Genomic DNA, 113,683 nt, shown 5'->3' with positions numbered 1-113,683 from the left:
GCTTCCCAGCGTGCATATATTTTAGAAGAAATGGCTGTCCAACTAAAAAAGAAAGCGGAGGAGAGATTCAGTCATGATGAATACAAAGTAGACCACATCAAACTCACGGCAGGAGAAAAGGTAGATTCAGAAGAGGATATTAAAACAATCAGCGTGTATATGGCCCCGTCTTCTGAAAACACGGTCCAAACGGTCGCGCCGGTTCGCATTGACACAGATCATGCGTACGCAACGAAAGAAGCAGCCGAACAAAAAGAAGCAAAACAGATCCAGTCACAGCTTGCGGACATTTGGGAGATCGAAAGTGAGAAAATTACGGTTCAAATGGAAGGCGGGGAGAGTGTCGGCAATGAATAAAAACGGATTATGGAATGTATTGAAAAAGCAGTTTCTTCCGGGGCAAACGAAGCACGGCGAAAAGCCGAAGCTGACCAAATATCATTACTTTCTGTTCGTTTTTGTTCTCGGAGTTTCCTTCATGCTCGTCAGCCATCTGTTTTCATCGCCGGAGAAAACGGAAAACGCCAAACCGATTACGGCGGTATCATCACAGGATACTGCAGCCGGCAAAGGGAAAACAGCCGAAGTGTTTAAAGCCTCAAAATCTGATGAACCTAAAAACTCGATCGATGATTATGAAAAAGAATACGAAAACCAGCTGAAAGAAATTCTTGAAACGATCATAGGTGTAGACGATGTCTCGGTTGTCGTGAATGTTGATGCAACGTCGCTGAAAGTATATGAAAAAAACAAATCAAACAAAAATACAACCACTGAAGAAACAGACAAAGAGGGTGGGACAAGAAGCGTCACAGACCAGACATCGGAAGAAGAAATTGTGATGATCAAAAACGGCGATAAAGAAACACCCGTCGTCGTCCAAACGAAAAAACCTGATATACGCGGTGTACTCGTTGTTGCTCAAGGAGTGGACAACGTTCAAATAAAACAAACGATTATTGAAGCGGTGACACGGGTCCTGGATGTTCCAAGCCACCGGGTTGCGGTTGCCCCTAAAAAAATAAAGGAGGATTCATAAATGCTCAAAAAACAAACCGTTTGGCTATTAACAATGCTCAGTCTTGTCGTGGTGTTAAGCGTCTACTATATCATGTCTCCGGAAAGCAAAAATGCCGTGCAAATGAAAAGTGAAAAAAATGCGCCTGACTCAGGAGAGGTCGCAACTGAAAAAGCGCCTGCCAAGCAAGACACGAAGGAAAAAAGCGGTCCGGAAACTGAAACAGAAACGGAAAAAGAAGATGGAACAAAGGGCACGAAAGATTCATCAGCAGACAAGGAAACATCCGCTGAAGCCAGTGAAAAAGGAACTGTTGTAACAGAAACAGCCGATGATGATTTGTTTACAACATACCGTCTAGATTTAGAAGATACCAGAAGCAAAGAAAGAGAAGAGCTGAATGCCATAGTGTCAAGCGATGATGCGACAGCAAAGGAAAAGAGCGAAGCATATGATAAAATGACGGCTCTCAGTGAAGTGGAAGGAACAGAAAAACAGCTGGAAACCCTTATTAAAACACAAGGCTACAAAGACGCGCTCGTCAATGCTGAAGGAGACAAAATCAACATTACAGTCAAATCAGACAAACATTCTAAATCTAAGGCGACAGCCATCATAGACCTTGTGGCAAAAGAAATCAAAACAATGAAAGACGTCGCTGTCACATTTGAGCCATCCAAGTAAATAAGAGGAAAAATACGCCCGCTTAAGCAGCGGGCTTTTTGTGTGCCAATCATATTAGAGTTGAATTCAAAAGTCCGCTCCTGTAAGATAAACATAGTATGTACTTTTAGTAGTAACCTATAAAAAAAGACATTTTATACATAGGAGTGCGATTGAATGTTAAATATTAAAGAAATCCACGAGCTGATTAAAGCAATTGACGAGTCTGCAATTGATGAATTCGTATATGAAAATGAAGGTGTATCCTTAAAACTGAAAAAACATGAAGCAGGCACTGTTCAAGTGATGCAGCAAGCGCTGGCAGCACCAGTACAGGCACAGGCTCCGCAGGCAGTTCAGCCGCAAGCGCAGCAAGCAGCGCCGGCACCTGCCCAAGAAGCACCGAAGCAAGATGAGAATCTGCATAAAATCACTTCACCTATGGTAGGAACGTTTTATGCGTCTTCATCACCTGAAGCTGGCCCATATGTAACAGCCGGTTCAAAAGTAAATGAAAACACAGTTGTCTGCATTGTAGAAGCGATGAAGCTTTTCAACGAAATTGAAGCGGAAGTAAAAGGTGAAATCGTTGAAGTGTTAGTAGAAAACGGCCAGCTGGTCGAATACGGACAACCTCTATTTCTTGTGAAAGCAGAGTAAGGAGACTTAACATGATTAAAAAGCTATTGATCGCCAACAGAGGAGAAATTGCTGTCAGAATCATCAGAGCCTGCAAAGAGCTCGGAGTTGAGACTGTTGCTGTTTATTCAGAAGCTGATAAAGATGCCCTTCATGTTCAAATGGCTGATGAAGCTTTTTGTATCGGACCGAAAGCATCAAAAGACAGCTATTTAAATGTTACAAATATTGTGAGTGTTGCGAAGCTGACAGGAACGGATGCTATTCATCCGGGATATGGATTCTTAGCTGAAAATGCAGATTTCGCGGAATTATGTGAAGAAGTTAACGTCACATTTGTCGGCCCGAGCGCTGACGCCATTTCAAAAATGGGAACAAAAGACGTTGCGAGGGAAACGATGAAACAGGCCGGCGTGCCGATCGTGCCGGGTTCGCAAGGAATTATAGAAAATGTGGAAGAAGCGGTTTCACTTGCTAATGAAATTGGGTATCCTGTAATTATAAAAGCCACCGCAGGCGGAGGCGGAAAAGGAATCAGGGTTGCCCGCACCGAAGAGGAACTGATCAAAGGCATTAAGATTACACAGCAGGAAGCTGCAACAGCATTCGGAAATCCAGGTGTTTACATCGAAAAATACATAGAAGATTTTCGTCACGTTGAGATCCAAGTGCTTGCCGATAACCACGGAAATACCATCCATTTAGGTGAACGCGACTGCTCGATTCAAAGACGCCTGCAAAAGCTTTTGGAAGAAACACCATCTCCGGCGCTTGATTCAGAAATCAGGGAGCAGATGGGAGATGCAGCGGTTAAGGCTGCAAAAGCAGTTGGCTATTCAGGCGCGGGAACAGTTGAATTTATTTATGACTACAACGAACAGCGCTACTACTTTATGGAAATGAACACGAGAATCCAGGTGGAGCACCCAGTCACAGAAATGGTGACGGGAACAGACCTGATTAAGGAACAAATCAAAGTGGCATCAGGAATGGAACTGAGCCTTAACCAAGAAGATGTCGAATTCCAAGGCTGGGCGATCGAATGCCGAATCAACGCAGAAAATCCAAGTAAAAATTTCATGCCGTCTCCTGGTGAAATTAAAATGTACCTGCCTCCGGGCGGTCTTGGTGTCCGTGTAGATTCAGCTGCTTACCCGGGCTATTCCATCCCTCCGTACTATGACAGCATGATTGCAAAAGTGATCACATATGGAAAAACGAGAGATGAAGCGATTGCCCGCATGAAGCGCGCATTAAGCGAATTCGTCATTGAAGGCATTGAGACAACAATCCCATTCCACTTAAAACTGCTTGAACATGAAACATTTGTTGGCGGAGAGTTTAATACGAAATTTTTAGAAACATATGATGTAATGGGCTCATAATTTTTACGGAGGTGAATTGAATGAAAGACAACAGCTTGCTTAAAATGAATCAAGAAGATACGCATTTAGGTAAGGTTGAGATTGCACCGGAAGTCATCGAGGTCATTGCCGGCATAGCGGCTTCAGAAGTTGACGGTGTTGCCGAAATGCGCGGAAACTTTGCGACAGGTGTCGTCGAACGCTTCGGTAAAGTAAATCATGGCAAAGGTGTCAAAGTCGACCTGGCGGATGACGGCATTACGATCGATGTATACTGCGTCGTTACATTCGGCGTTTCGATTCCGAAAGTTGCAGCGTCCGTTCAGGAAAACATTCGTCAAACCTTATTAAATATGACGTCTCTTTCGATTAACGAGATCAATATTCATATCGTCGGCATTCAATTTGACACAAAAGCCCAGGAAGTCCAAATCGACGAAGAAATGTAAATGGCTTAACAAGAAACCAAGGGGAGGGCGGCCCTTTGGTTTTTTTACACGTTACCCTTTATTTCAAAGCATGAAGAAAGCCGGCTCAAGGCAGCCGAGTTTCTTCATGATCGTGAAATCCGAATGATCATATCAAGGTGTGTGAAAATATTCGGTAATAGGGTGAAAAAACCTTGATTTCAATATGCGGATACGAAAAAAATATGTTATGATCTCTTTATGGCTTAACGACAAGCAGATAAAGAGGATCAAAGGAGAAAGAAAATGAAAAGAAGAACAGCAAGAGAAAAAGCTTTGCAGGCACTATTTCAAATTGATGTCAGCGATATTGCAGTGAATGAAGCCATAGAACACGCATTGGATGAAGAAAAAACAGATCCTTTCTTTGAACAGCTTGTACACGGGGTATTGGAACACCAAGTCCAGCTTGATGAAATGATCTCCAATCATCTGGTGAATTGGAAGCTCGATCGGATTGCCAATGTTGACCGCGCGATTTTGCGTCTGGGAGCATACGAAATGGCGTATGCCGAAGACATTCCGGTGAATGTCTCTATGAACGAAGCGATTGAGCTGGCAAAACGGTTTGGTGATGACAAAGCGACAAAGTTTGTAAACGGGGTTCTTTCTAACATTAAATCTGATATTGAACAATCATAGGAGGAAAGAAAATGACTGCAACAATCATCGACGGAAAAGAAACGGCTAGAGAAAAACGCGAACAATTGGCAAAAGAGGTAGAAGAGCTTAAAAAGCAAGGCGTCACTCCCGGGCTCGCGGTTATTTTGATTGGAGATGATCCTGCTTCTCACTCTTACGTGCGAGGAAAGAAAAAAGCGGCTGAAACTATGGGAATGAATTTCAAGCTCGATCAATTCGACAGCAGTCTAACAGAAACGGAACTGCTTTCCATTATCGATCAATACAATCAAGACCCTGAGTTTCACGGCATCCTCGTTCAGCTCCCGCTTCCAGACCATATTTCTGAAAAAGCGGTGATCGAACGTATCTCTCCTGATAAAGATGTAGACGGTTTTCATCCGTTAAACGTAGGGAAAATGCTGCTTGGCGAAGATACGTTTCTTCCTTGCACGCCTCACGGAATTGTTGAGCTTTTGAAGAAAACCAATATCGACCTTTCCGGTAAAGAGGTTGTTGTAGTCGGCCGAAGCAATATTGTCGGCAAACCTGTCGGCCAGCTTTTATTAAATGAGAACGCGACGGTTACTTACTGTCATTCAAGAACAGAAAATATGACCGAACATACGAAAAAAGCAGACATCCTGGTGGTGGCAGTCGGCAGAGCCAATTTCATCAATGCAGACCAGATCAAAGAGGGCGCTGTTGTGATTGACGTCGGCGTTAACCGACTGGAAAGCGGAAAGCTTTGCGGAGACGTTGAATTTGAAGGAGCAAAGGAAAAAGCGTCCTTCATCACGCCAGTCCCTGGCGGAGTTGGTCCGATGACTATCACGATGCTTGCGCATAATACTGTTAAATCTGCGAAACGTACGTTATCATAGATAATTGGAGATGTTCACAGGCGGGAGATTTTGCCCGCCGTGAATATGAGCACGATACCCGCTTCTTCAGGCTCCTACAGCCAGGGCGGGTTTTCTTTAGTTATGGTGCAGGAATGCTTATGAGAGGAGTTTGAGACATGGGTGAAACAGCGTATGTTACCGTCTCAGCGCTGACAAAGTATATAAAACGAAAATTCGATGTAGATCCTCACCTTGAAAATATTTGGATTAAAGGCGAATTATCGAATGTAAAAATACATACAAGAGGCCACATTTATTTCACATTGAAAGACGAAAAAGCCAGAATGCAGTCGGTGATGTTCGCAAGACAGAGCGAGCGTCTGCCTTTTAAACCTGAAAACGGCATGAAGGTGCTGGTCAGAGGCGGAATTTCCGTATATGAACCGAGCGGAAACTACCAATTATATGCTAAAGAAATGCAGCCTGACGGGGTCGGAGCGCTTTATTTAGCGTACGAAGAGTTAAAAAAGAAGCTTGCCGGAGAAGGTTTATTTGACGACCGCTATAAAAAACAAATCCCCGCATTTCCAGCCACAATCGGGGTTGTGACATCTCCAACGGGTGCCGCTGTCAGAGACGTTATTACAACTCTAAAAAGAAGATATCCCCTTGTAAAAGTCATTGTTCTTCCAGCGCTCGTACAAGGCGAAAATGCGAGCAAATCCATCGTTACGCGCATTGAAGAGGCAAATGAAAAAGAGGTTTGCGACGTATTAATTGTTGGGAGAGGCGGCGGTTCGATAGAAGAACTGTGGGCATTTAATGAAGAAATTGTAGCACGCGCGATCTTTGCTTCTAACATTCCGGTTATATCGGCAGTCGGGCATGAAACGGACTTTACGATCAGTGATTTTGTCGCTGATATCAGAGCCGCGACGCCGACAGGAGCAGCTGAGATTGCCGTACCGCATACAACTGATTTAATCGAACGGACAAAAACAGCGGAAGTTAGAATGACAAGAGCAATGCAACAGCATCTCGGCCAGAAAAAAGAACGGATTCAAACGCTGCAATCCTCGTATGCCTTTCGTTTTCCAAAGCGGTTGTATGCGCAAAAAGAGCAGCAGTTTGACCTTGCCTATCAGCAGTTTCAATCACAGTTAACCGCTCTTTTAGATCGAAAAAGCAGACAGCTGGAGCGTGAAACGTACAGATTAGAAGCGCTGCACCCTCATGAACAGCTGAAGCAAGCGAGAACACGATATGAGGAACAGACAAATCAGCTGAGAAAAAATATGACTATCCAAATGAAACAGCTGCATTCCCAATTTCAGACGGTTCTTGGCAAGCTGAATGCGTTGAGTCCTCTTCAAGTGATGGAAAGAGGATACAGCTTGGCTTATAAAGAAGACGAACTCATAAAAAGTGTCAGTCAGATAGCAGAGAAGGACCAGCTTGAAGTCAAGCTGAAGGATGGCGTGCTGACCTGTGAAGTATTAGAAAAGAGAGGGGAAGAAAAATGACAGACGTGAAAAAAAATGAAAACATGACATTTGAAGAAGCGATGAAAGGGCTTGAGAGCATTGTGTCAAAGCTTGAAGAGGGCGATGTGCCTTTAGAGCAAGCGATTAACTATTTCCAAGAAGGCATGGCTCTTTCAAAAATGTGCCACGAAAAGCTGCAAAAAGTCGAAAAACAAATGGACTTCATTTTAAAAGAAGACGGCGAACTGGCACCTTTTAGTGTTCAGGAGGAAGACGAAGGTGACAAATAAATTAACGGCTTTTCTGGCGGAGCGGAAAAAAACGATTGAAAATCAGCTTTCTGTCTATACAGAAAAGCTCGATATGCCGGACTCATTAAAAAAGTCTATGCTGTATTCCCTTGAGGCTGGCGGAAAGCGGCTGCGTCCTCTCATTGTACTGGCCGTTTTAAACGCATATGGGAAAAGTGAAAAGGACGGCATTCCGGTGGGTTGTGCTGTCGAAATGATTCACACGTATTCGTTAATTCACGATGACCTTCCTTGTATGGATGATGACGATTTACGCCGCGGGAAGCCGACAAACCATAAAGTGTTCGGTGAAGCGACAGCAGTATTAGCGGGTGACGGGCTGCTCACGGAAAGCTTTAAGCTGATCACCTCCCACTTGTCGGACGGGGTGTCAGCAGAAAAGCGCCTTCGGCTTGTGAATGAACTGATTTCAGCGGCAGGCACTGAAGGCATGGTCGGTGGACAAGTAGCTGATATGGAAGCGGAGAACCGCCAGATCACGCTTGAAGAACTTGAATCCATTCATGAACGGAAAACCGCTAAGCTTCTCGGTTTTTGCGTAACCGCCGGTGCTATTTTGGCGGATGCGCCTGAAGAAGACATTGAAACACTGCGTACCTTCAGCAGCCATATTGGAATTGGTTTTCAAATCAGAGACGATATTTTAGATTTAGAAGGCAGTGAAGAGAAAATCGGCAAACGTGTCGGCTCGGATACAACTAACGACAAATCGACTTACCCGTCCCTTCTGTCACTGGAAGGGGCCAAACATAAATTGGATGTTCACATAAAAGAGGCGAAGCGTTTGATCGGCGGACTCTCTCTTCAAAAAGAGCTTTTATATGAGCTTTGTGATTTAATTGCGGCTAGAGATCACTAAACCGATCCTAATTTGAAGCGGCTGCACGAGATATGGTAAAATGTAAGCAGTTTATATGAAAAATGAAAGAGAAAAGCCCGTTTGTCTTTTTTTATGTCTGAGAACTGGCCATTGTCCAGCTCGGCATGCGGAAGACATGTATCATTGCAGAAATTCATGCTGAAAGTGAGTTGATCCGCTTTGGATCTTTTATCAATACAGGACCCGTCATTTTTAAAAAACAAGTCCATTGATGAATTAGAAAAAATAAGTGATGAAATCCGCCGATTTTTAATTACAACGTTATCCGCTTCCGGCGGCCATATCGGCCCAAACTTAGGTGTCGTAGAGCTTACTGTTGCGCTGCATAAGGAATTTAACAGCCCGAAAGACAAATTTCTGTGGGACGTAGGCCACCAGTCGTATGTCCACAAGCTGCTGACAGGACGCGGAAAAGAATTTGCGACGCTTCGCCAGTACAAAGGGCTTTGCGGATTCCCAAAGCGGAGTGAAAGCGAGCATGATGTTTGGGAAACAGGGCATAGCTCAACCTCTCTGTCAGGTGCGATGGGAATGGCAGCCGCGCGTGATATAAAAGGAACCGATGAATTTATTATTCCGATCATCGGTGACGGTGCGCTGACAGGCGGAATGGCGCTTGAAGCGCTGAACCACATCGGCGACGAGAAAAAAGACATGATTGTCATCCTAAATGATAATGAAATGAGTATTGCGCCGAATGTCGGAGCCATTCATTCTATGCTCGGACGGCTGCGCACTGCCGGAAAATACCAGTGGGTGAAAGATGAGCTCGAATACTTGTTTAAAAAGATCCCGGCAGTTGGGGGCAAACTTGCCGCCACGGCGGAACGCGTGAAAGACAGCCTGAAATACATGCTTGTCTCGGGCATGTTTTTTGAAGAGCTTGGTTTTACGTATTTAGGCCCGGTGGACGGACATTCTTATCATGAGTTGATTGAGAATCTTCAATACGCCAAAAAAACGAAAGGCCCTGTTCTCCTGCATGTCATCACGAAAAAAGGGAAGGGGTACAAACCGGCTGAGACCGATACGATCGGAACATGGCACGGTACCGGACCATATAAAATTAATACCGGTGACTTTGTAAAACCGAAAGCCGCAGCACCTTCATGGAGCGGTCTTGTCAGCGGGACTGTGCAGCGAATGGCGCGAGAGGACGGACGCATTGTAGCCATTACGCCAGCTATGCCTGTCGGCTCAAAGCTTGAAGGCTTCGCAAACGAATTCCCTGATCGCATGTTTGACGTAGGAATCGCCGAACAGCATGCGGCAACGATGGCTGCAGCTATGGCAATGCAGGGGATGAAGCCGTTTTTGGCGATTTATTCAACCTTCCTGCAAAGGGCATATGACCAAGTGGTTCATGACATCTGCCGCCAAAACGCCAATGTGTTTATCGGCATTGACCGTGCAGGGCTTGTGGGTGCTGACGGAGAGACACACCAAGGCGTGTTTGATATTGCGTTTATGCGCCACATTCCAAACATGGTCTTAATGATGCCGAAAGATGAAAATGAAGGACAGCATATGGTTCATACAGCACTCAGCTATGACGAAGGCCCGATTGCGATGCGTTTTCCGCGCGGAAACGGACTCGGCGTAAAAATGGATGAACAGCTGAAAACGATTCCGATCGGCACGTGGGAAGTGCTGCGCCCGGGGAACGACGCAGTCATCTTAACATTTGGAACAACAATCGAAATGGCGCTTGAAGCAGCTGAAGAGCTGCAAAAAGAAGGCCTGTCCGTGCGCGTTGTCAATGCGCGTTTTATTAAGCCGATGGATGAAAAGATGATGAAGGATATCTTAAAAGAAGGCTTGCCGATTTTAACGATTGAAGAAGCGGTCTTAGAAGGCGGTTTCGGAAGCTCGATTTTAGAATTCGCTCATGATCAAGGTGAATTCCTTACACCGATTGACAGAATGGGTATCCCGGATCGGTTTATTGAACACGGAAGCGTAACGGCGCTTCTTGAAGAAATTGGACTAACAAAACAGCAGGCGGCAAACCGCATTAGATTATTGATGCCGCCGAAGACACACAAAGGAATTGGATCATGACGTCAAAGAAAGAACGATTAGATGTATTACTAGTAGAAAGAGGGCTGGCGGAAACGCGGGAAAAAGCCAAGAGAGCCATTATGGCGGGGATCGTCTATTCAAACGAAAACCGCTTGGACAAGGCTGGGGAAAAAATTGACCGCGATCTGCCGTTAACAGTCAAAGGAAACCCGCTGAAATATGTGAGCAGAGGCGGCCTAAAGCTTGAAAAAGCGCTGAAGGAGTTTCCCATCTCTGTTAAGGATAAAATCATGATTGATATTGGCTCCTCCACCGGCGGTTTTACGGACTGCGCTCTGCAAAACGGTGCTAAACAGTCATACGCGGTAGATGTAGGCTACAATCAGCTTGCGTGGAAGCTTAGACAGGATGAACGGGTCGTTGTGATGGAACGGACAAACTTCCGTTACGCAACACCGGCAGACTTTACAAAGGGCATGCCGGAGTTTGCTACGATTGACGTGTCCTTTATTTCACTGCGGCTTATCCTGCCTGTCCTCAAAACATTGCTTGTGCCTGGCAGTGACTGCATGGCTCTTGTTAAGCCGCAGTTTGAAGCGGGACGGGAATCCGTCGGCAAAAAAGGGATTGTCAGAGATCCTAAAGTGCATGCTGACGTTCTCAAGCGTATGGTCAGTTTCTCTGCTGCTGAAGGCTATATCTGCAAAGGCCTGTCATTTTCTCCAATCACGGGAGGAGACGGAAATATTGAATTTCTCCTTCATTTGCATTGGCCGGGAGAGGGACAGGAAGGACAGGAGCTGTCAGAAGAAGAGATCAATCGCATTGTAGAAGAGGCACATAAGACGTTAAAAGAAAAAAAAGCAGATGTACCGGAATAATAGGGCGCTATTATTCCTTTTTTCTGCATTTATGTACATTTTGCAGAGAAACATATAACATAAAAGAACAGATAAGCTGGAAATAGAGGTGCTTACATGAACAAAGGCCAGAGGCATATTAAAATCAGAGATATCATTACAAGCAATGAAATCGAAACGCAGGACGAATTGGTTGACATGCTGAAGCAGGATGGATACAAAGTGACGCAAGCCACGGTTTCACGCGATATTAAAGAGCTTCACCTAGTGAAAGTGCCTACGAATAACGGCTCTTACAAATACAGTCTTCCGGCAGACCAGCGTTTCAATCCGCTGTCCAAACTGAAGCGGGCACTGATGGACGCATTTGTGAAAATAGACTCAGCAAGCCATATGATTGTGCTGAAAACGATGCCCGGCAACGCCCAGGCAATCGGGGCGCTGATGGACAATTTGGACTGGGATGAAATAATGGGAACCATTTGCGGAGATGACACGATTTTAATAATTTGCCGGACTCCTGAAGATACAGACGGCGTAAAAAACAGGCTGCTTGAGCTGCTGTAATAGAAAATCTAACAAAGATAAAGAGGTGTAATGCTGTTTGTTAGCTGAACTATCCATTAAAAACTTTGCCATTATTGAGGAACTGACGGTTTCTTTTGAACGCGGGCTCACGGTTTTAACAGGAGAAACCGGAGCCGGCAAGTCCATCATCATAGATGCTATTTCTCTTTTAGTCGGAGGCCGCGGCTCATCCGAATTTGTCAGATATGGGGAGACAAAAGCCGAGCTTGAAGGGCTGTTTCTATTGGAGAGCGGCCATCCCGTTTTTGACGTATGCGCTGAGCAGGGAATTGACGTTTCTGACGAAATGATCATCATGAGAAGGGATATCAGCACGAGCGGAAAAAGCGTTTGCCGAGTTAATGGCAAGCTTGTCACGATTGCCTCGCTAAGAGAGATCGGCAGGCTTTTATTAGATATTCACGGGCAGCACGATAACCAGCTGTTAATGGAGGACGAAAATCATCTCCAGCTTTTGGACAAGTTTGCCGGAGCCGAAGCGGAAAGCGCGCTTCAAACGTATCAGGAAGGGTACCAGCGGTATATGAAGTTGCTTAAAAAGCTAAAGCAGCTTTCTGAAAGCGAACAGGAAATGGCCCACCGTCTTGATCTCATTCAATTTCAGCTCGAAGAAATCGAATCGGCTAAGCTCGAACTTAATGAAGATGAGCAGCTTCAGGAAGAGCGCCAGCAAATCTCAAACTTTGAGAAGATATATGAATCGCTGCAAAATGCATATAACGCGCTTCGCAGCGAGCAGGGCGGACTGGACTGGGTCGGAATGGCATCAGCGCAGCTTGAAGATATATCCGATATTAACGAACCGCTGAAAAAACTGTCTGAAAATGTTTCGAACTCCTATTATCTTCTGGAGGACGCTACATTTCAGATGAGAAATATGCTGGATGAACTTGAATATGATCCGGAACGCCTGAACTATATTGAGACGCGCCTTAATGAAATCAAACAGCTGAAACGAAAATACGGTGCATCTGTTGAGGATATCTTGGAATACGCTTCTAAAATTGAAGAAGAGATTGACCAAATTGAAAACAGGGACAGCCATCTTCAAAGCGTGAAGAAGGAGCTTGACTCAGTCGGCAAAGATGTCGCAGTGGAAGCGGCAAATGTTTCAAAAACCCGCAAAGCATGGGCGAAAAAGCTGGCTGATGAGATTCATCGGGAATTAAAAAGCCTCTACATGGAAAAATCAACTTTTGATACGGAATTTAAGATCAGAACAGCGCCCCGAGATGAGGAGGCGCCGATTGTAAACGGCCAGCCTGTTCAGATGACTGAACAAGGGATTGATTTGGTGAAGTTTTTAATTTCAACCAATACAGGCGAACCGCTGAAATCCCTTTCGAAAGTCGCTTCCGGAGGAGAGCTGTCACGGGTGATGCTTGCTATTAAAAGCATTTTTTCCTCTCAACAGGATGTGACGTCGATTATATTCGATGAGGTTGATACCGGTGTAAGCGGCAGAGTCGCACAGGCAATCGCTGAGAAGATCCATAAAGTGTCAATAGGATCACAAGTGCTGTGTATTACACACTTGCCTCAGGTGGCTGCCATGGCAGATACGCATCTTTATATTGCGAAGGAGTTAAAAGACGGCAGAACGACAACACATGTCAAGCCGCTGTCTAAGCAGGAAAAGGTAGCGGAAATCGGGCGTATGATTGCAGGAGTCGAAGTAACAGACTTAACGAAACGCCATGCAAAAGAACTTTTAAGACAAGCGGACCAAGTCAAAACAACGGGGTGAGCTGCGCGAAAAGCGCAGCTTATTTTTTTCGCGCACATCCATTCGTTCATCAGTATATCCAATGATTTTCTTTATATGACAGTTATAAATAAGGCGTCAGAAGGCAAAATTAAATGATGTAGCAGCAAGTCATAAAGAAGGTGTGGGATAGGAGCGAGGAGAGTGAAGTAATAAATGCCCGATAACATCAGAAAAGCAGTAGGTTTAATTCTCCTTGTTTCGTTATTAAGTGTAGGTTTATGCAAACCGCTAAAAGAGTATTTACTGATTCCAACGCAAATGAGAGTATTTGAAACCCAAACACAAGCGATTGAAACGGGTTTATCGGTAAACGCTCATACACAAGAATCTTCAGAAGCGTTTACAGTAAAGAAAGACCTGCATGAAGTCAAGGTGACAGGCGAAAAATCAGGTGAATCAGAGTTAGTATACGATCTTGCAGGATTTCCAATCAAAAAAACAAAAGTGCAAGTTCTTCCTGATTTAAAAGTCATACCTGGCGGACAATCGATTGGTGTTAAACTTCATTCCGTCGGTGTTCTTGTCGTCGGATTTCATCAAATCAACACTAGTGAAGGCAAAAAATCCCCGGGAGAAACGGCCGGTATTGAAGCGGGTGACATCATTATTGAGATGAATGGACAGAAAATTGAAAAAATGAATGATGTGGCCCCATTTATTCAGAATGCCGGTAAAACCGGCGAATCTTTAGATTTGCTTATTAAACGTGATAAACAGAAAATCAAAACAAAGCTCATTCCGGAAAAAGATGAAGCAGAAGGTAAGTTCAGAATTGGGTTATATATCAGGGATTCTGCCGCTGGGATCGGCACTATGACCTTTTATGAACCGAAGTCAAAAAAATATGGAGCACTTGGCCACGTGATTTCCGACATGGACACAAAGAAACCGATTGTAGTGGAGAATGGAGAAATCGTTAAATCAACTGTAACATCAATTGAAAAAGGGACAGGCGGAAATCCGGGAGAAAAACTGGCGCGATTTTCCTCAGAACGCAAAACGATCGGGGATATTAACAGAAACAGCCCGTTTGGGATTTTCGGCACACTGCATCAGCCGATTCAAAACAAGATTTCAGATCAAGGACTGCCGGTTGCGTTTTCTACTGAAGTCAAAAAAGGTCCGGCTGAAATTTTAACGGTCATTAATGATGACAAGGTAGAAAAATTTGATATTGAAATCGTCAGCACAACCCCGCAAAAATTCCCGGCAACAAAAGGAATGGTCTTGAAAATAACCGATCCGAGGCTATTAAAAGAAACAGGCGGCATCGTCCAGGGGATGAGCGGAAGCCCGATCATCCAAAATGGCAAAGTGATCGGCGCTGTCACCCATGTGTTTGTAAATGACCCGACAAGCGGCTACGGCGTTCATATTGAATGGATGCTGTCAGAAGCGGGAATTGATATTTACGGAAAAGAAAAAGCAAGCTGACTGCCGGGATTTCCGGCAGTTTTTTTGCTTTGATCCCTCTTCACTTCTCAGAATACATACGGTAAAATGTACAAAAGAAGATTTTTCGACAAATTCACGTTTCCTTGTTTGTCAAATTTCATATTTAGTCGAAAAACGGAGAAAAACATAGAAAAACAAAGATATGCCACTAATATTGGTTATTATGATTTTTTTAGAGGGTATATAGCGGTTTTGTCGAATGTAAACATGTAGCAAGGGTGAATCCTGTTAACTACATTTGGGGAGGAAGAAACGTGGAGAAAATTAAAGTTTGTGTTGCTGACGATAATCGAGAGCTGGTAAGCCTGTTGAGTGAATATATTGAAGGACAGGAAGACATGGAAGTCATCGGTGTTGCTTACAATGGACAGGAATGCCTGTCGTTGTTTAAAGAAAAAGATCCCGATGTGCTCGTATTAGATATTATTATGCCCCATTTGGACGGACTTGCGGTTTTAGAGCGGCTGAGGGAATCAGAACTGAAGAAACAGCCGAATGTCATTATGCTGACAGCCTTTGGACAGGAAGATGTCACGAAAAAGGCCGTCGATTTAGGCGCTTCCTACTTTATTCTCAAACCGTTTGATATGGAAAACCTTGTCGGACATATCCGCCAGGTCAGCGGGAATGCTAGCAGCGTGACGCATCGCGCGCCATCATCGCAAAGCAGCATTATACGCAGCAGCCAGCCTGAACCAAAGAAGAAAAACCTCGACGCGAGCATTACAAGCATTATCCATGAAATCGGCGTCCCAGCGCATATTAAAGGATATCTCTATCTGCGCGAAGCCATCTCAATGGTATACAATGACATCGAATTGCTCGGCAGCATTACAAAAGTTCTCTATCCGGACATCGCCAAAAAATTCAACACAACCGCTAGCCGTGTAGAAAGAGCAATCCGCCACGCGATTGAAGTCGCATGGAGCAGAGGAAACATTGATTCCATTTCCTCGCTGTTCGGTTATACAGTCAGCATGACAAAAGCTAAGCCTACCAACAGCGAATTCATTGCGATGGTTGCGGATAAGCTGAGATTAGAACATAAGGCTTCTTAAGCATGAGAATATCAAGCGATGATTAAATCAAACGTCTTTTATTTATTGGTTCGCGCTGATAAATAGGAGGCGCTTTTGTTTTGGGGATATATATTAATATGAAGCATCTTTGGATGTAGTGATACATGTGTTTGACATGTATGGACTGTTGATGGCGGCATTTCCCCTTGGGTTTTATGTTAATTCGAACTTCATTACAGAATCAGGCGCTCTGATTGACCTTATCTCATGTACAGCACGATTTCATCTGTTGGAGAATCAAAGCCAAGCAATCAGAATCAAATTGAAACCCTTTCTCCTGTCGAATCGTAAGTGAAGAAGCATTTATGAATAAAGGAGACGTACGATGAAAAAGTAAAAAGCAAGAAAGTGTGACGGCCTTCTTCTGAATTTGCTTTCCGAAGCGGCTGGCGAGCTCCTACCCTTGCTGTTTAGATGTTTACATAAACTATTTTTTTAGACTGCCGAATCGTTTCGGCAGTCTCCTCACATTAATCTTTATAAGGCACCCAGCCAGGCGTGTTCACAATGGCTTGCCATAGCGGTTCAGGTAAATGATATTTTTCTTTATCTGTGCCTTTGATTACGGTTTCGATTTGTTTTTCCCGGCCTTCTTTTACTTTCACAGTCCAGTCAGGGTCAACTAAAATTTCGCGTCCCATTGCGACTAGCGGAATGCCGCTTTCGATCACGGCCAGCGCGTCATCTGCGGAATGAATGGAACCGACGGCGATCAGCGGCACTTTGTTTCCGACACGTTCATTCAATAAGTCCATGCGTGTGCGATCCGGATCTGCACCGCGGCGCGCATTTGAGTTCACGTCCATCAGTGAGATATGGAGGTAATCCAATTCTTTATCCCCTAAAGCATCAACAAGTGTAAAGGTTTCAGTCATTGTTAATCCTGGTGTCTCAGGCTCTTCCGGAGACAAGCGATAGCCCACTAAGAACGCGCCCCTTGCATGTTCTGCAACAGCTTTTTTCACTTCATCGACAATAGCAAGCGGGAAGGCTAATCGTTTTTCATCGCTTCCTCCCCAGCGGTCTGTGCGTTGATTGGTTTTCGGAGAATAAAACTGCTGGATCAAGTATCCGTTCGCGCCGTGAATTTCGACACCGTCAAAGCCGGCTTCAATGGCGCGTCTTGTCGCTTCTCCAAATGCCTTTACGATATTTTCCGTTTCTTCTTCTGTTAAAGCGCGGACAATTTGCTTGCCGTTATCAAATACGTCACTTGGCGCTACGACATCTTGTTGCGGAACGAGCTCAGACGGGCATTCAATGCCGCCGTGGTGAATTTGCACAACGGCTTTAGCACCTTGCGCCTGAATGGCTTGCGCTAATTTTTTTAAACCTGGAATGTTCGAGTCATCATGGATGGCCGGCTGCCCGGGAAATGCTTTTCCGTCCGGTGTGACGTTTGCGCAGGCTGTAATCACCATTCCCATCTCCTTTGAGCGGGGGATGATGTAGTCAAGCTCTGCTTCAGATATCGTACCGTCTTCATTAGAAGCGTAATGAGTCATGGGTGCTACTGTGATCCGGTTGTCGATTGTAACGCCGCTTTTAAACGTAAATGGTTCAAACAGCGGTTTATACTTAGGGTTCATTTGATCATCTTCTTTCGTTTGGATTCGCAAATATTCTAGCCTATATATAAAAATTAATGCAATTGATCTGCTTTACCGGCTGAATATCTTGAGTTACAGCGAGGTATTTTCTCCGCTCCTTTTCGGGGTCCTTGAAGGTTTAAGTAAAGACCGCAGCAGCCAGAGGAGAACGAATTTTTCATGGCTTTAACTTCTGTAAAGAAATATTCTTTTTCGCGAAATATCAGCAAAAGGCCGCGGATGCGACTGTCAATGGCATTGATTCTTATTACGAACAGTAGATTATGATATAGCCTTAACCCTAGAGTGGAAGCACTAAAAACAGTATAATGGAGAAAACAGGAAACTTTAGGGCTGAGGTGAAACGATGACAAACATTTTTGCCCATCGGGGGGCATCTGGCCAATTTCCCGAAAATACAATGCTAGCATTTGAAAAAGGAATTGAAGCCGGAGCGGATGGGATAGAGCTTGATGTGCAGCTGGCAAAAGACGGACGTATTGTTGTGATCCATGATGAAAGGCTTGACCGGACGACATCGCTTAAAGGCTTCGTGAAGGATACAGCGTATGATGTGATAAAGACTGCGAATGCGGCTGCTGGTCACGGTCGAACATACAGTGATGTCCAAGTGCCGCTGCTAGAAGACGTTTTCTCGTGGGCGGAAAAAAAGGATTTTCTCATTAACATTGAATTAAAAAACAGTGTGATCCGATATGAAGGCATGGAAGAAAAGTTGCTGGAGTCAGTGAAGCGATTCAAAATAGAGGAAAGAGTGATCCTGTCCACATTTAACCATGAAAGCTTGGCGTTATGCGGACGGCTCGCTCCCCATATTGAACGGGCGGTGTTGACTTCAGATGTGCTTTATCAGGCTGACCGGTATATCACATCGATTCCGGCTTCCGGCTATCACCCTAAGCTGAACAGCCCGGGGACCGCGGAAGAAGTACTGAAAAAAATGAGGAACAGTTCGATCAAGGTAAGGCCGTATACAGTCAATCGGCCGGAAGATATGAAGTGTCTCTTTGAAGCGGGGGCGGACGGCATTTTCACTGATTTTCCTGCAGAGGCTTTGGCATTGCTGAAAAATAAATAGTTGTTTTAGAAGGAGGCTGTTGGCGCAGCCTTCTTTTTTCATTCATTCAAGCCCGTTACTAAGCATACATTCATAGAAGACAACTAGAAATTGTAAGCGCTGTCTATCTTCTGAATGAGGTGAAACCATGAGGAAAACAGTCATTGTAAGTGCCGCAAGAACACCATTTGGCAAGTTCGGCGGAGCGTTGAAAGAGGTGAAAGCTGCGGAGCTTGGAGGCATTGCGATAAAGGAGGCGTTGCATCGCGCTGGAGTCTCTGGAGACGAGGTTGAAGGAACTGTCATGGGCATGGTTGTCCAAGCTGGCTCTGGACAGATACCTTCCCGTCAAGCTTCCCGTCTGGCTGGAATGCCTTGGCGTGTGCCGTCAGAAACGCTGAATAAAGTCTGCGCATCCGGGCTGCGTGCTGTCACGTTATGTGATCAAATGATTCGTGCGCAAGATGCAGATATTCTTGTGGCCGGGGGAATGGAAAGCATGAGCAATATTCCGTATGCCGTTCCCGCCGGGCGTTGGGGAGCGCGGATGGGAGACGGTGAGCTTAGGGACTTAATGGTTTATGACGGGTTAACGTGCGCGTTTGACGAGGTGCATATGGCCGTTCACGGAAATACGGCAGCCAAGGAATATGGGATCTCACGCGGGGAGCAGGATGAATGGGCGCTAAGAAGTCATGCGCGGGCAGCTAAGGCTGCTGATGAAGGAAAGTTTCAAGATGAAATCGTTCCCGTCAGCTGGATCGGACGAAAAGGTAAAACAAACATAGTTGACAAAGATGAAGCGATTCGCCTTGACACAAGTCTGGATCAACTTGCGAAACTTTCTCCGATTTATACAAGTGACGGTACCGTCACAGCCGGCAATGCTCCCGGGGTCAATGACGGGGCCGGCGCGTTCGTACTGATGTCTGAGGAAAAAGCTGCTAAGCTTGGCAAGCGGCCTCTGGCTACTATTCTTGGTTTTTCAACGATGGGAATGCAAGCGCACGAGCTGGCGGCAGCTCCAGGATTTGCAATCAACAAGCTGCTGAAAAAGAACGGTTTAACCGTTCAAGATATTGATTTGTTTGAAGTAAATGAAGCGTTTGCATCTGTTGTTTTGACATGTGAAAAAATCGTCGGTCTCGATCTTGAAAAAGTAAATGTGAATGGCGGTGCGATCGCGCTTGGCCACCCGATCGGCGCAAGCGGAGCTAGAATTCTTATGACGCTTGTTTATGAATTAAAGCGCCGGGGAGGGGGACTGGGCGTTGCCGCCATTTGCAGCGGTGCGGCTCAGGGGGACGCTGTCTTAGTGCGGGTTCATTAAAACATGACGGAAAAGGGGATCTTAATGGAAATCAAACAAATCATGGTAGTCGGCGCAGGACAGATGGGAAGCGGAATTGCTCAAACAGCTGCTGGCGCAGGTTTTTATGTGCGGATGTACGATGTGAATCCGGAGGCTGCGGAGGCAGGATTGAAACGGTTGACGAAACATCTGATCCGTGATGCTGAGAAGGGAAGAAAGACCGAAGCTGAAGTGAATAGTGTGATCAGCCGCATTTCACTCTCTCAAACGCTTGAGGAGGCAAAACATGCGGACATTGTGATTGAAGCTATCGCAGAAAACATGGCGGCGAAAACCGAAATGTTTAACACACTTGATCACATATGCCCTCCTCATACGATTTTGGCCAGTAATACATCTTCCTTGCCTATTACAGAAATCGCTGCTGTGACAAACCGCCCTGAACGAGTCATTGGCATGCATTTTATGAATCCTGTCCCTGTGATGAAGCTGGTTGAAGTGATTCGCGGCTTGGCTACATCAGAGGAAACGGCCTTAGATGTTATGGGATTAGCGGAAAAGATGGGGAAAACACCGGTAGAAGTCAATGATTTTCCGGGGTTTGTTTCCAACCGCGTGCTTCTTCCAATGATTAATGAAGCCATCTATTGCGTGTATGAGGGGGTGGCGAAGCCCGAGGCAATAGACGAGGTGATGAAGCTGGGTATGAACCATCCGATGGGACCGCTTAGACTAGCGGATTTTATCGGGCTTGATACGTGTTTATCGATTATGGAAGTTCTTCATTCCGGCCTTGGCGATTCCAAGTATCGTCCTTGTCCGCTGCTTCGCAAATACGTCAAAGCGGGCTGGCTCGGCAAAAAGAGCGGACGCGGCTTTTATCAATATGTGGAGAGGACTTTCTGAAGTTCATTTCATCCGGGGGTGGCGAGTTGAATGAAACCCAAGAGCAAGTCATGATGCGAAAAATGGTGCGTGATTTTGCCCGAAAAGAAATTGCTCCCGCTGCGAAAATCATGGAGGAAACGGACGAATTTCCGTTTCAGCTGATCAAAAAAATGGGTGAACACGGCCTGATGGGAATACCGTTGCCGGAACGATACGGCGGCGCTGGGGCGGATGTTGTTTCTTATATTTTGGCGATTCATGAGATTTCTAAAATCAGCGCGGCTGTCGGTGTCATTCTTTCCGTTCATACCTCGGTCGGCACCAATCCTATTGTTTACTTCGGAAACGAAAAACAGAAGAGTAAATATATCCCGAAGCTTGCTTCAGGAGACCATTTGGGCGCATTTGCACTGACGGAGCCTCACTCAGGGTCGGATGCAGGAAGCCTCCGCGCTACAGCTATCAAAAAGAACGGCACATACCTATTAAATGGATCAAAAATATTTATTACGAACGGCGGAGCCGCCGATGTCTATATCACTTTTGCTTTAACAGCTCCGGATCAAGGCAGGCACGGGATTTCCGCTTTTATCGTTGAAAAAGACACCCCCGGTTTTACCGTTGGAAAAAAAGAAAGAAAACTGGGGCTCTATGGCTCCAATACTACGGAACTGATTTTTGACAATGCAGAAGTGCCTGAAGAAAATTTGCTTGGCAAAGAGGGTGATGGCTTTACCATTGCCATGGCGAATTTAAATGTCGGCCGCATCGGCATTGCGGCACAGGCGCTCGGTATTGCAGAGGCGGCTCTTGAACATGCCGTTGCTTACGCGAAGCAGCGGGTGCAATTTGGGAGGCCTATCGCAGCCAATCAAGGTATATCATTTAAGCTGGCTGATATGGCGACAAGGGCAGAGGCGGCAAGGCATCTTGTCTACCACGCCGCAGACCTTCATAACCGCGGTTTGTCCTGTGGAAAAGAAGCATCTATGGCTAAACAATTTGCTTCCGATTCCGCGGTGATGGCGGCGTTAGACGCCGTCCAAATTTACGGGGGATATGGCTATATGAAGGATTACCCGGTTGAGCGGCTGCTTCGCGATGCAAAGGTGACGCAAATCTATGAAGGAACGAACGAGATTCAAAGACTGATTATTTCCAAGCATCTGCTTGGTTAAATCCGATCGACAAAAACGCAAAACGGAGGTTGAGGATATGCAGGAGAAAAAGCATTATTCTCCGGGTTTGGACGGTGTGGTTGCGGCAGAAACTCAAATTTCTTATCTTGACACGCAGTCCAGCAAGATTTTGATACGAGGCTATGATTTAATCGATCTTTCTAAAACAAAAAGCTATCTGGAGCTTATCCATTTATTGCTGGAGGGCAGGCTGCCGGAAGAAAGTGAAACGGAAACGCTGGAAAGAAACATAAACAGGGCATCAGACCTGCCGGCAGATCATCTCCGTCTCCTTGAACTGCTCCCTGAGCACACTCATCCGATGGATAGTCTGCGGACCGGACTGTCTGCTCTTGCCGGCTATGACCGGCAAATTGATGATCGTTCTCCTTCCGCAAACAAAGAACGCGCCTATCAGCTTCTGGGGAAAATGCCTGTCCTCACTGCTGCCAGCTATAGGATCATCAATAAGAAAGAGCCGATTCTTCCGCTTAAAACCCTATCCTACAGTGCGAATTTTTTATATATGATGACTGGGAAATTGCCGTCCTCACTGGAAGAACGCATTTTTGACCGGTCCCTCATCCTGTACAGTGAACATGAAATGCCGAATTCAACCTTTACCGCCAGAGTCATCGCTTCTACACAGTCAGATCTTTATGGCGCTTTGACAGGAGCTGTAGCCTCTCTGAAAGGGAATCTTCACGGAGGAGCAAACGAAGCAGTGATGTATATGCTTTTGGAGGCGAAAACACCGTCCGATTTTGAGCAGCTTCTGCAATCAAAACTGCAAAGAAAAGAAAAAATTATGGGGTTCGGCCACCGAGTGTATATGAAAAAAATGGACCCGAGAGCACTCATGATGAAAGAGGCGCTGCAGCAATTATGCGATAAAGCCGGTGATCATCGTTTATATGAGATGTGTGAAGCAGGCGAGCGGCTGATGGAGAAGGAAAAAGGGCTTTACCCGAATTTGGATTACTACGCTGCCCCGGTGTACTGGATGCTCGGCATACCGATACCTTTGTATACGCCTGTCTTTTTCAGTGCGAGAACGTCTGGTTTATGCGCCCACGTGATCGAACAGCATTCCAATAACCGTCTCTTTCGTCCCCGTGTCAGTTATTTGGGCCCGCGGCATCAGGCCGAATCTTAAATCATGAAAGGAACTGGTAGAATGCTGAAAACCGATCATGTCATTGAAGAAATCACAGACTATGTGCTTGAGAAAGAGATTACAAGCTCCGAGGCGTTTACAACAGCGGGGCATGTGTTGCTGGATACGCTGGGCTGCGGGATTTTGGCGCTCCGGTATCCCGAATGCACCAAGCTGCTCGGCCCGATTGTTCCCGGAACGACTGTGCCGAATGGGAGCAAAGTGCCGGGAACGTCATATGTTCTCGATCCTGTGAGAGCGGCGTTTAATATCGGCTGCATGATTCGCTGGCTCGATTACAACGATACGTGGCTGGCGGCGGAGTGGGGGCATCCGTCCGATAATTTGGGAGGAATCCTTGCGGCTGCTGATTATGTATCAAGAGTAAGGCTGTCTGAAGGGAACGAACCTTTAACAGTACGCGACGTACTTGAAATGATGATCAAAGCACATGAAATTCAAGGCGTGCTTGCTTTAGAAAACAGCTTAAACCGAGTTGGCCTTGATCATGTGCTGTTTGTCAAAGTCGCTACAGCTGCTGTTGCAGCAAAGCTCTTGGGCGGCGGAAGAGAAGAAATCAAAAATGCGCTTTCAAATGCATGGATTGACAATGCAGCCTTGAGGACATACCGGCATTCACCGAATACCGGTTCGCGCAAATCGTGGGCGGCAGGAGACGCAACGAGCAGAGGAGTTCATTTGGCGCTGATGGCGCTAAAAGGGGAAATGGGCTATCCGACAGCTTTGAGCGCACCGGGGTGGGGCTTCCAAGACGTTTTATTCAATAAACAAGAGATTAAACTCGCCCGCCCGCTCGACGTTTATGTCATGGAAAATGTGTTATTTAAAGTGTCCTATCCTGCGGAATTTCACGCTCAGACAGCGGCAGAGTGCGCCGTCATTCTTCATCCGCAGGTAAAGGGCCGGATTGATGAGATTGACCGTGTTGTCATCAGAACGCATGAATCCGCTATCCGAATCATTGATAAAAAAGGCCCGCTTCACAATCCGGCAGATCGTGATCACTGCCTCCAATACATCGCAGCAATCGGATTGCTTTTTGGTGATATCACCGCGCAACATTATGAGGCTGAAACAGCGAGTGATCCAAGAATAGATAAACTTCGGGATAAGATGGAAGTGACTGAAAATAAAACATATACCGAGGATTACCTGAAACCCGACAAGCGTTCCATTTCAAATGCAGTTCAAGTTCATTTTAAAGACGGAACGAACACGGAAATGGTGGAATGTGAATTTCCGCTCGGCCATCGTTTTCGAAGAGACGAGGCAGTGCCGAAGCTGCTGGAAAAGTTTTCTGCCAATCTTAAAACCCATTTCTCTGATAAACAGCAAAAACACATTTATAAGCGCTGTACCAGCTATGAGACATTACAAACGATGCGTGTAAATGAATTCATAGATATGTTCTGCATGTAAAAGGAGGACTTACGTCATGTCGTGGATCGTCAATAAGCAATCGTCACAAGAAGAGCTTGCCGTTCGTTTCCGCAAGCTGATGTCAGCGCCGGACATTTTGCAGATTCCCGGCGCTCATGACGGGATGGCCGCCTTGCTTGCGAAAGAGGCTGGTTTTTCTGCTGTTTATTTGTCTGGTGCGGCATATACAGCCAGCAGGGGGCTCCCTGATTTAGGGATCATCACGTCAACAGAAATGGCTGATCGAGCCAAGGATCTTGTGCGTGCAGCTGATCTGCCTCTTCTTGTTGATATAGATACGGGATTCGGCGGTGTGTTAAATGCCGCCCGAACCGCCCGTGAGATGCTTGAAGCCAGGGTAGCCGCCGTTCAAATAGAAGACCAGCATCTTCCGAAAAAATGCGGGCATTTAAATGGCAAACAGCTTGTCTCGATAAATGAAATGGCGCAAAAAATAAAAGCGATCAAACAAGCGGCGCCCTCCCTTGTCGTTGTTGCCCGTACTGATGCCAGGGCGCAGGAAGGGCTTGACGCCGCGGTGAAGCGCTCAGCGGCTTACATTGAGGCTGGAGCGGACGCGATTTTTCCGGAAGCGCTTCAGACGGAGAACGAATTCCGCCAGTTTGCTGAACGCATTTCCGTTCCGCTCCTTGCGAATATGACCGAATTTGGGAAAACGCCGTATTATCGTGCCGATGAATTCGAAGCTATGGGGTTTCACATGGTGATATATCCTGTCACATCGCTTCGAGCGGCGGCAAAAGCTTATGCACGGCTATTTGATTTGATTAAGGAGCGCGGCTCACAAAAAGAAGGGCTTCATCATATGCAGACACGAAAAGAACTGTACGAGACGATTTCTTATTATGACTATGAAACGTTAGATAAAACGATTGCCAAGACCGTTTTGCCTGACGAATAGTGCGGTCAAAAAAAGCCGGAGTGTTCTCCGGCTTTTTTGCAGCTATCGTTTTCTGAATCGCGGGCTGACTTGATGGCGTTTTCTGTCCCTGTATAAAACGAACCCTGCCAGCACATAAAGGCCGAACGCAAAAAAGATCAACCCTGACAAACCTTGGAGCCACAGAGCTGCAAATGGCTTTACACTATGACCGAAAAGTGTATCTCTCATCAGTTTAATGCCTAAAGCGGATATGGCGCCGGGGACGACTAATATCAAAAGCGCAAGAAGTCGGCTCATCCTCAGAAAACCCCTTTATCTTTCATTTTCTTTATTGTCCAGCGGTAAAAATATTTTGTCAAGAGAAGAAAACGTGGTAACATAGGGTTGTGCAAATTGTTGCAACGGAATAAATAGGTGTGCAAATTTTTTCATACAAAGGGGTAGCGGGATGCAAAAGGTACTGATTGTAGGTGCCGGCAAAAGGGGAACGGCGTTATTACATATTCTGATCAAAACAGCCATCATAGAGGTCATTGCCGTAGTTGACAAAGACCCCGAGGCGCCGGGATTGAAAGAAGCAGAACAGTATGGGATTGCCGTTTCATCTGATTGGAAACCTTACATACAACAAAAACCGGATATCGTCATTCATACCACCGGCGATCAAACCGTGTTTGACGAACTCCTTCAAGAAAAGCATGAAGAGACCATTATTATGCCGGGAAAAATGGCGTACATCGTTTTTCAGCTGATGGAAGAAAAGCAGCACCTGATTCAAATGTTGAAAGAGCAAACATACAAACACGACCGAATTTTTAATTCTACCCATGACGGGATGATTTTTATTGATATCAATGAAGAAATCATTCTCTTTAACCATATGGCCGAAAAAATGGTCGGGAAAAAACGCGAGGAAGTCATCGGACGCCCGATAAAAGAAGTCATTCCGAGCACGAAGTTGCCGCGGATTTTAAAAACAAGAGTGCCTGAATACAACCAGAAGCAGCTTTTGGGCGATCATTTGCAAATTGTGACAACGAGGCTGCCGATTATTGATGAAGGCGGACGTTTGCTCGGGGCGCTTTGTGTGTTTAAAGATATCACCGATGCTGTTGAGCTGGCAGAGGAAGTGACAAACTTAAAGCAGGTCCGTACGATGCTGGAGGCGATTATTCAATCCTCCGATGAGGCGATTTCTGTCGTTGATGAAAACGGCATCGGACTCCTGATTAATAAAGCGTATACGAAAATGACAGGGCTCTCCGAAAAAGAAGTCATCGGCAAGCCTGCCAACACTGATATTTCTGAAGGCGAAAGCATGCATTTAAAGGTGCTTGAAACGAGACGCCCTGTCCGCGGTGTCAGAATGAAGGTCGGCCCGAATGAAAAAGAGGTCATCGTCAATGTAGCGCCGGTGATTGTAGACGGGATTTTGAAAGGCAGCGTCGGTGTGATTCACGACGTGACCGAAATTAAAATGCTGACAGCGGAGCTTAACCGGGCCAGACAAATCATTCGCACACTTGAGGCGAAATACACGTTTGACGACATTATCGGCAAAAGTGAGCAAATGCTGGTTGCGCTTGAACAGGCCAAGCTCGGGGCGAAAACGCCGGCAACCATTTTGCTGCGCGGGGAATCAGGAACAGGAAAAGAACTGTTCGCCCATGCCATCCATAACGAAAGCGACCGGAAGTACAATAAATTTATTCGGGTGAATTGTGCTGCCCTTTCTGAAAACCTGCTCGAATCAGAATTGTTCGGTTATGAGGATGGTGCGTTTTCAGGAGCGAAGCGTGGCGGTAAAAAGGGTTTATTTGAAGAAGCCAATAACGGCAGTATTTTCTTAGATGAAATCGGCGAACTGACACAAAATATGCAGGCGAAATTGCTTCGCGTCCTTCAAGAAAAGGAAATCGTCAGAGTGGGCGGTACGAAGGCGATTCCTGTCAACGTCAGAGTGATCGCGGCGACAAATGTAAATATCGAAAAGGCGATGGCGGATGGTGCGTTCCGTGAAGACTTGTATTACCGGATCAACCGCTACCCCATCTCCATCCCGCCATTGCGGCAGCGGCTGGAAGACATTGAGGCACTAAGCGTCAGGCTTATCCAAAAGATTAACCGGGATTACGGCAGGAATGTAAAGGGGCTCTCGCAGCAAGCTTTGCGTGCCTTATCCGCTTATCATTGGCCTGGGAATGTCCGCGAATTGGAAAATGTCCTTGGACGAGCCATGATTTTTCTGAATCCGCATATGGAATGGATTGAAAAAGATCACTTGCCTGTATTCGAAGTTGAACAAAAAGAAAGTGACCCAGAACAGGGTGCAGGCTTTGATTTTCCGAATATTGAAGGCGAGAAGCTGTCTGTTGCAGTAGAAAAATTTGAAGCGCATTTGATCCAGCAAACGCTCGAGAAGCATCATTATAACCGGACAAAAACAGCGAAAGCCCTCGGAGTCAGCATACGGAATTTATATTACAAAATGGATAAATATGGCCTTGCAAATGAAGGCATGCAATAATTTGCAGAATAAACGCAAACATCTGCACGATTTTTTCAATACATCTGGTATGACAGTACGCTGAGGAGCTGGCATGGAACTTGCATAATAAAAGGCGGAGTCGAAACAAGAAGGGTGGTAACAGATGAAGCTGAAAGATTTGATCGGTAAAGCGTCGATGTACAAAAACAAGACTATTGCGGTTGCTCATGCTGAGGATGAGGAAGTGATCCGGGCTGTAAAGCTGGCAGCCGAGCACCTATCTGCCCGTTTTTTGTTAATGGGCGACAGCAAAAAACTGAACGATCTGACATCATCTATGCAAGGGGATCAAGTGGAAATCGTTCATGCCGATACGCCTGAAGAATCGGCAAAATTAGCGGTTCGTGCTGTGCATCACAAAACAGCGGACGTGTTAATGAAAGGGAATGTGCCGACTTCTGTTTTGCTTAAAGCGGTATTGAACAGACAGGAGGGGCTTCGGCAATCCAATGTCCTTTCCCACGTAGCTGTGTTTGATATACCGGACTTTGACAGGCTGATGTTTGTGACAGATTCGGCAATGAATATTGCTCCTTCACTTGAAGAGCTTCGGCAGATTTTGCAAAATGCCGTTCATGTGGCCCGTGCAGTAGGGAACAATATGCCAAAAGCAGCTGCTCTGGCAGCGGTCGAAACGGTAAACCCGAAAATGGAAGCGACAGTAAATGCAGCTGCTCTTGCTCAAATGTGCAAAAGAGGCCAGATTAAAGGCTGTATTGTTGATGGGCCGTTTGCTTTGGATAACGCAGTCTCGCAAATTGCCGCTGCCCAGAAAAAGATTTCGGGAGACGTAGCGGGCAGCGCTGATATCCTTCTCGTCCCAACAATTGAGGCCGGCAATATTTTATATAAATCACTGATTTATTTTGCGAAGGCCAGCGTGGCGGCTGTCATTACGGGGGCAAAAGCGCCGATTGCCTTAACGAGCAGAGCGGACTCCGCTGAAAATAAACTGTATTCCATTGCGCTCGCGATATGCGCATCAGAAGAATACACACATTAGGAGGAACGAACATGGAACTTTTTAAATATATGGAGAAATACGATTACGAACAATTGGTATTTTGCCAAGATGAACAATCCGGCTTAAAAGCGATTATCGCGATTCATGATACAACGCTCGGTCCGGCACTTGGCGGAACGAGAATGTGGACGTATGAAAATGAAGAAGCGGCGATTGAAGACGCGCTCAGGCTGGCAAGAGGCATGACCTATAAAAACGCGGCGGCAGGCTTAAACCTTGGCGGCGGAAAAACAGTGATTATCGGTGATCCCCGCAAAGATAAAAATGAGGAAATGTTCCGCGCGTTTGGCCGTTATATTCAAGGTTTGAACGGCAGGTATATTACAGCTGAAGATGTGGGCACAACGGTTGAGGATATGGACATCATTCATGATGAAACAGACTATGTCACAGGGATTTCTCCTGCTTTCGGATCTTCAGGAAATCCATCCCCAGTTACGGCTTACGGCGTGTACAGAGGTATGAAAGCTGCTGCTAAAGCTGCTTTCGGTACTGACTCTCTCGAAGGAAAAACCATCGCTGTACAGGGTGTAGGGAACGTAGCCTATAACCTATGCCGCCACCTTCATGAAGAAGGGGCAAACTTAATCGTGACCGATATCAATAAACAATCAGTACAGCGCGCAGTTGCAGATTTTGGCGCCCGCGCGGTTGATCCGGATGAGATTTATTCACAAGACTGTGATATTTATGCGCCGTGTGCACTCGGTGCGACAATCAACGACGACACCATTAAACAGCTGAAGGCGAAAGTCATCGCGGGTGCGGCCAACAACCAATTAAAAGAAACACGCCATGGCGATCAAATTCACGAAATGGGCATCGTTTACGCGCCGGATTATGTCATTAACGCGGGCGGCGTCATCAACGTGGCAGATGAGCTTTACGGCTATAATGCAGAACGTGCATTGAAGAAAGTTGAAGGCATTTACGGCAATATTGAGCGTGTACTTGAAATTTCTCAGCGTGATGGTATTCCGACGTATTTAGCGGCTGACCGCTTGGCAGAGGAACGGATTGAACGCATGCGCCGCTCAAGAAGCCAGTTTTTGCAAAACGGCCACAGTGTATTAAGCAGACGTTAAGAAATTGATCTGGAGGTTATGAAAGTGTTACATGATGAAAAACGCATTCTCACTATTAATCCAGGCTCAACTTCAACGAAAATCGGTGTTTTTCATAACGAACGAGGCATTTTTGAAAAAACATTGAGACACAACATAGAAGAGCTACAGCGATTTGACCATATTATTGATCAGTATGAATTTCGCAAAAAACATATTCTTGAAACGCTTCATGAACAGGGAATCAATATTTCAAAGTTTGATGCAGTCTGCGCCAGAGGCGGTCTTCTCCGGCCGATTGAAGGCGGAACGTATGAAGTGAATGATGACATGATTGAGGACTTGAAAAGCGGCTACGCCGGCCAGCATGCTTCGAATCTAGGCGGCATTATCGCGCGGGAAATCGCTGACGGGCTGAATATCCCTTCATATATCGTCGATCCTGTTGTCGTAGATGAAATGTCAGTGCTCGCAAAAATCTCAGGCATGCCTGAGATTGAACGGAAAAGCATTTTTCATGCGTTAAATCAAAAAGCTGTCGCCCGTAAGGCGGCAGCCTCTCTCGGCAAACGATATGAGAACATGAAAATGATTGTTACCCATATGGGCGGCGGTATTACAATTGGCGTCCATGACCGCGGGCGGGTGGTCGATGTCAATAACGGCCTTCACGGAGAGGGGCCATTCAGCCCTGAACGTGCAGGAACAGTGCCTGCGGGAGATCTCGTCGATTTATGTTATTCAGGACAGTATACAAAAGAAGAAATCATGAAAAAACTGGTGGGCACTGGCGGGCTTTTGGGCTATCTCGGTACGAATGACGCAGTAAAAGTGGAACAGATGATTCAGGGGGGCGATGAAAAAGCCCGCTTCATTTTTGATGCCATGGCGTATCAGGTAGCGAAGGAAATCGGGGCAGCCAGCGCGGCATTAAAAGGCGAAGTGGAAGCGATTGTGCTGACGGGCGGCTTGGCATACGGCAAAAGCTTTGTTTCCAGTATCAGCTCATACATAGATTGGATTTCAGACGTTTTAGTCTATCCGGGAGAAAATGAACTGCAGTCTCTTGCCCAAGGGGCGCTCAGGGTATTGCTGGGCGAAGAGCAATCCAAACAATATCGTATTGAATAGACAGGAGTGAGTCACCATGGCAACTGAGTATGACGTAGTCATTTTGGGCGGCGGTACCGGCGGTTATGTTGCGGCGATTAGAGCCGCTCAGCTTGGCTTAAAGACAGCCGTTGTGGAAAAGGAAAAACTCGGGGGAACATGTCTGCATAAAGGCTGTATCCCGAGTAAAGCGCTGCTGAGAAGCGCAGAGGTATACCGGACAGCTCGTGAATCCGATCAATTCGGAGTAGAAACGGCAGGCGTGTCCCTCAACTTTGAAAAAGTGCAGCGGCGCAAACAAGCTGTTGTTGATAAGCTGGCGGCCGGTGTGAATCATTTAATGAAAAAAGGAAAAATCGACGTGTTCAACGGATATGGCCGTATCCTCGGACCGTCCATTTTCTCTCCGCTGCCGGGAACGATTTCTGTTGAGCGGGGAAATGGCGAAGAAAATGACATGCTGATTCCGAAACAAGTCATCATTGCAACAGGATCAAGACCGAGAATGCTTCCGGGTTTGGAAGCGGACGGAAAATCTGTATTGACATCGGATGAGGCGCTCCAAATGGAGGAGCTGCCAAAATCGATCATCATCGTCGGCGGCGGCGTGATCGGGATCGAATGGGCGTCTATGCTTCATGATTTTGGTGTGGAGGTAGCAGTTATTGAATATGCGGATCGCATATTGCCGACTGAAGATCAAGACATTTCAAAAGAAATGGAAAGTCTTCTTAAGAAAAAAGGCATTCAGTTCGTCACAGGGGCAAAAGTGCTGCCTGACACAATGACAAAAACGGCAGGCGACATCAGCATACAAGCGGAAAAAGACGGAGAAACCGTCACTTACTCTGCTGAAAAAATGCTTGTTTCAATTGGCAGACGGGCAAATATCGAAGGCATCGGCATTGAAAATACTGATATTGTCACTGAAAATGGCGTTATTTCAGTCAATGAAAGCTGCCAAACGAAGGAATCTCACATTTATGCAATCGGGGACGTAATCGGAGGTCTTCAATTAGCTCACGTCGCATCGCATGAAGGAATCATTGCTGTTGAGCATATTGCTGGACTCAATCCGCATCCGCTTGATCCAACGCTTGTACCGAAGTGCATCTACTCAAGCCCTGAAGCTGCCAGTGTGGGTTTAACCGAAGAAGAAGCGAAGGCGAACGGGCATAATGTCAAGATCGGCAAGTTCCCATTTATGGCAATTGGAAAAGCGCTTGTATACGGAGAAAGCGATGGATTTGTAAAAATCGTAGCGGATCGTGACACGGATGATATTCTCGGTGTGCATATGATCGGCCCTCACGTCACCGACATGATTTCAGAAGCAGGTCTTGCCAAAGTGCTGGACGCAACGCCGTGGGAGGTCGGGCAAACAATTCACCCGCATCCGACGCTTTCTGAAGCGATTGGAGAAGCAGCGCTTGCCGCAGACGGCAAAGCCATTCATTTTTAAAAGCATAAAGGAGGGGCTTGAATGAGTACAAACCGACATCAAGCACTAGGGCTGACTGATCAGGAAGCCGTTGATATGTATAGAACCATGCTGTTAGCAAGAAAAATCGATGAAAGAATGTGGCTGTTAAACCGTTCTGGAAAAATTCCATTCGTAATCTCTTGTCAAGGACAGGAAGCAGCGCAGGTAGGGGCGGCTTTTGCTCTTGACCGTGAAATGGATTATGTACTGCCGTACTACAGAGACATGGGTGTAGTGCTCGCATTTGGCATGACAGCAAAAGACTTAATGATGTCCGGGTTTGCCAAAGCTGCAGATCCAAACTCAGGAGGGCGCCAAATGCCGGGACATTTCGGCCAAAAGGAAAACCGGATCGTGACAGGATCGTCTCCAGTTACAACGCAAGTGCCGCACGCGGTCGGCATTGCGCTTGCGGGGCGTATGGAGAAAAAGGATGTTGCGGCCTTTGTTACATTTGGTGAAGGCTCTTCAAATCAAGGCGATTTCCATGAAGGGGCAAACTTTGCCGCTGTCCATAAGCTGCCGGTTATTTTCATGTGTGAAAATAACAAATACGCAATCTCTGTGCCTTACGATAAGCAAGTCGCATGTGAGAACATTTCCGACCGTGCCGTAGGCTATGGAATGCCTGGCGTAACTGTGAATGGAAATGATCCGCTGGAAGTTTATCAAGCGGTCAAAGAAGCACGCGAACGGGCGCGCAGAGGAGAAGGCCCGACATTAATTGAAACAATTTCTTACCGCCTTACACCGCATTCCAGTGATGACGATGACAGCAGCTACAGAGGCCGTGAAGAAGTAGAGGAAGCGAAAAAAAGCGATCCCCTGCTTACTTATCAAGCTTACTTAAAGGAAACAGGCCTGCTGTCCGATGAGACAGAACAAACCATGCTGGATGAAATGATGGCCATCATAAACGAAGCGACGGATGAAGCGGAGAACGCCCCTTATGCAGCTCCTGAGTCAGCGCTTGATTATGTGTATGCGAAGTAGGGAGGAAGAACAAATGTCAGTAATGTCATATATTGATGCAATCAATTTGGCGATGAAAGAAGAAATGGAACGAGACCCTCGCGTTTTCGTCCTTGGGGAAGATGTAGGGAGAAAAGGCGGTGTATTTAAAGCGACAGCCGGCCTCTACGAACAATTTGGAGAAGAGCGTGTGATGGATACGCCGCTTGCTGAATCTGCGATTGCCGGAGTCGGCATCGGAGCGGCTATGTACGGGATGAGACCAATTGCTGAAATGCAGTTTGCTGATTTTATTATGCCGGCGGTCAACCAAATTATTTCTGAAGCGGCTAAAATCCGCTACCGCAGCAACAATGACTGGAGCTGTCCGATTGTCGTCAGAGCGCCATACGGCGGAGGCGTGCACGGGGCCCTTTATCATTCTCAATCAGTCGAAGCGATTTTTGCCAATCAGCCCGGACTGAAAATTGTCATGCCATCAACCCCATATGACGCGAAAGGACTTTTAAAAGCCGCGGTTCGTGATGAAGATCCGGTGCTGTTTTTTGAGCACAAACGCGCGTACCGTCTGATAAAAGGTGAGGTTCCGGCAGACGATTATGTCCTGCCAATCGGCAAGGCTGATGTCAAACGGGAAGGCGACGACATCACAGTGATCACATATGGCCTGTGTGTCCACTTCGCGTTACAGGCTGCAGAGCGTCTCGAAAAAGATGGAATTTCAGTGCATGTAGTAGATTTAAGAACGGTTTATCCGCTTGATAAAGAAGCAATCATCGAAGCCGCATCCAAAACCGGTAAGGTGCTTTTGGTTACAGAAGATACAAAAGAAGGCAGCATCATGAGTGAGGTGGCCGCAATTATATCTGAACATTGTCTCTTCGACTTAGACGCGCCGATTAAACGGCTTGCGGGTCCCGATATTCCGGCTATGCCTTATGCGCCGACAATGGAAAAATACTTTATGCTCAACCCTGATAAAGTGGAAGCGGCGATGAGAGAGTTAGCGGAGTTTTAAAGACGTAAGGAGGACACAATCATGGCAATTGAACAAATGACGATGCCGCAGCTTGGAGAAAGCGTGACGGAAGGGACGATCAGCAAATGGCTAATTGCCCCCGGTGATAAAGTGAACAAATACGATCCGATAGCGGAAGTCATGACAGATAAGGTCAATGCAGAGGTTCCATCTTCTTTTACCGGTACGATAACAGAGCTTGTGGGAGAAGAAGGCCAGACCCTGCAAGTCGGAGAAATGATCTGCAAAATCGAAACAGAAGGCGGGAATCCGTCTCAACAAAAACAAGAGCAGCCAGAGGCGTCAGCAGCAGCTGAGACGCCTGCCGCAGAAAGCCGCTCCGAAGCAGACAGTCAGCCCAATAAAAAGCGCTACTCGCCAGCTGTACTCCGTTTGGCCGGAGAGCACGGCATTGATCTTGATCAAGTGACAGGATCAGGTGCGGGCGGACGCATTACGCGAAAAGATATTCAGCGCATCATTGAAACAGGCGGTGTGCAAAAGCGGCCTGAGGAGCCGACAACAGCAGCTCCTGCAGCAGAGTCTGCACCAAAAACAGAGCCGAAGGACGAGATTTCATATCCTGCGTCTGCATCGGGAGATAAAGAAATCCCTGTCACAGCTGTAAGAAAAGCAATTGCGTCCAATATGAAACGCAGCAAAACAGAAATTCCGCATGCTTGGACGATGATGGAAGTCGACGTCACAAATATGGTGGCATATCGCAACAGTATAAAACATTCATTCAAGCAGACAGAAGGCTTTAATATAACGTTCTTCGCCTTTTTTGTAAAAGCGGTCGCCCAGGCGTTAAAAGAATTCCCGCAAATGAATAGCATGTGGGCGGGAGACAAAATCATTCAGAAAAAAGATATCAATATTTCAATCGCTGTTGCCACAGAGGATTCTTTATTTGTTCCGGTGATTAAAAACGCTGATGAAAAGACAATTAAAGGCATTGCGAGAGAAATTAACGGCCTTGCTAAAAAAGTGAGAGAGGGGAATCTCTCAGCAGATGACATGCAGGGAGGGACGTTTACCGTCAACAATACAGGTTCGTTCGGATCTGTTCAGTCGATGGGTATCATCAATTACCCTCAAGCTGCGATTCTTCAAGTGGAATCCATCGTCAAGCGCCCGGTTGTCATGGATCATGGCATGATTGCTGTCAGAGACATGGTCAATCTGTGCCTGTCCTTGGATCACAGAGTGCTTGACGGCCTTGTGTGCGGACGATTCCTCGGACGAGTAAAACAAATTTTAGAATCGATTGACGAGAAAACATCTGTTTACTAATAAGCAGAAAGAGCATTTTTTGATACATAACTTCAAAAAATGCTCTTTTTTTATGCATCATGACTCAGCAATTCTGATTTTCATTTCGACCCGGTATTCCTCTTGTTTTTTCGGCGAGTAATGAATCGGTATGATTAACTCGTAAACATCACTGGCAACTGTTAATTGGCGGTCTATGATATACTTGATAAGCTTCTGTAAGTTGAGAAAATAATGCTCAGGTGAAAAATGATACGCGATGCAAACATATCTGCCTTTAGGGATCGTTGTGATTTCCATATCCGGCGTAACGGCGGATATTTGTTTATTCGTCAATACTGGCGTAAAGATATGGCGGTAAGTCATTTCATCAATGCTGGTGTACGGGAGAAACGAGAAAGTGGCACCGTAGCTATTGTTCGCAAATCCATCTGCTGATTCGATAAATGTTTTTAATTTGCTGTAGGAGGCGTTGAGCACGTTTTCAGGTCCGATTCCCTCTGCCCCTGTCTGAATGATGCGTGTTTCTTCTTCATCTAAAACAAACACCTCCCCGAGCGCAGGGTATTCTATCTGCCGTTTCATCCGCTTTTTCACCAGTGAAATGGTTTCTTCCAATGCTGATAAAAACTCCAATTTCTCCCTGATTTGCTTCTCCTGCTCTGTATAAAAAGCAAACAGTTCTTCCATCTCTAAGTCTTGTGCCTTTTTCATCTCTTCTAAAGGTGTGCCGATATATTTCAATGATTTGATGAGATCCAGATGATAAAGCTGGGAATCTGTATAATAGCGGTAGCTTGTATCCGGGTCGACATAGGCGGGTTTAAATAAATCAATTTTATCGTAATAACGGAGCGCTTTAATCGACACGTTTGCCAGTTTTGATACTTCTCCAATTGAGTAATACGATTCCTTCATGCCATCACTCCTTCTATGATCAGTATAATGAAAAAGCGCACTCTTTGCAGTATACAAAGAATACGCTTTTTATCACGTGCTGGCTTTAATATGTGCAGGCGCTTTCCAAGCAATGGTCAGCGCAATGCCTATGGCTAAAGTTACCGTTGCAAAGTAGAATGGATAGTTTACATCAATATCGAACAGCATTCCGCCGATAATAGGTCCGAATACATTGCCGATACTTGTAAACATTGAGTTCATACCGCCGGCAAATCCCTGTTCATTTCCCGCAATCTTTGACAGATAAGTCGTTACCGCCGGTCTCATGAGGTCGAATCCGACAAATACGGTGACAGTAACCAGCAGAATCGAAAAATAAGAATTCACGATTGTCAGCAAGAAAACCAGACTCGTTGAGATGATTAAGCTATACCGAATCAAATGGATTTCGCCAAACCACCTTGTAAAACGGTCGAATAAGACGACTTGCGTAATGGCGCCTACAATCGCACCTCCTGTAATCATAATGGCAATGTCGCTGGCCGTAAATCCAAATTTATGATCAACGAATAACGCAAATAACGATTCAAATGACGCTAAGCCAAAAGACGAAATCAAAATGATGAGAAAAGCAATGAAATACATGGGGGCAAAAATCCGTTTGAAGCCCGTCTTCTGCCCTTTTATGTCCTGATTCTCATGGTTTCGTTCCGGCTCGCGCAGCGTGAGCATTGATAAAATGGCTGCTAACAATGCAAAGGCTGCCGCAAAGAAAAAAGGCAGACGGGAATGAATTTCCGCTAAAAATCCCCCGATACCTGGGCCGATGATAAAGCCTGTTGAAATAGCGGCTGACATATAACCAAGCGCTTTCGGCCGTGTTTTAATGGTTGTGATATCTGCGATAAAAGCCGTGACCCCGGGCATAATGAAGGCGGCGCTGATCCCGCCAAGCATCCGGGAGATAAATAACATATCAACTGTTTTTCCGATGCCGAATAAAAACTCCGAAACACTAAAGAAAAACAGACCGATCACGATCATGATTTTACGTCCGAAGCGGTCAACCCATCGTCCGCCTATTGGTGAAACAATAAGCTGTGTAACAGCGAAGCACGCAACCATATAGCCGACTGCGGTTCCCGATAAATGCAATTCATTCATAATGGTAGGCGTTACCGGAATCACCAGCCCGATCCCCAAAAAAGCAATAAATAAATTAGTTAATAATATCGTTAAGGTCATATTTTGTTTCTTCATGTGACTTCCCCTTTTTCGAAAGTGTATCTCCTATACTGTAAGGCCTCCTCTTAGGGGAGAGTCAACGGATTTACATCATCTTTCTAACAGTGTTCCGGTCCTTATTCACTGCATGGGACAAGCATTTCAATGTGCTGCGGCAGGACTTGAATCACTGCGGGCGTATGAGTATAGACTTCTCCATCTGTATCCGCCTTTTGGGCGGTGTCTGTTTCAATTTCGATCCGGGCGGCTTGAATATAGGACAGCTCTCCGGCAAATTGGTCAATTGTGCCCTGTTCCATGCTCATCAGCTCCCGCAATGCGGAGAGGTTGGTGCTGCGGCAAATGAGGATATCGAGTAAGCCGTCTTCTATACTGGCATTCGGCAGGGGAATTCGGTTCGTTCCAATGTATTGTCCGTTCATCACAAGCAGCATAACGGCTTCTTCTTTCATTTCTTTTCCATCAATTCTTAATGTCATCGGGAACGATTCAGCAGATGAGACGGTTTTTAATGCACTTGTAAAATAGCTGATTTTTCCAAATAATGCTTTAGCCGTTTCGTTGATTTGATTCGACGTTTCTGTAATCAGGCCGATCCCCCAGAAATTTAAAAAATAATGCTCGTTCATTTGACATACATCTACGCTCGTTTTTGTTCCTGACAGAAGTGCTTCCGCCGCTTTTGCGAGATTTTGAGGGATGCCCAGCACTCTTGAAAAGTCATTGCACGTGCCGCCGGGCAAAATTCCGACAGCGGGTTTTCTTTCTAAAGCGCTGATGCCGTTAATGCATTGATGGACTGTGCCGTCGCCGCCGAGAATAAAGACGGTGTCGACAGAACCATCAATGGATTGGCAAAAATGAAACGCATCATCCTTATTCTTTGTTTGTCTAATGATCACCTCATCTAAATGTTGTGATAAGACCGGCACCACAGCTCCTAATGCTTTTTCTATATGTTTGTTGCCGGCATTTTCGTTATGAATCAATAATGCTTTCCGATGGCTCATACAAAACTGCTCCTTTATTTTACATCTGGTTATATCATCCCCTTTTTCTGTAAGCTGTAAACTAATAGAAAAAAGTGTACGGTCAAGCAATGTCATTTGCCGATATAGACGTTTCCTTGCTATGATAAGAACAGATGATAAAAAAGGAGAGGTCTTCATTGAACATGGACTTTAATTTATTTATGAATGATATTGTCCGCCAAGCGAGACAAGAAATTACAGCTGCCGGATACACTGAGCTGAAAACAGCTGAAGAGGTGGATGAGACACTTGCGAAAAAAGGAACGACGTTAGTCATGGTAAACTCTGTGTGCGGATGTGCCGGAGGAATTGCAAGACCGGCCGCATACCATTCTGTTCACTATGATAAAAGACCTGATCAGCTCGTTACCGTCTTTGCCGGACAGGATAAAGAAGCGACAGCGCGAGCGCGTGACTATTTTGAAGGATATCCGCCATCTTCCCCATCCTTTGCGATTTTGAAAGACGGAAAAATCATGAAAATGGTCGAGCGCCATGAAATTGAAGGCCATGAGCCGATGGCAGTTGTGGCGAAGCTTCAAGAAGCTTTTGAAGAATATTGTGAAGAAGTATAAGACGAACAACCCGGGTGCCTAAGTGGCTCGGGTTTTTTTGTGCATAAAATGCCCTGAAGATATGAATAATTATTAAGGGATTATTCAATTAGATTGTACAGTGAATCTATTTTCCTTAAGTAATATCAAAAAGATATCGTTGGAAAAATAAGCTTAAAGATAATTTTTTAAAATACTATTGCATAAAAATAAGAAACTGTTTAAAATACAAATTAACGAATAAATATTCAAATACACTAAAAGTAATGAATATGGGGGAAATGGATCATGAAAAAATGGCTCTTATTACTTGTAGCTGCCTGCATCACTTTAGCACTATCCGCTTGCGGCTCAAGCAATTCAGGTTCAGAAGGCGGCAAGAAAAAATTAATTATGGGAACTTCGGCGGATTACAAACCGTTTGAATATAAAGAAGGCGATCAAATTGTCGGCTTTGATGTAGATTTGGCAAAAGCGCTGGCGAAGAAGACGGGCTACGAAATTGAAGTGCAGGATATGGATTTCAACAGCTTAATCACAGCGCTGAAATCAAAACAGGTGGATCTGGTTCTGTCAGGAATGACTCCGACGCCTGATCGTAAAAAACAAGTTGATTTTTCCGATGTGTACTATACAGCGAACCATATGATTGTCAGCAAAAAAGACAGCGGCATTCAATCTCTGAAAGACCTGAAAGGAAAGACAGTCGGCGTTCAGCTTGGCTCTATTCAGGAAGAGAAGGGGAAAGAGCTTTCTCCGGAATATGGTTTTAAAACAGAAGACCGCAACAGAATTTCTGATTTGGTGCAGGAAATCAAATCAGACCGCTTTGAAGCCGCGATTATCGAAGACATGGTAGCAGAAGGGTATTTCGAGTCAAACGACGACCTGCAAGGCTTCGTGATTCCTGATGCCAAAGCGGAGGAAGCCGGTTCAGCGATTGCTTTCAGAAAGGACAGTGAACTGACAGACAAATTCAATAAAGCGCTCAAGGAAATGGAAGATAACGGAGAACTTGAGAAATTGAAGAAAAAATGGTTCACTGGTGAGAAGTAAGAAAAGCGGCTCAACTTTTTCGTTGAGCCTTTTTATTGAATAGGAAATCTTTTTTCCTGTAAGAAAAGGAGACAAAGACTATGAATTTGGATTTTTCAGCAACGATCCCCCAAATTCCTTTTATATTAGAAGGTTTGGCAATTACTTTGAAAATTGTCGTCGTATCAGCCATTATCGGACTTATATTCGGTATTGTGCTAAGCTTATGCAAGATCAGCACGTTCCGCCCGCTGGTCTGGATCGCTGATTTTTACACATCAGTGTTCCGCGGCACGCCTTTAGTGCTGCAGCTTATGATTGTCTATTTCGGGCTTCCTCAGCTGCTCGGATTTCAAATTGACCAGTTTTGGGCAGCGGTTGTCGCATTGTCATTGAATTCCGCCGCTTATGTATCGGAAATTATCAGAGCCGGAATCAACGCCATTGATAAAGGCCAAAGGGAAGCGGCTGTCGCACTGGGGGTTCCGTACGGCAAAATGATGAAGGATCTCCTGTTGCCGCAGGCTTTTAAAAATATATCACCTGCAATTTTGAATGAATTAATTACATTAACAAAAGAATCGGCGATCGTCACTGTTATCGGGCTTGGTGATGTTATGAGACGCGCATATCAAGCTGGCGCCGCCACGTACAATTACCTTGAGCCGCTCATTATCGCCGGATTGATTTATTATGTGCTTGTCCTGATTTTAACGTTTATCGGCAAGGCTGTAGAAAGGAAGCTGAAATCCAATGATTAAGGTTGAACAGCTGTCAAAATCATTTGGGAAACATGAAGTACTAAAAGACATTTCAACAACAATCTCTGAAGGTGAGGTTGTTGCCGTGATTGGCCCTTCAGGCTCAGGCAAATCAACGTTCCTTCGCTGTTTAAACCTGTTGGAAAAACCCAACGGCGGCACCATTACAATCAAAGACAAAGAGATCACGAAGCAGAAAACCAACACATTAAAGGTCCGGGAAAACATCGGGATGGTTTTTCAGCATTTTCATCTCTTTCCGCACAAAACAGTTCTCGAAAATATTATGTACGCGCCTGTCAATGTCAAAAAAGAATCAAAACAGGCTGCGCAGGAAAAAGCCGAAGAGCTGCTCCGTAAAGTCGGTTTGTTTGAAAAGCGAAATGACTATCCAAACCGCTTATCAGGCGGGCAAAAACAGCGTGTCGCCATCGCCCGGGCTCTTGCGATGAATCCGGACATCATGCTGTTTGACGAACCGACCTCTGCACTTGATCCGGAGATGGTCAAAGAAGTGCTCCAGGTGATGAAAGAGCTGGTTGAAACCGGTATGACCATGGTGATTGTCACGCATGAAATGGGCTTCGCAAAAGAAGTGGCAGACCGCGTGCTGTTTATGGATCAGGGAATGATTGTCGAGGACGGCAATCCGAAAGAATTTTTTCTATCGCCAAAATCCAAAAGAGCGCAGGACTTTTTAGAAAAAATATTATAGAATATAGAAAAAAGAAGAAGGCTTTATCGCTTCTTCTTTTTTATTGAAGAAACAAATAGAAATGGAGTCCGACATGTTTAAAATTGGTTACCGCACAATAAAGACAGCGCTTGGAACAGCTTTGGCTATTTATTTAAGCCAGCTATTGCATTTGCAAAACTTCGCATCAGCAGGAATCATCACCATTTTGTGCATTCAAATCACACAAAAACGGTCGCTTCAGGCATCGTGGGCCCGCTTTGCGGCATGCTGTTTGGCAATTCTTTTTTCTTATCTCTTTTTCGAGCTGATTGGCTATCACCCGTTTGTTATCGGAGCGCTCCTTTTGATATTCATCCCGATAACGGTCCTGTTAAAAATTAATGAGGGAATCGTCACAAGTTCCGTTATTATTCTTCATCTGTATATGTCGGGCGGCATAACGCTTGCTTTCATTTGGAATGAAGTTCAATTGATTACGGTTGGTATCGGCGTCGCTCTTTTGATGAACTTGTATATGCCGAGCCTTGACCGGAAGCTGATTGCCTATCGCAAAAAGATAGAGGATAACTTTGCCGTTATTTTCGCAGAAATAGAGCGGTATTTGTTAACTGGTGAGCAAGATTGGACTGGAAAAGAAATTCCGGAAACACATCAGCTCATCACGGAAGCTAAAAACCTGGCATACCGAGATGTGCAAAACCACATTCTGCGCTACGAAAATTTGCATTATCATTATTTTAAAATGAGAGAAAAGCAATTTGAAATTATCGAACGCCTTCTCCCTAAAGTGACTTCTATCTCCATTACGGTAGATCAGGGAAAAATGATCGCAGCATTTATTCACGATTTACGGGAAGCGATACACCCGGGAAATACGGCGCACAAATTTCTGAAAAGGCTTGCCGATATGAGAAAAGAATTTGAGGAGATGCCGCTTCCGGCGACAAGAGAGGAATTTGAAGCGAGAGCCGCTCTCTTCCATCTTCTCGGGGAAATGGAACAATATTTAGTGATTAAAAGTTATTTTAAAGGAATAAAAGCGCAAAAATCACTCGCATGATTCGCATGAGCTCTTCCTTCATTGGTCAACCTAATGAAAAAGGAGGAGCTTATGCGTTTTTTCTTATGTTCGATTTTTATCATGATGATGTCACCGATTTGGCCGCTCGGCGACAATCCGCTGCCGGGTGATCCGTATGTCATTGTCAACAAGAGAACAAACGAACTCGCTGTCATCCTCGACAACAAAGTAGAAGGCGTGTACAGCGTGGCGACCGGAAAAACAGACGATTTAACGCCTGAAGGAGAATTTTCGATAACAGTAAAAGCGGCGAATCCTTACTACAGAAAGAAAAATATTGAAGGGGGATCTCCTGACAATCCGCTTGGAGCAAGATGGATCGGATTTGACGCGAAAGGGACAGACGGGCGGATTTATGGAATTCATGGGACAAACCGGGATGAATCGGTAGGGAAATTTGTGTCTAACGGCTGTATACGTATGCATAACGATGAAGTCGTTCATTTGTTTAAAACGATTCCGGTGGGTACGAGAGTGTTGATTACGGACGACTCCCGCTCTTTTGAAGAGATTGCCATTGAACATAAAGCTCTGATAAAAAAGCAGGATGTTCCCATTCAATAAGGCTGCCTGCTTTTTTATCATTATAAGAACATGACGATTCCTGAGAGTACAGTTGAAAGAATAAAAACTCCCAAAATCACGATCAAAACGCTTTTCATCAGTTTTTGAGACATGATTTCACTCCTTAGACAATCTGTCTATATTTTAGCGTGTTTTGAGGGGGCGGACAAGTAATATCTATTGGCGGAAAGCAGGGATGAAAATGAACAGGCTTGACCATATCGGGATAGCCGTTTTTTCGATAGAAGAAGCGAGAAGCTTTTATGAAGACGTATTGGGGCTTGCGTTTCTCCATCAAGAAACGGTTGAAGAGCAAAAGGTGAATGTTGCTTTTTTTCAAGCGGGAAGCGTCAAGCTGGAGCTGATTGAGCCGCTGACATCTGACAGCCCCGTCCGTTTCTTTTTGGAGAAGAAAGGGCAGGGGGTGCATCATGTTGCATTTTTATGCACCAGCTTATCTGAACAGCTGCAAGCATTGTCTGACCGGCAAGTTCAATTGATCGACAGCTATCCAAGACAGGGAGCAAACGGGAAATGGATCGCCTTTCTTTCACCGCGGGAAACAAACGGCGTTCTTGTAGAGCTTTGCGAGCCGAAAGGAGAAACCAATGAACATGAATGAGCACATTGATCATTTATACACGAGGCGCAGGCAGGCAGAACAAGGCGGAGGACATGAAAAACTGGCCCAGCAGCGGCAAAAGGGAAAGCTCACCGCTCGTGAAAGGATCACATTTCTTCTTGATCAGGGCAGCTTTATCGAGCTGCGTCCCTTCATGGAAAGCCAAGCGCTAACAAGAGAACAGCGCATTTTAGGCGATGGGGTCGTAACAGGGTACGGCACAATTGACGGCCGCTCTGTATATGTATTTGCGCAGGACTTCACAGTGTTCGGCGGGGCGCTCGGCGAAACCCATGCCAAAAAAATCTGCGCTCTGATGGATCTGGCAGCAAAAAATAAGGCGCCGATTATCGGGCTGAATGACTCAGGTGGTGCGAGAATTCAAGAGGGTGTGGTATCATTAGATGGATACGGTCACATATTTTACCGAAACGTCTTATATTCAGGAGTCATTCCGCAAATATCGGTTATTTTAGGGCCGTGTGCTGGAGGCGCTGTATATTCTCCGGCCCTCACAGATTTTATCTTTATGGCTGAAGAGACCGGCCGGATGTTTATTACCGGGCCGAAGGTGATTGAAAAAGTGACAGGAGAACAGGTAGATGCGGAGAGCTTAGGCGGAGCGGGGATACATAATGCCGTCAGCGGGAACGCCCACTTTTCCGGACATACGGAGAAGGAGGTTCTGACAGGGGTGAAAAAACTGCTGTCTTATTTGCCGCTGAAGGGCCAGACAACAGTGCCGCAGCCAGAGAAAGAGGTCTCAAGGCCGTTATTAAACCGTCTCGTGCCCGCTGACACGACAAAGCCGTATGATGTGCGGACGGTGATTAAAGAGCTGGCAGATCGGCAGTCTTTTTTTGAAATTCAGCCGTTTTTTGCGAAAAACATTGTCATCGGGTTTGCAAGGCTGGGTGAAAAAACAATCGGCATCGTGGCGAGCCAGCCGAAGCATCTGGCGGGCAGCCTGACGATTGACGCTGCTGATAAAGCAGCGAGATTCATCCGTTTTTGTGACGCCTTTGACATACCGTTGTTAACTGTCGAGGATGTTCCGGGGTTTCTGCCCGGTGTTCAGCAGGAGCATAACGGAATTATCAGGCACGGCGCAAAATTATTGTATGCCTATGCAGAAGCGACCGTCCCAAAAGTCACGCTCATTATCAGAAAAGCGTACGGCGGCGCCTATGTCGCTATGAACAGCAAAGCAATCGGAGCGGACCTTGTGTTTGCATGGCCGAATGCTGAAATCGCAGTGATGGGATCAGAAGGCGCGGTATCAATTTTGTATGAAAAGGACATAAAAGCTTCAGCCGACCCTGAAAAGACAAAACGTGAAAAAACGGCTGAATACAAAAAGCAAAACGCCGGCCCATACAAAGCGGCGGCCTGCGGAATGGTCGATGACATTATTTTGCCGGAAGAATCAAGGAAAAGACTGATTCAAGCTTTTCACATGCTTGCACATAAGACAGAAGAGAGACCGAAAAAAAAGCACGGTAACATACCGCTTTAACATGGAGGGACTTACAAATGGTGAATGAAAAACGCCTGCTGGAAGAATTTTTAGAGCTTGTCCAAATTGACTCAGAAACAAAACACGAAGCAGAAATTTGCAAAGTGCTGAAACGAAAATTTTCTGATTTAGGTGTGGATGTAAAAGAAGACGATACAATGGATATCACTGGTCATGGAGCCGGAAACCTGATCTGCACATTAAAAGGAACAAAACAAGCAGATACGATCTATTTTACATCTCATATGGACACAGTTGTACCCGGAAACGGCGTAAAACCGGTTGTTGAAGAAGGCTATGTCAAAACAGACGGCACTACAATTTTAGGCGCTGATGATAAAGCGGGGCTGGCTGCAATGTTTGAAGCGATTAAAGTACTGAAAGAAGATAACATTGAGCACGGCACGATTGAATTCATCATCACAGTAGGTGAGGAATCAGGCCTGATCGGAGCGAAGGCGCTTGACCGTTCTATGATCACGGCATCCTACGGCTATGCCCTTGACTCAGACGGAAAAGTCGGGAATATCATTGTGGCCGCGCCGACACAGGCGAAGGTAAGAGCGGCAATTTACGGGAAAACCGCACATGCCGGGGTTGAACCTGAAAAAGGCGTTTCTGCCATCACAATCGCTAGCAAAGCCATTTCAAAAATGCCATTGGGCCGCATCGATAAAGAAACAACAGCAAACATCGGCCGGTTTGAAGGCGGCACACAAACAAATATTGTGTGCGATGAAGTCCATATTCTTGCGGAAGCACGTTCTTTAGTTCCTGAGAAAATGGAAGCTCAGGTTCAAAAAATGAAAGCTGCTTTTGAAGCGGCCGCTGCTGATATGGGCGGACGCGCGGAAGTCGAAATTGAAGTGATGTATCCGGGCTTCAAATATCAAGACGGCGACCAAGTTGTTGAAATTGCGAAGAAAGCGGCAGCTAAAATCGGGCGCCCGAGCGAGCTGCAAACAAGCGGCGGCGGAAGCGACGCGAACGTGATTGCAGGTCATGGCATTCCGACGGTCAACCTTGCTGTCGGTTATGAGCAAATTCATACAAAGAATGAAAAAATGCCGATCGAAGAACTCGTTAAAACCGCAGAAATGGTTGTTGCCATTATTGAAGAGGCGGCGAAATAAAAAAGGAAAACCCGAGCGGACTAGCACCGCATCGGGTTTTTTCTTGCATTCAGCGCCATTGCCTAAGCGGCCAAAATAACACGTCCTGTTTTTTAGTGTAATGAAGCAAAGGGGCTGACTCTGGCAATGAAATGTCGTGAGCTTCAGCTATCGTATTGACTGAAAACTTGGCTTGGGCATTTTGTAACAGCCAAGGATGATGATGAATGTCTTCGTAATAGAGCTTGTTGCGATAAGTAGTGTAGAGTCTGTATCGTTCCGTCAGCCAATAATCGAGAGAATCCTCTTCCGCTGTAAAAGGAGCTGAAATGGGCCGGTATGCGGAGCGGAATGCTGCTTCTCCGTCGCCTCTCCGCTTGCAGACATAGTCAATGCCATCACCATTTTTTTCAGCTTTCATATCCGCGTAAAAATAAGGTAAATGAAAGAACGTGGAAGCGCCCAGGACTGCCAGCCGATGATCAGCATCTAAGCTGAAAAAATAAATGCCGGGCTTGCCTTTATATGTGACATAGGTGCGGAAGTTAAGCTCAGGAAATGCACGTGCACCGGGAAGGGCAGGAAGAAAACGGGCTCTCAAGTTCGTGAGCATAAAGGGAAGCATGCTGACCCAAGCTTGTCCGTTATATGTATCTAACTCTAAAACCGGCGGTACTATAGCGCGAAGAATAGAGACATCAACAGGCCAGTGGGCAAATAAGACATCATTCCATGTTTGTCTCATGATCCACATTCCCTCAGGCACAGACATATTTTTTTGCTGAAAGCGTTCCGTCACGTATATGCTCCTTTCATTTAGATATGAGTAAGGTATTCCCGGTTTCCATCTTTTTAAACGAAGCTGATAGAGAAAACACAAGTAGACACTTATAATCCATATTTAGTTGTTATAGGTCTCCTTACAGTGCGATCTTATGGCAAATTTCCTTTTTAATTAAAATGACTGATTTTAATAGGTTCTATAGGTTTTCATCTCGCGATTGGTTCTTTAAGGGGCTTGTATCATTTGCAATGATTGCCTTAAAATAACTTTGGAATGACATTAATATTTGCTTCTGGCTCTATATTTAAGGGCAACAATTAAGTGAGGGATAAATTATGGCAGTACTCTTACGAAATATTGACTATATTATAACTTTCTTTTTGGCTATATTTTTCATATTTAAATTAGTTCAAGAAATTAAAAACAAAAAAAGACTTTCTTTATCAATCGTTTTTTTGCTTATCAGTACCTATTTTCTAATCAAAGCTTTCTTTATCATTAGCATATTCATTGGATAGACCATAGATACCTTAATAGTTATAGACTTAATTCAGTTAAAGTATAGTACTAAAAATGTATAAGGAGAAGGGAAGTAGATTGTTTGAGTTTTACAGAAGAAGCCTTAATATGTTGTTATAAAAGTTAAAAATGCAGGTGTTAGGCTAAAGTATGTATTCTGACGTGTTTTGTTTCGCGGTGTAATTTCCATAACTTATTGGATTAATGTAAGGTGAAAGAAATTCTCGGTCACTGTCTAAAGGAATTCACTTACATCCTTTTTTGAATATTTCTTCAATCGTATTGATTTTCATTATGCTTAAATTGATTTATTAGACGATTATCTTAATTGGTTGAAACTGAATTAGTTGGTTGTGGATTTTAATTAGATACGCTAGATTAATGTATTCTCTAATAAACATTGTCAATTGTCACACGAGTCTGATCTTTCCTTTTAGTATATCTGATCCTACATTTTGAAAAGCTTTTTACATATATAATGATATGAAAACTCCTCAATCATGGTTGATTCTGCTCCATTTATTGGACATTGACGAGGTTTAGCTCAGTTGATTTGTTGCCTTTTTTTATATACGTTTTTTAGATTTTTTCATAAAAATACCCCTTTAAGTAAGTAGGACTCTGCTTCTCCGGTCCACTTACTTAAAGGGGATAATATCAACAAATATGGAACTGCTTTTTATTTCACCGGCTCAGTAAGAGCGGCTGCTTTTTTCGTTTTATGGTGTGTCATCTGAAGGACGATGTTTTGCACTGTCAGGAACAGCCCGCTTGTGAACCAGTACAGCGGAAGGGCTGCAGGAACATTAAGCGAGAAAATTGTCATCATCACAGGGAAAATGAACACCATCAGTTTGGCTGATTGCTGAGCTGCAGGGTTTTGCGGAACAGCGGAATATTTTGCGCTCAGTTTTTGAGCAACATAGGCCTGAATAAAGTACATAGCTCCCGCACTAAGAGACACGAGAATATCAGATTGTCCTAAACTGAACCATAAAAACGAGTGTGACGCAATTTCAGGTGTAGAGCGAATCGCGTAATAAAACCCAATCAAAATAGGGAACTGAATCAGCATTGGGAGACATCCCATGGCAAGCGGATTGATATTGTGCTCCTGATACAGCTTCATCATTTTCGTTTGCAGTTCTTTTTGCTGTTCTGGGTCCTTCGTCTTTTTCAATTTGTCCTGAATGCTGTCAACCTGAGGTTTAATAACCGCCATTTTCTCTTGGAACAAACGCTGTTTTTTAAACTGATTGACAAACAAAGGCAGTACAACCACACGCACAATAATGGTTACGAGAATAATAGACAGTCCGTATTCTCCGTGAAACAGTCCGGCAACACCTTTAAGCAGAGCGGAAAACGGTTCGATTAAATAGTCGTGGAAAAAACCGACGTTGCTGAGGCCTCCCACCTGATTAGTCGCCGCAAACGCTGCATTGCCCGAGCATAATACGATCATAAAGATTCCTACAGCCAAAAGTTTTTGATATGTTTTTACCAATTTGTTCTCCTCCTTTTTATAAATGCGGTTTATAAAAGAAGGGAACTGGCGTCTTCATCATCGTTCACAGGCGAATTCATGCGGAAGACTTTACGTATCCAAGTTGTAATGCGATGATATATAATAATGAGAAAGTCTGTTCGATTTATTTGAAAGACCGTCTGATGTTCGTCTGTTCGTTTTGATTTCCATTGCTCGCCGGCACGGCATTCTCGTAAAAGAAACGCAATCCCGATTGCTGTCAGAGCCGGAAGAATAATTGTGAAAAAATCGACTAAGAATAAAACGTCATTTATCGATTCCACAAACATTGTCATCACATCCATTCAATACCTTCATTTTACTATATGTACAAGCCGTTGTCTAATGAACGAAAAGGAGATTTATTTATGCAGGGAAAGGGCCGAATTATTTTCCATATTGATATGAATAGCTTCTATGCATCGGTGGAAATGGCATATGATCCGGCTCTTCGGGGGAAGCCGATCGCAGTTGCCGGAAATGTAAAGGAGCGAAAGGGCATCGTGGTGACATGCAGCTACGAAGCAAGAGCGCGCGGCGTTAAAACAACGATGCCGGTTTGGGAAGCGAAGCGCAATTGTCCTGAGCTAATCGTTCTTCCGCCGAACTTTGACCGCTATAGAAACTCTTCAAGAGCGATGTTTAACATCCTCCGTGAATATACTGACCTGGTGGAGCCTGTCTCCATCGACGAAGGCTATATGGATATGACCGATACACCATACAGCAGCCGCGCTCTGGAGACGGCAAAAGAAATCCAAAGCAGGCTGCAAAAAGAGCTGCTGCTTCCGTCAAGCATAGGGATCGCGCCGAATAAATTTCTCGCTAAGATGGGGTCTGATATGAAAAAACCGCTTGGCATCACGATTTTAAGAAAGAGACAAGTGCCTGATATCCTTTGGCCGCTTCCTGTTGGAGAGATGCACGGAGTCGGCAAAAAGACAGCGGAAAAGCTGAAGGGACTCGGCATTCATACGATTGGAGAGTTAGCTGCAGCTGATGAACACTCGCTGAAACGCCTGCTTGGCATCAACGGCCCGCGTCTTAAACATAAAGCAAACGGCATTCACCATGCGCCGGTTGACCCGGAACGCATTTACGAATTTAAAAGTGTCGGCAACTCATCGACACTTTCACACGATTCCAGTGATGAAGAAGAGCTGTTAGGCGTTTTCAGAAAGCTTTCCGCTTCCGTGAGTGATCGCTTACAGCGAAAGGAAGTCATGGCTTCGAAGCTTTTTATTATGATTAGATATGCAGATTGGAAAACCATCACGAGAAGCATCACGCTGAAAAATCCGATCGATCAAAAAAGTGAAATAATGAAAGAAGCGGAGCACCTCTTTTTTAAACACTGGAATAAAAATCCTGTCAGGCTGCTTGGTATTACCGGAACGGATTTAGTAGAAAAAGAACAGGCCTATAAGCAGCTCGATTTGTTCAGTTTTAATGAAGATGCGAAGGATGAGCCCATTCAGCAGATGATGGAAAAGCTGAATGATAGGTACGGATCCAAGCTGATCAGAAAAGGGGCAAGGATAAAAAAGGAGGAGAGCAAAACGAAGGGAACAAGCTTTAATAAAGATTTTTTTCAGGATGAAAAGAAAAGGTGAATAGCTTGAAAAAAAGGGTGAAAGTATGGTAATTTCTTTATTATAAATATCATTTTATTTTAATTTTAATTTTAAAATGATTAAACGTTTGCAGAAGGGACGTTAGAATATGTCAAAACAACAAATCGGAGTTATCGGACTTGCGGTCATGGGTAAAAATCTGGCTTTAAATATCGAGAGCCGGGGATTTTCTGTTTCTGTTTACAACAGATCAAGCAGTAAAACGGAGGAGTTTTTGCAGGAGGCAAAAGAAAAAAATGTTGTTGGCACATACAGCATTGAAGAATTTGTCCAATCCTTGGAAACACCGCGCAAAATCTTATTAATGGTGAAAGCGGGAACTGCAACAGATGCGACAATTCAATCTCTTCTTCCTCATTTAGAAAAGGATGATATTTTAATTGACGGCGGTAATACATACTATAAAGATACACAGCGCCGTAACAAAGAACTTGCAGAAAGCGGCATTCATTTTATCGGAACAGGCGTTTCCGGCGGTGAAGAAGGAGCGCTTAAAGGGCCTTCTATCATGCCAGGCGGACAAAAAGAAGCACATGAGCTTGTGAAGCCGATTCTTGAAGCGATTTCTGCAAAAGTTGACGGAGAACCTTGTACGACATATATCGGTCCAGACGGTGCCGGCCATTATGTGAAAATGGTGCACAACGGGATTGAATACGGAGATATGCAGCTGATCTCTGAATCTTACTTCATTCTGAGACAGGTGCTTGGCCTCTCAGCTGATGAGCTCCATGAAGTTTTCGCTGAATGGAATAAAGGTGAGCTTGACAGCTACCTGATTGAGATTACAGCTGACATCTTCACGAAAAAAGACGAAGAGACAGGCAAACCGCTTGTTGATGTCATACTTGATAAAGCAGGCCAAAAAGGAACAGGAAAATGGACAAGCCAAAGCGCGCTTGACTTAGGCGTTCCGCTTCCGATTATTACTGAATCTGTATTCGCGCGCTTTATCTCAGCGATGAAGGAAGAGCGTGTGAAAGCGAGCGGCCTTCTTTCAGGACCGGAAGTGAAGCCTGTTACAGAAAATAAAGAAGAGCTGATTGAAGCGGTCAGAAAAGCGCTGTTTATGAGTAAAATCTGTTCGTACGCGCAAGGATTTGCCCAAATGAAAGCTGCTTCTGAAGAATATAACTGGGATCTGAAATATGGCGAAATTGCTATGATCTTCCGCGGCGGCTGCATCATCCGCGCGGCATTCCTTCAGAAGATCAAAGAAGCTTACGATCGCGAACCTGAGCTCGACAACCTGCTTCTTGACAGCTACTTCAAAAATATTGTAGAAAGCTACCAAGGAGCGCTTCGCCAAGTGATTTCACTTGCTGTTGCCCAAGGTGTGCCGGTGCCATCATTCTCAAGCGCATTAGCTTACTATGACAGCTACCGCACAGCTGTACTCCCTGCAAACTTAATTCAAGCGCAGCGTGACTACTTTGGCGCCCATACTTATGAGCGTACAGATAAAGAAGGTATCTTCCATACTGAATGGATGAAGTAATAGTGAACCCCGAAGCGCCTTAGGTCTTCGGGGTTTTTTGGTTATTGAATGAGCGTTGACAGCCGCAAAAAAGCCGAAAATGCACTACAGCATTTTCGGCTTTTTCTGTATTATATATTCCACCAGTTCAAGCCGTCTTTCGCCAAAAGATCATCTGATTCTTTCGGTCCCATAGAGCCTGACTCATAGTTAGGAGATAAGGTTTTGTTTGCTGCCCATGTTTCAGAAATGGAGTCGACAAAGCTCCAAGACAGGGCAACTTCATCCCAGTGTGCAAAGTTTGTTGCATCTCCAAGAAGACAGTCATGAATTAACTTTTCGTATGCTTCAGGGGTGTTCATCTCATCATTGCAATTGCTGCAGTAATCCAGTTTGATTGGCTGCGCGTGTGCTGCTCCGCCGAGCTTTTTAGCGTTTAAGTAAAGCGTAATGCCTTCGTCAGGCTGAATATGGATCACGAGCAAGTTTGGATTCATGTTGTTTTCATTGCCGTAGTACAGGTTCATCGGAATGTCCTTAAATTGAACGACGATTTTCGTGGACTTTTCTTTCATTCGTTTTCCGGTGCGGATATAGAATGGAACACCAGCCCATCTGAAGTTGTCGATCAAGAGCTTTCCTGAAACAAAGGTTTCTGTATTTGAGTCAGGAGCGACATTATCTTCATCCGTATAAGCGGGGACCATCACACCGTCAATTTCACCGGCTTGATATTGTCCGCGTACAAAATACTCATCTACTTCGTCTTTTGCAACAGGGCGCAGTGCTCTCAGCACCTTCACTTTTTCGCTGCGGATTTCTTCTGTGTTCAATTTGATCGGCGGCTCCATTGCAAGAAGGGCAACCATTTGCATGATATGGTTTTGCACCATGTCGCGAAGGGCGCCTGATTTTTCGTAATATCTCGCACGGTCTTCGACGCCAAGTGATTCGCTAGATGTGATTTGAATATTTGAGATGTAGCGGTTCGTCCAAAGCGGTTCGAAAATCGCATTGGCAAATCGAATCACTTCAATGTTCTGAACCATTTGTTTGCCTAGGTAATGGTCGATTCTGTAAATTTGATCTTCTGTAAACGCTTCGCGGATTTCTTTGTTCAGTGCCTGTGCGCTTGGCAGATCATGGCCGAACGGCTTTTCAATGACAAGGCGGGACCAGCCTGTTGTTGCTGTCACACCTTCTGATTTTAATGTTTTTGCAATTGTCCCGAAGAATTCAGGAGCCATTGCCAAGTAGAACATTCTGTTGTTCGGAATTTGATATGTATCTTCCAGCTGGTTAAGCAATACGTTAAGCTCTTGATAAGAGCTAGGATTTGTCACGTCGAACGGGTGATAGTAAAAATGAGACGTGAAATCATCTATATGTTTATCTGCAGATGAGGAAATGGATGTTTTAACCGTTTGGCGAAGATCCTCATTAGACCAAGGTCTTCTTCCAACTCCTACTACTGCAAACTCTTCTCCTATTTGTCCGTTTTGATATAAACGGTGGATAGACGGATACAGTTTTCGTTTTGCTAAATCTCCCGTTGCGCCGAATATGACAATTACTGCTTTTGGTTGTTGGTTTGTTTTCACTAAAAGTACCTCACTTTATTCGAAGCTTTATTTTAGTACACCCCGTATATTTTCTTCATTTTAAATCTAAAATTGAACGAAAGCAAACATTTCAGCCCCTTTTTTTGCAGAATACCGTAAAAATGTCTCTAGAACAAAAGGATTGTTCCTTTCAGAGGCAAGATTCACATTTTACGCATGATCCTGTATTCTTGTAGGTAACTAGTTCTAGTAGGAGGAAGGAAATGTGGAATTACTTTTTTTAGGGACGGGAGCCGGCATTCCCGCTAAGGCGAGAAACGTAACGTCGGTGGCGTTAAAATTGCTTGAAGAAAGACGTTCGGTATGGCTGTTTGACTGCGGGGAAGCCACACAGCATCAAATTTTACATACCACGATTAAACCACGTAAAATCGAAAAAATCTTCATTACCCACATGCACGGCGATCATGTATACGGACTTCCAGGGCTTCTGGGGAGCCGTTCTTTTCAAGGGGGAGAGGACGAGCTGACCGTGTACGGACCTAAAGGGATCAAGGCGTTTATTGAAACAAGCCTTGCCGTCACGAAAACCCATCTGACATATCCGCTTATGATCAAGGAAATCGAAGAAGGAATCGTGTTTGAAGACGAGCAGTTTATGGTCTCGGCCGTATCTGTTATTCATGGAGTGGAAGCTTTCGGATACCGTGTGCAGGAAAAAGATGTGCCTGGTTCCTTAAAGGCGGATTTATTAAAGGAAATGAACATCCCGCCCGGGCCTGTGTATCAAAAAATTAAAAAAGGCGAAACGGTAACGCTTGAAGACGGGCGCATCATCAATGGGAATGATTTTCTGGAGCCTCCTAAGAAGGGAAGGGCTGTGGTATTTTCCGGAGATACGAGAGTAAGTGCTAAGCTAAAAGACCTTGCAAGAGATTGTGATGTGCTTGTTCATGAAGCGACCTTTGCTAAGGAAGATCGGAAGCTTGCTTATGATTATTTTCACAGTACAACGGAACAAGCGGCCGTAACAGCGAAAGAAGCAGGGGCGAAGAAGCTCATTTTAACCCATATCAGCGCCAGATATCAGGGGGATGCCTCTCTGGAGCTTCAGAAAGAAGCGGATGACGTTTTCCCGAACAGCGTAGCGGCTTATGATTTCTTAGAGGTAAACGTCCCCCGGGGCTGAGGCCAAGAGCTCTTATTTGACAATTTGTAATTATGTTGTATAATAAAACGTAATCATTACGCTTTATAAGGAGATGTTAATATGAGAGTCAATGTTACTTTAGCCTGCACTGAAACGGGAGACCGGAATTACATCACAACAAAAAACAAACGCACCAACCCAGATCGTTTAGAGCTGAAAAAATATTCACCGCGTTTAAAGAAATATACCCTTCATCGTGAAACGAAATAATAGAAAAGAAGACCGGGCGTACATACCCGGTCTTCTTTTATGTTAATTGACTGCCTGATAAAGTGGAGCAGCCTGCTGGCACGCTGCACACCATACATCATAAATAGCCAAATGAACGATATGAGGTTCATCATGATGGATGTTGTGAGAGCTGTTTTTAGCTTGAATCCAGCCGCTTTGATGAGATAGAGACAATATGCTGCTGTGCATGTTTAGCCACTCCTGTTCAGCGGTGAATTTCTCAGTCCGTTCACCCGATGACAACACAAGGAGAGGCATGTTTCCCAAATGGACTTGCTTCCGTTTGAGCTCCTGCAGGCTTCTTGAAAATTCTGCATGTGTGCCCTCAAGCATCATCTTTCTTGTATCAGCATTGTGCATTTCTTCAGGAATAAAGGAACAGCTTGCACAATCTCCTAAAGCTGGATCAAGGAGAACCATGCCGATAATATCTCGCTTGTTTTTGCAAGCCCATAAACCGGTGATGACAGCTCCATATGAATGTGAAACAGCCAGATAAGGAGGTTTTACATCTGCTGCTTTAAGCAAACTCTCCAATTCTTCCCCTTTTTGTTCAGCTGTTCGTTTAGCGCTGCTTTGTCCGCTTTTTCCTATTCCCGCCCGATCATATGTAAAAATGCCAAATTCATCATCAATGTCCGCTATTAATGGGTTCCACGTCTCAGAAGAAGTACCGTAGCCGGCCTCAAAGACAATCGTTACACCGCTTGATCCTCTCCGGTGTTGTGTATGAAACGCACATCCGTCAATTGTATATGTCTTTTCCATCCAAGCTGAGTTCATTGGAGTCATCTCCTCTAATTGGTTCTACTAGGGAGACGGAGAACCTGAGCTGATCGTTTCTCTAAAAATAAAAAAAGAGATATCCGTTTGAGGATATCTCTTGTGGGCATTACCAGCCTCTCTCATATTGAACAGGGGCCGGAATCTCTGTATTGAGCTGTTTCGCTGCTGTTCTTGCAAAGAAAGGATCCCGCAAAAGCTCTCTGCCGATAAAGATGAGGTCGGCACGTCCATTTTGCAGAATTTCTTCAGCCATTGAACCGTCTGTAATCATGCCGACAGCACCAGTTGCCATGTCGGCCTGTTCACGGATTTTCTCAGCGAAGCTGACTTGATAGCCGGGGAATACGTTAATGTCTGCGTGAACTAGGGCGCCTGAGCTGCAATCAATTAAGTCAACACCCTGCTCCTTCATCCATTTTGCAAAACCGATGTGATCGGCGATGTCTAAGCCTTTATCTGTATAGTCAGAAGCAGATACACGGACAAATAAAGGGCCGTTCCATACTTGTTTAACTTCATCAATGATCTCTCTTAAGAAACGATAGCGGTTTTCTGGTGAGCCGCCGTATTCATCTGTGCGATGGTTGGAAAGCGGAGATAAAAATTCGTGAATTAAGTATCCGTGCGCCGCATGAATTTCAATCATATCAAAGCCGGCTTCTTTTGCGCGGGCAGCCGCTTGTTTGAACTCGCGGATTGTTTCTTTTATTTTTTCTGCTGACATTTCTACAGGTGTTGCTGATTGTTCGTCAAACGCAATCGCCGATGGAGCGAAAATATCTCCTTCAAGCTCTGCTTTACGTCCGGCATGGGCAAGCTGAATGCCGATTTTTGAGCCTTGTTCTTTGACCTGCTCAGTCAGTTTGGCAAAGCCTTCAATATGCTCGTCACTCCAAATTCCTAAGTCTTGGTCTGTGATTCGTCCTTGAGGATTAACTGCTGATGCCTCGACAATAATCAGCCCGACCTGGCCGATTGCGCGCGATATGTAATGTGCCATGTGGAACGGCGTCAATTTTCCGTCCTTTTCATAAGAAGAGTACATGCACATTGGCGACATGACAATGCGGTTTTTTAACGTCATATCTTTCATGGTAATCGATGTGAATAATTTTCTGGCCATTTCTTTCGCCTCCCGTAAGGTTTTTAGAGGTTGATTATATCAAGTCATTTCTTTCCCGTCATATAAACTGCTCAAAAGATCCGTTTTTGTCAAACATTTCTGTATAATAGATATGGAATCATTTTATTTTTCAAGCTAGAAGCGTTTTTATACATAGGAGGGGGCGGAGATCGATGAATTGGCAGACGAAGGACGAATTGCTGACCCTTTTAACTTCTCTTGTGCAATACGAAAGCATCACCGGTTCGAAGGGAGAGGCAGCACTTGCAGAATATCTTTATTTTATTTTGAAAGACAAGCCTTATTTTCAAAAACATCCTGATGATGTAACACTTCATCCGATGGACGACGGCAGATCCTTTCTTACGGCTCTTGTCAAAAAGAAGAATGTCAAAAAGACAGTGCTTTTGCTGAGCCATTTTGATGTCGTGGACATAGAGGATTACGGAGAATTCAAACATATGGCTTGTAAGCCTGCTGAGCTTTTGAGTTCTTTTTTAAAGAAAAAAGAGCTGCTTCCGGAACATGTGAGAACAGACGCTGAAAGCGGAGACTGGCTGTTCGGAAGAGGCACGATGGATATGAAAGCAGGGCTTGCCGTTCAGCTGTCGATGCTGGAGCGGGCAATGAACGGCCAATTTGAAGGCAATCTGCTGTTGATTACGGTTCCTGATGAGGAAGTGAATTCGAGAGGCATGATTGAAGCGGTTCCTGTACTGAAGGAAATGGAGAAAAAGCATGATCTCTCATTTTCCGCTTGTCTGAATGCTGAACCGATGTTCGAAAAATTTCCCGGCGACCAGCAGCAATATATTTATACAGGAAGTATCGGCAAGGTGCTTGCGGGATTTTTCTGCAAGGGGATTGAAACCCATGTCGGAGAGCCGTTTTCAGGCATAAACGCAAATTTAATGGTATCGGAGATTAACCGCTTGCTTGAACTGAATTCTGATTATTGCGAGAAGGTTGAAGGTGAAGTCACCCCGCCGCCGGTAAACTTAATGCAAAAGGACTTGAAAGAGGCGTATTCTGTTCAGACACCGCATACAGCTGTCACGTTATTTAATGTGCTGTCCATGAAACGCTCAGCCAATGAACTGCATCAGATGCTGCTTAAAACCGCAGAACAGGCGGCGAGAGAAATAACCGCGAATATTAGGAAGAAAACACAGGATTTTCAGCAATTTGAGTCGTTTACGCCGATAGAACGCGACGTCTCTGTTTTGACATTTGATGAGCTGGCCGCGCGTGCGAGAAAGCGTGCCGGAAACTCTGAAATAGAGCGGGTTCTGAATTATGCCTTTGCCAACAGGGGAGATCTTGGGGACAGGGATTTTTCGACGAAAATGGTATCTGAGCTTGCTTCGCTTTGTAAGGAGGATGCGCCGCTGATTGTTCTTTTTTACAGCCCGCCGTTTTATCCGGCGGTTTCTTCAAAGGACGATCACTTGATTAGGAATACAGCTGATCAGCTTATGCATTATGCGGCTGACAGATACGGCATTGCGTTACAGGAGGTTCAGTATTTCCCGGGACTTTCAGACTTAAGCTATCTACAGCTCGAAAAGCAGGAAGTCGACGCATACACCAGCAATATGCCGCTCTTTAATAGAGGATATTCACTGCCAAGCGGCAAAGATCAGGCTTTATATATTCCGGTTTTAAATGTCGGTCCGGCTGGAAAAGACCCGCACAAATGGACGGAAAGGCTGTATATGCCTTATTCCTTTGAAGTGCTTCCCGATTTGCTTTCATTTACGATCTCCGCGCTATTAAAACCATCAGAAACTGCCAGCCGGCTGATTTAGGAAAAACAAAAGACAGAAGGCATTGTCCCTTCTGTCTAGGCTTACGTCTCTAAGGCGGCACCGGAAAACTGCTCTTTAATCTCGGCGCTGCGTTTAGCGGTTTCTTCAACACAGTGAATAATCGCTTCTTCAAAGCGTGAGCCCTGTAAAGCGCGAAGACCTGCCTCTGTTGTGCCTCCCGGACTCGTGATTTCCTTGCGCAGTTTTGCGGGCTGTTTGCCGCTTTGAAGGAGCATATCTGTTGCCCCTGCCATTGTCTGCAAAATGAGAGCCTTTGCCGTTTCCTCATCCAATCCTATTTTTTGCGCCGCTTTTTCCATTGCTTCAATATAACGGTACACGAAGGCCGGGCCGCTGCCGGCTATTGCCGTGACAGCGTCGAGATGCCGTTCCTCAACAAGTGTGGCATCACCGATTGTTTCCAATAAAGCTTTTGCGGCGGTCATATCTTCCTGGCTTGCTTCAGCGCTTACGGAAAATCCGGTTGCTGATTTGCGGATGGCTGCAGATGTATTAGGCATGACGCGAATGACCGCGAGCTTTCTGCCAAAATAGTGCTGAATAGTTTCTATGGTAAGACCTGCAAGTACTGAAATCACAAGCTGGCCCTTGATATACGAACGGATGCTGTCAATGCTTTCCGCTGCGTCCTTCGGTTTAAAAGCGAGGATGATGATATCGGTTTGAGTGAAAAACTCATTTTTATCTCTGCAGGGACACACGCCGTACGTTTTCTTTAATTCAATCAAACGCTCGTCATTTGAGCGGTTTGTGATATAGATATGTTCTGGTTTTGTGATGCCGCTTTGCAAAATACCGTTAATCATTGCTTCTGCCATGGACCCGGCGCCGACAAATCCTATCTTTTTCATTGATATCCTCCTTTAATCAGAACAGCAAAAAACCTTTTCATCACGTAAAGGACGAAAAGGTTCGCGGTACCACCCTCATTAGCACAAGTTGTGCTCAGCTCTAATCCCGTAACGAGGGAAACGTTTAGGTTTTCCTAACCGCGACTTGAGGGCAGGTTCTACAAACAAGCGGACCGCAATGCCTTTCAGCCGGGGGCATCGCTCTCTTAGGCCATTGCCTTGTATACTATTCCTCGTCATAGCGTTCCAATGGTTCTCGTTTTAGTTTGTTGTTCATTATGCAATGGCGGACAAGCTCATGTCAATAGCTTTTTCAAAAAGGGACTTTCTCATTCGGCAATAATGACACAAGACTGAGAAAAAGCTAAAATATGAGTAATGAATGAAGACAAGGAGCGAAAGGATGACAACTGCAGATGTTATGACGATCCGCGTCCCGACACCCTTTGCTGTGGGCGATGTTATCGTTTATCTCGTAAAAGGTGATGCGCTGACACTTATCGATGCCGGGCCGAATACAAAAGAGGCTGTTAGAGCCCTTCAAGAGCAGCTTGCGGCTGTAAATGTGAAAATGTCAGATATCGAGCAGGTTGTACTGACTCACCATCATGCTGATCATGCAGGCTTGCTTGATGCCTTTTCTGATAAAATCGAAGTGATTGGGCATCCGTTCAACGAACCTTATATCAGCCGAAATCAAGCTTTTAGGGATTGGCAAAAATGTTTTTTTCAAAAGCTTCTGCCTGAATTAGGCGTTCCGTTTGATACGGGAAAGACAGAAAAGCTGATTCGGTCAGCGTACGCGTTTTCCTGTACGAGATCCCTGACGAAAACAGTCAGAGAAGGGATGAGCGTTGATGGGCTTGGGGGCTGGACTGTTTTGGAGATGCCTGGACATGCTGAATCGCATATTGTTCTTTTCCATGAAAAAAGCGGTAGAATGCTTGGCGGCGATCTTCTGCTGGCCAACAGCTCGTCTAATCCGATTTTGGAAGCGCCGAAAACGGGAGACATAAGATCAAAGCCTTTAGTTGATTATCAGCGGTCATTGCGAAGGCTGTCTGAACTTGATCCAACAATCGTGTTTCCCGGCCACGGCGAGACGATCACCAACGTACAGGCGCTGATAGAGAAGCGTTTTGACAAGCAGAGGAACAGGACGGAGGAGGTACGGCGCATGCTGGATGAAAAGCCGATGACCGCTTTTCAGGTCTGCCAGCAGCTTTTTCCTGCTGTGTATGAAAAGGACTTATTTTTAACGATGTCAGAAACGGCAGGGCATCTTGATGTGTTGGCGGCTGAAGAATCCATCACGTCATATTGGGAAGGAAATACTGCATATTTTAGAACAATGAAGAGGTGAAATGGATGAAGCATATAGCGGGAAAGCGGATATGGATAACCGGCGCTTCAGGAGGGCTCGGTGAAAGAATCGCATACTTATGCGCGGCTGAAGGAGCCCATGTCCTGCTGTCGGCAAGACGTGAGGAGCGTTTGATAGAAATTAAAAGGAAGATAACCGAGGAATGGAGCGGACAGTGTGAGATTTTCCCTCTGGATGTCGGCAGCCTAGAGGATATCGCCTGTGTCCGCGGTCAGATCGGCTCGGTTGATGTACTGATTAACAATGCGGGCTTCGGTATATTTGAAACGGTTTTAGACTCGACGCTGGATGATATGAAAGCGATGTTTGATGTGAATGTCTTCGGCCTGATCGCCTGTACAAAAGCGGTGCTTCCGCATATGCTTGAGCAAAAAAAGGGCCATATCATCAATATCGCTTCTCAAGCGGGGAAAATTGCAACACCGAAGTCGAGCCTTTATTCCGCGACAAAACATGCCGTGCTCGGCTACTCAAACGCTTTGCGGATGGAGCTGGCGGGAACAGGCATTTATGTGACAACAGTCAATCCGGGACCGATTCAGACGGACTTTTTTTCCATTGCTGATAAAGGCGGGGAATACGCCAAAAATGTGAGCCGCTGGATGCTTGATCCTGATGACGTGGCAGCTCACATTACAGCTGCTATTTTCACGAACAAACGGGAGATCAATCTTCCGCGTTTCATGAATGCCGGCACCAAGCTGTATCAGCTGTTTCCAGCTCTCGTTGAAAAGCTGGCAGGACGCGTGCTTATGAAAAAATAATGGTGGAACTGCCTGTGGTGAGATGGCTTGTTCGCATACCCACAGGCAGTTTTTTATAGAGGAAGGGAGAATCATTGGATGTCAATCAATCAAGAAGCCCTTCATGTTCTGCTCAAAGATCCGTTCATTCAGAAACTGATTGACGCAGAGCCTGTATTCTGGGCAAATTCCGGCAAGAAAGAGAGCCCGTTATTTCACGCAGATGAGTGGGAAAGCGAGATAGCGGGAGCGGAAAATAGGCTGCGGCGGTTTGCTCCTTACATTGCCGAGGTGTTTCCTGAGACAAAAGATGCCAAAGGAATAATCGAATCTCCGCTTTTTGAAATGCAGCATATGAAGGGAAAACTGGAAGCGGCATATCAGCAGCTCTTTCCGGGAAGATGGCTTTTAAAGTGCGACCATGAACTTCCGATTTCAGGATGGATTAAAGCGCGGGGCGGGATTTATGAAGTGTTGAAGCATGCTGAAATGCTGGCGCTTCAAGAAGGAATGCTTCAGGAAAACGATGATTACCGCATCTTACAGGAAGAGCGGTTTGCCGCGTTTTTCTCCCGCTATTCGATCGCTGTCGGTTCGACAGGAAACCTTGGATTAAGTATCGGCATCATCGGTGCGACACTCGGATTTCGCGTGACAGTGCATATGTCCGCTGATGCCAAGCAGTGGAAAAAGGATCTCCTTCGCCAAAAGGGTGTCACTGTCATGGAGTATGAATCAGATTACAGTGAAGCGGTGAAAGAAGGGAGACGGCAGGCGGAGCAAGATCCATTTTGTTATTTTATTGATGATGAACATTCCCGTCAGCTGTTTTTAGGATATGCTGTTGCCGCCGGCCGATTAAAAACGCAGCTCGACTGTATGAATATACAGCCAAGTCTGGAGACACCGCTGTTTGTGTATCTGCCGTGCGGAGTCGGTGGAGGGCCGGGCGGTGTGGCATTTGGGCTGAAGCTTTTATACGGCGACCATGTCCATGTGTTTTTCGGAGAACCGACTCATTCACCGTGTATGCTGCTGGGGCTTTATTCCGGCCTCCACGAGAAGATTTCCGTCCATGATATCGGTCTGGATAATCGGACGGCTGCTGACGGGCTTGCTGTAGGAAGGCCGTCAGGGTTTGTGGGCAAGCTGATTGAACCGTTGCTGAGCGGCTGTTATACCGTAGAGGACAATACGCTTTATGCCTTGCTTCATATGCTGGCTGTATCTGAAAGTAAATATTTAGAGCCCTCTGCTCTTGCCGGCATGTTCGGGCCCATTCAGCTTTTTTCGACAGACGAAGGAAGGCTATATAGTCAGAAGCATAACATGGAACATGCCGTACATGTCGTCTGGGGAACGGGAGGAAGCATGGTTCCAAAAGAAGAGATGTCCGCGTATAATCGAATCGGTGCGGATTTGCTGAAAAAATAAGCAGACAGTGAAAGGGTTTTCCGTTACAATCTTTGTAAGGGTTTTAACCTACAGAGAGTCAGGTGTAAACAGTGAAAAATAAAGAGCTTAACTTACATACTTTATATACACAGCACAATCGCGAGTCTTGGTCTGGTTTTGGGGGACATTTGTCGATTGCTGTATCTGAAGAAGAGGCAAAAGCCGTGGAAGGGCTGAATGATTATTTATCTGTTGAAGAAGTGGAAACGATTTATATTCCGCTTGTTCGCCTGCTTCATTTGCATGTGAAGTCAGCCGCCGAGCGCAATAAGCATGTCAATGTTTTTTTGAAGCACCCTCATTCAGCCAAAATTCCGTTTATTATTGGCATCGCCGGCAGTGTGGCAGTCGGAAAAAGCACGACGGCGCGGATATTGCAGAAGCTGCTTTCGCGTTTGCCGGACCGCCCTAAAGTGAGCCTTATCACGACAGATGGTTTTTTATTTCCTACAGCCGAGCTGAAAAAGAAAAATATGCTGTCACGAAAAGGGTTTCCCGAAAGCTATGACGTAAAGGCGTTGCTCGAATTTTTGAATGACTTAAAATCAGGAAAAGACAGAGTAAAGGCTCCGGTGTATTCCCATCTCACCTATGACCGCGAGGAAGGGGTGTTCGAGATTGTAGAACAGGCCGATATTGTGATTATCGAAGGCATTAATGTTCTTCAGTCGCCCACCTTGGAGGATGACCGGGAAGATCCGCGTATTTTTGTCTCCGATTTCTTTGATTTTTCGATTTATGTGGACGCGGACGAAAGCCGGATTTTCACATGGTATTTAGAGCGTTTTCGTCTGCTTCGGGAAACTGCTTTTCAAAATCCCGATTCTTATTTTCATAAATTTAAAGACTTGTCTGATCAGGAGGCTGACGAGATGGCAGCTTCGATTTGGCAGAGTGTCAACCGGCCTAATTTATATGAAAATATCTTGCCGACTAAATTCAGGTCCGATCTCATTTTGCGTAAGGGGGACGGGCATAAGGTGGAAGAAGTGCTGGTAAGGCGGGTGTAATATCGTGCACCATATTGAACTGTATGTCTCCGATTTGGAAGCGTCTCGGCGGTTTTGGGGATGGTTCTTAACAGAACTTGGCTATAAAGAGTATCAAAACTGGGGCTCAGGCATTAGCTGGAAGAAAGATCATTTTTATCTTGTGATTGTGCAGGCGAAAGAGCCATTTCTCGAGCCGGCATACCACAGATGCCGTGTCGGGCTGAACCATCTCGCCTTTCATGCTGAATCCAAGCTTCAAGTTGACCAGATGACCGAAAAACTGATGGAAAAAGGCTATCGTGTGTTGTACCGGGACCGCCATCCTTTTGCCGGAGGAGACGAGCATTATGCCGTTTATTGCGAGGATCCGGACCGGATGAAGGTAGAGCTCGTTGCCCCAAGCGGTTAATTATGGTCTTCGGACAGGCTGTTAAGCTTTTCCTCAATGCGATCCAGCTGCGCTTTTCGGTTCTTCGCGTACTTGAAGCCTGTAACAGCTGCAAAGATGACAGCGGCAACATAATAAATACGAAAAGCTGAAACATCCCATTGCCTATATTCGTGTTCATCACCCCATTGTTGCGGGAGAGATTGGTTCTCTCCCGTTTTTTAATTTAAAGCGGCTTTTCCAGCCCTGGCCGGTGTTTTGTCATTCCCGTTTTCATCTGCCGATAGGCGAACGCCAAAAATGGCAGGCCGAGCAGGGTGATCCCGCTCAGAACAGAAAAAATAAAAATCGGCCTGCCAGCGCCAAATAGGTCTATACATATACCCCCGATCCAAGGGCCGATGACGTTTCCGAGCTGTGAAAAACCGATGGCCCCGAAATAAGTGCCTTTTAACCCGGGTTTTGCAATCTGGTCTACAAACAAATCCATCATAGAGAATAAAAGCACTTCGCCGATTGTAAATGTGACCACAATCAGCACAAGGGATGAAACACCGTGTGATACGGTGAAAATAGCCATGCTGATACTCACCATCACATTACCGAGCATCAAGGAGCAAAGCGGCGAAAAACGTTTTGCAAAATGGACGATGGGAAATTGCGTTGCCAGCACAACGATTGCGTTTAATGTCAGCATCAGCCCGTACAGTTTCGTTCCATTGCCAAACAAGGGGTTCTGCGCCATATACTGCGGGAATGTGGAACTGAATTGTGAGTAGCCGAAGGTGCATAGCGTAATGCCGACCAGAGCAATTGTAAAAAGAAGATCCTTTTGCGTCACCATAAATGCTTCCCGCACGCTCATATTTTGGGATTGGCCTGATCCTGATAAGGATGGATGCTTTTTAAATTGGATAACAAGCACGAGTCCGTATAGTCCGTAAATGACTGCGGGCGCCAAAAAGGGTGCGGTCGATTGCGATGAGCCGAAATACAGGCCGAGTATCGGTCCGAAGACAACGCCGATATTTATAGCTGCATAGCGTAAATTAAAAACAAGCAGTCTCGTTTTTTCTTCTGTCATATCAGACAGCAAAGCCTTTGAAGCGGGTTCAAATAGTGATTTGCAAAGGCCGTTTAATGCGTTTACCACAAAAAACACCCAGAGATGAGATGCCGCCGCAAATCCTGCAAATACCAGCATCCAGCCGAAAATGGACACTAGCATCATGTTTTTTCTGCCGAATTTGTCCGAGATATATCCGCCGTAAAAGCTTGCAAGGATGCCGACTGATGAGCTTGCAGCGATAACCAGCCCTGCATAGGAAGCTGATGTGCCTTGGACGGCTGTTAAATAAATCGCTAAAAAAGGAATGCTCATTGATGTTGCCATCCTGCCGAAAATAGTTCCGATTATAATTGTCCAGCTGATGGGGTGGATATCTTTCCATTTCTTCATGAATCGTATTCTCTCCTGTATGTAGGATTTTTTTCTATCATATATGAAAAAATTTCCTTATCCAATGGGAAATTCAAAATATTTTATTGTTTATATGGAATGTGAAACATATCTTACCTGAGGATGATGCACGTCGCTGGCGGAGTTTACATCGTTGAAATTGAGGTTGAGGCGTTCGGGAGTAAAATGATAATATATCCGATGTTTTTATGGTGGTGAAAGCATATTATTTTGTAATTGATGCTGGAATGCCGGGCATTTCAAAGCGATTCGGCAGACCGTGGAAGCAAATGGTGTCTGTTTGAATATGAAAGGCGATAATCCGCCGGTTCAAGCTGACGGAGTGCTGCATGGACTGGCAGAACAAGCGGCACTGGGTATGACTCAGGCTTTTCTTTTTTACAAGCCTTTCTGCATAATGACAAAGACTCTTGTTTGTTATCATGGCGGTTTTTACAAAGGAAAGCCGCATTAGCGGCTGAAAGAACTCACAGTCCGATTCGGGGCGCTGTGCGTCTCTGTTTCTTTTGGCCAATGTTTAAGAGAACAGTCCTTGGTTGGTGACATAGTCATAAATGATATCTTCTATATGCGCATGCAAATCTTCATCGGGTTCTTCATTCCGTCTCTCTTCCAAGGCTGCTTTCAGGCTTTGTTTTTCATACGGGCTTAACGGATCTACGGCAACATTTCGGCCGTATTGACGCAGTGCCTGTCCCAACATTTTCTCGACAAATTTCTCCATTACGACTCTCCTATCTTTATGCCTCGCTTTTATTCTACTAAATGTTTTTCTTCTCTCAAACCCTTGGATCATATTTTCTGTCAGGCAAGAATCATTTACCAGTATAAATCGAACATATTTTCGCATATAATAGAAAAAGCGAACATAAGTTCTTTTTAGAGGTGTGTATGATGAAAGAAAAAGTGATTTTTCTCGTTGACATGCAATCGTTTTATGCATCTGTAGAGAAAGCGGAAAATCCACATTTGAAAAATAGGCCCGTCATTGTGTCGGGTGACCCTGAAAGAAGGGGAGGAGTCGTATTGGCCGCCTGCCCGCTGGCGAAACAAAAGGGGGTCGCGAATGCTTCCCGGCTGTGGGAGGCGCAGGAAAAGTGCCCTGAAGCAGTTGTGCTCCGGCCTCGTATGCAGCGGTATATTGATGTATCACTGCAAATCACGGCCATTTTAGAGGAATATACAGATCTTGTAGAGCCGTATTCCATCGATGAACAGTTCATGGACATTACAGGCAGCCAGAAGCTGTTTGGGACGCCGGATGAGATCGCAAAAAGCATTCAGGGCAGAATCATGCGGGAGATCGGCGTTTATGCGCGGGTCGGAATCGGCCCTAATAAAGCGCTGGCTAAAATCGCATGCGACAATTTTGCCAAAAAGAATAAGAACGGTATTTTTACCTTAACGAAAGAAAATATGAAAATCGAAATGTGGCCGCTCCCGGTGGGCAGCATGTTTGGTGTGGGGAGCCGCATGAGGCATCATTTAAACCGAATGGGCATCAGCACGATCGGCGGGCTCGCGGCTTTTCCGCTCGATCTTTTAAAAAAGAAATGGGGCATTAACGGCCACGTGCTGTGGATGACGGCGAACGGGATCGACTATTCCCCTGTTTCAACTTCATCTCTGGACGGGCAAAAGGCCATCGGCCATGGAATGACGCTCCCGAGAGACTACGAACACTTTGACAAAGAAATTAAAGTCGTGCTGCTGGAGCTGAGTGAAGAAGTGTGCAGGCGAAGCCGAAGTGCCGGGGCAATGGGACAGACCGTGTCAGTAAGCTGCCGGGGGACTGATTTTGATTGGCCGACAGGCTTCAACCGGCAAGTGAAGCTGGCGGAGCCTACTAATTCCACGCAGGATGTATATGAGGCTGTGTGCCGGCTGTTTCTTACGTTTTGGGACGGGAAGCCTGTCCGCCGTCTGGGGGTCAATCTGTCTCAGCTCTCATCTGATGACATATGGCAGCTCAATTTATTTCAGGATGATGCAAAGAAAATGAGCCTGGGCTATGTGATGGATGGCATTAAAAACCGGTTCGGAGACACAGCCATCGTCAGGGCGGCGTCACTGACAGCGGCAGGCCAGGCATTTGAACGTGCGGCTAAAATAGGAGGGCACTATAAATGAACGACCATTTAAAAAGAGGCAACCTGCTGTGGGAAGGGAGCAGAATGTTTCTGCCGGAACATAAACAAAGCCTGCTTGAGAGAAAGCGCTGTAAACAGAAGCTGCAAAAGCCGATCCTTGATCCCGATAAGCTGGAGGAAATGAATCAAACGCTTTGCGCCGCGATGGAGTTTGCTCAGGATATTACTGTCAGCTGCTTTCAGGACGGTGAAATTGTCCGCTGCACCGGGAAAATCTGCCGGTATGAAGAGTTTGAAAAAACAGTATGGGTAAAAGGAGACGAGGATCAGCTTTATAAGCTGAAACTTGATCAGGTACTTGATATTGTGCTGTAAAGTTTCTCCCTCCTGGAATGTGGGAGAAATATGTGTAAAATGATCAAACATTGTTCCCTCCGCAGTCTCCGAAACGTATGATACAGAAAAGAAGGCATTTACAATTCCAGTCAGGCAAAATATAATTTCTGTATTGTAGAAAAAAAGAGCTGACATTCGTTTTGCCAGACGGAGGGAGATTAAATCGTAAATGGATATTCGAACAATCACGTCTTCAGATTATGAAATGGTAACGTCTGTAATGAATGAATGGTGGGGCGGCAGGCAGCTGAAAGAAAAATTGCCGAGACTATTTTTTGAGCATTTTCAGGACACAAGCTTTATTGCATCTGAACATAACAGCATGACAGGGTTTTTAATCGGGTTTCAATCGCAATCGGATCCTGAAACGGCATACATTCATTTTTCCGGTGTGCACCCTGATTTCAGAAAAATGCAAATTGGAAAACAATTATACGATGTCTTTATTGAAATGGTAAAACAAAAAGGGTGCACCCAGGTCAAGTGCGTCACTTCACCGGTGAATAAGGTATCAATCGCGTATCACACAAAGTTGGGCTTTGACATTGAAAAAGGCACCAAAACGCTAAATGGCATCTCAGTGTTTGCAAACTACGATGGCCCGGGCCAAGACAAGGTCCTGTTTGTCAAAAACATATGAGGGGGAAATATTATGATGGATTTTTTATCAAAAACACCTAAGCCTCCTTACTATGCAGTTATTTTTTCATCTGTCAAAAGCGAAAGTGACACAGGATATGGAGAAACAGCAGAGCGGATGGTATCGCTGGCGGCGGATCAGCCCGGATTTTTAGGCGTCGAAAGCGTTCGTGAAGCGGATGGAAGGGGTATAACGGTGTCCTATTGGGACAGTATGGACGCCATTAATCGCTGGAAGCATCACACCGAACATCAAGCGGCAAAAGAAAAAGGAAAGAGCGTTTGGTACGCGTCGTATGCAGTCCGCGTTGCAAAGGTCGAGAGACAGCGGCTATTTTCAGGAGAACAGAAATGATTGAATCTCTTCAGCATAAAAAAGACAACACAGCGCGTGAGATTATTGCCGTACAGCAGCCTGCCTACATAAAAGAAGCGGAGCTTATCGGTTTTGACGGTATCCCCGCCTTACAAGAGAAGACGAAGGATATTCAAGCATCCCATGAACAGTTTGCGGGATATCGGAAAGACGGCAAACTTATCGGTGTCATTTCATATGAGAAAAACATGCATCATCTCACCATTTGCAGGCTTGTCGTGCATCCCTGCGGTTTCAGAAAAGGGATTGGACGGGCACTTCTGCAATTTGTCATCGATCAAAACAAAGACGCTGAGAAAATCGAAGTAGTCACAGCCGAGAAAAATATACCGGCCATGTCGCTCTATACACAGGCGGGATTTCAAAAGGCAGAAACCGTCGAAGCGGCGGAGGGTCTTTTGCTGTCTGTCTTTTATTTGTATCCGAACAGAAAAGTTGAAGTCGTTCCCTACAATGAAAAATGGGCGGAACTTTTCAGCGAAGAAAAAGAACGGCTGAAGCTTGTGTTCGGACCGGAGATCATCGCTGTTCATCATATCGGAAGCACATCGATCCCGAACATGGCGGCAAAGCCAATCATTGATATTCTGATTGAAGTAAGAAGAATTGAAGCTGTGAGCCAATATGATACACAAATGAAGGCAATCGGCTACACACCGAAAGGAGAAAATGGCGCAGCGGGCAGGCGTTACTTCCAAAAGGGCGGTCATAAACGCACTCACCATCTCCATATGTACGAAAAGGGAAACCCTGCTATTGAAAGGCATCTGCTATTGAGAGATTATCTCAGAGCTCATCCAGAAATAGCGAACGAATACGCCAATCTAAAAAAACGACTGGCGGCCCAGCATCCGGATAGTATCAATCAGTACATACAAGGGAAAGATGATTGGATTAAGGCTGCAGAAGAAAATGCGAAGCGCTGGAAAGAAGGCGGAAACAATGCGGATAGAAACGTTGTATGCTACAATAGCGAAAATGATGGAAACGGGGGACTCACCTTATGAACATACACGTGACAGATGCAGCAAAACAAGCACTGCAGCAGGCGTTTGACGCCAACCCAAGGAAAAAAGCCCAGCTTCGTTACGATGCAGAAGGATGCGGCTGCGCGGTAAGCGGTGTACCGACAATCTGGCTGGCAGAAGAATTAACGGGACAGTGCGAGCAGCTGGAAACGAACGGCATCCCGCTTTATATCCAATCGTCACAAAAAGTGTTTTTTGACGATCAAATGACGATCGATTACAATGAAAAAGCTAAAACACTGGCGCTGAAAAGCCCGGCTGAAATGCTCAGCCCCAGAATGAGCATATTAGTAAAGTAGGGAGACACAAAACGTGGAACAAAAGCTGAAGTCAATGAAGAACACAGCACAGAATAAAACTTGGGTATCCTTCCTAAACCAAAACCATCCCTATACTTTGCTCCATTGGTCAATTGGAGGAGCAGAGTCTATCAAGAAAGATGTTTGGCTATTGCAGGATGAAATGACATTCGAAACACAAGAATTCACAACAATAGATCTTGCGATTGAATGGATCAGAGAAAATATGGATGGCATTACCGACGTTTTATGAAATGGAAAAGCGAAAGAGCCGAAGGGCCCTTTCGCTTTTTATTATGGAAAGAAAAACACGAGGCAAGGCCTAAGATTTCAGCATGTTGTTGAACCCTTCATTTTGTTTAAAAACGTCTGCACCGTTTTTCGATACGTGTCCCGGTTTTTGGTGTACGACATGGCGTGTTCACCGTTCTCGGCAATATACAGTGCCTTCGGTCCGGGTTTCTTTTCATAAAGCCGCTCGGTTGAAGAAATCGGAATATAATCATCATCCTTACTGTGAATAAAGAGGACCGGCTTTTCGATTTGATCAATGACAGCAAGCGGAGATACTTCGCGTGCCCGATAGCCGCCTCTCAGCTTCAAAAAGAAGTCGGCGATGGGGAGCAGCGGCCAAGACGGGAGCCTGTATTCCGCTTTCAGCCGATAGGCAAGCTGTTCATCAAAGCGTGCGAACGGACAATCAGCAATATAAAAATCAGCCCCATCATCACAGTGTTCACCAGCGTAAAGCAGGGTGGTCGCAGCTCCCATTGATTCACCGTGAATGCCGATCAATCCGCGATGACCTGTTTTGTTTTTGACCCAATTGACAACCTCACTGAGATCATCCTTTTCATAAAACCCGTAGCCAGTCGTCTTTCCACCGCTTTGACCGTGACGGCGATGGTCATACACCACTACATTCCAGCCGAAATCGAGAAATAAATGCATATATTTAAGAGAATTCAGTATATTCATCGTCACCCCGTGGCAGATGATAATGGTGTTTAGTGTGTCATGCGGAGCGACATGGTATCCTTTTATATCATATCCGTAAGCCGATGGTATCACAAAAGCAGTTTTCTCCATTCGTTCAAAGGATTCAAACACATCATGTCCGTCGTTTGTCTCTCTTTTGATAATGTCTTCATCTGTCTTTTTCTTGATAAATAGAATGATATTCGAAAAAACAACTCCGATTCCGATAACAGCGGTTAAGAGAGTGCCAATGGCCAAAAGGATTTTCTTCAAAAGAGTCACAGCACCTTTCAACTAAATACAGGAAATTTACACTTGAAATCATTATACCTAAACACTGCTGCGCGGATCAAAAAAGTTTTGAGAAGAGAGCCCGCTTATTCAGTCTGTATGCTCCGTGATAAACTGGCTTCAAAACAAAACACGGGGGAAGTCTAGATGAAAAAACAAAAATCCGCTAACAAACATCAATTAAAAGACGGCCTTCAAACCGACATCAAAGCAAAGCTTATGGAGATGAAGAGTCAGTTGAAGGAAGAGGACGAAAAGAGGCAGGAAAGAGAAAAAGCAGAACAGCTCAGAAAGAAAAAAGAGATCGAAAAAAATAAAAGCTTTGAAGAGCTCCTTGATGAAAGCCAAATGGATTGGCATCAATATAAGTAAAACCAGCACCCGTACAGGTGCTGGTTTCAGCGTGTCGACAAACCCTCGCATTCGTTGTCAGTCCTGCGCATTGGTGCTCACGTGAAAAAAGATCAGCGGCTAAAAGCTAGAGTGTCCTGCTCAAACGCCCTGCCACCGCATCCTGCGGAAGTCTGCTCCAATGCTCGTCCTTCCTAGACTTCAAGGGTTTTCAATCACGCTGAAAAGATGACAAAATCCTAAAACGAAAGCCGTTTTAGGATTTTGTCAACCATATGAACAAGCACCCGTACAGGTGCTTGTTTTCTGTTATGAGCGGTGAGCTTCGTAAACGTCTTGTTTCGTATGAGATTGGAGCGCTTTGACTTCCTCTTCGCTTAAACGCCGTGCGTTTGCAGCGTGAATGTTTTCCCGTAACTGCTCAATCTTACTGGCGCCTGTAATCACTGAAGCGACAGCCGGCTGTGCTAACAGATACTGCAGCGACTTTTCTGTCATGGAAAGATCGGAAGCAACATCCTCTATTGCCTTGCGGGCATTTGTCAATTCCTCAAAGGAATAAGACAAGTACCCGTTTTGTTTGATGCTGTCCGCTGCTTGTTCAAGCGGTTTTTCTGTCAAGAGCCCTTTGGCAACCGGACCTCTGGTGACTACGCTGATTTGATGTTCCTCTAAAAGCGGAAGCCACTCCTCGGGGCGTCTGTCAAACAGGCTGAACTGCATCATAATACTGACGATGTTTGATTTTTTTACATATTCTTTTATGACATTCGGGCGAATGGAAGAAATGCCATAGTAACGGATGACACCTTCTTGTTTTAATTCTTCAAACGCTTCGATCGTTTCATCAATGTTGTCCTCTATCGTGCCGCCGTGAAGCTGATAGAGATCAATATAATCTGTTTTCAGCCGTGCAAGGCTCTTTTTCACGGCTTCTTTTATGTAAGCTTTTGATGGGTCCCAATACCAGCCTTCGCTGTCGTCATCCCAGCGGTTTCCCGCTTTCGTTGCCAAAATAATATCCTGTCGTCTGTTTTGGATCGCATCACCGACGATTTCTTCGTTGCGTCCGCGGTCATACAAATCCGCTGTGTCCAAATAGTTGATGCCAAGCTCGATGGCTTCATCCAAGATAGACAAAGCTTTGTTTTTTTCAGTACCAAGAGACATACAGCCGAGTCCGGCTTCGCTTATTTCTAAATCAGATGTACCCAGTTTGCGCTTTCTCATGTGCACACTCCTTTTTTAAAGCTTTGTATTGACCGTAATATAAAGGAGCTAAAGTTTCAACTTTTACGGCTTAGAGACCCAATCTTTCACATATTGGAATGTGCGCCCGTACTCCTTTAACTTCGCCCGAATCTCCCATGCTTTTCCGACTAAGACAACACCTTGTGGCATGAGGTGCACTTTCATGAAGAAGCCCCCTTTTTTCTAGTATGATAAAATGTATGGGGCATCATATAGAGACAGAACGGGAGATGAAGAAATGAAATCATTAGAAGAAAAAACAATTGCCAAAGAACAGATCTTTTCAGGTAAAGTCATTGATCTATATGTAGAGGACGTGGAGCTGCCAAACGGCAAAGCGAGTAAACGTGAAATTGTGAAGCACCCTGGGGCTGTAGCGATATTAGCTGTCACTGATGAAGGGAAAATCATGATGGTCAAACAATTCCGCAAGCCGCTTGAGCGGACGATCGTTGAAATTCCGGCCGGAAAGCTTGAAAAAGGGGAGGAGCCGGAGTATACGGCACTTCGGGAACTTGAAGAGGAAACGGGTTATACAGCGAAAAAACTGACAAAAATCACTGCGTTTTATACATCGCCCGGCTTTGCTGATGAAATCGTTCACGTGTTTCTTGCTGAAGAGCTTTCTGTTCTCGAAGAAAAACGGGAGCTTGATGAGGACGAGTTTGTTGAAGTGATGGAGGTGACGCTTGAAGATGCGCAGAAGCTGGTTGAATCGCGTGAAGTATATGATGCTAAGACAGCCTATGCGATTCAGTATCTTCAGCTGAAAGAAGCGCTCCAAGCACAAAAATGAAAAAGATTTACGCGGATTTGCACATTCATATCGGCCGGACCTTTACAGGAAGGGCTGTCAAAATAACAGGCGCTAAAACACTTACGCTGGACCGAATTTTGATAGAAGCCAGTGAGCATAAAGGGATAGAACTTCTTGGCATTATCGACTGCCATTCTCCGGAAGTCATTTTGGAGCTAGAAGAAGGCATTTCATCAGGAACATATCGCGAGCTTGATGGCGGGGGGATTCGGTACCGCAGCACGACTCTTTTATTAGGAAGCGAGCTGGAGATTTATGACGAAGCCTGCAGCGGGCCGATCCATGTCCTCGTGTTTATGCCAACGCTTGCTGAAATGAAGCGGTTTTCAAACTGGCTGTCAGCGCGGCTGAAAAACATTCATTTAAGCTCACAGCGGATTTATGAAACGGGCTTGAATCTGCAAAAAAAAGTGAAGGAATTGGGCGGACTGTTTATCCCCGCCCATATCTTTACACCGCATAAAAGCTTATATGGAAAAGGGGTTGCATCAAGCCTAACCGAGGTTTTTGATCCCTCTATGATAGATGCGGTGGAACTAGGATTAAGCTGTGATACAGACATGGCTTCACATGTATCTGAATTGAATCAGTATCCTTTTTTAACAAATTCTGATGCGCATTCGTTAGCGAAAATCGGCAGAGAATATAATGAACTATATGTGCAGTCAGCTGATTTTACCGAATTTGCTCTTGCATTAAAGGTGCAGAGTGACAGGAAAATTACCGCAAATTATGGCTTGGATCCGTTATTGGGAAAGTATTATCAGACAGCTTGCGAAGCATGCGGAGAACCTGCTGTGAGCGGGGAAACGGTGTGCGCGAATTGCGGAAATGCCAAGTTTACAAAGGGAGTTAGCGAAAGATTGCGTGAATTGAGTGATCAGACTGAAGTTCGCGTATCGCGTCCGCGATATGTTCATCAGATCCCGCTGCAATTTGTTCCGGGTGTCGGTCCGAAAACGCTGGACAAACTAAAAAAAGCCTTTGGAACAGAAATGGCTGTTCTTCATGAGGCGGCAGAAGAAGATTTGGCTCGCGTTGTCCCGCCGAAAACCGCGGCGTTAATTGTAAAAGCGAGATCCGGAAAGCTGGAATTGAAAGCCGGAGGAGGAGGAACCTACGGTAAAATTAAACCGTGAGTGAAAGATTAACTCATTTCCTCCTGTACTTTTCTCTTCGTCCGGATAAAGGTGATCAGCTGGATGATTTCGTCTTCACTCAGCGGCTTGTCATCAACAGAAATAGTCAAGTTAAGGCTGCTCCACGTGGTCAACTCAATGGTCTGAGGAGCAGTCTGCTTTTGTTTCTCGCGGCCCAAAAGTTCATCGCAGGTTGTGTCAAAGAGGTCAGCCAGCATGGCAAGCGCCTCAAGTGAAGGCCGCCGGTAGCCTGATTCGTAGCCGGCATATGTGCTTTTTGCGATACCCAGAAGGTCAGCTGTATATTGAAGCGACCAATTTTTCTTTTTTCTCAATTCAGTTAAACGATCTAGATTCATGAACTTCCGCTCCTTTTTCACCTTGAGCTGATTATATCATATAGGTATTAGGAAGTGTACGCGAATTGAATAATAATGTCTTGCGTATTTTATTTTCCGTGTCTATAATGGCATTAAAAGTATGCGAAAAGCGAATACCTTCTCGCAACCCATCTTTAGATACAGTGAAGAGGTGCATGGTATGAAAAAATTATTGATGTTGACAACTGGGGGAACGATTGCTTCAGTTGAAGGGGAAAATGGGCTGGCTCCCGGGGTCAAGGCTGATGAATTATTAAGTTACGTATCAAAACTTGATAACGATTACACGATGGAAACTCAGTCGCTTATGAATATAGACAGCACCAATATGCAGCCTGAATACTGGGTGGAAATAGCAGAAGCCGTTAAGGGGAATTATGATGACTATGACGGATTTGTTATTACTCATGGTACAGATACAATGGCCTATACATCTGCCGCATTATCGTATATGCTGCAGCATGCCAATAAACCGATTGTGATCACTGGCTCGCAGATTCCAATCACGTTTCAAAAAACGGACGCCAAAAAAAATATCACAGACGCCATTCGCTTCGCCTGTGAAGGTGTGGGCGGCGTTTATGTTGTGTTTGACGGCAGAGTCATCCAAGGAACACGAGCGATCAAATTAAGAACGAAAAGCTACGACGCATTTGAAAGCATCAATTACCCATATATCGCTTTTATCAATGAAGACGGGATCGAATACAACAAACAAGTAACGGAACCTGAGAACGACACCTTCAAAGTTGATACTTCACTATGCACAGATGTATGTCTGCTGAAGCTGCATCCGGGCTTAAAACCTGAAATGTTTGATGCCCTAAAAAGCATCTTCAAAGGAATCGTCATTGAAAGTTACGGCAGCGGAGGCGTGCCGTTTGAAGGCAGAGACATTTTGTCGAAAGTGAATGAGCTGATCGAAAGCGGAATCGTCGTCGTCATCACGACTCAATGTCTGGAAGAAGGCGAAGACATGAGCATTTACGAAGTCGGCCGCAGAGTCAACCAAGATTTAATTATCCGATCCAGAAATATGAACACAGAAGCAATCGTGCCAAAATTAATGTGGGCACTCGGCCAGTCTTCGGATCTTGCTGTCGTCAAGAGAATTATGGAAACGCCGATTGCTGATGACGTTGTCCTATAAAAGGTCAAAAACGATAACCACCAAAGAGAAAGTAGGTTAAAGATTATGTTAAACGGCCAAAAAGAATACCGTGTGGAAAAAGACTTCCTTGGGGAAAAACAAATTGAAGCGGATGTTTTTTACGGAATTCAGACGCTCCGTGCTTCTGAAAACTTTCCGATTACGGGATACAAGATCCATGAAGAAATGATTAACGCGCTGGCGATCGTAAAAAAAGCTGCGGCTCTTGCCAATATGGACGTGAAACGGCTGTATGAAGGAATTGGCCAAGCTATCGTACAAGCCGCTGACGAGATTCTGGAAGGCAGATGGCACGATCAGTTTATCGTCGATCCGATTCAGGGCGGTGCCGGAACTTCTATGAATATGAATGCCAATGAGGTGATCGGAAACCGGGCGCTCGAAATTATGGGACATAAAAAGGGCGATTATATCCATTTAAGCCCAAACACACATGTGAATATGTCACAGTCAACCAACGATGTGTTCCCGACTGCTATTCATATTTCCACGTTGAAGCTTTTAGAAAAACTGCTGAAAACAATGGAAGATATGCATAGTGTGTTCAAACAAAAAGCACAGGAATTTGATTCTGTTATTAAAATGGGGCGGACACACCTTCAAGATGCTGTTCCGATTCGTCTCGGCCAGGAATTCGAAGCGTACAGCCGCGTTCTGGAGCGTGATATCAAACGAATCAAGCAATCACGCCAGCACCTGTATGAGGTCAACATGGGCGCAACTGCTGTCGGTACAGGCCTGAACGCAGATCCAGAATATATCAAACAGGTAGTGAAGCATCTTGCTGATATTAGCGGGCTTCCTCTTGTCGGCGCTGATCATCTTGTTGATGCCACACAAAATACGGATGCTTATACAGAGGTGTCAGCAGCATTAAAGGTCTGCATGATGAACATGTCTAAGATCGCAAACGATCTTCGCTTAATGGCATCAGGCCCGCGCGCCGGACTTGCGGAAATTTCTCTGCCTGCACGTCAGCCGGGGTCATCCATTATGCCGGGGAAAGTCAATCCGGTTATGGCGGAGCTGATCAACCAAATTGCGTTTCAGGTCATCGGAAACGATAATACAATCTGCCTTGCTTCAGAAGCCGGCCAGCTTGAATTGAACGTGATGGAGCCCGTGCTTGTCTTTAATTTGCTTCAATCCATCAGCATCATGAACAATGGCTTCCGTTCGTTCACTGACAATTGCTTAAAAGGCATCGAGGCCAATGAAAAACGCTTGAAACAGTACGTGGAAAAAAGCGCAGGTGTGATCACTGCAGTCAATCCGCATCTTGGATATGAAGCGGCAGCCCGAATTGCCCGGGAAGCCATTATGACAGGCCAATCAGTCCGTGATCTTTGCCTGCAGCATGATGTGCTGACAGAGGAAGAATTGGATACTATTTTAAACCCGTACGAGATGACAAAACCAGGGATTGCAGGGAAAGAACTATTAGAAAAATAAAATTTGAACAAAATACAGCTTATTCATCTCCGGATAATCGGATGAATAAGCTGTTTACAACATAGGGATGAGGAAGTATAGTATACGTGTATTGCACTATTTATTGAAAGCGTTTTAGCTTTTTACATGAAGGGGGACTTCTTTTGAAGGATGTAAGACTGCCAACACTATTCGAAATAATTATTGTTCTAGGATCATTTTTAGCACTTGTCATGTCGTTTACAGTCTTTTTAGACATGCCGATACAGCTTGCGCTTTTCATTTCCTGGTTTATCGCAATGATTCTCGGTATCAGACTCGGTTATTCTTATAAAGATATGCAGAATGCCATTCTGTATGGTATATCAAACGGTCTTGAAGCTGTTCTGATTCTTGTTTCAGTAGGAGCACTTATTGGAACATGGATCGCCGGAGGGATCGTACCAACTCTGATTTACTATGGTTTAGAATTTATTCATCCTAGTATCTTTTTACTTGCAACGTTAATTATTTGTTCCATTATGTCTGTAGCAACAGGAACGTCATGGGGAACAGTCGGGACTGCCGGCATTGCCATGATCGCAATTGGAGAAGGATTAGGCCTTCCGCTTCCTCTTGTAGCGGGCGCTATTCTTTCAGGCGCTTATTTCGGGGACAAGCTGTCACCTCTTTCAGACAGCACAGTTCTGGCATCTTCACTATCAAAAGTGGATGTCTTAGACCACGTCAGAGCCATGCTCTTTTTATCTGTGCCGGCGTATGTGATTACAGCAATCCTCTTTACAATTACCGGTTTTATGTACGGCGGGAAAAATATTGACCTTGATAAAGTTGAATTTTTGAAATCTTCTTTGCAAAGTACGTTTGACATTCATATTTGGATGCTGATCCCGGCTGTTGTCGTCATCGTCTTATTGGCGATGAAAAAGCCGTCAATGCCGGTTATCGTAATTGGCGCTTTGCTTGGCGCTATCTGGGCTGTTGTTTTCCAAGGCATGAATCCAGCGGATGCGATTGCAACTGCCTACAACGGATTCTCTATTAAAACAGATGTTGAATTCTTGAACGGCCTGTTAAATCGCGGAGGCATCGTCGGAATGCTCGGTTCCCTTGTCGTCATTATCTTTGGTCTCGGATTTGGCGGGCTGCTTGAAAAGCTTGGTGTCTTAAAAGTGATCGTCTCTATGTTTGAAAAGAAATTAACATCACCGGGCAACGTCACTATATCTACGCTGATTGTAGCATTTTTAGCGAACATCTTCGGCTGTGCGATGTATGTATCTCTTATTTTGACACCGAAGATTATGGAAAACAGTTATGATCGATTGAATCTAGACAGAAGGGTGCTATCCCGTAACTCAGAGGTGGGGGGAACATTAACTTCAGGTATGGTCCCTTGGTCTGATAACGGTATTTACATGGCTGGTATTTTAGGGGTTTCTACCTTCGCCTATCTGCCGTTTATGTGGCTCAGTTTTGTTGCAATAGGTCTTGCTATTATCTATGGTTATACAGGAAAATTTATATGGTATACGAAAAACAATACAGCTAAAGCCGAAAAACTAGGCTAATTGGGGAGGATCACTGAATGATAGCGAAACACATGATTCGGACACTGATGATTGAAACGCCTTCGGTTCCCGGAAATCTAGGAAGGGTAGCGACGGCAATCGGCCTTCTGGGCGGGGATATTGGTGAAGTGGAGACGGTAAAAGTCGGACCCAATTACACAATGCGGAATATTACCGTTCAAGTGGAGAATGAAGAACAGCTTCAGGAAGTGATCGCGGCTGTACAGGGTCTGGGAGAAGGGATCAGGCTTCACACCGTATCTGATGAAGTCCTGTCCGCACATGAAGGCGGAAAAATCCAAATGAAAAGCAAAATGCCGATCCGCTCACTGGCAGAGCTCGGGCGTGTCTATACACCAGGTGTTGCAGACGTGTGCAGGCTGATCGAAAAAGACCCCGAAAAAGCTTCTATTTATACAACGATCAGCAATTCTGTCGCGATTGTAACGGATGGAACGGCAATTCTCGGTCTTGGGAATATCGGCTCTGTGGCAGGCATGCCTGTCATGGAAGGAAAGGCTGCTTTGTTTGATCAGCTGGCGGGTATCAGCGGCATACCAATATTGCTTGATACGAGTGATCCTGAAGAAATCATCAAAACGGTAAAACATATTTCACCAGGTTTTAACGGCATCTTGCTTGAGGATATCGGCTCGCCGCATTGCTTCGAAATCGAGGACCGCCTAAAAGAGGAGCTGAACATCCCTGTTATGCACGATGATCAGCACGGTACAGCTGTTGTGACGCTGGCTGCTGCCATCTCGGCATGCAGGAGCGCGGGTGTTGACCTGAAAGAAGCGAAGGTGGGGCAAATCGGTCTGGGCGCAGCAGGCGTCGCTATCTGCCGGATGTTTATGGCCTATGGCGTAAAAGCTGTATACGGAACAGACAAATCTGAGGAAGCGATGAACCGTCTCGAACAATATGGCGGACAGGCAGCTGCCAGCATCGAGGAGCTCATGGAAACATGCGATATTATCATTGCCACAACCGGAGTTCCCGGGTTAATTAAACCAGCATTTGTACGTTCTGGTCAGGTGATTTTGGCTTTATCGAATCCGAAGCCGGAAATTGAGCCGGAGGCCGCGCTGCAGGCTGGCGCCGCATATGCAGCTGACGGGCGTTCTGTTAATAATGTGCTTGGCTTCCCGGGTATTTTCAGAGGGGCGCTCAACGCAAAAAGCAAGGAGATTAATCATGATATGCTTGTCGCTGCAGCAGAGGCCATCGCAGCCTGCACAAAGCAAGGCGATGTGGTCCCTCAGCCGCTTGACTCAAAAGTCCATCATGAGGTAGCAGCTGCGGTCGAGCGAGCAGCTCTTACAGCAGTGAAATAAATGAAGTAAAGCAGCACCTGGCATACAAGGTGCTGCTTTACTTCCATCATGAGTTCATTTTTTTGCTATAATTGTAATGAAAATCAATTAGGGAGTGATTAGCATGGCAAAAAGCCGAGCGAAAAAGAAGCGGGAGCATCTGCTGAGAAACGGCGGACGTGACGTCTTATTATCAAGAGGCAGGACACCATCCTTCAGTACACATGAAAGAATGACGAAAAGCAAAAAAGAGATGATGAATACAAGAAAGCCCAAGAATCCTTATGATCATATATCAGTTGATGATAAGGGTTTTTTTGTGCCCAAAAAAGCCGCCTAGCATTCTTCTCTTTTTGAAAAAGGGCATGTTTTTCCGTTTCTTTCATACAATCTATTAAATCAAATCACTAGAGCGGGCGGGAGGAAACGGAATGCGAAAAATCTCTTATAAGGACATCTTTCTCAGACATGTCAAAGATCATCTCTCTCTTTATATATTTGTCTCAGTCCTGTTTTTCATGGGTGTCATTTTTGGGGCGATTATTGTCAACAGCATGACCATCAGCCAGAAAGAAGATTTATATTACTATTTAAGCCAATTTTTCGGACAGCTTTCGGATGGAAAACAGGCAAGTTCATCTGATATGTTTGGGCAAAGTATCTTTCATAATGTAAAATATTTAGGACTGATGTGGATATTGGGGATTTCCGTCATTGGGATGCCGATTATTTTCATCATGATCTTTCTGAAAGGGATCGTTGTCGGCTTTACTGTCGGATTTCTCGTCAATCAGATGGGAATCAGCGGTTTTTTCTTATCCTTTGTCTCCGTTTTGCCGCAAAATGTACTGCTAATTCCGGCTTATCTCATTATGGGCACATGTGCAATTGCGTTTTCATTAAAGTTAATCAGGCAGCTGTTCGTTAAACGAAGCCTGCATGATGCGCCGATTCAGTGGTTCGGCCAATATGCCCTCGTGCTTCTGGTCATTCTGTTTTTAGCACTGATCTCATCTCTCTTTGAAGCATATTTATCTCCTGTGTTAATGGAAAAGCTTACATTGAGACTTTTTTAAAATGATTATTAAAAGAAAAACATTTTATTTATCAGTTTATAATAATTATAGTTGGAACTCTGCGCGTATTTTGTTATAATGAGTCATGGAATGCGGCGTAGGAGGGAAAGACATGGAAAACCGTATTGATCGAATAAAGAAACAACTGCACTCATCCAGCTACAAACTTACGCCTCAGCGTGAAGCGACAGTAAGAGTGCTGCTTGAAAACGAAGAAGACCATTTAAGCGCAGAAGACGTATACCTCCTCGTAAAAGAGAAATCTCCTGAGATCGGTCTCGCAACAGTATACCGTACGCTTGAATTATTAACTGAATTAAAAGTCGTTGATAAAATTAACTTTGGAGACGGCGTGTCCCGTTACGACCTACGGAAAGAGGGCGCAGCTCACTTTCATCATCACTTGGTGTGTATGGAGTGCGGAGCCGTTGATGAAATTGAAGAAGATTTGCTTGAAGACGTGGAAGAAATCATTGAACGTGATTGGAAATTTAAGATTAAAGATCATAGATTGACGTTTCACGGCATTTGCCACCGCTGTAACGGAACAGAGACTGAATAGACGATGCCGAGCGCGAACCTTTTCTCACGGGGAAAGGGTTTTTTGCTGTTTCTATGTATAAAACCTTTCTGATTTGGCATATGGTTTAAATAACTGGAACCATAGGGAAAGGATCGATTAGGACATGGGAAGATACCTGAAAACAGCTCTCGATGCATTGAAAGTTTTCATCCTGTTTACCGGTTTTACCGCTCTGTTCTATTATGCTATGATATGGGTGAATCAAGAGTATGAAAACTATCATCGGTACGATAAACCGGAAGGCTCCGCTGTAAAAGTTGTTGAAATGGATCAGGATGAAAAAGGCGGATGGTTCGACCGGTTGATCTTTTTTTACCAAAACGGGGAGTAGATCTAGAGTGAAAGATCAAATAAAGGATTTCATCCACTACGTCATGGTAGAGAGAGGGCTTTCACAAAACACGGTGGTATCCTATGAACGGGACCTGAAAAGCTATTCTCTCTATTTAACAGAAACCCTTCATGTTACAGATTGGAATCACGTAACCCGCATACATATTATCCAATATTTAAAGCACTTGAAGGACTCGGGGAAATCCGGCAAGACATCAGCGAGGCATTTGGCATCCATTCGCTCTTTTCACCAATTTCTGCTCAGGGAAAAGGTGACGGACAAGGATCCTTCCGTTCATATCGAAACACAAAAGACCGAACGGGCGCTTCCGAAGGTGCTCGCGCTCAATGAGGTCGAGCGATTATTGGACACGCCTAAACTGACGAGCCCTTTCGGCTATCGGGATAAAGCGATGCTGGAGCTGCTTTATGCGACAGGCATACGAGTCAGTGAAATGATAGAATTGAAAACGGCAGATGTTCATTTATCCATGGGTTTTGTCCGCTGCTTCGGGAAAGGAAGAAAAGAACGGATTGTGCCAATCGGTGAAGCTGCCGCTTCCGCCATTGAGGAATATATGACGAAAGCCAGGGGGAAACTACTGAAAAACAAAGTGTCTGACGCCCTCTTTTTAAATCATCACGGCAAGCAAATCAGCCGTCAGGGGTTTTGGAAAAACCTAAAGAAAATCGCCCTTGAAGCCGGAATCAAAAAAGAGCTGACCCCGCATACACTCAGGCATTCCTTTGCGACGCATCTGCTTGAGAACGGGGCTGATCTTAGAGCGGTGCAGGAAATGCTCGGCCATGCGGATATATCCACAACGCAAATTTATACGCATGTGACAAAAACAAGGCTGAAGGATGTATACAATCAGTTTCATCCGCGCGCCTAGCCGGAAGGGGGGCTGCGGCTTTTTTTTTAGCACGACAGAAAATATTGAAGTTTCTCATTATTTCCGAATGCATTGTCAACGGGAATGAAAACGGTTTATACTTGAGTTGTCAGACCTCTTAGCGATACAATAGACGTATAGAAAAAAAGGAGGCTTTCAAGATGCCTGCATACAAATATAATCGTGTGTTTTTAATTGTGATGGACTCAGTCGGAATCGGCGAAGCGCCGGATGCCGCTGACTTTAATGACGAAGGCGCCAATACGCTCGGGCATATTGCCGAGCATATGAATGGATTACATATGCCGAATATGGCAAAACTCGGCCTTGGTCTCATCGGAGATATCAAAGGTGTGGAAAAAACAGAACATCCGCTTGCGTATTATGGAAAAATGCAAGAAGCGTCTAACGGTAAAGATACCATGACCGGCCATTGGGAGATCATGGGCTTGTATATTGATAAACCGTTTAAAGTGTTCCCGGAAGGTTTTCCTGATGAACTTCTTCAGGAGCTGGAAAAGAGATCTGGACGCAAAATTATCGGAAACAAGCCGGCTTCCGGCACAGAGATTTTGGATGAACTTGGCCAAGAGCACATGGAGACAGGGGCTTTAATTGTATACACATCTGCTGACTCTGTTCTGCAAATTGCCGCTCACGAAGAGGTTGTGCCGCTTGAGGAGCTGTACCGTATTTGTGAAACGGCGAGAGAGCTGACGCTTGATCCGAAGTATATGGTAGGCCGCATTATCGCACGGCCGTTCGTCGGAGAGCCGGGACAATTCAAACGGACACCAAACCGTCATGACTATGCGCTTAAGCCGTTTGACCGCACTGTCATGAACGAATTGAAAGACAGCGGCTTAGATGTGATCTCAATCGGAAAAATCTCTGATATCTATGACGGAGAAGGCATTACTTCTTCACGGAGAACAGTTTCCAATATGGACGGAATGGACAAGGTGATCGACACGCTGGGAGAAGACTTTACAGGTTTGAGCTTTGCGAACCTTGTTGATTTCGACGCCTTATTCGGACACCGCCGCGATCCGGAAGGCTACGGACGCGCGCTTGAAGAATTTGATGCGCGGCTTCCGGAAGTATTTGAGAAAATGAAAGAAGACGATCTGTTAATCATTACAGCCGACCACGGCAATGATCCGGTTCATCACGGTACCGACCATACACGCGAGTATGTGCCGATTCTCGCTTACAGCAAAAAACATAAGAACGTGCAAATGCTGCCGCTTGCAGATACATTTGCTGATATCGGCGCGACGATCGCTGATAATTTCCAAGCGAATAAACCTAAATACGGAAAAAGCTTTTTATCTTCATTACAATAGGGGGACTGTTTCTTGAAAGACAGAATCGAACGCGCAGCCGCTTTTATTAAGCAAAACCTGCCGGAATCTCCAAAGATCGGCCTTATTTTAGGATCTGGTCTTGGCATTTTGGCAGAGGAAATCGAAAATCCGGTCAAACTGAAATATGAAGACATACCAGAATTCCCGGTATCTACTGTTGAAGGACATGCCGGCCAGCTTGTGCTTGGCACCCTTGAAGGAGTTTCCGTCATTGCGATGCAAGGCCGTTTTCATTTTTATGAAGGCTATTCAATGGAGAAAGTCACTTTCCCTGTACGTGTGATGAAAGCGCTCGGCGTGGAAGCATTGATCGTGACAAACGCCGCTGGCGGCGTCAACACTGAATTCCGTGCGGGAGACTTAATGATCATTACCGATCATATCAATTTTATGGGAACAAATCCGTTAATCGGGCCAAACGAAGCCGATTTCGGCGCCAGATTTCCAGATATGTCTTCAGCCTATGACAAAGATCTATCCGGCTTGGCTGAAAAGGTTGCGAAAAACCTTAACATTCCGATCCAAAAAGGCGTGTATACCGCTGTGACAGGACCTTCTTACGAAACACCGGCAGAAGTCCGTTTCTTAAGAACAATGGGCTCTGACGCAGTCGGCATGTCCACTGTTCCGGAAGTTATTGTGGCTAATCATGCCGGAATGCGTGTCCTTGGCATTTCCTGCATCTCTAACGCGGCAGCCGGAATTCTGGATCAGCCTTTAAGTCATGATGAAGTAATGGAAGTGACGGAAAAAGTAAAAGCAGGATTCTTGCAGCTCGTAAAAGCAGTCGTCGCTCAGTACGAATAAAAACAATAACAAGATCAAAAGACAGCTGTGTCTGATATGACGCAGCTGTCTTTTTTTATGCCCAAAAAAGATACGAAACATTTTCCATCAGTGGCGTATAAAACCATCCCGCTTGGAAAAAATAAAAAAGATTATGAAATGGAGGGCTTTTGAGATGAAACGTCTTTTATCCACTTTGTTGATTGGTATAATGCTGCTTACATTTGCACCGTCTGCATTTGCAAAACAAGACGGAAAAGGCACATCGGAGCTTGCTCATGAAGCGAAGTCTGCGGTGCTGATAGAACGTGACACGGGAAAAGTGCTTTACAACAAGAACAGAAATGAGAGACTGGCTCCTGCAAGCATGACGAAAATTATGACGATGCTTTTAATTATGGAAGCTTTAGATGAAGGCAAAATCAAAATGAATGATAAGGTCCGTACAAGTGAGCATGCGGCTTCAATGGGCGGATCACAAATTTTCCTCGAGCCCGGTGAGGAAATGACTGTCAAAGAAATGCTGAAAGGCATCGCAATCGCTTCGGGAAATGACGCTTCCGTAGCGATGGCTGAATTTATTTCCGGCTCTGAAGAAGAATTTGTAAACAAGATGAACAAAAAAGCAAAAGAGCTGGGCTTGAAAAACACATCCTTTAAAAACCCGACCGGACTGACCGAGGAGGGCCATTACAGCTCTGCTTATGACATGGCAATCATGGCTAAGGAATTATTGAAATACGAATCAATCACGAAATTTACAGGCACGTATGAGGATTACCTGCGGGAAAATACAGATAAAAAGTTTTGGCTCGTCAACACGAATCGGCTTATTAAATTTTATCCTGATGTAGACGGCGTGAAAACGGGCTATACAGGAGAGGCGAAATATTGTCTGACAGCTTCGGCTAAAAAAGGAAACATGCGGGCCATTGCGGTTGTGTTCGGGGCGAGTACACCTAAAGAAAGAAACGCGCAAGTGACAAAGATGCTTGATTTCGCTTTTAGTCAATACGAAACACATCCTTTATATAAACGAAATGAAATAGTAGCAAAAGTAAAGGTCAAAAAAGGAAAACAAACATTTATCGAACTCACTACTTCTGAGCCGATTTCAATATTGACGAAAAAAGGCGAGGATATGAAAAATGTGAAAAAAGAAATCAAAATGAATGACAATGTAAGTGCTCCGATTCAAAAAGGCCAGGAGCTTGGCACACTCGTTCTGAAAAAGGATGGAGAAGTGCTTGCTGAAAGTCCTGTTGCTGCTAAAGAAGATATGAAGAAAGCCGGTTTCTTAACATTCTTGAAGCGGACGATGGGAGACTGGACAAAATTTAAGTAATTATGCCGAATGACCACTAGTTTTGTCACGGTGAAGGAATTTATTCCGTCGAAATCGAAACACTCATTATCCGATCATATCAAGGAGGAATGAGCATGAGCCTTGGAATTGACATGCATGTCAAAGAATCTGTGCTTTGTATTCGATTAACAGGCGAACTCGATCACCATACGGCTGAAACTCTGAAACACAAAGTGACTCAATCACTGGAGAAGGATGATATTTGCCATATCGTACTGAACTTGGAGGACCTTTCCTTTATGGACAGCTCGGGGCTTGGCGTCATTTTAGGAAGATACAAGCAAATTAAGCAAACTGGCGGGGAAATGGTCGTTTGCGCTATCTCCCCTGCGGTGAAGCGGCTGTTTGATATGTCGGGCCTGTTTAAAATTATCAGATTTGAACAATCTGAGCAGAAGGCGCTACTGACACTGGGGGTGGCATCATGAAAAATGAAATGCATCTTGAATTTTCTGCCCTCAGCCAGAATGAATCGTTCGCCCGTGTGACAGTTGCTTCATTTATTGCCCAGCTAGACCCGACTATGGACGAACTGACCGAAATCAAAACAGTCGTGTCAGAGGCTGTAACGAATGCCATTATACATGGATATGAAGAGAACTGTGACGGAAAAGTTTACATCTCAGTGACGCTGGAAGATCATGTCGTATATATGACCATTCGTGATGAAGGCATGGGCATTACAGATCTTGACGAAGCCCGCCAGCCTTTATTCACGACTAAGCCTGAGCTTGAGCGATCTGGAATGGGCTTTACCATTATGGAAAATTTCATGGATGATGTCAGTATCGATTCATCGCCTGAGATGGGGACAACGATTCGCTTAACAAAGCACTTATCAAAAAGCAAAGCGCTTTGTAATTAAGGAGATTTGTTATGGATGTGGAGGTTAAGAAAAACGGCAAAAACGCTCAGCTGAAGGACCATGAAGTAAAGGAATTAATCAAACAAAGCCAAAATGGCGACCAGCAGGCAAGAGACCTCCTCATAGAAAAAAACATGCGTCTTGTTTGGTCTGTCGTACAGCGGTTTTTAAACAGAGGATATGAGCCTGATGATCTTTTCCAGATCGGCTGCATTGGGCTGTTAAAATCTGTTGACAAATTTGATTTAACCTATGATGTGCGTTTTTCAACGTATGCAGTACCAATGATTATCGGTGAAATTCAGCGTTTTATCCGCGATGATGGAACTGTAAAGGTATCAAGGTCATTAAAAGAACTCGGAAACAAAATCCGGCGCGCGAAAGATGAGCTTTCAAAAACACTGGGCAGAGTGCCGACAGTGCAGGAGATCGCCGGCCATTTGGAGATTGAAGCTGAAGATGTCGTACTCGCTCAAGAGGCGGTAAGGGCGCCGTCTTCGATTCACGAAACGGTATATGAGAATGACGGAGATCCAATAACCCTGCTTGATCAAATCGCTGACAACTCTGAAGAAAAGTGGTTTGACAAAATTGCACTGAAAGAAGCGATCAGAGATTTGGAAGAAAGGGAAAAACTAATCGTCTATCTCAGATATTATAAAGACCAAACGCAGTCCGAGGTGGCTGAGCGGCTTGGGATCTCTCAAGTTCAGGTTTCAAGGCTTGAAAAGAAAATATTGAAACAGATAAAGGTTCAAATGGACCATCCGGATAGCTAGTCTGCCATGCAGGCTGGCTTTTTTGTGTGCAAAAAGCGTGGTAATTTATGGTCTTTTCGAGCGGATGAATGAGAACAAAATCGAACCACATACTACATATATAACCACCGAAAGATGGTGATCAATAATGGAACGACGTATATATATCCGACTTCGCCACAGGGTGCTGGCCCATCCGGGAGATATCATCACGGTTGGAGATGCCGCGCAAATTGAAGGACAGATTCAGCTGAAAAAGAAACTTTCGGCTATGCCGCTTTATCAGGTGAGCGAAAAAGATAAAAATATCGTAATTCTGGATATCATACAAGTCCTCAAAGCTATTCATTTACAAGATCCGGCACTTGATGTTCAAACAGTTGGCGGAGCAGAAACCATTGTCGAAATTCAATATCGCAAACGGAAAATGTCAACGGTTCTGTTTATCGGTGTCTGGCTGCTTCTGTTTATCGGATCGTGTCTTGCCATCATGAACTTTCATGAGGATGTAAGCATGGGAGATGTTCATATCGCACTATATGAAATCATAACCGGAGAGAGGAATGACTATCCATACTTGCTTCAAATCCCATACAGCATCGGTTTGGGACTGGGGATGATCGTGTTTTTTAACCATATCTTTAAAAAGCGCCTTAATGAAGAGCCCAGTCCGCTGGAGGTTGAGATGTTTAACTATCAGCTTGATCTCGATCACTATGTGGCCATGCATGAGAATCAAGAGACAATAAAGGACCTGCATGATCGTTAGTGCATTGCTCCTTATTTTTGTCGGGCTCGGCGGAGGCATCACGGTGGGGGCTGGCTTCGTTGCTTTTTTAACCGTAATGGGAATCATTCCGCGGCTTATGCAGCTCACCAAAACGATGAGATTCGTTCAGGCCTATGAAGCAGCTGTTATACTTGGCGCTGTTTTCGGGGGATGGGAGACGCTTCATATGAACCATCTTTTTTTAACAAAATGGATTGCCGTACCGGTCGGGCTGCTGGCAGGTGTGTTTGTCGGGATGCTCGCAGCTGCCCTTACAGAGGTTTTAAATGTCCTGCCGATTTTAGCAAAACGAATCGGGCTCAGAAGTAAAATCATTATTCTGTTAATGGCCATCGTGATTGGGAAAATAGCGGGGGCTTTATTTCACTGGCTGTATTTTATTGATCATTCATAAGGAGGTTTCAAGATGACAAACATAAAAGAAAACTACAAATCAAAAGTGAAAACATATCAGCCTAAGCCGCCTTACGTCTGGAATTGTGTCAAAGCCTTTCTTGTAGGCGGTCTGATCTGTGCGATCGGACAAGGTCTGCAAAATTTTTATATTCATTTTTTCGATTTTGATGAAAAAACAGCGGGAAATCCAACGGCGGCAACACTGATATTAATTTCAGCCTTGCTTACCGGGTTTGGCATCTATGACAGAATCGGGCAGTTTGCAGGCGCCGGTTCAGCCGTGCCGGTCACAGGTTTTGCCAACAGCATGGCAAGCGCGGCTCTTGAATATAAAAGCGAAGGGTTCGTGCTCGGAGTAGCGACAAACATGTTTAAACTGGCGGGGAATGTCATCGTTTTCGGTGTTGTGGCTGCGTACATCGTCGGAATGATTCGGTTTGCTTTTGAGAAACTGATGTCATAGGAGGAGAAGAAAAATGAAATTAACAGGAAAGCAAACCTGGGTATTTGAAAATCCATTATTTGTAAACTCGGCGGGAACAGCAGCAGGACCGAAGGAAAAAGACGGACCGCTCGGCTCTTTATATGATAAAACCTATGACGAAATGCACTGTAATCAAAAAAGCTGGGAGATGGCTGAACGCCAGCTGATGGAAGATGCTGTTAATACAACACTTCAAAAAAGTAATTTGACAAAAGATGATATTGATCTATTGCTGGCAGGTGACTTGCTGAATCAAAATGTAACGGCCAACTATGTGGCAAGACACTTAAACATCCCGTTTCTTTGTATGTTTGGCGCCTGTTCAACATCAATGGAAACAGTGGCTGTCGCATCAGCCTTAGTTGACGGCGGATTTGCCAAGAGAGCGCTCGCTGCCACCAGCAGTCATAATGCTACAGCGGAAAGACAGTTTCGCTATCCGACGGAATACGGGGGTCAAAAACCGGACACCGCCACCTCTACTGTGACCGGAAGCGGAGCTGTTGTTATCAGTCAGACACAGGGTGATATCCAAATCACAAGCGCGACTGTCGGAAAGGTCTCTGACTTAGGAATTACAGATCCGTTTGATATGGGATCCGCCATGGCTCCGGCGGCGGCAGATACAATTAAGCAGCACTTTAAAGATCTCAACCGGACAGCTGATGACTATGATTTGATTCTGACAGGTGACCTATCCGCCGTCGGATCTCCCATCGTAAAAGATCTTTTAAAAGAAGATGGCTATCCGGTCGGCACAAAACATGATGATTGCGGGCTTTTAGTTTATACACCGGATCAGCAGGTCTTTGCCGGAGGGAGCGGCTGTGCTTGTTCAGCGCTTGTCACCTACTCTCACATTTTTAAGCAGCTGAGAGAAGGAAAATTAAACCGTGTATTCGTCGTGGCGACTGGAGCGCTGTTAAGCCCGACGATGATCCAGCAAAAAGAAACCATCCCGACCATTGCCCACGGGGTTGTATTTGAGCGTGCGGGAGGTGCATCTTAACATGGACTACCTTTTGGCTTTTGTATGCGGCGGGGCCATTTGTATTGTTGGCCAGCTGCTCTTGGATATTTTTAAATTGACGCCAGCCCACGTCATGACATCATTTGTTGTGAGTGGCGCGATTTTAGATGGTTTCGGCATTTACGATAAATTTATTGAATTTGCCGGAGGAGGCGCCACCGTTCCGATCGTCAGCTTCGGCCACAGCCTTCTGCACGGTGCCATGCACCAGGCGCATATACATGGATTTATCGGAATCGGCATGGGGATTTTTGAGCTGACCTCTGCTGGTATCTCAGCCGCCATTCTCTTCGCCTTTATCGTAGCTGTTATTTTCAAACCGAAAGGATAATGCCGACATGACGACAAAACGAAAGGTCATACTGGTAACAGACGGGGATGTATATGCCGCTAAAACAATTGAATACGCCGCAAGCAAAGTGGGAGGGCGATGTATATCACAATCAAAGGGCAATCCCTCCATTCGCAGCGGCGCGGAGCTTGTCAAGCTGATCACCTCAGCACCGTATGATCCCGTATTTGTCATGTTTGATGACTCCGGCCTTCAAGGAGAGGGTCCGGGAGAAGCCGCTCTAACCTATGTCGCAACCCATCCGTCAATTGAAGTGCTCGGTGTGATTGCGGTCGCATCAAAAACACATCAGGCAGAATGGACTAGGGTTGATGTAAGCATTGACCGCAATGGAGAAATAACTGAATACGGTGTAGATAAAGTCGGAGAACGGGAATTTGATGAACACAGAATGAACGGAGATACAGTCTATTGCCTTGATAAACTTGATCTCCCGCTTATTGTCGGTATTGGGGATATTGGCAAAATGGGCAGAAAAGACGATATCTCAAAAGGGTCGCCCATCACCATGAAAGCGGTCGAGTTTATTTTAGAAAGGAGCGGGTATCATGCCGGACCAAAAGAAAGAGAAAATCCGGGTTTATCGGAATCCAGACAAAAATGAAGCATACTTTAAAAACCGTGTCGGGATGGGAACGAGCTACGATGTAGGGGTTCGCAAGCTCACCATTTTAGACAAAGAAATCCAGCTTTACTATTTGAATGGATTATGTGATACGGCCTTTATCATTCATTTAATGAGAGAACTCGTTGCCATTAACAATCGGGATGAGGATCCAGATCATCTGGTCGATATTGTCGAAAACAGGCTTCTTAACGCCCAGGTCGAAAAAGTAAAAACGCTGGATGAAACAACTGACCAGTTGCTGTCGGGATTAGTCGCAGTTATTGTTGAAGACACGGGCTTCGCATTTATTATTGATGTCAGAAGCTATCCGGGCAGAAATCCGGAAGAACCTGATACGGAAAAGGTGGTCAGGGGAGCCAGAGACGGATTTGTTGAAAATATCGTCGTCAATACGGCTCTTCTCAGAAGGCGGATCAGAGACGAACGACTTCGCATTAAGATGACAAAGGTTGGCGAGCGATCAAAAACGGATCTGAGCATTATTTATATTGAAGATATTGCAGATCCTGATCTGGTAGATATTGTGGAAAAAGAACTTGCTGCCATTGATGTCGACGGCTTAACGATGGCTGACAAAACAGTAGAGGAATTCATCATTAAACAAGGCTACAACCCGTATCCGCTCGTCCGCTATACTGAAAGACCCGATGTCGCGGCCAATCATGTGCTTGAAGGCCATGTCGTCATCATGGTTGATACATCGCCGAGTGTGATTATCACACCGACGACATTGTTCCACCATGTCCAGCATGCTGAAGAATACAGGCAGGCGCCTGCAGTCGGTACTTTTTTAAGATGGGTGAGATTTTTCGGTATCATGGCATCCACTATACTTCTCCCGATCTGGTTTCTCTTTGTGCTGCAGCCGGACCTGCTGCCCGAGAATATGAAATTTATCGGTTTAAATAAAGATACGCATATCCCGATCATCCTGCAGATATTCTTAGCTGACTTAGGAATCGAATTTCTCAGAATGGCTGCCATTCACACACCGACCGCTTTATCGACAGCAATGGGATTAATTGCTGCTGTGCTGATCGGACAGATTGCCATTGAAGTCGGCCTGTTTTCACCAGAGGTGATTCTATACGTCTCACTTGCAGCGATCGGAACCTTTACGACGCCTAGTTATGAATTGAGTTTGGCAAATAAAATGAGCCGACTTGCCCTCATGATACTCGTTGCCTTATTTCATGTAAAAGGGCTTGTTATCGGTTTTACAGTGCTAATTATTGCCATGTCCAGCATCAAATCCCTGCAAACACCGTACTTATGGCCGCTGATGCCCTTTAACGGCAAGGCGCTGTGGCAGGTACTGGTCCGCACAGCGAAACCAGGCGCAAAAGTAAGACCAAGTATCGTTCACCCAAGAAATCGCTTAAGACAACCTACCAATTCATAATCGCATTGAAACTGACTGAAGAGTATGATAATGTATGTCTTAATTATGAAGGGACAGTCCATAAAACTGTCCTTTTCACCCATAAGCGAAGAAAGAGGGAATGACATTGTTCTTACATGGCACAAGCAGACAAAATCAACATGGGCATTTAGAAATCGGAGGTGTGGACGCTCTTTATTTAGCGGAAAAACATGGAACACCTCTTTACGTATATGATGTGGCTTTAATACGTGAGCGTGCTAAAAGCTTTAAGCAGGCATTTATTACTGCAGGGCTGAAAGCACAGGTGGCATATGCGAGCAAAGCATTCTCATCAGTTGCAATGATTCAGCTTGCTGAGGAAGAGGGACTTTCTTTAGATGTCGTGTCCGGTGGAGAGCTTTATACAGCTGTTGCAGCGGGCTTCCCTGCAGAACGCATTCACTTTCATGGGAATAACAAGAGCAGGGAAGAACTGCGGATGGCACTTGAGCATCGCATCGGCTGCATTGTGGTGGATAATTTCTATGAAATTTCGCTTTTGGAAGACCTATGTAAAGAAACGGGACACTCCATCGATGTTCTTCTTCGAATCACGCCCGGAGTAGAAGCGCATACACATGACTACATTACAACTGGCCAGGAAGATTCGAAGTTTGGTTTCGATCTTCATAACGGACAAACTGAACGGGCGATTGAGCAAGTATTACAATCAGAACACATTCAGCTCCTGGGTGTCCATTGCCATATTGGCTCGCAAATTTTTGATACGGCCGGTTTTGTGTTAGCAGCGGAAAAAATCTTCAAAAAACTCGACGAGTGGAGAGAATCATACTCGTTTGTATCCAAGGTGTTGAATCTCGGAGGAGGTTTCGGCATCCGTTATACCAAAGAAGATCAACCGCTTCACGCTACTGAATACGTTGAAAAAATTATCGATGCTGTGAAAGAAAATGCTGCCCGTTACGGTTTTAACATTCCGGAAATTTGGATCGAACCGGGACGTTCTCTCGTGGGAGATGCTGGCACAACCCTTTATACGGTTGGCTCTCAAAAAGAAGTGCCGGGCGTCCGCCAGTATGTGGCTGTAGACGGAGGCATGAACGACAATATTCGTCCTGCACTTTATCAGGCTAAGTATGAAGCAGCGACAGCCAATCGTATCGGAGAAGCGCATGACAATACCGTATCGATTGCCGGAAAGTGCTGTGAAAGCGGTGATATGCTGATTTGGGATATTGATCTGCCAGAAGTAAAAGAAGGCGATCTTCTTGCCGTTTTTTGTACAGGCGCATACGGATACAGCATGGCCAACAATTACAATCGAATCCCGAGACCTGCCGTTGTATTTGTAGAAAATGGAGAGGCCCATTTAGTCGTGAAGCGAGAAACATACGAGGATGTTGTCAAACTTGACCTGCCCTTTAAAACGAGTGTAAAGCAATAAGAAAGGCGCCGAATCTCTCGGCGCTTTTTCTTATTTGAATATAGAAACAATCGCATTCCAGATAGATACGAAGAAATCAATAACTTTCTGGATGAAGTTTTTGCCCTCATCTGATTCTATGAATTTCGTAATCTTATCTTTCGCTTTATCAAGCTGATCACCGACCTGTCCCCAGTCGATGTCAACATTTTTCATTTTATTGAATAAGGAGACAAGCTGATCTTTTTGGCTGTCTGTAAGTGTGACGTTTAAGTCAGAAGCCGCGTTGTCCACTTGTTTTTCAATGTCAGCCTTATTGTCAGGCACACCGTTTTTAGCAAATTCTTCTTTGATTTTTGCAATCAGTGCAGCCGCATTTTCGTTACCGATTTTTTCTCCAAGCTTTGATGTCGTGACAAGCTCTTGGTTGGCTACTTGCTTAACATCCTCTGAGATCGCTTCATCAGAAGAAACTTCATACGCCTTAATTAATCCGGTTAAAGCCGCAGTTCCGGATACCTCAAACGGTGCTGTCACATACACCTTCGCATCTTTAACACCGGCTGTCATCAGCGCATTTAGGTACATTTCATCTGTAATGCCGCTGATATGATGTGTCTCAACATTCAGTCCAGAGCCTTTTTTGGCGATGGTTATCGACGATGAAGAAATCGCTCTTGATCCGATTTGAGCGTTCGATATATATTTTCCTAAATATTCATGCTCTTCCTTATTGGTCACCGTTACCGTTGTGGCATTATCAGGGACATTCATTTCATTAAGCACTTTTTGTTTATCAGATTCTGACAAATCAGCACCCAGTGTGACAATGACATCTCCAACTGCGGCATCCGCGAGACTGACTTTCGGAACCGTCAGCAGCAAAACGGCCGCTGCCAGCATTCCAATCCATATTTTTTTCAAAGCAGTTCGACCTCCTTCAATTTCACAAGCAGCTGGATAGAGCTGCTTTGCGAGGACCTGAATCATGATGAAAAGACAGTTCCGTTAGGTTAGACGGAGATAAAGACATTCAGGTTTCATTTTTATTTTTTACTAAAGCCGGGAGATTCGTTTTCCCCCGAAAGGTGTGGTATAATAGCCGCGACAAGGAGAGACAGGCTATAACCTATCATACATAATCTCCTTTGAAAATTAAAATAAAGAAAGTAGGCATACAATTGAAAACAGGTTACTTTTTATTAGAAGACGGCAACAAAATTGAATTTGAACTTTACCCTGAAGCTGCACCGGGCACTGTCGCAAACTTTGAAAAGCTTGCGAACGAAGGCTTCTATGACGGGCTTACATTCCACCGAGTGATTCCGGGCTTCGTCAGCCAAGGAGGCTGCCCGCACGGAACTGGCACAGGCGGTCCTGGATACACAATCAAATGTGAAACAGAAGGAAACCCGCACACTCATGAAGCGGGTTCGCTTTCTATGGCACATGCAGGAAAAGACACTGGCGGCAGCCAATTTTTCATCGTTCATGAGCCACAGCCTCATTTAAACGGGGTTCACACTGTATTCGGTAAAGTAACAAGCGGACTAGAATTCGCGAAAAACATGTCTAACGGCGACGTCATGAAAGAAGTTCGCGTAGAAGGCTAATTGGCAGGCAAAAGGCTTCCTCGTATCGGGGGAGCTTTTTTATTTGGCAAAAATATACCAAAAAAACCGCCCGAGTGCTGGAGGCGGTAAAAACAAACAGGCATTATTAGGTTGAAGTGAAGACATTGCGGCGAGTATTTCATGATGAAATGTAATTAAAATATTTTGGTCACGTTCTGATCAGTAAATTGATGGTTAATTAGTTTGGCTTACAAAGTTGTTTTCAATAACAATTCCCGTATTCGAACCGCCGGAACCAGACACAGATTTGGACACAGTTAATGGCCTGATCATAAAAGCGCCGCCTACGTTCACTACGCTGTTTCCGGAAATGTTGTTTATATTGATAGGATAAACAATCACACTATCGAGTCTCCTTTCATATTATTCTATTTTTTATATGTATTAGTGCTAGAGGCGTTAAGCGTAAACTTATTGGTAAAAATAATTATCTTTTATATGATGTCGTGCAAAGGTGATAGATTCTTCAATCATTGCATCTTGTTTAGCGAGTCATGCGTATTCGCTTCCAATTCAAGCTTGCATAATGGGATTTTTTGTGTGGAGTTCATATGTAAAATTAAGAAAACTTTAAAGTTACATCGTTCATAAAAATGGTATTTTGTATTAAAATAAATCAAAAACAAACGTAATGTGATGAAAAGGAGTTTGGCGTTATGAACAATAAAGGCTGTATAAAATGCGGAAGCACTGAAGCTGGCCAAAAAGAAATCGCCACAACCGGCACGGGATTATCAAAGTTGTTTGACGTGCAGCATAACCGTTTTCTAGTGGTGTACTGCAAGAATTGCGGATATTCAGAGTTTTATAATAAAGAATCCTCAACAGCCGGCAACATATTGGATTTGTTTTTTGGAGGCTGATCCCTGTTTTCGAGCTTCAATGATTTAAACACATCATGAAAGCAAAACGGGATGCCGGTTATGTTACCTGTGAAATAGGCTGCCGCAACCATTTCAGTACTCTTCATGACGTGAATCATTTTGTCAAGCGCTATGGGTATCATGGACTGGGCAATCAATGGAATGCAGCAGATGAACAGACTGCATGTAACCTCATGACTTATATACGATCTAAAGATTTAGCATACGAGTACTCTCTTTCTTCCGAGCCCCATCGCTTCTAAATTATGCGATTATTGTATTGATTACTTTGCGGATGTCCCTACGTATTATACAAATGCTGATGTTGTTGTTCAGTCCGGTTATGTTGAACTAAGCAGCTGGACTCCAATTTCCCAAGCGACATTTGATGCAGGGGTGGTTGTGGTTGACAAGAAAAACATAGGCATGATTTGGGTAGAAGATGGAGATTAATAGAGTGTAAAATCATGTCAATGGTCCTGATAGGATTTCTTTTCGATTCGTGATAACATAAATTTGAAGACCGTTGTTTATTGGAGGAAATCAGTTGAAATCAGATAATGTTTCGAAGAAAAAAACAATGTTAGAATGGGCAAAAGCAATTGTGATTGCTGTCGTTCTCGCTTTGCTCATCCGCCATTTTATTTTTGCGCCGTATGTCGTTGACGGTGAGTCCATGGAGCCTACCCTTCATGACCATGAAAGGGTATTTGTCAATATGACAGTCAAGTACATAGGTGAGTTTAAGAGAGGGGATATCATCGTGCTAAACGGGGATGATGTCCACTATGTCAAGCGGATTATCGGCCTGCCTGGAGATACGGTTGAAATGAAGAACGACCAGCTTTATATCAATGGGAAAAAGGTGGCCGAGCCTTATTTGGCAGCTAATAAAAAGAGAGCAAAACAGGACGGTAAACATTTGACCGATGATTTCGGCCCGGTGAAAGTGCCTGATGACAAGTATTTTATGATGGGGGATAACCGGCGGAACTCAATGGACAGCCGAAACGGGCTTGGCCTCTTCACAAAAAAACAAATTGCCGGCACGTCAAAGTTTGTTTTCTTCCCATTTAACGAAATGCGTAAAACAAATTAGGATCGAGCAGCTTCCAAACAGGGGCTGCTTTTTTTATTTCTTTTTTATATTCATCCCCCAAAACCAGAACATAAATTCGTATAATTATAGAAAAGAAATTGCAGAAAGGTGAAACATATTCCCGTTATGCATCGTTATATTAATAATTTACGAGAAATGACGGTTTTTTATTCATGAAAAAGTGGAATAACTCATATGAATGAATAGATTCATATCGGCTGGAGGTTTAAAAATGGGAAGAATAAAAACCAAGATTACCATTCTGTTAGTGCTTTTGCTGTTACTTGCAGGCGGTTATATGTATATAAATGGTGTTGAGCTGAAGGATGTTCCGACAGCAATTGGACAAACCTTGTCCTCGGAAGAAGAGGAATACACCATTCAGGAATATAAAGTGGCGGAAATTGACGGCTCTGAATATCATGGAGAAGCCGAAAACGGCACGAAAATCATCTTCAACGGAAAAAAATTAAATCAGGATTTGTCTGATATAAAAGAAGGCGACAAGATTAAGGCATACTTCAGCAAATCAAAGCGGATCGACGGATTAATTAAAGTTGCCAAAGTGAATGATTAACAAAACATCACCTTTCGTATTGAAGGGTGATGTTTTGTTTTCTCAAATTGTAAGTTTATTTCATTGCGTACTTTAAGAAGGATCGCTATAATAGCCAATAAGGACAAATGAATAAAGATTGTATCCTTCGGGGCAGGGTGGAAATCCCGACCGGCGGTAGTAAAGCGAATGCGCTTTAGAGCCCGTGACCCGTGTGCATCAGCGCGCGGTGGATTCAGTTTAAGCTGAAGCCGACAGTGAAAGTCTGGATGGGAGAAGGATGATGAGCCGCTATGCAAATGGTTCAAAAATGCATAGTGTTATTTCCTATTGCGCAAAATGCCTAAAGCCCCGGATTTTTTATAAATTCGGGGCTTTTTTGACGGTAAATCAATAAACAGAGGGGAGGGAAACAAATGGAAGAGTATTATATGAAGCTGGCATTAGATCTTGCGAAGCAGGGCGAAGGACAGACTGATTCCAATCCGCTCGTCGGCGCTGTTGTGGTAAAAGACGGACAAATTGTCGGAATGGGCGCCCATTTAAAATATGGGGAAGCTCATGCAGAAGTTCATGCCATCCATATGGCCGGCTCCCACGCAAAGAGTGCTGATATTTACGTGACACTCGAACCGTGCAGCCATTACGGAAAAACACCGCCATGTGCAGAGCTGATTATCAACTCTGGAATCAAAAGAGTGTTTGTGGCGATGAGAGACCCTAATCCGCTTGTGGCTGGAAGAGGAGTCAACATGATTGAAGAAGCCGGTATTGAAGTAAAGGAAGGCATCTTGGCAGACCAGGCGGAGAAGCTGAATGAAAAATTCCTGCACTTCATGAGGACAGGCCTCCCTTACGTCACACTAAAAGCTGCCGCCAGCCTTGACGGAAAGACAGCCACCAGCACGGGCGAGAGCAAATGGATCACGTCAGAGGCTGCAAGACAGGATGCTCAGCAATACAGGAAAACAAACCAAAGCATTTTAGTCGGAGTTGGCACCGTGAAAGCCGACGATCCGAGCTTAACCTGCAGGCTGCCGAATGTGGCAAAACAGCCGGTTCGGGTAATCCTTGACACCGGACTCTCGATTCCTGAGGACGCCCGAGTGATTTGCGATCAGGAAGCGCCGACATGGATTTTCACAACGGCAAGCGCAGACGAGGGAAAGAAAAAACGGCTTTCAGCTTTGGGAGTGAACATATTTACGTTTGAAACAGATCACATTCAAGTTCCTGATGTTCTGAAAATCCTTGCAGAAGAAGGCATTATGTCTGTGTATGTGGAAGGCGGTTCTGCTGTTCACGGAAGCTTTGTCCAAGAAGGCTGTTTTCAAGAAATCATCTTCTATTTTGCCCCCAAACTAATCGGAGGAACGCATGCTCCCAGCTTAATCTCCGGTGAAGGTTTTCAATCAATGAAAGATGTCCCCTTATTGCAATTCACTGATATAACCCAAATCGGCCGTGATATCAAACTGACGGCAAAACCGATAAACGAGTAGGATGGTGACCATGTTTACAGGAATTATAGAAGAAACAGGCACAATCGAATCGATGAAAAAAGCAGGGCATTCAATGGCCTTAACAATCAAATGCTCAAAAATACTAGAGGATGTTCATCTGGGCGATAGCATTGCGGTGAACGGCATTTGTCTGACTGTCACCGATTTTACCAACAATCAATTTACAGTGGATGTTATGCCTGAAACAGTCAAAGCCACCTCACTGAATGAATTATCAAAAGGAAGCAAAGTAAATCTGGAAAGAGCGATGGCGGCAAACGGCCGATTCGGAGGCCATTTTGTCTCCGGACATGTCGACGGAACTGCTGAAATTGCACGAATTGAAGAGAAAAGCAACGCTGTTTACTATGATTTAAAGATGGACCCGTCTTTAACAAAAACATTGGTCCTAAAGGGATCCATTACCGTGGACGGCGTGAGCTTGACCATATTCGGCCTGTCGGAAGATAAAGTGACGATTTCTTTAATACCGCATACCATCAGCGAAACGATTTTCTCAGAAAAAACAATCGGCTCTACAGTGAATATCGAGTGCGATATGATCGGAAAATATATGTATCGTTTTTTGCATAAAGCCAGTGAAAGTAAGACCCAACAAACCATTACAAAAGCCTTCTTAAGCGAAAACGGCTTTTAGAGAGGAAGATTCGCATGTTTCATCCAATAGAAGAAGCACTAGACGCTTTAAAAAAAGGCGAAGTCATCATCGTTGTAGATGACGAAGACAGAGAAAATGAAGGAGACTTTGTGGCTCTTGCCGAGCATGCAACCCCAGAAGTCATTAACTTTATGGCGACCCACGGAAGAGGACTGATTTGCACGCCGCTTAGTGAGGAAATCGCGGACAAGCTTGATCTTCACCCAATGGTTGAGCACAATACAGATTCTCATCATACTGCATTTACGGTAAGCATTGACCACCGCAAAACGAAAACGGGTATCAGTGCTCAAGAAAGATCTTTTACCGTTCAAGCATTGCTGGACAGCAAATCCGTGCCGTCTGATTTTCAGCGTCCGGGGCACATTTTTCCGCTCATTGCGAAAAAAGGAGGTGTCCTGAAAAGAGCGGGCCATACAGAAGCTGCTGTTGACCTTGCTGAAGCCTGCGGATCCCAAGGAGCCGGCGTCATTTGTGAAATTATGAATGAAGACGGAACGATGGCAAGAGTGCCCGAGCTCATTGAAATTGCGAAAAAGCATCAATTAAAAATGATCACCATTAAAGATTTGATTCAATACCGTTACAACCTGACAACACTTGTTGAGCGTGAAGTAGACATCACGCTGCCTACTGATTTTGGTACATTTAAGGTTTACGGATACACAAATGAGGTAGACGGAAAAGAGCATGTCGCATTTGTGATGGGAGACGTGCCGTTCGGTGAAGAACCGGTATTGGTCCGGGTTCATTCTGAATGTCTCACAGGTGACGTGTTTGGATCTCATCGCTGTGACTGCGGCCCGCAGCTGCACGCCGCGCTGGCGCAAATTGCCGCTGAAGGGCGGGGAGTGCTCTTGTATTTGCGCCAAGAAGGCCGAGGCATCGGTTTAATCAATAAATTAAAAGCTTATAAGCTTCAGGAACAAGGCTATGATACCGTAGAAGCCAACGAAGCGCTTGGATTCTTGCCGGACCTTCGCAACTATGGCATCGGGGCACAAATGTTACGCGATCTCGGTGTGCGGAATATGAAGCTTCTGACGAATAATCCGCGAAAAATCGCCGGCCTTGAAGGCTATGGACTCAGCATTTCAGAAAGAGTGCCCCTTCAAATGGAGGCAAAAGAGCACAATAAAAAATATTTGCAAACGAAAATGAATAAACTGGGTCATTTGCTTCATTTCTAATCACAAATATCACAAAAAAGGATGGGAATCATATGAATATCATACAAGGAAACTTAGTTGGTACAGGTCTTAAAATCGGAATTGTAGTAGGCAGATTTAATGATTTTATTACGAGCAAGCTGCTAAGCGGTGCAGAAGATGCGTTGCTCAGACACGGCGTAGACACAAATGATATTGATGTGGCTTGGGTTCCAGGCGCATTTGAAATACCGTTTGCCGCAAAAAAAATGGCGGAAACAAAAAAATATGACGCGATTATCACATTGGGCACTGTTATCAGAGGTGCGACAACACATTATGATTATGTCTGCAATGAAGCTGCAAAAGGTATCGCGCAAGCAGCAAACACGACAGGCGTACCTGTCATCTTTGGCATTGTCACCACTGAAAACATTGAGCAGGCAATTGAGCGTGCCGGCACGAAAGCAGGCAACAAAGGTGTAGATTGCGCTGTTTCTGCCATAGAAATGGCAAATTTAAACCGCTCATTTGAATAATTTGTTGAAAACAGTTTAAAAATATGGCGAAAATGATATAATGTGAGAAAACGGATCACCTATTCGTATCCGTTAATAGCCAGACTGGACATTTTGGATATAGAGGGGTTTTTATGTTAATTCGTTATAAAAAATCGTTTGAAAAGATTGCGATGGGGCTTCTTTCGTTCATGCCGAATGAAAAAGACCTTAAGCAGCTTCAGCAGACAATTAAGGACTACGAAACGGATACAGACCGCCAGCTCTTTCTTTGGAAAGAGGACGAGGATATCGTCGGAGCAATCGGAGTCGAAAAAAAGGATTCCGAGGTTGAAATCCGGCATATCAGTGTGAATCCTTCTCATCGCCATCAAGGAATCGGAAAACAGATGATGGATGCTTTAAAGCATTTATTCAAAACGCAGATACTGGTTCCGAATGAATTAACGCAGAGCTTTTTCGAACGTTGTCAAGGTCAGCAGGATCAAGACATTTCATACAATAATTAAGCAGAGGCTGTCATCAGCCTCTGCTTTTTTTTCTCCGTTCTATCTCTTTTTCACGCTCAAGGATGACCTCAGTCCGATCCCGCAAACGGTGCTTGTCAATAAGAAATATGTCGGTGATTGTGCTGGGCTGCCCCCATGTGTACTCTGTTTTTTGACATTCAATGCGGCATGTTTCCTCCAGCTTCTCATCTTTGATCGGCAGCATGATGCTTTTATAGGAAGATCCCATTTCGATTTGTTCGTAAACCGACTGCATAAGCTCGAGTAAACGGCTATGATCAAGTCCCAAGTCTTCAACAGCTTGTTTTTCGGCTTGAAGAATCCGGATGCTGTTCGCCATCAGTCGTTTGGCGCCGGCTGTATTCTGCCTTCTATGATGATACAAAGCAACCGCAAGCTGAATAAAGCCGACCCAATACATTTTTCGTTGATTTGGAGGATCTTCCTTCCAATATTCTTCTAATATTTCATGGCATTCAAAATAATCCCGTGTTGCGTGAAATTCAACGAGATAATCGATATAAGCTTTCGGGTACACGATGCTTCCTCCTTTAATCTGCTTTCAGTGTAACATAGGAAGAATAAAAGAAAAAAACGCTCAGCCCTGTCTTTGTTTATCACGACTATTGAAAGGGAAACCGCCGCGGGGGCATTTCTTGCAACTCCTTTATTGTTTTGAATATTCTTTACAAATAGCTTCAAAACAGGAAATGAAATAGTATTGGACGAGAGCTTTTTGGTGCCTTATACTAAAGGATAGCCAGTTTATCCGGCAATGAGAGTGATACTTGAAAATGGTGAGATGATGGAAGAATATCAAGTGAAAATTGATACGTTTGAGGGCCCATTGGACCTGCTGCTTCATTTAATCAATCGTCTTGAAATTGACATATATGATATCCCTGTGGCGAAGATCACTGAACAATATTTATTATATGTACATACGATGCGTGTGCTTGAGCTCGATATGGCCAGTGAGTATTTGGTCATGGCTGCCACGCTGCTCAGCATTAAAAGCAGAATGCTGCTCCCGAAGCAAGAGGAGGAGCTTTTTGAAGATGAATTACTTGAAGAAGAGGATCCGCGGGAGGAACTGATTGAAAAGCTGATTGAGTATAGAAAATATAAAGATGCGGCGAAGGATTTAAAAGAACGGGAAGAAGAAAGACAAAAATCGTTCACGAAACCGCCGAGTGATTTGAGTGAATATGCAAAAGAAGTCAAACAGTCTGAGCAAAAGCTCTCAGTCACGGTCTATGACATGATCGGGGCTTTTCAAAAAGTGCTGAAACGCAAAAAAATAACAAAACCGATGGAAACAACAATTACCAGACAAGAAATACCAATCGAAGACAGAATGAACGAAATCGTGCACAGCCTGAAATCAAGAGGAACGAGAATCAACTTTATGGAGCTGTTTCCGTATGAGCAAAAAGACCATTTGGTTGTAACTTTTCTAGCTGTTCTCGAGCTGATGAAGAATCAGCGGATTCTCATTGAACAGGAGCACAATTTTTCAGATATTTACATTACGGGGAGTGAATCCATTCATGGGGCTTAATATCGTGAATTGGAAAGCTATAGTGGAAGCCCTTCTTTATGCGGCAGGCGATGAAGGGCTCACAAAAAAGCAGCTGTTAACAGTGCTTGAAATCGAAGAGCCTGAACTGAATACTATCATGGCCGAGGTGGCTGACGAATACCGCGGGGATGCAAGGGGCATTGAACTTATTACATATGCAGATACGTACATGCTCTCTACCAAAAAAGCCTTTGCGCCGTATTTGAAAAAACTAATAGAAGTGCCGTCAAAGGGCCTTTCTCAAGCTTCATTAGAAGTGCTGGCCATTGTTTCTTATAAACAGCCGATTACCAGAGCAGAAATTGAAGAAATCAGAGGCGTGAAATCAGAGCGGATTTTACATAGCCTCGTCGCGAAGGCTTTATTGTGTGAAGTTGGACGGGCTGACGGTCCGGGACGGGCCATATTATACGGCACCACGCCGACTTTTCTTGAACAATTCGGTTTGAAAACGCTGGACGAGCTTCCGCCGCTGCCTGAAAATGCGGAAGAAGACGTTCTTCAAGAAGAAGCAGATTTATTTTTTGAAAACTTTAACCAAACCTTCGAAGATATAAAATAGAAGTTTAATGAATCGCGCTTTTTCATCATCATAAGATATAAGGAAAGAAGCTATTATGAAAGAAGCAAAATGTGAGAGACAAAGACATGAGGGGAAGATACCAAACGAAATGGGACATTCGATTGTGCGAGCGCAGACTCAAAAAACAGGCGAATTCTTATCAATGGTTGTCAATACTGTTAACGATTACCTAAACAAAACAACGCTTGCGTCCTTGCAGGCTGAATTGCCTATTGAGAAAGGATACTGCTGTGATGTGCTGAGCACTCTGAGAAGAATGACAGTATATTGTGAAGGAGGCGCAGAAGCGTGCCGCCGTCTCCTGATGCAGGAGCCTTTTCAAGAAGCCAGAGCGGGAAAAACACTTTACAAGGTGTATCACCAATGCATTGAAGAGTTCTTTATGCCGAAAAAGGACACGTGGTGTGAAAATAGCCGGGCGTCTTATACCGGGGTCAGCGCAATTGAGTTTTACCATGCTGTTCCTGCGTCGCTTGAGCAATTATTATTGCCGCTGAGCGCAGCCTTTCTGAGAATGAGAGAAGAGCTGGCTCATTACGAAGCGTCCGGATCAAGCATGGCGCCAATCAGATAACGTTTACTCTCCCTTTTTCAGGGGGAGTTTTTTTTATGTTTGCCTGCAGATCTATAATTGGTATTCATAACTGGTGGACATGCGCATAAACTTGTACAAACCACCACAAGGACGTGAGCAAACATGCGCATTTTCAAAAAAGCAGTATTCATGGTTATGATTTCTTTTCTTTTTGCAAATGTAAATGTGAACACAGCACATGCTGCTATAGATGTCAGTGCAAAAAGTGCGATTGTCATTGATGGAGCGTCAGGCAGAGTGTTATTTGCCAAGAGCGAGCATGAAAAAAGGCGGATTGCAAGCATCACAAAAATCATGACGGCTGTTCTCGCCATCGAATCCGGCAAAATGGATGAAACGGTGACGGTTTCGGCAAATGCTGTCAGAACAGAAGGCTCTGCCATTTATTTAACAGAAGGCCAAAAAGTGAAACTAAAAGATCTTGTGTACGGCCTCATGCTGAGATCAGGAAACGACGCCGCTGTTGCGATTGCTGAACATGTCGGCGGAAGTCTCGATGGATTTGTTTATATGATGAATCAAAAAGCCGAGCAGCTTGGCATGGAGAATACTCGTTTTCAAAACCCGCACGGATTGGACGACCACAAAAACCATTATTCAACAGCCTTTGATATGGCCATTTTAACCAAATACGCTATGAAGCTGAAAGACTATCAAAAAATTTCAGGCACAAAAGTCTACAAAGCAGAAACGATGGAAAGTGTTTGGAAAAACAAAAATAAACTGCTGACGATGTTATATCGATACAGCACAGGAGGAAAAACAGGCTATACAAAACTTGCAAAACGGACACTGGTCTCAACAGCCACAAAAGATGGCATTGACCTGATAGCCGTGACCATCAATGATCCTGACGATTGGGATGATCATATGAAAATGTTTAACTATGTGTTTAATCATTATCAAACCTATTTAATCGCGAAAAAAGGGGACATTCCAAAGCTGAATGGCACATTTTATGAATCTAAGGCTTTTATTAAACGGGACATCACCTATTTGCTGACTGAAGAGGAAAAAGAAGAAGTCAACATTCAAACCACGCTGCTTAAACCGAAAAAAGCATGGGAAAAAGATGCCTCAAAGATTCCCGACATCGTAGGGCACATGAAGATCATGTTTAACGATGAAACCATAGCAAATGTGCCGATCTATTATGAAAATGAACGAAATCAAAAACCGAAGAAACAATTTTTTGAAACGTTCAAATCAATCTTTCTGAATGCGGCTGGCGGGGCAAAATGGTCAATATAATATGGGTCAGCTTAACTGTGATCGGACTTGTTTTTGCGATGTGCAACGGAACCTTGCAAGATGTAAATGAAGCTGTGTTTAAGGGGGCAAAGGAAGCCGTTACGATCTCATTCGGGCTGATGAGCGTGCTTGTTTTCTGGCTTGGCTTAATGAAAATAGCCGAGCAGTCAGGGCTTTTGGATATTTTCAGCCGGATGTGCAGGCCTTTTATATCTAAGCTGTTCCCGGATATCCCTCCGGATCACCCGGCGATGGGCTACATTTTATCTAATCTCATGGCGAACTTCTTCGGCCTTGGGAATGCGGCAACTCCGCTGGGCATTAAAGCAATGGAGCAAATGAAAAAGCTGAATGGAAACCGATCGGAAGCAAGCCGGTCGATGATTACTTTTTTAGCTGTCAATACGTCCTGCATCACTCTCATTCCGACAACCGTAATCGCTGTCCGAATGGCTTATTCCTCCAAAACACCGACAGATATTGTCGGACCAAGTATTTTGGCGACCCTCATTTCTGGAATCGGCGCCATTATCATTGACAGGTATTTTTATTACCGCCGCAAAAAGAAGGGAAGGTGAGCGGATGGAAATCATTAATTGGCTGTCTTTAGCCATGATTCCGATCATTATTGCCGGCATTCTTCTTTATGGAACAATCAAAAAGGTTCCCACATATGAATCATTTGTAGAAGGCGGAAAAGAAGGGATAGAGATCGCCTTTTCCATTATCCCCTACTTAGTCGGAATGCTTGTCGCCATTACTGTTTTCAGATCATCAGGCGCGCTTGATTTTATAATGGACCTTTTAAAACCGGTTTTCTCCGCTATCGGTATACCCGCTGAGGTGGTTCCGCTTGCCCTGATCCGCCCGATCTCCGGTACGGCTGCACTCGGTATGACAACCGATATAATTGCAGTGTACGGGCCGGACTCCTTCATCGGCAGACTGGCATCCGTTATGCAGGGGTCAACGGATACAACGCTTTATGTGCTGACTGTGTACTTCGGGGCAGTCGGCATTAAAAAAATGGGTGATGCATTAAAGGTGGGACTTCTTGCTGATTTAATCGGTGTAGTTGCATCTATCATCATCGTTACGTTATTATTTGGGGGCGCCTGAAAACGGCGTTTTTTTAGATTGGGCGCATACAGTCTGAAAAAGCTTGTTTGTTCAGGTCGAAAAAAGTAAGATAATACTTGAGGTGAAAGACATGGAAAGACTGCAAAAAGTGATTGCTCATGCCGGATTTGCATCGCGCAGAAAGGCAGAAGAGCTGATTAAAGAAGGAAAAGTAAAGGTGAACGGCAAAGTAGTAACAGAGCTTGGTGTTAAGGTCACCGGCTCTGATCAGGTTGAGGTAAACGGGTTAAAGGTTGAACGCGAAGAGCCGGTTTACTTTCTCTTATATAAACCAAGAGGCGTTATTTCTGCAGCCCAAGATGACAAAGGACGCAAAGTCGTGACGGACTTTTTTAAAGAAGTCCCGCAGCGCATTTATCCGATCGGGCGTTTGGATTATGATACGAGCGGTCTTTTGCTTTTAACCAATGACGGCGAGTTTGCCAATAAGCTGATGCATCCTAAATATGAAATAGACAAAACATACGTGGCGAAGGTGAAAGGCATTCCGCCTAAAGAGCTGCTCAGAAAGATGGAGCGCGGAATTATGCTGGAAGAAGGCAAAACGGCGCCTGCTAAAGCGAAGCTTCTGTCTTTGGATAAGAAAAAGCAAACAAGCATTATTCAGCTGACAATTCATGAAGGACGCAACAGACAGGTGCGCCGCATGTTCGAAGCGATCGGGCATGAGGTAATCAAGCTGAAGCGCGAAGAATACGCGTTTTTAAACCTGCGAGGCTTGCACACGGGAGATGCCAGAGAACTTACGCCGCATGAAGTCAAAAGACTCAGAGCGCTGGCGGAGCACGGTAAAAACGCTTTCTAAATTTCACATAACCTTCAAAAAGTAAGAAATGTGAAATGAATGTGCAATGATATAATTGAATGGATCTGCAATAGGGGGAAGGGGGCAGTGGACAATGAAGAAAAAAAGGCGTTTATTCATTCGGACCGGCATCCTTCTCGTTTTAATCTGCGCGCTTGGCTATACGATTTACAATGCTGTATTTGCCGGCAAAGAGAGCATATCCGAAGGGTCCGACGCACCGAATTTTGTCCTTGAAGATACGAATGGGAAGCGTATCGAGCTCAGTGATTTAAAAGGGAAAGGTGTTTTTTTGAATTTCTGGGGCACATGGTGTGAACCGTGCAAAAAAGAATTTCCTTATATGGCGAACCAATATAAGCATTTTAAAGACAAAGGTATTGAAGTTGTCGCGGTAAATGTAGGGGAGTCAAAGATAGCAGTACATAATTTTATGAAATCCTACGGAGTCAATTTTCCGGTTGTTCTGGATACAGATCGCCAAGTGCTTGATGCCTATGACGTATCTCCGCTTCCGACAACCTTTTTAATCAATCCGGAAGGAAAAGTTGTCAAGGTGGTGACCGGCACTATGACAGAAAGCATGATCCATGATTATATGAATCTGATAAAACCCGGAGAGACTTCGGGATGAAGCAAGTCAAATGTGAATGCGGACATGTAAACCCGGTCGGAACCGTTCTATGTGAATCGTGCGGAAGAGCTCTCCAAGTCACTCAGCCTCCGCTTGCTGATATGAGATATGACGGAAGCGCAAGGCGTTCACAAACTTATAACAAAACGATTATTGATAAAATTTGGAATTTCTTTTCATCGGTTAAGGTTGGAATCTGGCTGATCATGATAACCCTTGCTGCATCAGCGTTCGGCACCATTTTTCCCCAAGAAGCCTATTTGCCTCCGGGCGCACAGGCTGACACCTATTACAAAGAGCAGTACGGCACATTTGGTCAGCTTTATTATTTGCTCGGATTTCATCATTTATATGGTTCTTGGTGGTATTTGCTGCTTATCGCCTCGATCGGCATTTCACTCGTGATTTGCAGCCTCGATCGGGTCATTCCGTTGTACAGGGCGTTAAAGAAACAAGGTGTCAAAAGGAGTCCTGCTTTTTTAAGAAGGCAGCGCTTGTTCAGTGAAACGGATACTGGATTGGATGGGGAAGTAAAAGAAAAGGTTGTAGCTCTCTTAAAGAAAAAGCATTATAGAATCAGAGAAAAAGAGGGAAGCATTCTTGCCGAAAAAGGGCGTTTTTCCCGCTGGGGCCCGTATGTCAACCACATTGGATTGATTATCTTTCTGATTGGTGCGATGCTGAGATTTGTGCCTGGCATGTACGTTGATGAGACGCTTTGGGTCAGAGAAGGCGAGACCGCGGCAATACCGGGAACAGACGGTAAATATTATTTAAAAAACAATCAATTCAGCGTAGAGACCTATAACAGTAAAACGGAAAAAAAGGTATTCGCAGATGCCATTGACAGAGTCGGGGACGGGAAAGTGGCAAAGAACTTTCAAACAGATGCCGTACTCTACAAGAGAGAAGGAAAAATTGTTTACGGTGAGAAGCCAAAACTGAAAAAAATATCAGAAGAGGATATCCGTGTCAATCAGCCGCTTCGTTTTGATTCTTTTTCCGTTTACCAGGTGGATTATAAAGAGAATCAGCTTGATCAAATGGTGTTTCAGCTTATAGACAAAAAAACAAAAAAATCCTTTGGGAGCATGAAGATCAACCTTTTGGATCCAAATTCGGTTTATGATCTTGGCAACGGTTACAAAATAGAAATCGCCAGCTACCTGCCCGACTTCTATTTTAATCAGGACGGGGAACCGAGCACGAAAACAAAGATCCCTAACAATCCGGCTTTTGTCTTTAATGTCATAACACCGGACAAACCGAAGGGCGAAAAGAGCTTTGTCGCCATCCAAGAAACAATCGAAGGCTCCGGCAGCAACAAATACAAGCTGAAATTTGACC

Annotated in this window: 122 protein-coding genes, 2 pseudogenes and 1 riboswitch (2 of these 125 only partly in view); of the genes and pseudogenes, 102 read left to right on the top strand and 22 right to left on the bottom strand. The window is 44.8% G+C overall.

The genetic code is table 11. The features are described 5' to 3' along the window. The 17 genes from spoIIIAF to spo0A all read left to right on the top strand — a co-directional run. A protein-coding gene (gene spoIIIAF, locus ACY3LV_RS06400) for a stage III sporulation protein AF (protein WP_148962026.1) crosses the window boundary here: on the top strand, window positions 1-357 show its 3' portion. It extends 264 nt beyond the left edge of the window; the window shows 357 of its 621 coding nt (coding positions 265-621); its start codon lies off the left edge, out of view; it ends in the stop codon at window positions 355-357. Further along, window positions 350-1,039 (top strand): stage III sporulation protein AG, encoded by a 690-nt coding sequence (gene spoIIIAG, locus ACY3LV_RS06395; RefSeq protein WP_087990678.1) that lies wholly within the window; start codon window positions 350-352, stop codon window positions 1,037-1,039. The genes spoIIIAF and spoIIIAG overlap by 8 nt, the downstream gene beginning before the upstream one ends. Continuing rightward, on the top strand, window positions 1,040-1,702 hold the full coding sequence (spoIIIAH, locus tag ACY3LV_RS06390; RefSeq protein ID WP_148962024.1) for a stage III sporulation ratchet engulfment protein SpoIIIAH: 663 nt from the start codon (window positions 1,040-1,042) through the stop codon (window positions 1,700-1,702). 156 nt (window positions 1,703-1,858) lie between these two features. Beyond that, on the top strand, window positions 1,859-2,341 hold the full coding sequence (accB, locus tag ACY3LV_RS06385; protein ID WP_333561602.1) for an acetyl-CoA carboxylase biotin carboxyl carrier protein: 483 nt from the start codon (window positions 1,859-1,861) through the stop codon (window positions 2,339-2,341). Between the two features lie 11 nt (window positions 2,342-2,352). Further along, window positions 2,353-3,705, top strand: coding sequence for an acetyl-CoA carboxylase biotin carboxylase subunit (gene accC / locus ACY3LV_RS06380; RefSeq protein ID WP_333517098.1), 1,353 nt, complete (start codon window positions 2,353-2,355; stop codon window positions 3,703-3,705). Window positions 3,706-3,725: 20 nt separating this feature from the next. Then, on the top strand, window positions 3,726-4,133 hold the full coding sequence (gene yqhY / locus ACY3LV_RS06375) for a fatty acid biosynthesis protein YqhY (RefSeq protein ID WP_010328286.1): 408 nt from the start codon (window positions 3,726-3,728) through the stop codon (window positions 4,131-4,133). A gap of 264 nt (window positions 4,134-4,397) precedes the next feature. Then, window positions 4,398-4,793 carry a transcription antitermination factor NusB gene (gene nusB / locus ACY3LV_RS06370; RefSeq protein ID WP_087990674.1) on the top strand — a complete coding sequence of 132 codons (396 nt, stop codon included), beginning with the start codon at window positions 4,398-4,400 and terminating at the stop codon, window positions 4,791-4,793. 11 nt (window positions 4,794-4,804) lie between these two features. Next, a complete protein-coding gene (folD, locus tag ACY3LV_RS06365; RefSeq protein WP_148962020.1) occupies window positions 4,805-5,656 on the top strand; it encodes a bifunctional methylenetetrahydrofolate dehydrogenase/methenyltetrahydrofolate cyclohydrolase FolD in 852 nt (283 codons plus the stop codon). 137 nt (window positions 5,657-5,793) lie between these two features. After that, window positions 5,794-7,140 (top strand): exodeoxyribonuclease VII large subunit, encoded by a 1,347-nt coding sequence (xseA, locus tag ACY3LV_RS06360; RefSeq protein ID WP_148962019.1) that lies wholly within the window; start codon window positions 5,794-5,796, stop codon window positions 7,138-7,140. Beyond that, complete coding sequence (locus ACY3LV_RS06355; protein ID WP_003226409.1) at window positions 7,137-7,391, top strand: exodeoxyribonuclease VII small subunit; 255 nt, start codon at window positions 7,137-7,139, stop codon at window positions 7,389-7,391. Before xseA ends, ACY3LV_RS06355 begins: the two co-directional genes overlap by 4 nt. Next, window positions 7,381-8,271 carry a polyprenyl synthetase family protein gene (locus tag ACY3LV_RS06350; RefSeq protein WP_333561603.1) on the top strand — a complete coding sequence of 297 codons (891 nt, stop codon included), beginning with the start codon at window positions 7,381-7,383 and terminating at the stop codon, window positions 8,269-8,271. Before ACY3LV_RS06355 ends, ACY3LV_RS06350 begins: the two co-directional genes overlap by 11 nt. A gap of 180 nt (window positions 8,272-8,451) precedes the next feature. Then, window positions 8,452-10,353, top strand: coding sequence for a 1-deoxy-D-xylulose-5-phosphate synthase (gene dxs / locus ACY3LV_RS06345; RefSeq protein ID WP_464863550.1), 1,902 nt, complete (start codon window positions 8,452-8,454; stop codon window positions 10,351-10,353). Then, a complete protein-coding gene (locus ACY3LV_RS06340; RefSeq protein WP_087990668.1) occupies window positions 10,350-11,195 on the top strand; it encodes a TlyA family RNA methyltransferase in 846 nt (281 codons plus the stop codon). Before dxs ends, ACY3LV_RS06340 begins: the two co-directional genes overlap by 4 nt. A gap of 96 nt (window positions 11,196-11,291) precedes the next feature. Next, window positions 11,292-11,741, top strand: coding sequence for an arginine repressor ArgR (argR, locus tag ACY3LV_RS06335; protein WP_464863549.1), 450 nt, complete (start codon window positions 11,292-11,294; stop codon window positions 11,739-11,741). A 37-nt stretch (window positions 11,742-11,778) separates the two neighbouring features. After that, on the top strand, window positions 11,779-13,509 hold the full coding sequence (recN, locus tag ACY3LV_RS06330; RefSeq protein WP_464863548.1) for a DNA repair protein RecN: 1,731 nt from the start codon (window positions 11,779-11,781) through the stop codon (window positions 13,507-13,509). Between the two features lie 174 nt (window positions 13,510-13,683). Then, the gene (gene spoIVB / locus ACY3LV_RS06325) at window positions 13,684-14,964 is read left to right on the top strand and encodes a SpoIVB peptidase (RefSeq protein WP_464863547.1); all 1,281 of its coding nucleotides are present in this window, start codon (window positions 13,684-13,686) and stop codon (window positions 14,962-14,964) included. 275 nt (window positions 14,965-15,239) lie between these two features. Beyond that, window positions 15,240-16,043, top strand: coding sequence for a sporulation transcription factor Spo0A (gene spo0A, locus ACY3LV_RS06320; RefSeq protein ID WP_148962014.1), 804 nt, complete (start codon window positions 15,240-15,242; stop codon window positions 16,041-16,043). Window positions 16,044-16,534: 491 nt separating this feature from the next. On the opposite strand, the gene ACY3LV_RS06315 is transcribed toward spo0A, so the two are convergent. Further along, window positions 16,535-17,653 (bottom strand): NADH-dependent flavin oxidoreductase, encoded by a 1,119-nt coding sequence (locus ACY3LV_RS06315; protein WP_464863546.1) that lies wholly within the window; start codon window positions 17,651-17,653, stop codon window positions 16,535-16,537. A 367-nt stretch (window positions 17,654-18,020) separates the two neighbouring features. Between ACY3LV_RS06315 and ACY3LV_RS06310 the strand changes: the two genes are divergently transcribed. The 7 genes from ACY3LV_RS06310 (at window position 18,021) to prpB (ending at window position 25,627) form a co-directional block, all read left to right on the top strand. After that, window positions 18,021-18,752, top strand: coding sequence for a glycerophosphodiester phosphodiesterase (locus ACY3LV_RS06310; RefSeq protein ID WP_333561606.1), 732 nt, complete (start codon window positions 18,021-18,023; stop codon window positions 18,750-18,752). 127 nt (window positions 18,753-18,879) lie between these two features. Then, on the top strand, window positions 18,880-20,061 hold the full coding sequence (locus ACY3LV_RS06305) for an acetyl-CoA C-acetyltransferase (protein ID WP_464863545.1): 1,182 nt from the start codon (window positions 18,880-18,882) through the stop codon (window positions 20,059-20,061). 24 nt (window positions 20,062-20,085) lie between these two features. Then, the gene (locus ACY3LV_RS06300; protein ID WP_464863544.1) at window positions 20,086-20,949 is read left to right on the top strand and encodes a 3-hydroxybutyryl-CoA dehydrogenase; all 864 of its coding nucleotides are present in this window, start codon (window positions 20,086-20,088) and stop codon (window positions 20,947-20,949) included. A gap of 26 nt (window positions 20,950-20,975) precedes the next feature. Then, window positions 20,976-22,109 (top strand): acyl-CoA dehydrogenase, encoded by a 1,134-nt coding sequence (locus ACY3LV_RS06295; RefSeq protein ID WP_464863543.1) that lies wholly within the window; start codon window positions 20,976-20,978, stop codon window positions 22,107-22,109. Window positions 22,110-22,146: 37 nt separating this feature from the next. Continuing rightward, window positions 22,147-23,265, top strand: a complete 1,119-nt coding sequence (mmgD, locus tag ACY3LV_RS06290) for a citrate synthase (protein ID WP_464863542.1) — start codon at window positions 22,147-22,149, stop codon at window positions 23,263-23,265. 21 nt (window positions 23,266-23,286) lie between these two features. Further along, the gene (locus ACY3LV_RS06285; RefSeq protein WP_464863541.1) at window positions 23,287-24,705 is read left to right on the top strand and encodes a bifunctional 2-methylcitrate dehydratase/aconitate hydratase; all 1,419 of its coding nucleotides are present in this window, start codon (window positions 23,287-23,289) and stop codon (window positions 24,703-24,705) included. A gap of 16 nt (window positions 24,706-24,721) precedes the next feature. Continuing rightward, entirely contained in the window at window positions 24,722-25,627 is a 906-nt protein-coding gene (gene prpB, locus ACY3LV_RS06280) for a methylisocitrate lyase (RefSeq protein WP_464863540.1), read from the top strand. 42 nt (window positions 25,628-25,669) lie between these two features. On the opposite strand, the gene ACY3LV_RS06275 is transcribed toward prpB, so the two are convergent. After that, window positions 25,670-25,906: a DUF2627 domain-containing protein gene (locus ACY3LV_RS06275; RefSeq protein WP_148962004.1), complete on the bottom strand. Its 237-nt coding sequence runs from the start codon at window positions 25,904-25,906 to the stop codon at window positions 25,670-25,672. Window positions 25,907-26,057: 151 nt separating this feature from the next. Here ACY3LV_RS06275 and ACY3LV_RS06270 point away from each other — a divergent pair, with 151 nt between their 5' ends. The 8 genes from ACY3LV_RS06270 (at window position 26,058) to ACY3LV_RS06235 (ending at window position 36,124) form a co-directional block, all read left to right on the top strand. Beyond that, on the top strand, window positions 26,058-28,136 hold the full coding sequence (locus tag ACY3LV_RS06270) for a sigma 54-interacting transcriptional regulator (RefSeq protein WP_333561854.1): 2,079 nt from the start codon (window positions 26,058-26,060) through the stop codon (window positions 28,134-28,136). A gap of 124 nt (window positions 28,137-28,260) precedes the next feature. Further along, window positions 28,261-29,160 carry a phosphate butyryltransferase gene (gene yqiS / locus ACY3LV_RS06265; protein ID WP_333561855.1) on the top strand — a complete coding sequence of 300 codons (900 nt, stop codon included), beginning with the start codon at window positions 28,261-28,263 and terminating at the stop codon, window positions 29,158-29,160. Window positions 29,161-29,171: 11 nt separating this feature from the next. Beyond that, the gene (gene bcd / locus ACY3LV_RS06260) at window positions 29,172-30,266 is read left to right on the top strand and encodes a branched-chain amino acid dehydrogenase (RefSeq protein WP_333561856.1); all 1,095 of its coding nucleotides are present in this window, start codon (window positions 29,172-29,174) and stop codon (window positions 30,264-30,266) included. An 18-nt stretch (window positions 30,267-30,284) separates the two neighbouring features. Next, window positions 30,285-31,376, top strand: coding sequence for a butyrate kinase (gene buk, locus ACY3LV_RS06255; protein ID WP_464863539.1), 1,092 nt, complete (start codon window positions 30,285-30,287; stop codon window positions 31,374-31,376). Window positions 31,377-31,392: 16 nt separating this feature from the next. Then, window positions 31,393-32,817: a dihydrolipoyl dehydrogenase gene (gene lpdA, locus ACY3LV_RS06250; RefSeq protein WP_464863538.1), complete on the top strand. Its 1,425-nt coding sequence runs from the start codon at window positions 31,393-31,395 to the stop codon at window positions 32,815-32,817. Window positions 32,818-32,838: 21 nt separating this feature from the next. Continuing rightward, window positions 32,839-33,831, top strand: coding sequence for a 3-methyl-2-oxobutanoate dehydrogenase subunit alpha (gene bfmBAA, locus ACY3LV_RS06245; protein ID WP_010328314.1), 993 nt, complete (start codon window positions 32,839-32,841; stop codon window positions 33,829-33,831). Between the two features lie 13 nt (window positions 33,832-33,844). Beyond that, complete coding sequence (bfmBAB, locus tag ACY3LV_RS06240) at window positions 33,845-34,828, top strand: 3-methyl-2-oxobutanoate dehydrogenase subunit beta (RefSeq protein WP_087990651.1); 984 nt, start codon at window positions 33,845-33,847, stop codon at window positions 34,826-34,828. Between the two features lie 21 nt (window positions 34,829-34,849). Beyond that, the gene (locus tag ACY3LV_RS06235) at window positions 34,850-36,124 is read left to right on the top strand and encodes a dihydrolipoamide acetyltransferase family protein (protein WP_464863537.1); all 1,275 of its coding nucleotides are present in this window, start codon (window positions 34,850-34,852) and stop codon (window positions 36,122-36,124) included. A gap of 57 nt (window positions 36,125-36,181) precedes the next feature. Here the strand turns inward: ACY3LV_RS06235 and bmrR are convergent, their stop codons facing one another. From bmrR to ACY3LV_RS06220, 3 genes are all read right to left on the bottom strand, one after another. Beyond that, complete coding sequence (gene bmrR / locus ACY3LV_RS06230) at window positions 36,182-37,021, bottom strand: multidrug efflux transcriptional regulator BmrR (protein WP_464863536.1); 840 nt, start codon at window positions 37,019-37,021, stop codon at window positions 36,182-36,184. Between the two features lie 72 nt (window positions 37,022-37,093). Beyond that, window positions 37,094-38,263, bottom strand: coding sequence for a multidrug efflux MFS transporter Bmr (gene bmr / locus ACY3LV_RS06225; RefSeq protein WP_333561859.1), 1,170 nt, complete (start codon window positions 38,261-38,263; stop codon window positions 37,094-37,096). Between the two features lie 101 nt (window positions 38,264-38,364). Continuing rightward, window positions 38,365-39,258, bottom strand: a complete 894-nt coding sequence (locus ACY3LV_RS06220) for a YegS/Rv2252/BmrU family lipid kinase (protein WP_464863535.1) — start codon at window positions 39,256-39,258, stop codon at window positions 38,365-38,367. A gap of 158 nt (window positions 39,259-39,416) precedes the next feature. Between ACY3LV_RS06220 and brxB the strand changes: the two genes are divergently transcribed. The 6 genes from brxB to ACY3LV_RS06190 all read left to right on the top strand — a co-directional run bounded on the left by brxB (window position 39,417) and on the right by ACY3LV_RS06190 (window position 43,971). After that, window positions 39,417-39,854 (top strand): bacilliredoxin BrxB, encoded by a 438-nt coding sequence (gene brxB, locus ACY3LV_RS06215; protein WP_148961992.1) that lies wholly within the window; start codon window positions 39,417-39,419, stop codon window positions 39,852-39,854. Window positions 39,855-40,121: 267 nt separating this feature from the next. Further along, window positions 40,122-40,889, top strand: a complete 768-nt coding sequence (artP, locus tag ACY3LV_RS06210; RefSeq protein ID WP_333561861.1) for an arginine ABC transporter substrate-binding protein ArtP — start codon at window positions 40,122-40,124, stop codon at window positions 40,887-40,889. A gap of 80 nt (window positions 40,890-40,969) precedes the next feature. After that, entirely contained in the window at window positions 40,970-41,629 is a 660-nt protein-coding gene (gene artQ / locus ACY3LV_RS06205) for an arginine ABC transporter permease ArtQ (RefSeq protein WP_333561862.1), read from the top strand. Continuing rightward, on the top strand, window positions 41,622-42,344 hold the full coding sequence (gene artR / locus ACY3LV_RS06200) for an arginine ABC transporter ATP-binding protein ArtR (protein ID WP_464863534.1): 723 nt from the start codon (window positions 41,622-41,624) through the stop codon (window positions 42,342-42,344). The genes artQ and artR overlap by 8 nt, the downstream gene beginning before the upstream one ends. A 73-nt stretch (window positions 42,345-42,417) precedes the next feature. Next, window positions 42,418-43,386, top strand: coding sequence for an aromatic acid exporter family protein (locus ACY3LV_RS06195; RefSeq protein WP_148961988.1), 969 nt, complete (start codon window positions 42,418-42,420; stop codon window positions 43,384-43,386). A gap of 51 nt (window positions 43,387-43,437) precedes the next feature. Next, a complete protein-coding gene (locus ACY3LV_RS06190) occupies window positions 43,438-43,971 on the top strand; it encodes a L,D-transpeptidase (RefSeq protein ID WP_148961987.1) in 534 nt (177 codons plus the stop codon). 20 nt (window positions 43,972-43,991) lie between these two features. Here ACY3LV_RS06190 and prli42 read toward each other — a convergent pair whose 3' ends face one another. After that, window positions 43,992-44,084, bottom strand: coding sequence for a stressosome-associated protein Prli42 (prli42, locus tag ACY3LV_RS06185; RefSeq protein WP_003226489.1), 93 nt, complete (start codon window positions 44,082-44,084; stop codon window positions 43,992-43,994). A gap of 89 nt (window positions 44,085-44,173) precedes the next feature. Here prli42 and mce point away from each other — a divergent pair, with 89 nt between their 5' ends. Genes mce through ACY3LV_RS06170 form a run of 3 tightly spaced genes read left to right on the top strand, consistent with a single transcriptional unit; the run spans window position 44,174 to window position 47,242 of the window. Continuing rightward, window positions 44,174-44,593, top strand: a complete 420-nt coding sequence (gene mce / locus ACY3LV_RS06180; protein ID WP_148961986.1) for a methylmalonyl-CoA epimerase — start codon at window positions 44,174-44,176, stop codon at window positions 44,591-44,593. Then, window positions 44,586-46,109, top strand: a complete 1,524-nt coding sequence (locus ACY3LV_RS06175; protein WP_333561932.1) for an acyl-CoA carboxylase subunit beta — start codon at window positions 44,586-44,588, stop codon at window positions 46,107-46,109. Before mce ends, ACY3LV_RS06175 begins: the two co-directional genes overlap by 8 nt. Before the next feature lie 17 nt (window positions 46,110-46,126). After that, the gene (locus ACY3LV_RS06170) at window positions 46,127-47,242 is read left to right on the top strand and encodes a tripeptidase T (RefSeq protein WP_333561864.1); all 1,116 of its coding nucleotides are present in this window, start codon (window positions 46,127-46,129) and stop codon (window positions 47,240-47,242) included. A 49-nt stretch (window positions 47,243-47,291) separates the two neighbouring features. Here ACY3LV_RS06170 and ACY3LV_RS06165 read toward each other — a convergent pair whose 3' ends face one another. The 3 genes from ACY3LV_RS06165 to mifM form a co-directional block, all read right to left on the bottom strand. Beyond that, window positions 47,292-48,020, bottom strand: a complete 729-nt coding sequence (locus ACY3LV_RS06165) for a YqjF family protein (protein WP_464863533.1) — start codon at window positions 48,018-48,020, stop codon at window positions 47,292-47,294. Between the two features lie 1,183 nt (window positions 48,021-49,203). Next, window positions 49,204-50,031 carry a membrane protein insertase YidC gene (locus ACY3LV_RS06160; protein ID WP_464863532.1) on the bottom strand — a complete coding sequence of 276 codons (828 nt, stop codon included), beginning with the start codon at window positions 50,029-50,031 and terminating at the stop codon, window positions 49,204-49,206. A 29-nt stretch (window positions 50,032-50,060) separates the two neighbouring features. Next, on the bottom strand, window positions 50,061-50,348 hold the full coding sequence (mifM, locus tag ACY3LV_RS06155) for a membrane protein insertion/folding monitor MifM (protein ID WP_075746683.1): 288 nt from the start codon (window positions 50,346-50,348) through the stop codon (window positions 50,061-50,063). Window positions 50,349-50,420: 72 nt separating this feature from the next. Here mifM and ACY3LV_RS06150 point away from each other — a divergent pair, with 72 nt between their 5' ends. Together ACY3LV_RS06150 and gndA are read left to right on the top strand one after the other, a co-directional pair. Further along, on the top strand, window positions 50,421-51,665 hold the full coding sequence (locus tag ACY3LV_RS06150) for a DNA polymerase IV (RefSeq protein WP_333561867.1): 1,245 nt from the start codon (window positions 50,421-50,423) through the stop codon (window positions 51,663-51,665). Between the two features lie 109 nt (window positions 51,666-51,774). Then, complete coding sequence (gndA, locus tag ACY3LV_RS06145) at window positions 51,775-53,184, top strand: NADP-dependent phosphogluconate dehydrogenase (protein WP_148961980.1); 1,410 nt, start codon at window positions 51,775-51,777, stop codon at window positions 53,182-53,184. Between the two features lie 110 nt (window positions 53,185-53,294). Here the strand turns inward: gndA and zwf are convergent, their stop codons facing one another. Beyond that, window positions 53,295-54,764 carry a glucose-6-phosphate dehydrogenase gene (gene zwf, locus ACY3LV_RS06140; RefSeq protein WP_464863531.1) on the bottom strand — a complete coding sequence of 490 codons (1,470 nt, stop codon included), beginning with the start codon at window positions 54,762-54,764 and terminating at the stop codon, window positions 53,295-53,297. Between the two features lie 226 nt (window positions 54,765-54,990). Here zwf and rnz point away from each other — a divergent pair, with 226 nt between their 5' ends. Together rnz and rpmG are read left to right on the top strand one after the other, a co-directional pair. After that, window positions 54,991-55,914 carry a ribonuclease Z gene (gene rnz / locus ACY3LV_RS06135; RefSeq protein WP_333516976.1) on the top strand — a complete coding sequence of 308 codons (924 nt, stop codon included), beginning with the start codon at window positions 54,991-54,993 and terminating at the stop codon, window positions 55,912-55,914. 81 nt (window positions 55,915-55,995) lie between these two features. Continuing rightward, entirely contained in the window at window positions 55,996-56,145 is a 150-nt protein-coding gene (gene rpmG, locus ACY3LV_RS06130) for a 50S ribosomal protein L33 (RefSeq protein ID WP_003226511.1), read from the top strand. Between the two features lie 42 nt (window positions 56,146-56,187). On the opposite strand, the gene ACY3LV_RS06125 is transcribed toward rpmG, so the two are convergent. Both ACY3LV_RS06125 and namA read right to left on the bottom strand, forming a co-directional pair. Continuing rightward, entirely contained in the window at window positions 56,188-56,949 is a 762-nt protein-coding gene (locus ACY3LV_RS06125; protein ID WP_202327280.1) for an alpha/beta fold hydrolase, read from the bottom strand. Window positions 56,950-57,058: 109 nt separating this feature from the next. Next, entirely contained in the window at window positions 57,059-58,075 is a 1,017-nt protein-coding gene (gene namA, locus ACY3LV_RS06120) for an NADPH dehydrogenase NamA (RefSeq protein WP_333561870.1), read from the bottom strand. A 173-nt stretch (window positions 58,076-58,248) separates the two neighbouring features. Here namA and ACY3LV_RS06115 point away from each other — a divergent pair, with 173 nt between their 5' ends. Beyond that, window positions 58,249-59,883 carry a M20/M25/M40 family metallo-hydrolase gene (locus ACY3LV_RS06115; protein WP_333561871.1) on the top strand — a complete coding sequence of 545 codons (1,635 nt, stop codon included), beginning with the start codon at window positions 58,249-58,251 and terminating at the stop codon, window positions 59,881-59,883. Window positions 59,884-59,924: 41 nt separating this feature from the next. Here ACY3LV_RS06115 and proC read toward each other — a convergent pair whose 3' ends face one another. After that, a complete protein-coding gene (gene proC / locus ACY3LV_RS06110; RefSeq protein ID WP_333561872.1) occupies window positions 59,925-60,755 on the bottom strand; it encodes a pyrroline-5-carboxylate reductase in 831 nt (276 codons plus the stop codon). Window positions 60,756-61,158: 403 nt separating this feature from the next. Here proC and ACY3LV_RS06105 point away from each other — a divergent pair, with 403 nt between their 5' ends. The 5 genes from ACY3LV_RS06105 to ACY3LV_RS06085 all read left to right on the top strand — a co-directional run bounded on the left by ACY3LV_RS06105 (window position 61,159) and on the right by ACY3LV_RS06085 (window position 65,738). Next, the gene (locus ACY3LV_RS06105; RefSeq protein WP_333561873.1) at window positions 61,159-62,118 is read left to right on the top strand and encodes an MBL fold metallo-hydrolase; all 960 of its coding nucleotides are present in this window, start codon (window positions 61,159-61,161) and stop codon (window positions 62,116-62,118) included. A 5-nt stretch (window positions 62,119-62,123) separates the two neighbouring features. Next, window positions 62,124-62,903 (top strand): SDR family NAD(P)-dependent oxidoreductase, encoded by a 780-nt coding sequence (locus ACY3LV_RS06100; protein ID WP_087990629.1) that lies wholly within the window; start codon window positions 62,124-62,126, stop codon window positions 62,901-62,903. A 78-nt stretch (window positions 62,904-62,981) separates the two neighbouring features. Continuing rightward, entirely contained in the window at window positions 62,982-64,316 is a 1,335-nt protein-coding gene (gene dsdA, locus ACY3LV_RS06095) for a D-serine ammonia-lyase (protein ID WP_464863530.1), read from the top strand. Window positions 64,317-64,387: 71 nt separating this feature from the next. Beyond that, window positions 64,388-65,347, top strand: coding sequence for a type I pantothenate kinase (gene coaA, locus ACY3LV_RS06090; protein ID WP_087990627.1), 960 nt, complete (start codon window positions 64,388-64,390; stop codon window positions 65,345-65,347). A 4-nt stretch (window positions 65,348-65,351) separates the two neighbouring features. Beyond that, window positions 65,352-65,738, top strand: a complete 387-nt coding sequence (locus ACY3LV_RS06085) for a VOC family protein (RefSeq protein ID WP_464863529.1) — start codon at window positions 65,352-65,354, stop codon at window positions 65,736-65,738. A gap of 205 nt (window positions 65,739-65,943) precedes the next feature. Here ACY3LV_RS06085 and ACY3LV_RS06080 read toward each other — a convergent pair whose 3' ends face one another. Beyond that, the gene (locus ACY3LV_RS06080) at window positions 65,944-67,176 is read right to left on the bottom strand and encodes an MFS transporter (protein ID WP_333561875.1); all 1,233 of its coding nucleotides are present in this window, start codon (window positions 67,174-67,176) and stop codon (window positions 65,944-65,946) included. A 538-nt stretch (window positions 67,177-67,714) separates the two neighbouring features. Continuing rightward, the gene (locus ACY3LV_RS06075; protein WP_148961969.1) at window positions 67,715-67,921 is read right to left on the bottom strand and encodes a YqzH family protein; all 207 of its coding nucleotides are present in this window, start codon (window positions 67,919-67,921) and stop codon (window positions 67,715-67,717) included. A 167-nt stretch (window positions 67,922-68,088) separates the two neighbouring features. Here ACY3LV_RS06075 and ACY3LV_RS06070 point away from each other — a divergent pair, with 167 nt between their 5' ends. The 7 genes and pseudogenes from ACY3LV_RS06070 to ACY3LV_RS06040 all read left to right on the top strand — a co-directional run bounded on the left by ACY3LV_RS06070 (window position 68,089) and on the right by ACY3LV_RS06040 (window position 72,278). Then, window positions 68,089-69,327 (top strand): DNA polymerase IV, encoded by a 1,239-nt coding sequence (locus ACY3LV_RS06070; RefSeq protein ID WP_464863528.1) that lies wholly within the window; start codon window positions 68,089-68,091, stop codon window positions 69,325-69,327. Beyond that, a complete protein-coding gene (locus ACY3LV_RS06065) occupies window positions 69,324-69,662 on the top strand; it encodes a YolD-like family protein (protein ID WP_333561877.1) in 339 nt (112 codons plus the stop codon). The genes ACY3LV_RS06070 and ACY3LV_RS06065 overlap by 4 nt, the downstream gene beginning before the upstream one ends. 190 nt (window positions 69,663-69,852) lie before the next feature. After that, window positions 69,853-70,323 carry a GNAT family N-acetyltransferase gene (locus ACY3LV_RS06060; protein WP_464863527.1) on the top strand — a complete coding sequence of 157 codons (471 nt, stop codon included), beginning with the start codon at window positions 69,853-69,855 and terminating at the stop codon, window positions 70,321-70,323. Window positions 70,324-70,335: 12 nt separating this feature from the next. Next, a pseudogene (locus tag ACY3LV_RS06055) lies at window positions 70,336-70,681 on the top strand (antibiotic biosynthesis monooxygenase family protein). Continuing rightward, window positions 70,674-71,705, top strand: a complete 1,032-nt coding sequence (locus ACY3LV_RS06050) for a bifunctional GNAT family N-acetyltransferase/GrpB family protein (protein WP_333561879.1) — start codon at window positions 70,674-70,676, stop codon at window positions 71,703-71,705. The pseudogene ACY3LV_RS06055 and the gene ACY3LV_RS06050 overlap by 8 nt, the downstream one beginning before the upstream one ends. Next, a complete protein-coding gene (locus ACY3LV_RS06045) occupies window positions 71,702-72,025 on the top strand; it encodes an iron-sulfur cluster biosynthesis family protein (protein ID WP_087990619.1) in 324 nt (107 codons plus the stop codon). The genes ACY3LV_RS06050 and ACY3LV_RS06045 overlap by 4 nt, the downstream gene beginning before the upstream one ends. A 13-nt stretch (window positions 72,026-72,038) precedes the next feature. Continuing rightward, on the top strand, window positions 72,039-72,278 hold the full coding sequence (locus ACY3LV_RS06040; RefSeq protein ID WP_003236767.1) for a YqkC family protein: 240 nt from the start codon (window positions 72,039-72,041) through the stop codon (window positions 72,276-72,278). Between the two features lie 77 nt (window positions 72,279-72,355). Here the strand turns inward: ACY3LV_RS06040 and ACY3LV_RS06035 are convergent, their stop codons facing one another. Next, the gene (locus ACY3LV_RS06035) at window positions 72,356-73,276 is read right to left on the bottom strand and encodes an alpha/beta hydrolase (RefSeq protein WP_333561880.1); all 921 of its coding nucleotides are present in this window, start codon (window positions 73,274-73,276) and stop codon (window positions 72,356-72,358) included. A 165-nt stretch (window positions 73,277-73,441) separates the two neighbouring features. On the opposite strand from ACY3LV_RS06035, the gene ACY3LV_RS06030 reads away from it, so the two are divergent. Then, the gene (locus ACY3LV_RS06030; protein WP_464863526.1) at window positions 73,442-73,666 is read left to right on the top strand and encodes a YqkE family protein; all 225 of its coding nucleotides are present in this window, start codon (window positions 73,442-73,444) and stop codon (window positions 73,664-73,666) included. 288 nt (window positions 73,667-73,954) lie between these two features. Here the strand turns inward: ACY3LV_RS06030 and ACY3LV_RS06025 are convergent, their stop codons facing one another. Then, entirely contained in the window at window positions 73,955-74,875 is a 921-nt protein-coding gene (locus ACY3LV_RS06025; protein WP_289347630.1) for an aldo/keto reductase, read from the bottom strand. Window positions 74,876-74,938: 63 nt separating this feature from the next. After that, window positions 74,939-75,061 carry a Z-ring formation inhibitor MciZ gene (gene mciZ / locus ACY3LV_RS06020; protein WP_148961962.1) on the bottom strand — a complete coding sequence of 41 codons (123 nt, stop codon included), beginning with the start codon at window positions 75,059-75,061 and terminating at the stop codon, window positions 74,939-74,941. A gap of 73 nt (window positions 75,062-75,134) precedes the next feature. Between mciZ and nudF the strand changes: the two genes are divergently transcribed. Both nudF and ACY3LV_RS06010 read left to right on the top strand, forming a co-directional pair. After that, window positions 75,135-75,692: an ADP-ribose pyrophosphatase gene (nudF, locus tag ACY3LV_RS06015; protein ID WP_148961961.1), complete on the top strand. Its 558-nt coding sequence runs from the start codon at window positions 75,135-75,137 to the stop codon at window positions 75,690-75,692. Continuing rightward, complete coding sequence (locus tag ACY3LV_RS06010; RefSeq protein ID WP_464863525.1) at window positions 75,689-76,852, top strand: TIGR00375 family protein; 1,164 nt, start codon at window positions 75,689-75,691, stop codon at window positions 76,850-76,852. The genes nudF and ACY3LV_RS06010 overlap by 4 nt, the downstream gene beginning before the upstream one ends. Before the next feature lie 8 nt (window positions 76,853-76,860). Here the strand turns inward: ACY3LV_RS06010 and ACY3LV_RS06005 are convergent, their stop codons facing one another. Beyond that, a complete protein-coding gene (locus tag ACY3LV_RS06005; RefSeq protein ID WP_148961959.1) occupies window positions 76,861-77,211 on the bottom strand; it encodes a helix-turn-helix domain-containing protein in 351 nt (116 codons plus the stop codon). A gap of 181 nt (window positions 77,212-77,392) precedes the next feature. Here ACY3LV_RS06005 and ansA point away from each other — a divergent pair, with 181 nt between their 5' ends. From ansA to lysA, 23 genes are all read left to right on the top strand, one after another. Then, window positions 77,393-78,382: an asparaginase gene (gene ansA, locus ACY3LV_RS06000; RefSeq protein WP_148961958.1), complete on the top strand. Its 990-nt coding sequence runs from the start codon at window positions 77,393-77,395 to the stop codon at window positions 78,380-78,382. A 45-nt stretch (window positions 78,383-78,427) separates the two neighbouring features. Then, the gene (gene aspA / locus ACY3LV_RS05995; RefSeq protein ID WP_148961957.1) at window positions 78,428-79,855 is read left to right on the top strand and encodes an aspartate ammonia-lyase; all 1,428 of its coding nucleotides are present in this window, start codon (window positions 78,428-78,430) and stop codon (window positions 79,853-79,855) included. 143 nt (window positions 79,856-79,998) lie between these two features. Further along, window positions 79,999-81,405 (top strand): malate-H+/Na+-lactate antiporter MleN, encoded by a 1,407-nt coding sequence (gene mleN / locus ACY3LV_RS05990; protein ID WP_464863524.1) that lies wholly within the window; start codon window positions 79,999-80,001, stop codon window positions 81,403-81,405. A gap of 17 nt (window positions 81,406-81,422) precedes the next feature. Continuing rightward, on the top strand, window positions 81,423-82,742 hold the full coding sequence (locus ACY3LV_RS05985) for an NAD-dependent malic enzyme (RefSeq protein ID WP_087990610.1): 1,320 nt from the start codon (window positions 81,423-81,425) through the stop codon (window positions 82,740-82,742). 103 nt (window positions 82,743-82,845) lie between these two features. Then, window positions 82,846-83,061, top strand: a complete 216-nt coding sequence (locus ACY3LV_RS05980) for a hypothetical protein (RefSeq protein ID WP_464863523.1) — start codon at window positions 82,846-82,848, stop codon at window positions 83,059-83,061. Window positions 83,062-83,152: 91 nt separating this feature from the next. Further along, window positions 83,153-83,797, top strand: a complete 645-nt coding sequence (gene spoIIM / locus ACY3LV_RS05975) for a stage II sporulation protein M (protein WP_202327315.1) — start codon at window positions 83,153-83,155, stop codon at window positions 83,795-83,797. A gap of 112 nt (window positions 83,798-83,909) precedes the next feature. Further along, window positions 83,910-84,359 (top strand): ferric iron uptake transcriptional regulator, encoded by a 450-nt coding sequence (gene fur, locus ACY3LV_RS05970; protein WP_010328189.1) that lies wholly within the window; start codon window positions 83,910-83,912, stop codon window positions 84,357-84,359. A 124-nt stretch (window positions 84,360-84,483) separates the two neighbouring features. Further along, window positions 84,484-84,711: a YqzK family protein gene (locus ACY3LV_RS05965; RefSeq protein ID WP_458866017.1), complete on the top strand. Its 228-nt coding sequence runs from the start codon at window positions 84,484-84,486 to the stop codon at window positions 84,709-84,711. 7 nt (window positions 84,712-84,718) lie between these two features. Further along, window positions 84,719-85,609 (top strand): site-specific tyrosine recombinase XerD, encoded by an 891-nt coding sequence (xerD, locus tag ACY3LV_RS05960; RefSeq protein ID WP_464863522.1) that lies wholly within the window; start codon window positions 84,719-84,721, stop codon window positions 85,607-85,609. A 161-nt stretch (window positions 85,610-85,770) separates the two neighbouring features. Then, window positions 85,771-86,955, top strand: a complete 1,185-nt coding sequence (gene deoB / locus ACY3LV_RS05955) for a phosphopentomutase (RefSeq protein WP_333561884.1) — start codon at window positions 85,771-85,773, stop codon at window positions 86,953-86,955. A 12-nt stretch (window positions 86,956-86,967) separates the two neighbouring features. Further along, complete coding sequence (locus tag ACY3LV_RS05950) at window positions 86,968-87,783, top strand: purine nucleoside phosphorylase I, inosine and guanosine-specific (RefSeq protein WP_148961950.1); 816 nt, start codon at window positions 86,968-86,970, stop codon at window positions 87,781-87,783. A gap of 154 nt (window positions 87,784-87,937) precedes the next feature. Then, the gene (gene dacF, locus ACY3LV_RS05945) at window positions 87,938-89,107 is read left to right on the top strand and encodes a D-alanyl-D-alanine carboxypeptidase DacF (protein WP_333561885.1); all 1,170 of its coding nucleotides are present in this window, start codon (window positions 87,938-87,940) and stop codon (window positions 89,105-89,107) included. A 95-nt stretch (window positions 89,108-89,202) separates the two neighbouring features. Then, window positions 89,203-89,556 (top strand): anti-sigma F factor antagonist, encoded by a 354-nt coding sequence (gene spoIIAA / locus ACY3LV_RS05940; protein WP_087990603.1) that lies wholly within the window; start codon window positions 89,203-89,205, stop codon window positions 89,554-89,556. Further along, the gene (gene spoIIAB / locus ACY3LV_RS05935) at window positions 89,553-89,993 is read left to right on the top strand and encodes an anti-sigma F factor (RefSeq protein ID WP_087990602.1); all 441 of its coding nucleotides are present in this window, start codon (window positions 89,553-89,555) and stop codon (window positions 89,991-89,993) included. Before spoIIAA ends, spoIIAB begins: the two co-directional genes overlap by 4 nt. Before the next feature lie 11 nt (window positions 89,994-90,004). Continuing rightward, window positions 90,005-90,772, top strand: a complete 768-nt coding sequence (gene sigF, locus ACY3LV_RS05930) for an RNA polymerase sporulation sigma factor SigF (RefSeq protein ID WP_087990601.1) — start codon at window positions 90,005-90,007, stop codon at window positions 90,770-90,772. Between the two features lie 127 nt (window positions 90,773-90,899). Beyond that, window positions 90,900-91,520: a stage V sporulation protein SpoVAA gene (gene spoVAA / locus ACY3LV_RS05925; RefSeq protein WP_333516954.1), complete on the top strand. Its 621-nt coding sequence runs from the start codon at window positions 90,900-90,902 to the stop codon at window positions 91,518-91,520. Next, window positions 91,510-91,935: a stage V sporulation protein SpoVAB gene (gene spoVAB / locus ACY3LV_RS05920; protein WP_464863521.1), complete on the top strand. Its 426-nt coding sequence runs from the start codon at window positions 91,510-91,512 to the stop codon at window positions 91,933-91,935. Before spoVAA ends, spoVAB begins: the two co-directional genes overlap by 11 nt. Window positions 91,936-91,947: 12 nt before the next feature. After that, complete coding sequence (gene spoVAC / locus ACY3LV_RS05915) at window positions 91,948-92,400, top strand: stage V sporulation protein AC (protein ID WP_148961946.1); 453 nt, start codon at window positions 91,948-91,950, stop codon at window positions 92,398-92,400. Window positions 92,401-92,413: 13 nt separating this feature from the next. Next, window positions 92,414-93,430 (top strand): stage V sporulation protein AD, encoded by a 1,017-nt coding sequence (gene spoVAD / locus ACY3LV_RS05910; protein WP_148961945.1) that lies wholly within the window; start codon window positions 92,414-92,416, stop codon window positions 93,428-93,430. Window position 93,431: 1 nt separating this feature from the next. Continuing rightward, window positions 93,432-93,782, top strand: coding sequence for a stage V sporulation protein AE (gene spoVAE, locus ACY3LV_RS05905; protein ID WP_087990597.1), 351 nt, complete (start codon window positions 93,432-93,434; stop codon window positions 93,780-93,782). Between the two features lie 7 nt (window positions 93,783-93,789). Continuing rightward, entirely contained in the window at window positions 93,790-94,407 is a 618-nt protein-coding gene (gene spoVAEA, locus ACY3LV_RS05900; protein WP_087990596.1) for a stage V sporulation protein SpoVABEA, read from the top strand. Next, a complete protein-coding gene (locus ACY3LV_RS05895; RefSeq protein WP_148961944.1) occupies window positions 94,352-95,833 on the top strand; it encodes a spore germination protein in 1,482 nt (493 codons plus the stop codon). The genes spoVAEA and ACY3LV_RS05895 overlap by 56 nt, the downstream gene beginning before the upstream one ends. Window positions 95,834-95,939: 106 nt before the next feature. Beyond that, the gene (gene lysA, locus ACY3LV_RS05890) at window positions 95,940-97,259 is read left to right on the top strand and encodes a diaminopimelate decarboxylase (RefSeq protein ID WP_333561887.1); all 1,320 of its coding nucleotides are present in this window, start codon (window positions 95,940-95,942) and stop codon (window positions 97,257-97,259) included. Window positions 97,260-97,289: 30 nt separating this feature from the next. Here the strand turns inward: lysA and ACY3LV_RS05885 are convergent, their stop codons facing one another. Next, entirely contained in the window at window positions 97,290-98,162 is an 873-nt protein-coding gene (locus ACY3LV_RS05885; RefSeq protein ID WP_148961438.1) for a DUF1002 domain-containing protein, read from the bottom strand. Between the two features lie 257 nt (window positions 98,163-98,419). On the opposite strand from ACY3LV_RS05885, the gene ACY3LV_RS05880 reads away from it, so the two are divergent. Continuing rightward, entirely contained in the window at window positions 98,420-98,851 is a 432-nt protein-coding gene (locus ACY3LV_RS05880) for a peptidylprolyl isomerase (protein WP_087990809.1), read from the top strand. Window positions 98,852-99,006: 155 nt separating this feature from the next. Here the strand turns inward: ACY3LV_RS05880 and ACY3LV_RS05875 are convergent. Next, a pseudogene (locus ACY3LV_RS05875) lies at window positions 99,007-99,214 on the bottom strand (spore germination protein). 314 nt (window positions 99,215-99,528) lie between these two features. Here ACY3LV_RS05875 and ACY3LV_RS05870 point away from each other — a divergent pair. The 8 genes from ACY3LV_RS05870 (at window position 99,529) to ribT (ending at window position 105,746) form a co-directional block, all read left to right on the top strand. Then, window positions 99,529-99,735, top strand: a complete 207-nt coding sequence (locus tag ACY3LV_RS05870; protein WP_003223929.1) for a zinc ribbon domain-containing protein — start codon at window positions 99,529-99,531, stop codon at window positions 99,733-99,735. Window positions 99,736-100,282: 547 nt separating this feature from the next. Beyond that, window positions 100,283-100,834 (top strand): signal peptidase I sipS, encoded by a 552-nt coding sequence (gene sipS, locus ACY3LV_RS05865; RefSeq protein WP_464863520.1) that lies wholly within the window; start codon window positions 100,283-100,285, stop codon window positions 100,832-100,834. Window positions 100,835-101,066: 232 nt separating this feature from the next. Beyond that, entirely contained in the window at window positions 101,067-101,411 is a 345-nt protein-coding gene (locus ACY3LV_RS05860; RefSeq protein WP_148961440.1) for a hypothetical protein, read from the top strand. Window positions 101,412-101,530: 119 nt separating this feature from the next. Continuing rightward, window positions 101,531-101,675: riboswitch (FMN riboswitch) on the top strand. Between the two features lie 131 nt (window positions 101,676-101,806). After that, window positions 101,807-102,892 carry a bifunctional diaminohydroxyphosphoribosylaminopyrimidine deaminase/5-amino-6-(5-phosphoribosylamino)uracil reductase RibD gene (gene ribD / locus ACY3LV_RS05855; RefSeq protein ID WP_464863519.1) on the top strand — a complete coding sequence of 362 codons (1,086 nt, stop codon included), beginning with the start codon at window positions 101,807-101,809 and terminating at the stop codon, window positions 102,890-102,892. A gap of 10 nt (window positions 102,893-102,902) precedes the next feature. Then, entirely contained in the window at window positions 102,903-103,550 is a 648-nt protein-coding gene (gene ribE, locus ACY3LV_RS05850) for a riboflavin synthase subunit alpha (protein ID WP_148961442.1), read from the top strand. A 14-nt stretch (window positions 103,551-103,564) separates the two neighbouring features. Next, on the top strand, window positions 103,565-104,761 hold the full coding sequence (locus ACY3LV_RS05845) for a bifunctional 3,4-dihydroxy-2-butanone-4-phosphate synthase/GTP cyclohydrolase II (RefSeq protein ID WP_333561890.1): 1,197 nt from the start codon (window positions 103,565-103,567) through the stop codon (window positions 104,759-104,761). Window positions 104,762-104,793: 32 nt separating this feature from the next. Next, a complete protein-coding gene (gene ribH, locus ACY3LV_RS05840; protein ID WP_003223915.1) occupies window positions 104,794-105,258 on the top strand; it encodes a 6,7-dimethyl-8-ribityllumazine synthase in 465 nt (154 codons plus the stop codon). 113 nt (window positions 105,259-105,371) lie between these two features. Then, window positions 105,372-105,746: a GNAT family N-acetyltransferase RibT gene (gene ribT / locus ACY3LV_RS05835; RefSeq protein ID WP_148961444.1), complete on the top strand. Its 375-nt coding sequence runs from the start codon at window positions 105,372-105,374 to the stop codon at window positions 105,744-105,746. A 13-nt stretch (window positions 105,747-105,759) separates the two neighbouring features. On the opposite strand, the gene ACY3LV_RS05830 is transcribed toward ribT, so the two are convergent. Then, window positions 105,760-106,284 (bottom strand): DUF309 domain-containing protein, encoded by a 525-nt coding sequence (locus ACY3LV_RS05830; protein WP_148961445.1) that lies wholly within the window; start codon window positions 106,282-106,284, stop codon window positions 105,760-105,762. 267 nt (window positions 106,285-106,551) lie between these two features. Between ACY3LV_RS05830 and scpA the strand changes: the two genes are divergently transcribed. From scpA to resB, 9 genes are all read left to right on the top strand, one after another. Next, the gene (gene scpA, locus ACY3LV_RS05825; protein WP_148961446.1) at window positions 106,552-107,307 is read left to right on the top strand and encodes a segregation/condensation protein A; all 756 of its coding nucleotides are present in this window, start codon (window positions 106,552-106,554) and stop codon (window positions 107,305-107,307) included. Beyond that, window positions 107,297-107,890, top strand: a complete 594-nt coding sequence (scpB, locus tag ACY3LV_RS05820) for an SMC-Scp complex subunit ScpB (protein ID WP_148961447.1) — start codon at window positions 107,297-107,299, stop codon at window positions 107,888-107,890. The genes scpA and scpB overlap by 11 nt, the downstream gene beginning before the upstream one ends. A gap of 55 nt (window positions 107,891-107,945) precedes the next feature. Then, window positions 107,946-108,485, top strand: coding sequence for a YpuI family protein (locus ACY3LV_RS05815; RefSeq protein ID WP_464863518.1), 540 nt, complete (start codon window positions 107,946-107,948; stop codon window positions 108,483-108,485). Window positions 108,486-108,608: 123 nt separating this feature from the next. Continuing rightward, window positions 108,609-109,757 (top strand): D-alanyl-D-alanine carboxypeptidase family protein, encoded by a 1,149-nt coding sequence (locus ACY3LV_RS05810; RefSeq protein WP_464863517.1) that lies wholly within the window; start codon window positions 108,609-108,611, stop codon window positions 109,755-109,757. Beyond that, the gene (gene spmA, locus ACY3LV_RS05805) at window positions 109,745-110,335 is read left to right on the top strand and encodes a spore maturation protein SpmA (RefSeq protein ID WP_024121904.1); all 591 of its coding nucleotides are present in this window, start codon (window positions 109,745-109,747) and stop codon (window positions 110,333-110,335) included. Before ACY3LV_RS05810 ends, spmA begins: the two co-directional genes overlap by 13 nt. Window positions 110,336-110,339: 4 nt before the next feature. Further along, entirely contained in the window at window positions 110,340-110,876 is a 537-nt protein-coding gene (spmB, locus tag ACY3LV_RS05800; protein WP_087990579.1) for a spore maturation protein SpmB, read from the top strand. 91 nt (window positions 110,877-110,967) lie between these two features. After that, the gene (gene rluB / locus ACY3LV_RS05795) at window positions 110,968-111,702 is read left to right on the top strand and encodes a 23S rRNA pseudouridine(2605) synthase RluB (RefSeq protein ID WP_087990578.1); all 735 of its coding nucleotides are present in this window, start codon (window positions 110,968-110,970) and stop codon (window positions 111,700-111,702) included. A 94-nt stretch (window positions 111,703-111,796) separates the two neighbouring features. Next, window positions 111,797-112,336 (top strand): thiol-disulfide oxidoreductase ResA, encoded by a 540-nt coding sequence (gene resA / locus ACY3LV_RS05790; protein WP_087990577.1) that lies wholly within the window; start codon window positions 111,797-111,799, stop codon window positions 112,334-112,336. Continuing rightward, on the top strand, window positions 112,333-113,683 hold the 5' portion of the coding sequence (resB, locus tag ACY3LV_RS05785; protein ID WP_464863516.1) for a cytochrome c biogenesis protein ResB. It continues 260 nt past the right edge of the window; only the first 1,351 of its 1,611 coding nucleotides appear in the window; the start codon lies at window positions 112,333-112,335; the stop codon falls past the right edge of the window. The genes resA and resB overlap by 4 nt, the downstream gene beginning before the upstream one ends.

This window comes from Bacillus sp. 11C (genome assembly GCF_055486375.1).
The sequence above is the reverse complement of the archived record's forward strand: the minus strand, read 5'-3'. Positions and strand labels throughout refer to the sequence as shown.

What these genes read in the sequence shown, in the direction of transcription:
- spoIIAB (WP_087990602.1), top strand. Translation starts at nt 89,553, where the DNA reads ATGAAAAATGAAATGCATCTTGAATTTTCTGCCCTCAGCCAGAATGAA.
- ACY3LV_RS05985 (WP_087990610.1), top strand. Translation starts at nt 81,423, where the DNA reads ATGATAGCGAAACACATGATTCGGACACTGATGATTGAAACGCCTTCG.
- gndA (WP_148961980.1), top strand. Translation starts at nt 51,775, where the DNA reads ATGTCAAAACAACAAATCGGAGTTATCGGACTTGCGGTCATGGGTAAA.
- bfmBAB (WP_087990651.1), top strand. Translation starts at nt 33,845, where the DNA reads ATGTCAGTAATGTCATATATTGATGCAATCAATTTGGCGATGAAAGAA.
- xseA (WP_148962019.1), top strand. Translation starts at nt 5,794, where the DNA reads ATGGGTGAAACAGCGTATGTTACCGTCTCAGCGCTGACAAAGTATATA.
- ACY3LV_RS06340 (WP_087990668.1), top strand. Translation starts at nt 10,350, where the DNA reads ATGACGTCAAAGAAAGAACGATTAGATGTATTACTAGTAGAAAGAGGG.
- spmB (WP_087990579.1), top strand. Translation starts at nt 110,340, where the DNA reads ATGGAAATCATTAATTGGCTGTCTTTAGCCATGATTCCGATCATTATT.
- dacF (WP_333561885.1), top strand. Translation starts at nt 87,938, where the DNA reads ATGAAACGTCTTTTATCCACTTTGTTGATTGGTATAATGCTGCTTACA.
- lpdA (WP_464863538.1), top strand. Translation starts at nt 31,393, where the DNA reads ATGGCAACTGAGTATGACGTAGTCATTTTGGGCGGCGGTACCGGCGGT.
- ACY3LV_RS06050 (WP_333561879.1), top strand. Translation starts at nt 70,674, where the DNA reads ATGATTGAATCTCTTCAGCATAAAAAAGACAACACAGCGCGTGAGATT.
- artP (WP_333561861.1), top strand. Translation starts at nt 40,122, where the DNA reads ATGAAAAAATGGCTCTTATTACTTGTAGCTGCCTGCATCACTTTAGCA.
- ansA (WP_148961958.1), top strand. Translation starts at nt 77,393, where the DNA reads ATGAAAAAATTATTGATGTTGACAACTGGGGGAACGATTGCTTCAGTT.
- ACY3LV_RS06195 (WP_148961988.1), top strand. Translation starts at nt 42,418, where the DNA reads ATGTTTAAAATTGGTTACCGCACAATAAAGACAGCGCTTGGAACAGCT.
- namA (WP_333561870.1), bottom strand. Translation starts at nt 58,075, where the DNA reads ATGGCCAGAAAATTATTCACATCGATTACCATGAAAGATATGACGTTA.
- ACY3LV_RS05980 (WP_464863523.1), top strand. Translation starts at nt 82,846, where the DNA reads ATGGCAAAAAGCCGAGCGAAAAAGAAGCGGGAGCATCTGCTGAGAAAC.
- scpA (WP_148961446.1), top strand. Translation starts at nt 106,552, where the DNA reads ATGGAAGAATATCAAGTGAAAATTGATACGTTTGAGGGCCCATTGGAC.
- artQ (WP_333561862.1), top strand. Translation starts at nt 40,970, where the DNA reads ATGAATTTGGATTTTTCAGCAACGATCCCCCAAATTCCTTTTATATTA.
- aspA (WP_148961957.1), top strand. Translation starts at nt 78,428, where the DNA reads ATGTTAAACGGCCAAAAAGAATACCGTGTGGAAAAAGACTTCCTTGGG.
- accB (WP_333561602.1), top strand. Translation starts at nt 1,859, where the DNA reads ATGTTAAATATTAAAGAAATCCACGAGCTGATTAAAGCAATTGACGAG.
- spoVAEA (WP_087990596.1), top strand. Translation starts at nt 93,790, where the DNA reads ATGACGACAAAACGAAAGGTCATACTGGTAACAGACGGGGATGTATAT.
- ACY3LV_RS06285 (WP_464863541.1), top strand. Translation starts at nt 23,287, where the DNA reads ATGCTGAAAACCGATCATGTCATTGAAGAAATCACAGACTATGTGCTT.
- yqhY (WP_010328286.1), top strand. Translation starts at nt 3,726, where the DNA reads ATGAAAGACAACAGCTTGCTTAAAATGAATCAAGAAGATACGCATTTA.
- ACY3LV_RS06060 (WP_464863527.1), top strand. Translation starts at nt 69,853, where the DNA reads ATGGATATTCGAACAATCACGTCTTCAGATTATGAAATGGTAACGTCT.
- ACY3LV_RS05815 (WP_464863518.1), top strand. Translation starts at nt 107,946, where the DNA reads ATGAAAGAAGCAAAATGTGAGAGACAAAGACATGAGGGGAAGATACCA.
- ACY3LV_RS06075 (WP_148961969.1), bottom strand. Translation starts at nt 67,921, where the DNA reads ATGGAGAAATTTGTCGAGAAAATGTTGGGACAGGCACTGCGTCAATAC.
- ACY3LV_RS06115 (WP_333561871.1), top strand. Translation starts at nt 58,249, where the DNA reads ATGAATTGGCAGACGAAGGACGAATTGCTGACCCTTTTAACTTCTCTT.
- ACY3LV_RS06300 (WP_464863544.1), top strand. Translation starts at nt 20,086, where the DNA reads ATGGAAATCAAACAAATCATGGTAGTCGGCGCAGGACAGATGGGAAGC.
- ACY3LV_RS06105 (WP_333561873.1), top strand. Translation starts at nt 61,159, where the DNA reads ATGACAACTGCAGATGTTATGACGATCCGCGTCCCGACACCCTTTGCT.
- bcd (WP_333561856.1), top strand. Translation starts at nt 29,172, where the DNA reads ATGGAACTTTTTAAATATATGGAGAAATACGATTACGAACAATTGGTA.
- ACY3LV_RS06270 (WP_333561854.1), top strand. Translation starts at nt 26,058, where the DNA reads ATGCAAAAGGTACTGATTGTAGGTGCCGGCAAAAGGGGAACGGCGTTA.
- ribH (WP_003223915.1), top strand. Translation starts at nt 104,794, where the DNA reads ATGAATATCATACAAGGAAACTTAGTTGGTACAGGTCTTAAAATCGGA.
- yqiS (WP_333561855.1), top strand. Translation starts at nt 28,261, where the DNA reads ATGAAGCTGAAAGATTTGATCGGTAAAGCGTCGATGTACAAAAACAAG.
- ACY3LV_RS05810 (WP_464863517.1), top strand. Translation starts at nt 108,609, where the DNA reads ATGCGCATTTTCAAAAAAGCAGTATTCATGGTTATGATTTCTTTTCTT.
- nusB (WP_087990674.1), top strand. Translation starts at nt 4,398, where the DNA reads ATGAAAAGAAGAACAGCAAGAGAAAAAGCTTTGCAGGCACTATTTCAA.
- spoVAC (WP_148961946.1), top strand. Translation starts at nt 91,948, where the DNA reads ATGACAAACATAAAAGAAAACTACAAATCAAAAGTGAAAACATATCAG.
- nudF (WP_148961961.1), top strand. Translation starts at nt 75,135, where the DNA reads ATGAAATCATTAGAAGAAAAAACAATTGCCAAAGAACAGATCTTTTCA.
- ribE (WP_148961442.1), top strand. Translation starts at nt 102,903, where the DNA reads ATGTTTACAGGAATTATAGAAGAAACAGGCACAATCGAATCGATGAAA.
- ACY3LV_RS06080 (WP_333561875.1), bottom strand. Translation starts at nt 67,176, where the DNA reads ATGAAGAAATGGAAAGATATCCACCCCATCAGCTGGACAATTATAATC.
- ACY3LV_RS06005 (WP_148961959.1), bottom strand. Translation starts at nt 77,211, where the DNA reads ATGAATCTAGATCGTTTAACTGAATTGAGAAAAAAGAAAAATTGGTCG.
- spoVAE (WP_087990597.1), top strand. Translation starts at nt 93,432, where the DNA reads ATGGACTACCTTTTGGCTTTTGTATGCGGCGGGGCCATTTGTATTGTT.
- ACY3LV_RS05895 (WP_148961944.1), top strand. Translation starts at nt 94,352, where the DNA reads ATGCCGGACCAAAAGAAAGAGAAAATCCGGGTTTATCGGAATCCAGAC.
- ACY3LV_RS05860 (WP_148961440.1), top strand. Translation starts at nt 101,067, where the DNA reads ATGGGAAGAATAAAAACCAAGATTACCATTCTGTTAGTGCTTTTGCTG.
- mce (WP_148961986.1), top strand. Translation starts at nt 44,174, where the DNA reads ATGAACAGGCTTGACCATATCGGGATAGCCGTTTTTTCGATAGAAGAA.
- ACY3LV_RS06010 (WP_464863525.1), top strand. Translation starts at nt 75,689, where the DNA reads ATGAAAAAGATTTACGCGGATTTGCACATTCATATCGGCCGGACCTTT.
- ACY3LV_RS06235 (WP_464863537.1), top strand. Translation starts at nt 34,850, where the DNA reads ATGGCAATTGAACAAATGACGATGCCGCAGCTTGGAGAAAGCGTGACG.
- ACY3LV_RS05870 (WP_003223929.1), top strand. Translation starts at nt 99,529, where the DNA reads ATGAACAATAAAGGCTGTATAAAATGCGGAAGCACTGAAGCTGGCCAA.
- ACY3LV_RS06175 (WP_333561932.1), top strand. Translation starts at nt 44,586, where the DNA reads ATGAATGAGCACATTGATCATTTATACACGAGGCGCAGGCAGGCAGAA.
- spoIVB (WP_464863547.1), top strand. Translation starts at nt 13,684, where the DNA reads ATGCCCGATAACATCAGAAAAGCAGTAGGTTTAATTCTCCTTGTTTCG.
- artR (WP_464863534.1), top strand. Translation starts at nt 41,622, where the DNA reads ATGATTAAGGTTGAACAGCTGTCAAAATCATTTGGGAAACATGAAGTA.
- spoIIAA (WP_087990603.1), top strand. Translation starts at nt 89,203, where the DNA reads ATGAGCCTTGGAATTGACATGCATGTCAAAGAATCTGTGCTTTGTATT.
- spoIIIAG (WP_087990678.1), top strand. Translation starts at nt 350, where the DNA reads ATGAATAAAAACGGATTATGGAATGTATTGAAAAAGCAGTTTCTTCCG.
- ACY3LV_RS06065 (WP_333561877.1), top strand. Translation starts at nt 69,324, where the DNA reads ATGAACGACCATTTAAAAAGAGGCAACCTGCTGTGGGAAGGGAGCAGA.
- spoVAD (WP_148961945.1), top strand. Translation starts at nt 92,414, where the DNA reads ATGAAATTAACAGGAAAGCAAACCTGGGTATTTGAAAATCCATTATTT.
- mmgD (WP_464863542.1), top strand. Translation starts at nt 22,147, where the DNA reads ATGCAGGAGAAAAAGCATTATTCTCCGGGTTTGGACGGTGTGGTTGCG.
- spoVAB (WP_464863521.1), top strand. Translation starts at nt 91,510, where the DNA reads ATGATCGTTAGTGCATTGCTCCTTATTTTTGTCGGGCTCGGCGGAGGC.
- ACY3LV_RS06310 (WP_333561606.1), top strand. Translation starts at nt 18,021, where the DNA reads ATGACAAACATTTTTGCCCATCGGGGGGCATCTGGCCAATTTCCCGAA.
- spoVAA (WP_333516954.1), top strand. Translation starts at nt 90,900, where the DNA reads ATGGAACGACGTATATATATCCGACTTCGCCACAGGGTGCTGGCCCAT.
- mciZ (WP_148961962.1), bottom strand. Translation starts at nt 75,061, where the DNA reads ATGAAAGTGCACCTCATGCCACAAGGTGTTGTCTTAGTCGGAAAAGCA.
- ACY3LV_RS06315 (WP_464863546.1), bottom strand. Translation starts at nt 17,653, where the DNA reads ATGAACCCTAAGTATAAACCGCTGTTTGAACCATTTACGTTTAAAAGC.
- ACY3LV_RS05845 (WP_333561890.1), top strand. Translation starts at nt 103,565, where the DNA reads ATGTTTCATCCAATAGAAGAAGCACTAGACGCTTTAAAAAAAGGCGAA.
- buk (WP_464863539.1), top strand. Translation starts at nt 30,285, where the DNA reads ATGAAAGTGTTACATGATGAAAAACGCATTCTCACTATTAATCCAGGC.
- ACY3LV_RS06100 (WP_087990629.1), top strand. Translation starts at nt 62,124, where the DNA reads ATGAAGCATATAGCGGGAAAGCGGATATGGATAACCGGCGCTTCAGGA.
- proC (WP_333561872.1), bottom strand. Translation starts at nt 60,755, where the DNA reads ATGAAAAAGATAGGATTTGTCGGCGCCGGGTCCATGGCAGAAGCAATG.
- folD (WP_148962020.1), top strand. Translation starts at nt 4,805, where the DNA reads ATGACTGCAACAATCATCGACGGAAAAGAAACGGCTAGAGAAAAACGC.
- ribD (WP_464863519.1), top strand. Translation starts at nt 101,807, where the DNA reads ATGGAAGAGTATTATATGAAGCTGGCATTAGATCTTGCGAAGCAGGGC.
- ACY3LV_RS06275 (WP_148962004.1), bottom strand. Translation starts at nt 25,906, where the DNA reads ATGAGCCGACTTCTTGCGCTTTTGATATTAGTCGTCCCCGGCGCCATA.
- spmA (WP_024121904.1), top strand. Translation starts at nt 109,745, where the DNA reads ATGGTCAATATAATATGGGTCAGCTTAACTGTGATCGGACTTGTTTTT.
- ACY3LV_RS06355 (WP_003226409.1), top strand. Translation starts at nt 7,137, where the DNA reads ATGACAGACGTGAAAAAAAATGAAAACATGACATTTGAAGAAGCGATG.
- bmr (WP_333561859.1), bottom strand. Translation starts at nt 38,263, where the DNA reads ATGAAGAAACAAAATATGACCTTAACGATATTATTAACTAATTTATTT.
- ACY3LV_RS06220 (WP_464863535.1), bottom strand. Translation starts at nt 39,258, where the DNA reads ATGAGCCATCGGAAAGCATTATTGATTCATAACGAAAATGCCGGCAAC.
- rpmG (WP_003226511.1), top strand. Translation starts at nt 55,996, where the DNA reads ATGAGAGTCAATGTTACTTTAGCCTGCACTGAAACGGGAGACCGGAAT.
- prli42 (WP_003226489.1), bottom strand. Translation starts at nt 44,084, where the DNA reads ATGTCTCAAAAACTGATGAAAAGCGTTTTGATCGTGATTTTGGGAGTT.
- scpB (WP_148961447.1), top strand. Translation starts at nt 107,297, where the DNA reads ATGGGGCTTAATATCGTGAATTGGAAAGCTATAGTGGAAGCCCTTCTT.
- resA (WP_087990577.1), top strand. Translation starts at nt 111,797, where the DNA reads ATGAAGAAAAAAAGGCGTTTATTCATTCGGACCGGCATCCTTCTCGTT.
- fur (WP_010328189.1), top strand. Translation starts at nt 83,910, where the DNA reads ATGGAAAACCGTATTGATCGAATAAAGAAACAACTGCACTCATCCAGC.
- ACY3LV_RS05965 (WP_458866017.1), top strand. Translation starts at nt 84,484, where the DNA reads ATGGGAAGATACCTGAAAACAGCTCTCGATGCATTGAAAGTTTTCATC.
- ACY3LV_RS06045 (WP_087990619.1), top strand. Translation starts at nt 71,702, where the DNA reads ATGAACATACACGTGACAGATGCAGCAAAACAAGCACTGCAGCAGGCG.
- ACY3LV_RS06170 (WP_333561864.1), top strand. Translation starts at nt 46,127, where the DNA reads ATGGTGAATGAAAAACGCCTGCTGGAAGAATTTTTAGAGCTTGTCCAA.
- rluB (WP_087990578.1), top strand. Translation starts at nt 110,968, where the DNA reads ATGGAAAGACTGCAAAAAGTGATTGCTCATGCCGGATTTGCATCGCGC.
- bmrR (WP_464863536.1), bottom strand. Translation starts at nt 37,021, where the DNA reads ATGAAGGAATCGTATTACTCAATTGGAGAAGTATCAAAACTGGCAAAC.
- ACY3LV_RS06305 (WP_464863545.1), top strand. Translation starts at nt 18,880, where the DNA reads ATGAGGAAAACAGTCATTGTAAGTGCCGCAAGAACACCATTTGGCAAG.
- ACY3LV_RS06030 (WP_464863526.1), top strand. Translation starts at nt 73,442, where the DNA reads ATGAAAAAACAAAAATCCGCTAACAAACATCAATTAAAAGACGGCCTT.
- deoB (WP_333561884.1), top strand. Translation starts at nt 85,771, where the DNA reads ATGCCTGCATACAAATATAATCGTGTGTTTTTAATTGTGATGGACTCA.
- mifM (WP_075746683.1), bottom strand. Translation starts at nt 50,348, where the DNA reads ATGACAATGTTTGTGGAATCGATAAATGACGTTTTATTCTTAGTCGAT.
- prpB (WP_464863540.1), top strand. Translation starts at nt 24,722, where the DNA reads ATGTCGTGGATCGTCAATAAGCAATCGTCACAAGAAGAGCTTGCCGTT.
- ACY3LV_RS06190 (WP_148961987.1), top strand. Translation starts at nt 43,438, where the DNA reads ATGCGTTTTTTCTTATGTTCGATTTTTATCATGATGATGTCACCGATT.
- ACY3LV_RS06025 (WP_289347630.1), bottom strand. Translation starts at nt 74,875, where the DNA reads ATGAGAAAGCGCAAACTGGGTACATCTGATTTAGAAATAAGCGAAGCC.
- spoIIIAH (WP_148962024.1), top strand. Translation starts at nt 1,040, where the DNA reads ATGCTCAAAAAACAAACCGTTTGGCTATTAACAATGCTCAGTCTTGTC.
- bfmBAA (WP_010328314.1), top strand. Translation starts at nt 32,839, where the DNA reads ATGAGTACAAACCGACATCAAGCACTAGGGCTGACTGATCAGGAAGCC.
- ACY3LV_RS06125 (WP_202327280.1), bottom strand. Translation starts at nt 56,949, where the DNA reads ATGAACTCAGCTTGGATGGAAAAGACATATACAATTGACGGATGTGCG.
- accC (WP_333517098.1), top strand. Translation starts at nt 2,353, where the DNA reads ATGATTAAAAAGCTATTGATCGCCAACAGAGGAGAAATTGCTGTCAGA.
- ACY3LV_RS06070 (WP_464863528.1), top strand. Translation starts at nt 68,089, where the DNA reads ATGATGAAAGAAAAAGTGATTTTTCTCGTTGACATGCAATCGTTTTAT.
- dsdA (WP_464863530.1), top strand. Translation starts at nt 62,982, where the DNA reads ATGTCAATCAATCAAGAAGCCCTTCATGTTCTGCTCAAAGATCCGTTC.
- ACY3LV_RS06150 (WP_333561867.1), top strand. Translation starts at nt 50,421, where the DNA reads ATGCAGGGAAAGGGCCGAATTATTTTCCATATTGATATGAATAGCTTC.
- spoIIM (WP_202327315.1), top strand. Translation starts at nt 83,153, where the DNA reads ATGCGAAAAATCTCTTATAAGGACATCTTTCTCAGACATGTCAAAGAT.
- argR (WP_464863549.1), top strand. Translation starts at nt 11,292, where the DNA reads ATGAACAAAGGCCAGAGGCATATTAAAATCAGAGATATCATTACAAGC.
- ribT (WP_148961444.1), top strand. Translation starts at nt 105,372, where the DNA reads ATGTTAATTCGTTATAAAAAATCGTTTGAAAAGATTGCGATGGGGCTT.
- sigF (WP_087990601.1), top strand. Translation starts at nt 90,005, where the DNA reads ATGGATGTGGAGGTTAAGAAAAACGGCAAAAACGCTCAGCTGAAGGAC.